Source organism: Pseudoalteromonas sp. HM-SA03, from assembly GCF_002289345.1.
Lineage (GTDB): Bacteria > Pseudomonadota > Gammaproteobacteria > Enterobacterales > Alteromonadaceae > Pseudoalteromonas.
Map to the genome: position 1 here is coordinate 1 of NZ_NSDG01000046.1, position 115,343 is coordinate 115,343.

Sequence of the window (115,343 nt, forward strand, 5' to 3'; positions counted from 1 at the left end):
ACGATATGCAAGCTCCAGCAGTAGCAGAAGAAAAACTTAATTCACTGTCCGGAATTAGTTGACCACTACAATAAGTCTCAACTGTTCCCCAATCAAATACATCGTAAGCATATTTTAAGACAGGGAGCGAAGCGTCAGTCGTGACTTCTTGGCCTCTCGTTTCGGGTAACACCCACCCATGTTAATTCTTTTGGTCATTCTTTACCTTGCCAAAAACCACATGTACCAGCATAGTATCGTTCGACTTTAGTTGAATTACCCACACACCAAAACCAGATAAATACCAAGAGCCAACATCAGCCTTAAGCCTAGCCCAAGCTTGCTCTAATCCGATTGGCCCACCATACATTTTCGAAGCGGATCCGTCTGTATAAAACTTTTTATACATTTCAAAAGCATCTTTATTAGGTGCAAACAATCTTAATCGATTCGTTTCAATCGCCGGGATCATATCGGATATTTCTTTATTTTATGGCTTAATACTGGTGTATAGGCTAGGCGAATAATACTGTATATAAAAAATAGTTACCTAGTATCAAGCGACAAAAGATCCAGCAATTATCTAAATCGATATAGATAAGCTTAAGTGCCTGTCCTTTCAAAACTTATAATATAACTAGATAACCATTAATATCGCATCTGCGATGCCTAAGGTGCCTACATAGAGTAAATAGCAAGCTGTTAGTGTTAGATCTTAGCCGTTGTCCTAACACTACCAGCTATATAGATATGCGTTATTCGAGCTTTAGTTAATTAAAGTGGATGTCCTTCAAAGTGCGTTTTACAAATGGTGCTTTAGCTTTTCCGTACTCATCTTGAGAGGCTATACCTTGTGCTATTACTAACTGCTTCTGAGTTTCATATTCCGCACGCGCGTCAGGGTTACTAAGCATATATGCTTTAAATTTTTCTTGCTTTATATGTTCTTCACTCCCTTTTTCGATAGCATGAGCATGCACTTGAAACAACTCACCTTGATACACCACCGCGATGTCTTTTCTAGGTCGAGTATCAGGAAATGGATTATCGCTGTGCTGATCTTTAAAGCCTAAATTTTTAAGATGTTCAACAGCTTGCGTTAATTGCCCGGGTTTGTATAACACAGAGATATCGATAATCCCTTTGCCGGCAACCTTAAAAGAGCTTGAACCAAAGTGTAGAAATTCAAGTTCAGGGTGTGCTAATGCCACCATCACTTCTTCTGCCACTTCAACAAATATTTCACGCCATGGATTAAAGCTAGCTGGGACTAATTGGTAAGGGACGAATTCAATTTTTGACATGCCTGTCCTTTTAAGTTTCTTTTAAGTTTCTTTTAAGTTTTTATATAAATAGTTAGAACCAATAAACTGGGTAATGCCGCTTGGGGTTGCGCGACATATTGTTCACAGACAGCGCGACCAATAACATCAGCACAGCCCCCACCAACACGGGATAAAATGCGTACATATATCCCAAGTTATGAACAGACTCACCACCAATAATAGCAATTAGCGCAGTCGCTCCACCGGGTGGATGCAAAGTTCGAGTAAAGTGCATCACGACAATTGAAAGCGATACTGCAAGCGGTGCTGCAAACAGACTCTCTTCTCCGAGCAAAATAAAAATGCTGACGCCTAGTAAAGCAGAAAAGAAATGTCCGCCCAGTAAATTTCTCGGTTGAGAGAACTCTGCCATAGGAGCGCCATAGAGTAAAACGGCAGTTGCACCAAAAGAGCCAATGAGCAATGCACTGCCAACACCATATGGTAAAGCGAGGTTAGAAATAACCGTGATCAACAAGATCCCTACCATTGCACCAACCCATGACCAAAGGATTTTCTTAAGCGGCTTTCTTGGAGGGCACATACCTTTGGAGGCCATTCTTTTAAAGTAAACTTTCATACTACCTAACAATCTTCGATATTTATCAATGTCATTTTGCTAACGCTTGTATCGTGTGTACCGCCCGCTTAGCATCATTTACGGGTACGAAAATATGATCATGATAAAAGCCAGCAATTACATTCGCGCTAATATCAACACCTTTCAGTGCATTAGAAAATGCAGCCGTTAATCCCACGGCTTCTAAGCTTGAATACACTTGCAAAGTAATTTTATTCATCACACAGCTGTAATCCAACCCGTGCTCGTCTGCCATTTGCTTGGTGACCACCAGCGTTAAACCCTCGCTCTCCATAAAAGTAGCAATTGGCTCGAAAGTTAGGCACTCAGCAAGGCTTTTTTGTACTGTACAAAATACATGAGGTGTTTCATCAAGCGTCGGCGAAATGTCTTTTAATAATTGAGATAAATCGCTAATACCCGTCATAATTACCTCCCGATGTTGATGATAAATCTCGACTAGGCTCAAATGCATCGTAACGAGGAAGCGACGCATCTACGTCGTCCCAATTGGCTTTTGAAGAGACAAAATTATGTGATATTGGCCGCTCTTTGATATCCGAGTCCAAAATGCCAAGCCTTAATCTCACCCGCTTTGGATCGCTTTCATTCGAACTAAAGATTGGACTTGCACAATGTTTACAAAAGTGGCGCTTTCTTCCAGGTTTAAACTCGAAGATGTTTAGTGCCTCTTCGCCACTGAGAATCACAAAATCACTCCACAGCACAAAGCCATTAGTGGCATAAGCTGTGCCTGTAGACTTGCGACATAAAGAACAATGACAATGAATGATATCGCTGATTGGTCCACGGATCTCAACTTGAACCGCTTTACACAAACAACTCGCCTTGTAAGCCATACCTACCCCTTTGTGTTTCTGGTGATCCAAGTATCCAATTGATTGGCGAAATTTTGCTTATCAGCTTGAGACAAAGGTGGTGGCCCTTGAGTTTGTACGCCGCTGGCACGCATCGTGTCCATAAAGTCACGAATATTTAAGCGAGATTTTATGTTTTCTTTCGTCAGCAATTCACCGCGCGTATTGAGTGCGGTGCACTTTTTCTCAATGACTTCATCTGCGAGTGGAATATCGCCGGTAATAACCAAATCACCTTCATTAACGCGCTTCACGATTTCGTTATCCGCAATATCAAATCCCTTTGGGACTTGAAGCTTTTGAATAAAAGGAGACGGAGGCGTTTTTAGGTATTGATTTGCAACCAATGTAACCGTGGTAGAAGTACGCACTGCAGCGCGAAACAGCATTTCTTTTATCACCACGGGACAGGCATCGGCATCTACCCATATTTGTTTTGCCATAACAACTCTTTTAAATTTAAATTGGCTAGAGAATACTAAATTTAGGGATTAGGTTCACGCCTAAAATGAAACTCGTGTTCATCGTCATCAAACTGCACAAATCCCAACTTTTCGTATAAACGCTTCGCGGGATTCGCTTTAAGCACCGTCAATACCCAAGGCAATGTTGAGTGGGTTTCTATCAAGCTTTTAATGACTTGTGCACCGAGCCCGTTTCCTTGTTGCTGGGGCTCTATTTGCAGCTGAAAGAGGTAATAGTCATGTTCACGTTGCTTAAACTTGGCCAAGCCAACACACTTTTCGTTCACGTATATCAAATGTGAGCTTGGGTATTCGTATAATACTCTGGCTTTATGTTCAGCGTCAGTCAAACACAGTCTGGCATTTTCTAAGTGCGGCACCATGGTCGCTTTACGCAGCGCCACTAGGTAGTCAAAGTCACTTTCTTTTGCCTGTATGAAGCAAATCTCATTCGTCCTCAATTTCGAATATTCCTTTTGCGTAAAGTACACCAAACCCAGATACGATGACATTCGTATCAGTCACTTCACAAAATAGCTCACCGCCACGTTTTGAAGCTTGATGCGCATGAAGTTTCTGTTTGTTTAGTGCTTTTGCCCAGTATGGCGCTAACCCGGCATGAATTGAACCGGTAACCGGATCTTCATCGCCCCCGTTGGCGGGCCAAAAGTAGCGCGACACAAAATCAACGTCATCGCCTTTTGCTGTCACCACTACATCAAAAGGCGCAAGGGTTTTCAGTTTATCGCTGTCGTACTCACAACTACGAACTTGCTGCTCAGTCTCAACAATCACAAAGTATGCTTGACGATTTTTAAGTACCTGCGTTGGTGTTACGTTAAGCCCTTCTAATAGAACGTCGGGAGCTTCAGCTAACTCAGGGGCTAAGCTCGGAAATTCCATCACAATGCGACCATCACCCTCTTGCTTAACAGTGAGTGTTCCAACTTCTTGGGTTTGAAATTTTATCTCACCTGATTTTCCCTTGTGATTGAAGAGCACATACGCAGCGGCGAGCGTTGCATGACCACAAAAGTCAATTTCAGTTATTGGAGAAAACCACCGGATCTCATAATGATTGTTACCAGCATGCTTCAAAAAGGCAGTTTCGGAAAGGTTATTTTCGATGGCTATCTGCTGCATTAGGGCATCGCTAAACCAATTTTCAACCTCAACGATTGCAGCGTTGTTACCACCAAAACGTTTACGCGTAAATGCGTCAACCACAAAATACTCAACTTGCATCTTTTACTCCTTTCAGAAACACCTAAAAACACAGTATAATTTACTGTAATTAGAAGCGAATACAACTTAAATAAACGTGTATGGAGGTTGATCTGTGTGGCCATGATGCGCGTAGTTAAAATGAGTAGAACCAAGTCGAGGCTTATATGTTTACAGATGCTACTTTATCAATCTTATGCTTATATTCATTAGCAATGTTTGTCACTAGCCTGCTAATGATAGCGACAGCCCCTAAAACTGATGATGAGAAACGCAAACAAACCATCACCGAGTACACAATGTTTGCACTTGCATCTGTTGCGGTATTTTTTGTGTCGTTTTACACGCTGTAACTGCCAGCTGGGTCATCTCGATTGATGGCCCAATACCATGTCCTTTAAGGCCTATTTTCCACTTTCAACCATTGTTTTTATCTTTAACGCCTTTTCAAAGTGGTCTAGTTCGTGAGTTTGTATCCACCAAGTCGCCGCTTCCATAAGTAGTGCAGGGTCCGTGTTTTTATTGGCAAAAAAAGCGTAAAATGATACGCCAACGTTATCGCCTTTTTGTGCGATTTTTTTATCACATACTTCTATTATCTTGCTTCTTAGTGCCGCGCGCATTTTTCGTTAAATCCATACATAATGTTCTGCGGTTAGTGTACCACCAACATCATCAGTATTCACCACTCCACGCGGCTCTACACCTTTACGGTTGATTATCATTTCATCGGTGCACAAGATTAATCTTCTTCACAAGTTTCCCCCTCCCTTACGTCTAGTTCGGTGAAACTATTTCTAAACGTAAAGGCATAAGTCGAATCTCCAAAACGACGCAGGTAATCGAGCCTTTCTTTGGCCTCATCAAGTGTCGGGATGTGGCCCTCTTCAACCCACCATAACACGTAGGTTTCCTGTTCAGCGCGATGAAACCATTCTTTTTTACGCGCCAAGAATTCCTTATGCGCGGTTTTAAACATAAAATCTTTGAGCGCTTGCTCCGACTGCCATACAGACATATTCACGATAATATTTGGATCATCAAACGCCTTAATCTCTGTTGCATTACCGGTTTCATCTTTTAAGCGCCAAATAAAGCCAGGGCTTTGCTCTGCGAGTAAATTAATGCGGTCTAGACTTTCTACAAAGTATTGAATTTCTGGCGCATCCATTTGGTATTTAGCGGTGGCTATATTGAGTTGTGCTAATTGCATCGACGGCTTTTCCTTGTGGTGAGTTGCTACATTCTCCCAAACTTCACAATCATACTACTGTTTGCTCGTCGCCAAGTTAAGACAAAATTTAACCAAATAGAGATTTTTTCACCTTCTACATTTCTGGAAATGGATGCATATTAATGTATTGCACTATACGAGGTGCACTTGCTGTATTCGCACTGCCACCATGGGGTAAAAATTGATGCCAAATCACCATATCTCCTGCATTGGCTGCAATTGCTATGGAACCCAATTGATGTAAGTATTCTGTATTTGGAATACAGGGATCCCATGGGGCAGTTGCAAGCCATGACTCTAGCTTTGTATGAAATCCTGGCACAACCGTTGTCGCCCCCTGCTTTTCTTCAGTGTCTGATAGATACAAAATCCCTTGCGTGCCAAACTTGAGTTGCTTAGAGAAATCTAAATCCCAATGTAGATCAGGACCTTGAAAGCTAGATTGCGCAGTTTCAGGCGGGTTGAACCCACACTGATCGGCTGAAACTATCAGTTGTTCGCTTTGCCATAACTGACTAAAGGCCTTATGAATTCTCATTGAATTCCGATTGTCTTCCAGTGCTTTATGTTGTACCAAATGCACCATACTGCGACTCATTTTTTCTTGGTTAACCTTATACCAAGTCTTTGGATCTGCTAACTCAATCTCCAAATAGTCTTGGATGGCGTTTCTCGCATTGGCGCAGCCTTCAGCACTCACTGCATTCTTAACGATGACATAGCCGTTGTCCTGCCAGCATTTCAGGTCGTCCTCAGTGAGTACATCCGGCATATTTTGAACAGCAACTATTTTTTCTTGATAACTGCCGGGGCAAGGCATATGACAGGTGACATGTTTTAGCAGTGCTATTTTTTCACTACTTGGCTGAGCGATTGTTACAATTGCATCAATAAAGCTATCGTAATCATGAGCATATTGAAACTGTAATTGATGTGCTTGAGATTGACTTAGCCCAAGTATGTCAAAAGTCGCTTTATATAATTCGAACTCGACAGACTCTCCCTGCTGCTGTTTATTTGTAAAAGTATTGTTGGCCTGAAGCCAGATTTTTTTAAGTGTGGATAAATGATAAAGCGCTAGAGCAAGGTTTACATCGCACATTATTTTACAACCATCCTTTAAATTAGAGTTATGCGTTGCCTCCTTAAAATTTTATTACAAAGACGTTTTTTTTCAATTTTTACCGCTTACACCTCATTACACTATACGTATCACTAAACATGAGGATCCAGAAATGAAAAGAGCAGACTACTTCAATCAGGCACCTGAACTTATTCAGCACTTATTGGGACAAGAGGAATTATTAAAACAGCAAGCCCACGCAACTTTTGGAATCACAATATGGGAGCTTGTTAAACTTAGAGCATCACAAATCAATCAATGCGCTTTTTGTATTGCAATGCACACTAAACAGGCACTAGAGTATGGTGAAACCACTAATCGAATTATTGGATTAAGTGCATGGCAAGACATGCCGTTATACACCAATAAAGAAAAACTGGCATTAGCGCTTTGTGAAAAGCTGACAAACGCACAAGTGATTGATGATGCTTTTTATCAAACACTCAATGTAGAATTTGATGATAAAGAATTGACCACGTTAACTATCGCTATTAATGCCATCAACAGCTGGAATCGGATCGTGAAAATGTTTAAGCCAAATGTAGAGTTCAATGAGCACAGAACTAACGCTTGAATTAATAAACCCAACAGGTGAAATCGCTAACTATGTGCAAGCTATCTGGTTTGCACAATCACATAAGCGCGGAGAAACTTGGCTTCCAAGCGACGGGGCAACTGGATTTATTTTCCCTCTTCGTGGACTCGTTAGCTTCAATGACAATCCGCTCACAGCCCCCTTTTATCTGCAACCAATTGCCATTCAGTCTAGCAAAGTCAACTATTCTGAACAGGCATGTTTTTTCGGGATCCGCTTTAAACCCGCGGGACTGGCATTTCTGAAAACGCTGCAACACCCTATAGCAAATCCCAATAATATATTGCCCTTGTTGAACACGCTGCAAACTAGTGCCAATCTGACAGCATTACTTCGACTTCTAGAGCCGATATTGAATATGCCAATTCCTCGACAGAATTCTATCCTACATACCCAAATACTCCTTGAGCATATTGTTTCAATGACCCCTTTAGAGCAAGCATATGCTCAAACTCCGATCGGAAAACGGCAATTAGAGAGACAAGTTAAAACACATTGTGGGATCACCCCTAAACATTTAGCTCGCATTTATAGAGTTCGATTGGCTAAACAAAAACTGAGAGAAACACCTGACATTAACATCGCTCAACTCGCGCTCGATTGCGGCTACGCTGATCAATCTCATCTTATTCGCGAGTTTAAAACTATCTTTCAGATCACACCGGCAAAATACACAAAGCGACTAAAAGCTGCAGACACAACGTTACCTGCAGCTCGGTAAATTTTTCAACGACCAGCAATACAAAAGCAAGGTGAATTTATTACTATTTATTCGCGCAACGTGCTACCAAGGTTTCGCTTAAAAATTGATTTACCTCGGTTTGCACTTTTTTGTTAAAGCTATAGTGACCCGAGTTAAGTGCGATATGTTTAAATGGATGAGAAAAACTAGCTTCGCGTAAATCAGCTTCAATATATCCGGCCATTTTGTACGATGGCCAAATTTCATCGTGTTTGGCAGAGACCAGTAGCACTGGCCCATTGGTGTTTTCAACCGGGATGCGAGCGGCTGCAATTGCTTCAGGCGTTGCCTCTGCCAATGCAGCCTCAAAGGCAGGTGTAAACTCTCCCGTTACGTTCCCCTTTTGCATTTTCCATGACAACAGGGGTGCATCAATGTAGTCCAGAGCATTGCCGCTAAGCATCCAACTCGAGCGAGAAGACAAGGTCTTAACAGCATTCCAGCTTACGTGACTAGGCATGACGGACACTACATGGTTTATCTCATCAAAGTGCGCACCGAGTAATAACGCAAGCTCCGCTCCTTTAGAAAAACCATACACCGCCACGCAATTTGGGTTTATCTTTGGGTCTGCACTCAATGCTTTTATCCGTTTGGCTATATCGTCCAAAGATAATTCAGCTGCACTGCTCGATGTATTTTCAGTGCCATAATAACCAAGTGCAGCTACTGAGACACCAATATCATTAAATCCATCTAAAAATGGTTTCCACTGAGGATTAGCGAGTGTATTCCCCCCTTCGCTGCCACCTAACACCACAACCAATGGATGAGTCTGACCATCATCGATAAACTGACGTTTAACATCTGGTATAGTCGTGTTTGAGCAGGCCGCAAGAAGCCCTACCAAAGAAAATGGCATTATAGTTTTCATCATTTTATTACCTTTTTTGAGTTAGCTGAGCCCTATGTTGCTCAGTTGTTGTTTGAGTAGTTTTGCACCGCCCCGGCTGGTCACAACTTGTAAATTGCTATCTCGCAACTTGACAAGGTAACCCCCTGTAACCCAGCGTTCAAACGCCGTTATCGCGCTTTGGTTTACAATGGCATTACGGTGAACTCTTAAGAAATGTGTTGGCAATTGCTGTTGGATCTCCTCAAGGGAGCCATCAATGGGATATTGCTGTCCATTACTAAACGCAATGGCTTGACCGTATTCTAGCTTGATAAGTTCGATACTGCTGACATCAATTAGTGAGGTTTTCCCCGCCACCTTACTCGTTAAAGTAGCGGCGAATCCTGTCGCGATAACACGATTGACTCTTGATAGCGCCAACGCTAAGCGTTCAGTACTATACGGTTTGAGCAAATAATCAACCGCGCCGAGCGTAAAGGCCTCAACCGCAAACTCACTGTAGGCCGTGGTAAAAATTATCGCACCTGCAAACCCCGTTCCTTGAAGTTTCTCGACCAAAGTAACACCATTGCATTCTGGCAAGTTAATATCGACAAAGACAATATCTATCGCAAGTTCTCGATATGTATCAAGAAATACTAATGGCGTGTTACAAGTCAGTACCAAGTTGTGCTTGGTGATCTGGCTAAGTTGTTCAGTTAATTTATCAATGGCTGGTTGCTCATCTTCCACAATGGCAATGTTCAACATTCCTTTGCTCCTCGTGTGAGTGAAAAGCTGACAACCGCACCACCTGTGTGCATGTCGTTACCAAGCCTAAGTTCAGCATTTTCTTCTAACTTTAACCGTGAGCGCGTGATCGAAAGACCGAGTCCCGCATCTGACGAACTCAATATGTCCTGCTCCTTAAAGCCCACCCCGTTGTCACTGATTTTAAACACTAACTGGTTAGCTAACTTTTTGATTGATACATCAATGTGAAGCGGCCTACTGTTGCCATGTTTCACTGCATTTTCCAAAAGCGGCTGTAAAATCATTGGCGGTATTACTTCGCTCAATAATGCATCGTCGATATCAAAGTCGATGATAAGCGCATCCCCAAACCGGCTTTGCTCTATCTCGCACCATTGATTTAGTGCAATTAGCTCATCGGCAACGGACACTTTGCTCGGTATTTTTCCGCTTGTCACAGAGTGCGTTAATGAATATCTTAATACCGCAGCGAGATTATGAACCAAAGACCGTGCTGCTTCTGGTTGATTTGGTACAAAGGCTGCAATTGTGTTGAGGCTGTTGAACATAAAGTGCGGGTTTAACTGACTGTGTAATAACTTAATTTCAGCAAGTTGACGAAGCTGTTTTTCTTGTTTCAACAACTTTTGGGAAAGGTAGAACTTAATCACCACAAAAATACCGCTAGACCAAGGCAGTGCGATGGTTAGCGCCTCAAACAGTGAAAATGCATGGGTATTTAACATTCCACTTCTGAGTACACCCCAACATAAACAGCCCATTACCATCAGTCCGTAAAAGCCGATATATTGCAGCGGCCAATTGCCTATCTTGAAACGGATGATGAGTACGTAACTTATCACCATAGGTAACCAGTAGAGGAACACAACCGCCAAAATAGAAGAAAGCGCGATATTTGCCGACAAAAACATGCCCCGCTGCACCCAATCGGTAAGACTGATAGCAAAACTTATTGCGGCAACGATGGCTAAAATTGCGAATTGTTCATTTCGCTGCAATGTGAGATTGACCATAATCAATACAAATAGTGACGGAATACGTTCATGGTACGCATTTAGCGTCGAAAAGCACTTTGAATGTTGCTGAATGGTCGCTTTTCAATGCTAAATGGTTATCTGTATTAGTCCACACTTTTACATCCAAGTTAAAGTGCTAAAAAATAGATTAACTTGCTTTAAATCTTAAACACTTGAGGCTGCTTTGCTCATCAATGTCTTTAAATTCAGGTGGGTTTTGTAAACGTTCAACAAATGTGAGCGTTGGTGCCTCTCTGGTCATTTCATCAATCAGAAATTGGCTTGAAACATCGGGAGAATTCACACACGCCAACACTTGGGCATTTGGCGTAAGTAACTCAGGAAGCTTTCTTAAAATACGTTGATAGTCTTTGGTCAATGCAAAGCTGCCTTTTTGAAAGCTTGGCGGATCAATTACGATAAGGTCGTACGGCCCATATTTACGCACTTTTCCCCAAGATTTGAATAAATCATGGCCTAAAAAAGACACCTTACTGAGGTCGTGTTCATTGAGTTGATGGTTGACTCGGCCTTGCTTGAGTGCCGCTTTTGCCATATCTAGATTCACAACATGGGCAGCACCGCCCGCAATCGCCGCGACGGAAAACCCACAAGTATAAGAAAACAGATTAAGTACCCGAGCCCTCGCTGACTGAGCTTTAACAAACTCACGACCCAAACGCATATCTAAAAACAGTCCCATGTTCTGCTTTACGCCAAGCTTTAAGCCATATTTAAGTCCATTTTCTTCAACGATGGGCATAGCAGTTAATTCACCATACAAAACCTCAAGATCTGAGTCAGGCAAATAACGATGTTGCAGCAAAATAGCAGAGAGCTTTCCGTTAAATGCTTCTGTCTCCTCAAGTGATAATAATGCCTGCTTTAACGACGCAATAAGGTCAACGTCGTGCTCCTTGAATAAAGAGACTAAGAGCTGACCTTGTAACCAATCTACTGTGATTTGTTCAAGCCCTTCATAACAACGACCACGTCCATGAAATAGACGCCTAAGCTCGTTTGGTACTGCTTGGGTTTGCAAATGATTAAGGAGGGTCGATACAGGGTTTATTGCTGTCATGTCGGTGTCTGGTTATGCGTAAAGTTCGGCATTTTACTTGTTACTTCATAGCAAAAGCAAATGCCTAAGGCCTGCTTATCTTTCACGTTTATTTTTTGCAGCAAAGAAAACCGGTCCTATGGACGCCACAACATCGTTGTTGCCCCGCTAAAACCAATTAACCAATTGAGATAAGAAAAATCTTCGTGATGGGAGGCAACAAAGCCCATTCTCATATAAAGCTTTTTTGCCTGGGGATTAGAATCAATTACATCAAGTCGTAATGCGTGAAACCCGCTTTGTTTGGTATAGCGCTGCAGTGCCACTAGAAGCGCAGTGCCAACACCTTGCCCTCTGACCGATTTTGCAACAGCGATGCCGTCCATCACCACTTCATTCGGCGCAGGCTTTCGCTCAAATAGGGTAAACACCGCTGCGGCTTTAACCCCGCCTAGCAAGCCTAATTCGTCAATAAGTCCAGTAAAGCCCATATTCGATGTAAACCCGCTTTTGCCATATTGAAAGCCCGCAATCCCCACTAACTTGCCGTCTACAAAGGCAGCAAAAGAGTATTCTGAGATGAAGCTCTTCGCGATAATAGTGACCAGCTTATTGCGATCCGGCACTGCAGCTTTGAATTTGCTACCAAACGCGTCAACATAAAGCTCAGCAGCCGCTTGTGCATACTCAATGTCCCATCCTTGTGTTATTTCTATTTCCATACTTTACCTCAAGCTAACGTATCGACTTCAATATTAGGTCAAAATTAGCTTAGGTATGAAGTTCGAATTTGTAAAAAATTCGAGTCGATTATGCATGTAACGTAATCGTTAGTTTGCGCCATACACGTTCAACGGGTCCCACCTTAAAGAATCGCCCGTAAATCACATTTAATAGCAGCTGCCCTGCCATAATAACAAGCCATAAGAGCAAAAGCTCACTGCGACTTAGCGTATTATGTAATCCAAAGCCATAAAATATCACCACCAATAACAGTGACTGTCCAATGTAATTGCTCAGTGCAAATCGACCCACTTGATTTATCGCCTCCAGGGGTTTGAATCGATGCAACCAACTGTTATATAGCAAAGATAACAAAACCAAGTAAACAATCGCTTGCAGCTCCCGGTTAAGTACGATGACCATTTGTTTAGCGTAAGACAACACTGGGATATGTGAACTTTGCAGCCAATGAAAATAACGAGCTTGAGTGGCATAACACGACACCGCAATCAAGCAAAGCAGTGCCACAACCGCAAATGGGCTAAGTTTAGTCTTTGAAAACAATCCCCATTGAAACAGCTGCGAGCCTATCAGCATCATCATTAACGTGGACCAAAAAATACTTGAATAAAACAGCTTACCTGTGTGGACCTGCGGGCTGTCAAAGTTTTCCTGCCAATACTCAGATAAGCTTGGCGTTTCTTCCAAAGTACGATGGGTGGGTGTCCGTGGTTCGGTTTTATTCCGCCACCGATTAATCGCTTTTTGCTGGTCTCGTGTGCGAGACGCTTCGTCCACATTGAGTGCTGCTTGGTAAGCATCGTATTGGGCGATGGTGCGCTCTGCTCTGCCAAAACCTGCAACTAACATAAACGCCAAACAAATTACAATGCTGACTTTGATGGCCCGGGTGCCAAGTAATATGATGGTGGTGGCAATCATTCCTATCACGGCATAGTGATAGAGAATGTCGCCACTCCAAATGCAATAAGCATGAACAAGGCCGAGTATAAATAAAGCCACTAGCCTAGCCGCACTTAATTTAATAGCAAATTCAAATGGCTGTTTTTGAAGAATAATGGTGAGACCTGCGCCAAATAACATCGCCAGCAGTCCGTAAAACTTGCCCTGAGCAAATACATAAACCCAGTACCTTACCTCACTGTCTATATCCGTCATAAAGCCATGTTGGTAACTGCCCCATGGATTGGGATAGGCAAAGCTTTCGATGTTGATAAGTAAAATACATAGGATTGCTATCCCGCGAATAAAGTCGAGGCTGTTAATGCGATTTCTTTCAGGACTAGTCATCGGCATTACCTATGCGGCCCGACTGTCCATCATGGTGAGCAAGCTTTGTGTTTTCGCTATCGAGCAGTGTGGTAATTTGTGCAACCTGCGCGCTAAATTCATCAAATTGCGTGTCACTTAGCTTGGTGTTTTTTGGTTGTTTTAGGGTGAGTGGATTGATGGCTTTTCCGTCTTTATGCACTTCATAATGTAAGTGACGCGCCTGCGACAGGCCGGTATTACCAAGATAGCCAATCACGTCTCCTTGCTTTACTCGCATCCCAGCCTTGAGGCCGTTCGCAAAGTCATTTAAGTGAGCATAAAGTGTTTGATACCCTTTACCGTGATCTAACACTACGCGATTACCAAAGCTGCCGCCCCACCCAGCTTTGAGTACTTTTCCAGAACCCGCAGCCATAATAGGCGTACCAACAGGCGCACCAAAATCGATCCCTTTGTGCATTCGGGTGTAGCCCAATACCGGGTGATGACGTTTACCGAAGTTTGACGATAACCGAGCACCGTTAAGCGGAGTTTTCATTAAAAAGCTTTGCGCGAGGGTACCATCTGGGTGGTAGAAAGCGGTCGTTCCGCCATTATCAGTAAACCGGTATAAGCGATATTTTTCTTTTCCTGAAAGTAGCGCAACATGTTGTAATGCTGAAGGTTTGGAGATTTGCTTGAGTATATCTTCGGCTGCCACAAGCTGCTGCTCTTGAAATACGAAATCGATTTGATCGCCAGCGTAAACTTCTCTTTGAAAATCGACAAGGTGAGATAAGGCCACGATACTTTGATTGATAATGTCATTGGGTACCCCGATTTTGCTGGCGTCCACAAAAAAACTAGAATCTATGCTTGTCGATAAACGCTTTGTTTGCGTGACGGTTTCAAGCTCACTTAGCGATGCATGCCAGTGTTCATCTACTCTTTTAATCTCAATAACCTGTGCAAATGCATATTCAAAGCGGATCTGCTGTACTTGTCCGTCTACAAGCTCTGCTTCTATTAACTGTCCAGCCTTGAGTTTAGTCAGTGATGTCCACGTACTCACGGCTTGTTCCACCAGCCAACTATCGCGGTCACTGAACGCAAACTCACTTAAAAGATTCGCTAAACTCTCACCCGATTTAAGTTCAAGTAAGCGAACATCTTGAACTGGCTTTAGCTCCTCTGTGATTTGGATTTGGGCCGCGACTGAGTCTTCAGCAGATCCATTATGTACAACAGCTTGGCTTTGTTCTGCTTGCGCCGACACAAGGGTGTTCTCTTTCGCTTTATTAACCGAATGTATCTGCTCGGGTTGTTTCGAGCAGCCAAAAGTTGCCATCATTGCAATGGCGATAGAAAGCTTTTTAATCATGTTAATTTTCCAATAAGGTCAACGGATCAATGCGCGTGTTGTTATGCAGAGCTTCTAGATGTAGATGTGGACCAGTGACTCGACCGGTTTCACCTATGGTACCGATCACTTCTCCTTGCGATACTTGCTCACCCACTTCAACATCAATGCTATCAAGGTGTGCGTAGAGACTTTGATAACCATTGTCATGATGGATCAACACCACTTTACCGTAATTCTCAGGCAAGGTTTTATCATCAGCAATCGTGACCGTACCGCTGGCAACCGCCATCGCAGGTTCACCAACGCCGCCAGCTAAATCCAGTCCTTGATGTGCTTTATTGTGACGAAAGTTCGATACATGCCCAAACCTTGACGTTATTTCAGGGGTGGCGACTGGGTATGTCCATGTTTTACTGACCATTGCGGTTCCCATTGTCCACTGAATATTGCCATAGGCTAAACCTGTACTAAGCAACACAAAAAACCCTATCAACACAAGGTTACTTGGCTTCTTTTTAGATTTAAGAATAACGCTAAAACGCTTTTTATAGTCATCTAAAGTCAATGAATTAGACGCAAAACTTGCAGTCATATTCATCGTTTTCGGCGGAGCAGCAGCCCGTTTTAAAGAGTTCATTAATGCTTTGCTATAAGCCAAAGGCTCAAGGCTATGTTTCGCTATCGTCACCTCATCACAGCGATATTCCATCGCTCGAATAAAGCCCAGTTCCATTTTTGCAATAAACGGATTAAACCAAGCAAGCGTCGCGAATATTCGCCAAATTACGACAGCAATGTGATCGCCTTTATCTATGTGGGTTAACTCATGCAGAATAAGTGCTTGCTGTTCTGCCTTTGGTAGCGTGTCAAATTCCACCGGCAAATACACTTTAGGTTGCCACAGTCCGAACACAAAAGGAGAGCAAGTAATTGGCAATTGATAGCAACTCCGTGCGCCGAATTTTATTTTTGAGGCGGTACTACAGAGGCGCGTTACTCGCCAATACTGTCGCCCAAGTACCAAAAAATGAGCAATAAGTCCAACGCAATAGACTATAAATACAGCCATGAGCGTCAGGTTTAGCCAGTCAGACCCAACTTGAGTGCGCTTCGTCATTGCCAGCAGCGGCTCTGCAAATTGTTGTAAATTGGCATTAAACAATACGGCTGGAATCGCGTTGTGTTGCCCCATGTGTTCAAGTGGGATCCAAGGCACAAAAGTCACTGCCAACACGCCCCACCAAAGTCCTTTATTCTGTACATACCGAGCAGAAAATTTCACTCCAAGCGCGTACGTTAAGCCACTAAGCGCCATCCACAGCAAGACCGAAAGTAATATTAGTTCCATACCCTACTCTTTATCACCTTGCGTCTTAGCTAACTCATCTAACATGGCTTCTAATTCATCTAATTCATCCGCTGCAATTAACTTACTATCTGAAAACATAGCGACTGGAAGTGGCTCATCCAACTCCATGATTTGCCTAGCAAACTCTTGGGCATAAAGTGCAAGAGTCGGTACCTTCGCAAGGACAGCTGAGTATATTTTTTTATTGCCTTGCATTTGCTCGGCGAGATAACCCTTTTCACACATTCTCTCAAGGGTTTTTCGAGTTGATGAGTAGCTCCAGCTGAGCTTTGAGCCTATTTCTGTGTGAATTTCTTTGCCCGTTCTTGGCTGTTCGCGCCAAAGGATCTTTAAAACGATTAGTTCGGTTGAGTTTGGTTTCATTGTTTTTCTCACAACTGCGACATATGTCACACATTAACAAACAAAAAAGTGCGACACAAGTCGCACATTGTGCTTTTTTAATTTTCACAACGAAAAATGGCGATACTAGCAGCACTTATACTTCAAGTTGATATGTAAAAAATGAGTTATCTGTAGTGCTAGAGCTAATTAATATTCGCCATAAATTATGACTGCTAATTGTGTTTCCCGTCATTGCGCTTGCCTTACTGCTTGGATATGCTTTTAACCGTTACGCTCACCTTGAGTCAGAAGCAGAACCTCTATACGCCGATCGTGTTGTGCCCTAATAGCATACTTAACGAGTGACAAAGCCTCCGTTAACAAACAAAGTTTGCCCAGTCGTCCAGCGTGATTGCTCCGACGCAAGATAAAGCACCGCAGGGGTAATATCGTCTACTTGCCCTAGTCGGTTCATTACACTTGCAGACTGCAAATAATTAACGGTTTGCTCGTTTTCTTCGCCATGGAAAAAGTCAGTGTCAATTGGACCTGGTGCGATGGTATTGACGGTCACTCCTCGATGTCCGATTTCCTTTGCCAGCGCACGAGTGAAATGCTCAAGTGGTGCTTTTGAGCCAGCATAGAGCGCATAATTTCCAGTAAATGCTGCCAGCAGCGAAGTGCCCATATTAATGATCCGACCGTTATCACGAATATGTTTAGCGGCTTCTTGCATCACAAAAAATGCTCCTTTACAGTTGATCCCAAATAGCCTGTCAAAATCTTCCTCGCTATACTCAACAAACGGTTTTTTACTGATAGTACCGGCGTTATTGATAACGATATCTACGCCGCCAAACTCACTAATAATATGCTCAAATATATTCATTACCTGCGCTTTATTGCTGACATCTCCGTGTACTAGCGTCGTCCTAACACCCAGCGCTTCAACTTCCTTCTGAGTTTCAAGTGCTTGTGGTTTAGAATGGGCACTATGATAGTGAATGACAAGATCAGCGCCTTGCTTTGCCAGCGCAATAGCAAAATCCTTCCCCATATTTTTGGCTGACCCAGTGATAAACGCGACCTTACCTGTTAACTGCTTAGACATACCTATTTCTCCTACTTGAAATATTCAATCGACTTTTAGTGTAGCTAGGTGAAAGGGATACAGGTATAGTGATTTTAGTCATTTACTAATTGCATTTTTTACATCCGCTATGAAATCGATTACTGAAGAAGATTTGTTTGTTCTTACCGTTGAATCTGGCAGCCTCAAATCTGCGGCTGAAGTGATAGGTACCGATCCCTCCTCGGTAAGCCGAAAGCTCGCAAACTTAGAAAGTCGATTAGGAGTAAAGCTTTTACAGCGCTCCACCAAGCAAACGGCCGCAACTGAGGTTGGGCTTGAGTATTATAAAGGCGTAAAACAATTGCTAGATGAAAAAAGGGAATTAGAAGAGTCAATTTCAGGCACCTCGGCACTGCCTTCTGGTACATTAAGGATTGCTGCTCCACACGACTTTGCAGAGCGCTTCATTGCTCCTGTGGTACAAACCATGGTAACCACCTATCCAGCTCTCAATATCGAGTTACTGCTCGGCAGTCATTTCGAAGATCTCAAGGCTAAACAAATCGATATTGCAATTAGGATTGGCAAACTGGATGATTCCTCCTTGATTTGCCGACAACTAGGCCATGTACCACGGGTTTTGGTGGCCTCTAAATCGTATATTGAGCGCATGGGACAACCGCAACGCTTTAGCGATTTAAGCAAACTGGATTTTATCTTTTACAATAAACCTAAGCTTGGTGATCAACTCATTCTCGGTAAAGGCCTGCATCGTGAAGCCGTTGCGGTAAGTGGTAAACTCATCGCCAACAGTATTGCAGTGCTAAAAAATTGGGTAAACGCTGGCCTTGGTGTGCATTACGGGCCGCTATGGGCATTTAAAGATGAATTAGCTATGGGCAGTTGTGTACAGCTACTACCTGAACTACACGACGAAAGTTATCCTATTCACGCACTGTACTTGTCGAAGCAATATACTCCCGCAAAGGTACGGGAGTTTGTTGAGCTACTGACTTCAACCTATCAGCAATACCGCTTCGATTGAATCAAACTAGCCAATTTCAAACGAAGTTACACCGAACACTCGCGTTAACGGCAAATCGGGGCGTTCAGCGGTGTACATTCTTGCGGTTTCAAAAGAAAGCGACATCTTGTACTTTTGTGCAAGCGTAACAGCAGCGGCATTTACTTCTGGCACATCCAAGTAAATGGCCTCAGTTGCTGATACCTTGGACCTAAGCGCTAAGAAGAGCGTCTCTGCAAGTTCTACGCTATCAGCGTAAAGAGGACCTATTTTATAGCCTACGTGACAAGGGCGGATCACACCTATGGCTACAAGTGTGTCATCCTGTTTAGTGCCTAAAGCGTGGCAATTTGGCTGGTTAATCCAAGCGTCAACAAAGGCTACTCTTTTTGCTGGGAAAAACGTACTGTCGTAAGCAATGACCTCTTCTATCGGTAATCTTTCAAGTGCCACTAAGTTTGTGCAATCAGGCGTTTCGCCTCCACCCACTCCTTCGTAGCGAATATTGCGATAGGCGAGCTTAAAACCCGATTTTTTGTAATTCTCTTGCTGCGCGACCACTCCATCCAGTGCGACGTTACAACCAGCTAAATATCGAAGTCCTGCTTGCCAAATCTGCATCCCATAACCCTGACCTCGATATTCTGGTTTAACAATATAAAAGCCTAAAAAACCAAATGAATCATCGTACTTAACCACCGAAATCGAAGCGATAGGTTCATCGCCTAGATAGCCAATTAAAAAGCCATTTGGATCGGCTTGATAGTAGCACTTAGCGTCGCTAAGCCCAGGGTTCCACCCTTCTTGCAGAGCCCACTTTGCTGCAATTTCTAATTCAGTTAAATCCATTACTTTTATTTTAAATGTTCTATTTTCCATGGCGTATCTACTTTTCTCACCTGATGTAGTTTGTATTATAGCGGACAATCCAGCACTGCAATGGCCCTATCATAAGCATGATAAGCTACAAATTTGGAGAAAATATAAAGGACAGGCACGCTAACGCCCGAACTGTTATTACACTGATTGATTTTCCACACACATCGCTATATGGTGTGCACTAAATACAATCCTAACGTATTAATTACCAAAAAAATAAACCATAAAAAGGAGTTGTTTTATGGCCCTCTACATTAAAGATTCGGCAGTTTCATGCCCAGCGATAAAAGTGTTACAAGCGACTGATTTTTACAAGCCATTCCCGAGTAGCCAAGATGTCGCGTTTAACGACAATCAGCTATTACCAATAGGACTACTTGCCTATTCAAAGTTAGACGCAAACAGTGATGACAATGTACTTATCGCATTACCGATTTCTATGGAAATTTTTGATGGCGACCTTCCTTATATCTCCTACTCACTGACAGACAATGGGTGGCAAGTTGACGCTCACAATGTTGACAACCTAAGTGAAGAGAAGGAGGATTTTGAAGACTATAGCGAATACTATCAGCAAGCAGCCAGCTTCTACGCCAAACATCTACGACTTAACTACTCTCTTGACGAAAATGATGAAAGCGTTCCGCTCTTTGAATTCGGTGGCCAACCCATACTCGGTTGCAATTGGGACGCCTATTTGTGGGATGAAGAAGGTGATGATGAAACGCGCTATTTTGACGCTATGGATGAGCAAAGTGGCGAGAACTACAGCCACTACTCCACTCGTGAAATTGGCTTTTTTGATGAAGAGCATGACGTAGATTTTGCCTACCTTGGCACCTTCTGCTTCTCCACATATTTTGAGGGCGGTGGCGAAGGGATTGTTTTTTATAGTGCTAAACACAAGAGAGTATTGGTTATCGCTGAGTTTTCTTAAGTTCAATTAAGAAGCTTAGCTGTATCAATTAAACTCTCTCAAGGCACGATAACGGAAGTCACCGTGCCTTTTCATTGTGTGTTGGGTCAGGTCAACAACGACCCTAAGCAAACTTTAAGTGAACCGATACACCCGTTTCGCCACTTTCAATCACCACCTCCACAGAAAACTTCTCACAAAGACGCTTTACTAGCGATAACCCAATGCCAGTACCTAAACTATTGGGACCCCGCATGCCAGACTCAAAGGCTTGCTCGTTTACCGTAAAGATCTCTGGTAACCCTTGGCCATTATCCGCAATCGTTAGTGTATTATCTCTGTAACGAATATGAATTTGCTCACCTTGGCTATGATGTACAGCGTTCTGTAACAGGTTTTGCACTACCAATCTTAGCTCCTGCGCGGCCATAGAAACAAATACATTGGCGGGTAAGTCGATAGTTAGGACTTTGTGCTCAAACAGCGCTTGATTATTGATAATGCACGCTTCAATCACGGATTGTAGATTAGTCTGCTCCAGTGTATCGGCTTTTTCCCGGGCAAGGGCAAGTAGCGTCTCTAGTGTTAGCTGCATCTGCTGATCAGACTCCGCTATCCTTGCCACCAACTCCTGCTGTTTACTATTTAACTCGGTGTGGTTGAGTAAACTAACCGCCCCTTGGGAAATGGTGACAGGTGTTCTCAATTCATGGGAAATATCTCTGGTAAATTGGCGTTCACGCTCAACGAATGCTCGAATGCGAGTAAGGGCCGATTCTAGCGTTTGTGCAAATTTACCAATTTCATTTTGCGAAAACTGAGATGCAAAATTGGTCGGTAGGTTTTCAACGGGACTCGCCTCTACAATTACCATTAGCTCATCCAAAGGTTTAAGTAATTTTTTTGCCAGCTTTACCGTACCGAGTGCTAACAATAACGCAATGATTAATCCAATCGCCAATAAGGTCAGTGAAAAACCAAGCATCAAGCCTCGCAGTTCGCGCACCACAAGATGGCCGCTTACTTCAGCAAGCAATAAGCCTTGTTCACGGTCATCCTTGTTTAGAAAGGCGATATGATAATGTTTACCCGCCTCAGCACTAAACTCTTTACGGTTTGGTTCCTCAGCGAGTAGCGTTCTTACCACCGCAGGTAAAGTGTCGGTTGTTGGATGAAATGTGACGAAGTCAAAATGCGGTTCTGGTGTCTCGTTATTGACGATTTGAAGCGCTATCTGCTTTCTTTCATCTTCTAAAATTTGATAAAAAAAGCTGTCTTCTATAATGTAGCTGAAAAGCAAAGTGATCAGTGAAAATAATATACTGAGCAACACGACGATAGAGACAAAATAAGTGATGATGCGGTTTCTTAGTTGTTTTGTTTTCATTTTTCTCAGTTGCAATTTCAGCTATAAATCCAGCACTAAGCCAACGCTGTGAATGGTTTTAATAATGGCAGTTGGAAATGGCTTATCTACCGCTTTACGTAATTGGTAGATATGTGACCGTAAAGAATCCGAGTCAGTGCCCTCCTCGCCCCAAATACGCTCAACAAGCTCACTCTTTGATACCGCTCGAGGATAACTTTCCATCAAAATTTTAAGAATATTGAACAATATTGGTGGTAACACGAGTGCAGTCTCACCCCGCGTTACTGTTTGGTTTTGGTAATTGAGCGTAACCTGTTTATCTGCGTTCCCCACGCCAAGTGTTCTTGTAGCAGGTGTGGGATTTAGTCGACAAGTTAATGCGCTGATTCGAGCTGCTAGCTCCTCTAGCGAAAAAGGTTTGGTGAGGTAATCATCCGCACCCTGCGCAAATCCTGCTAATTTATCGTCCAAGGTATCTCGAGCTGTTAACATGATGATGGGAATATGCCTGTCGGCTTGAAGCCTTAATCGCTGACAGACCTCAAGCCCTTCAATATCTGGCAGCATAATATCTAAAATAATACAGTCAAAATATTGCGTTAATGCAAGCTCACAACCCTGCTCTCCCGTATAAGCAAAGTCCAGATTATGTCCCTGCATATCGAAGTAATCGGCTATATTACTTGCAATCGCGGGGTTGTCTTCAATCACTAAAATATTGAGTTGTGAGCTTGCTTTCATTAATACCAGCCTTGTAGTTTTTTGTAGTAGCCTTCTGGCAAGAGATGCCCACCTTCAATGACTACGTGATGTTTTTGCTCACTCGCAATGGCTTCAAATAGTGCTTTATTTTCACGCTCGCTGGCGTATTCATCGTCATCAGCCGAGACCAACCACACCTTGGGAGAATCAACTGCCGTCGCAAAATTTTTAATCGCCACTCGTGCCACAGCGTTAGTCAGGTAAGGTGGCACAATTGATAATACATTATCTACTCGTTTATCCAGCGCCGCTAGAATTAAACTGATCTGACCTCCCATGCTATATCCCGCAACACTGATTTGGTCTAGATCAAATTGCGGCTGAGTTGCAATCCAATCAAGCAATACTCGGTGGTCTTTTACCGAATCAATAATTAACTTTTCGTACGGCTCGCGCTTGCCCCACCAATCTAAATCATGCATAACTTCAATAATATTATGCTCAAGATTTTTACGCTTACCATGATTTCTTGAATCAATGGCAATCACAGCATACCCGTTTGCTAGTGCCATTTTGGTAAGTTCATCCGTTTGCTCAAACGTATCACGCCCCTTAAAGCTCTCTTGTATCCAGCGTACATCACTTCGGCCCATACCGTGGACACCCACCATAACGGGCATTGGTTTAGTCGCGTCGTAATTACTTGGGTAGAGAATATGACCATTGACTTTATCGCCATCAAACGTCGTGTACTCAAGCACAAAGTGATTGGTTTTTAATGGCGATAGATTTACCTCCACCACTTTTTGCTCATAGCTATATATTTGCGTTAATTCCTCCGGCGTAACGCTGTATGGCTTTAATCCAAATACTGCGTACCAAACAGCGGCAACGCCCGCGATAATTCCAGTCACTACTAACATTGCTTTTCTCCAGTTTTGCTTAACCATAAACTTTCTCTTTTAGTGCAATCAGATTCTCTGCCGTACCATGCTTTTTAAGCGCTGCTTCTAATGTGGATTTTGCACCAGGCATATCATTTAGTTTGAGCTGTGCATTTATTAGTGCTTCGTACAGCATGGGGTGATCGATATCTGCAAGGGTTAATTGCATCAACTCAACGGCCACGGCAAGTTGATGAGCAGTTTGCGCATGCTGCGCTTGATATAAACCAGAGATCCCGAGCAACATAAGATCAAACGATGACTTATCCGCTAAATAACGCGCCTTCGCTTTGCTGCTATCTGAAAAGAATTGCTCTACCAGTAAAATACTTTCATCGTCTTTGAATCGCGGTAACTCGCTTACCGTCAGACCTAGTGCCGCAACCATCGCTTTAGCAGTATCTACCGTAGAAAAAGGGTTTTGCCCTGTGATCAATTGACCGTCAATACTTACCTGATTCAACATCAACCCGTCTTGCACAAACGATGCACCACGTTCAATGAGTTTATCTTCAAGTAGGAATGGAAACTGTTTGGTCCATTTTTTACCAAACGCTACTTCTTCTTCGTTAGTAAAACCATTTACTCGCTTACCAGCGATTAAGTACTCGCCATTTTCAAGCTTTACACCTACCAATGCCGCAGGACCATGGCACACCGCACCAATTACGCCGTTGTTAACGTAGATCTCGCGAATAATTGCCTGTAACGGCTTGGAATCATGCAAGTCAAACATTGGGCCTTTACCCCCAACCACAAACACAGCATCGTATTGCGCGGGCTCTAACTCACTCAGTCTTTTAGTGTTTTTAAGCTGCGCCATCGCAGTCGTATCATTACTGTATGCTTGATTATAGGATTTGTTCTTATCGAACTTATCTGCCAACGGTTCACCGCCCTTCGGCGAGGCTAACGTGACTTTTACGCCATTTTGTTTGAACACGGCATACGCTTTACTGAGCTCGTCAAATTCAAATCCAGGTTTGCTTAAGGTGCCATCAGCACCCATTTCGCCATAACTACTGAGCACCATGAGCACATGAGGTGTGTTTTTATCTTGTGCAACCGCATTGATTGAAGTTGCTGATAAGGCAGCAATGAGAGATAAGGTTAATAGTGATTTGTTCATCATTCTGTCCTCGGGCCTGTTGACCCTTGTGTTGTTTTGTTACAGACACTTTATGCGGACAGGTGTGAAATGGATGTGAAGTCAATTCACATGATTTAAAAAGCGAAAAACAGTTAATTATGATGTTAAAGGCTTTGGAAATTTTGCTCTTACGTCGTCGATTAAGCGCTTGCGTGAGCTACGTTCACGCTCATGAGGCGCAAATAAGGCACTGACCTCATCCAATAAATCAACCACTTGGTGAAGGTTGGTTAGTTCATCTGAACTCAAGTGTTCATCTCTTGCCAAATACTCATTGATGATAACGATGGCGGCTTCTTTATTTGCAATATCTTCAGGTAAACCCGTTTTAGTACAAAGTCCGTAAATACCGTCAAGGAAGTGTTGCCACTCACTTTCTAAGTGCGCGTCGATGTTTTTATTCAGTTTTGCATCTCGCGGATTAAGGCCTTGCGCTTTTAATCTATGCAGTTGGTTTTTATAACGTTTACTAAAGAGTGTAAAGGCTTGTGCTTCATCCGTTACTTGTGATACAGCACCAAGCCACACTAAAGCGCCTTGCGGATAAAATTCTAGGCAGCTTTCATCACTGTGCTCGCCAAAGAAAGAGTCACATTCAAGCTTTAATGCTAACTTATAGGCGGCCTTTGGCATTAAACGCTTTTCAATTAACGTAGTCAATTCAAGATGAGATAACTGCGACTCGCGCAGCAAAGTCTCTTTGGTAATAAAATGCGTCTGCAGATAGTTAAGTAGTTCCATATGATTATTCCTTTACATTTGTTAGCTTTATTTTTGCCGTGAGCGCAGTCGCGATGATAATCAAGCCAAGCAAGTTGATGTTTACGGCTATGGTTTCTAGGTTCAACTGAACCGTTAATAGTAGTCCTGATGAAAATTGGATTAGCGTATCATCAACGACGACGCCAATGGACATAAGCGCGCCGAGCACCGCTGCCCAATTTAAGGCCCTGAGTTGCTTTTGATATAACTTAAACGCGACCATCAAGCATAAAAAGCTTGCTGTAAAGTCGAGGATTAACGTCAATTGCGGATGGTTAAATACACCCAGCACTGATAATACCAATCCTGCCAATCCAGCCGCAGCTACTAAGAAAGTCGTGATTTTTGAACTAATTATGTGATGAGGGAACATTGCTTTTATTATTGTTAGTTAGGTTAGCAGCAGTATAACCGCTAACCCTTTGCGTAAAAAATATTATTGTACCTTTTTCACCATTTCTTCAATATATTTGATGGCAATAAATGGATCTGTTTCATCAAACAGGTGAGATGCATATTTCATGGTAATGGGCGTAACATTATCGCCAATTTCTTGCAGCTTTATTTGGGAGTCTTTTGAAGTTTGAGTATAAACATCAACATCAGCATAACTCATACCAGTAGAGCGGATAGTCACATAAGGGATCCCACGTGACAGTATAGTAACTGGCATTTTCTGGTTGATTTTGTACATCTCTGTATGGGCAGAAGCTTCTTCAAAATCTTCTAATGAATGAGTATCTCGCTCCCAGTTGATGATCCACTCCATTATCTTCCATGCTTCTTTAGACATCTTACTTTTCATATCGTGATACCAAGACTCATGAGCGATATCAATAAGTACCATCCCTTTCACTTTTTCAGGGTTTCGGTTGGCATAGGCTCTTGCAACAAAGCCACCAAAAGAGTGAGGTACAAGTACTAAATTATCCATTTTGGTGGCTTGAGTGAATGCCTCAAGCTCTTGTGTAAGCTCCAACATAGTCCGTACTCGAGGCTTTGCAAAAGTGCTTTTTCCGGTGCCTGCTCTGTCATAAAAACATAAGCGATAGCCTTTTGGCTTTATGTTATGAATGGTGTTTTTATAGGTTTCATGAGCATCAAGGCCCATACCAGCTAGTAAAAGTGCGGTAGTCTCGCCCTCTCCTTTGCAAGCATAGGCAAGTTTGTTGCCGTTTATTTCCACATATTGATAATCGTGTTCATGAACTGATTGGTTGGCGCTGGCCACTGAACTATAAGCGACGAGTCCGAGTACTGCTGATGTTATTGTTTTCATTGTCCTTTCTCATTTTTAAGTTTTCCCAATAACATACTAATTAGTTTACTCGATAAACGCAATAAAGTTTCAGAAACTTCTGAAACTTTATTAATTCAACGTATAAATGAAATAAGCAACATAGCCCATGAACAAGATACCACCTTCTCGACAACTAAGCTTAAGGTCTAAAATAAGCAAAGGCACACAGAGCAAAGCGATATAAATAATATTGATGGTCATCGATGTAAACCGTGCGTTTTGATGGAATGTTAGCTCAAAAAGCCACGAGAGTAGAATTTACTACTCCTTGTTTACACTCACTTAATTCACGTTATAGCGCAACAAAACTAAGGGAAAGATTTGTCACTCTTGACGAGCAAAATAACTCATTAGACTGAGACTTTCTATTTGTGTCTAATGCGCAAAAATTAATTAACCTGAACTCAGGATAAAAAGTTAGTTAATCAACTAAAATATCCATGCTCAAAAGCGTAATATCGCTCTGGCCAGATGTTATGCCGAGTTCAGGTTAATTCTACCTATCACTCAGTGAGTAGCCGCCATTGATGGCGCACTGCAGGCTGAACTCTAACTTACGTTAAGGAACTTGAATGACCAAATTTACCTCTTCTGAGCAAGCACGTGAATGCTACAACGTGCGCCACTGGAGCCAAGGCTTCTTTGGTATTAATGATCAGGGAGAGGTTACTGCGATGCCGAACCAACAGCAGCCACAGCACGCCGTAACTCTGACAAACATTGCACAACAAATTAAATCTGAGGGTTATACCCTACCTGCGCTAGTGCGTTTTCCACAAATTCTAGAACAGCGTGTACATAATATTGTTGGTGCGTTTAATCAGGCGATTACTGATTACAGCTACCCAGAAGATTATTTATTGGTTTACCCAATTAAAGTAAACCAGCAAAAAGAAGTCATTGAGGGGCTTATCGCAAGCCAAGCAACCAGCGATAAAAAACAGCTTGGCTTAGAAGCTGGCAGTAAAGCTGAGTTACTTACCGTATTGGCGCTCAGTGAAAAAACCAGCGCAGTGATCGTATGTAACGGCTACAAAGACAGAGAATACGTCCGTCTTGCGCTTATCGGTGAAAAATTAGGCCATCAGGTTTATATCGTTTTAGAAAAGCGTTCTGAGCTCGACATCGTGATGGCAGAAGCCAAAGCACTAAACGTTAAACCACGTTTAGGATTGCGCGTACGTTTGGCATCACAAGGTAAAGGTAAATGGCAAGCAAGCGGCGGTGAAAAGTCCAAATTTGGTCTGTCTGCATCGCAAGTCCTTACAGTTGTTAACCAATTACAGCAAGCTGACATGCTAGACGCGCTGCAACTGGTGCACTTTCACTTAGGCTCGCAAATGGCCAATATTCGTGATGTGCGCGTTGGCGTGGGTGAAGCCGCTAGATTCTACTGCGAATTACGCCGTTTAGGTGCAAATCTGTTGAATTTAGACGTAGGTGGCGGACTTGCAGTGGATTACGATGGAACGCGTAGCCAGTCGTCTAACTCGATGAACTACAGCTTAGCTGAATATGCAAACAACATCGTTTACACCGTAGGCGATACCTGTAAGCAATACAATCAGCCAATGCCAAAGATCATCTCTGAGTCGGGTCGTGCGCTAACGGCGCATCACGCGGTATTAATCACTGATGTGATTGGCACCGAAAGCTACCAAGTAGAAGAGATAACTGCACCGGTAAGTGACGCCCCGAGACTACTACACAATATGTGGACGTCTTGGCAGGCACTCAACGAGCAGAGCGACGACCGCGCGTTGATTGAAATTTTTCATGATACGCAAGGCGACTTGGCAGAAGTACACAGCCAATTTGCGATGGGCCTATTAAGCCTTGAGCAAAGAGCATGGGCGGAGCAAGTAAATCTGCGCGTATGTTATGAGCTGAACAAGCGTATGGACAACAAAAACCGTTTCCATCGCCCAATTATTGACGAACTCAGTGCTAAGCTTGCGGATAAATTCTTTGTGAATTTCTCGCTATTTCAATCTTTGCCAGACGCTTGGGGTATTGAACAGGTATTCCCTGTACTGCCACTCAGCGGGCTAACAGAGGCACCAAAGCGCCGCGCGGTATTGCTGGATATTACCTGTGATTCTGACGGTACGGTGGAGCATTATGTGGATGGCCAAGGTATTGAAGCCACGCTACCAGTACCAGAGTTTTACAAAGATAGACCCTATTTATTGGGATTTTTCTTGGTGGGTGCATACCAAGAGATTTTAGGTGACATGCACAACCTATTTGGCGACACCCACACCGTTGTAGCCACATTAGATGACCAGGGCGAATTGTCGCTTGGTAATGTCGATGCGGGTGACACTGTTGCCGATATGATGCGTTATGTACACCTTGATGTTGAACAATTTAAGCGTAACTTTGCCAACTTAGTTGAAAGCAAACTACCGCTTGAAGAACGAGCTACCTGCCTAACAGAGCTTGAAACCGGCCTTGACGGCTATACTTATTTGGAAGATTTTTAACCCATGAGCCACTTATTCGATCACACCGATCATTCTCTGTACTCCAACGGCATGACGTTTTTACGTCAGCCAATGGTACGCAATATCACAGATATTGATGCAGACGTTGTGGTACTTGGCTTGCCATTTGACTTGGCAACCTCTGGACGCCCAGGCGCACGCTTGGGTCCAGATGCGATCCGTCGCGCATCCGTGCACTTAGCTTGGGAAAGTAAAAAATACCCTTGGTCATTTGCATTGTGGGACAAAATTAAACTTCAGGACGCTGGCGATTTCACTTACCCGGTTGGCGATCCTGAGTATTTTACTGCGCAACTCGAGCTAGCTGCTCTGCAAATTTTGCAGCAAGGCAAAACGCTATTAAGCCTAGGCGGCGATCACTTTGTGACCCTGCCATTGCTGCGTGCTCACCAGCAAATTCACGGTAAAATGGCGCTTGTACATTTTGATGCGCACACAGACACGTACAGCCAAGGCTCACGCTATGATCACGGTACTATGTTCTATCATGCTCCGATTGAAGGCCTAATAAGCCCAGAGCATTCAATGCAAATTGGCATTAGAACCGAGTACACAGAGCAAGGCCACGAGTTTGGCGTGATTGACGCTATGGCAGCAAACGACTTAAGTGCCGAAGAAATAGCAGCACAAATCAAAGCACGCGTTGGCGACTTGCCGGTGTACTTAACCTTTGATATCGACTGTCTAGACCCAGCATTCGCACCAGGCACCGGCACCCCAGTATGCGGCGGCCTAACCAGCGACAAAGTGCTGAAGATTTTACGCGCACTGCAAGGGCTAAACATGATAGGCATGGACGTAGTAGAAGTCTCCCCTTCCTACGACCAAAGCGAGCTCACTGCAATCGCCGCCGCCACCATTGCACACGAACTACTGCATCTGTGGGCTGTAAAGCATAAATAACCGAATGCGGGGTTGTACTAAGCCACCTTAACAAGGTGGCTTTTTTTGGGGTTTGGACAAGTGACTTTAGCGCCAAATTAACATTCGAAAAGCTCATCGCCGAATTCAATCTATTGTGCCGTGAGCGCTAAACTCAACTCTAACCGGAAGTATCAAACGTTGCGAATCTATAGAAAACGCTTTATTAACTGATTTTTACGGTGATCCTAAGCTCAGCAAACGGTCGCTTACCATCGCTTTCACCAGTTATTAAATCTTTACTACAGGCACTCAACAGCTTATTGATAAATTTAAGCCTTTCCGCTTTTACGTGCGACAGTTCTGCTCTAGACATGATTTTGTAAAACTGGTCAAATAAGTGCTCATCCATGTGTATAGGCCGAGGCATACAATTGGGGCTATATACCGCATCCAGAATCGCCCAAACCCTTAGAATAAAACAAGTCACGTGGACAAAGTCATCTTTCAGCGTTTCATCCGACGCCGAGTTATGTGCAATTTGTTTATTTCTAAAGTTGAGTAGTCTTGCTAATCTTGCGTCTCTTTTTTTTCCATTGACTTCAAACTGACGGTCAATAAATTCAATTTCCTCTAAAGAGACTTGTCCACTAGCTTGAATTTTTGATTTGCTCATAAACCAAATATTATACAACGAAAAGTCTGCAGACTTATGGTTGAACAATTTAGGCAAGGCAAAAATTTTGCTATTTAGTTGTTCTAAATGAGAAATTTTTAACGACGCTAATATGGTATTTCACNCTGGAGACTTAGTGCAATTGATATTATATATCGGCTTAGGGTTTGAGGATTAAGTGTCATGTCGGGGCGACGTTTTCTTGGTTCGCTCGATCGCGTCGTTTCAAAAGAATGAACGAGAAGCACGTGGATGCGCTTTGATACCAATCAAAAAAGACAATCTCAAGTTAACGTGTTCAGGTCGGTCTTGTAATTTATTTTGGTTTTTAAAGATTAAGCATGCCATCTCGCCAACAAAGCACTTGTACCAAGTATGACCCAGTGATAATTTGCACATCACAAGGAATGAAAAGGTAATCACTGTGCGTTTTAAAAACCTTCAACACAGACTTGAGACCTGAATTCACATCGCTACTTTTTTATTTGATAAACAGTCATGGAATATAAACAGCCTAAAACACTATTCGAGCGTAGGCTTGATACGCCGGATCAAAACCTTTATCTCGTCTCCATTCAGGATGATGGAACTGTGTTATCTGCGTATGGTAGATATGCACACAATTCAGGTGCCAAAACCGTATCTTGGAATGAATTTCTTCAAGGGGATATGAATTCCCTCGTGGAAAAAACAATGGGAATTGCTGTACTAAACGAAGTGCTTGAAAAATTGCGAGCGCTGCAATCATGATAAGAAAATACACTGAGGATGACATAGATACCATACTTGAAATTTGGCTGAGCGCATCCATTCAAGCACACGGGTTTATCTCAGCCGAGTTTTGGCAAGCTAATTTAGAAAATATGCGTAATATTTATCTCCCTGCTTCAGAGGTTTACGTCTACGAACTGAACTCCGACGTTGTCGGGTTTTACGCTTTACACCAAAACAGCTTAGCCGCCCTGTTTGTTAAACCAAAGCGACAGGGAAACGGCATAGGCAAACAATTGCTTACTCATGCAAAAAATCAAAGACCGATATTGACGCTTTGTGTATACAAAGAAAATCGAGCAAGCTATCAGTTTTACCTATCTCAAGACTTCAATGTTATCACTGAACAGGAAGATGAACATACAGGGTATCTAGAGTACGTGATGAGTACAAAGGTTTAGTGGGTCGAATAGCGTTTCGATTATTCGAACCTACTACACCATGATGATTATGCGCTGCTTGCAAACAGTCCAATGGCTTACAGAAAACCTGAACACGCAGGCATCACTTCTCGGCGGGTAAACCGCCTACAAGACTGTTTATATCCTCACTCAAATTGCGTTAACCACTCTTTTAACACACCATTTAACAAAGTTTGCTGCTCTTTACTCATCCCTTCAACCAATTGGGCTTGAATGGCGATATGCGGCTCAATCAGCTTTTCAATCAGGGCGAGGCCTTCGGCTGTCAATTCAACTGTTACACTGCGGCGGTCTTCTACACAATGCTCACGCTTAATAAGACCTTTTGCCGCTAGCTTATCTAAACGATTGGTCATCGCGCCAGAGGTGAGTAGCATGGTTTTAAATAGCTCTGATGGGGTTAAGCGAAATGGCTTGCCGCTGCGGCGCAAGGTAGCTAACACATCAAATTCGCCCAAATTTAAGCCGTATTGCTTATGTAGCTTTTCAACTTCGGCTTCCATATGTTTAGCTATGCGCACTAAGCGACCCATTATCGCCATGGGCGTTGTTTCTAACTGTGGTTTTTCGCGAGCCCACTGCTCTTGTACTCTATCAATCGCATCCATCAATATTTGCCCCGACAACAAACTTTGTAAAGAAATATCTTAACATAAAGATACTTTACAAAAAGTGTTTTTAGTAATATCTTACCGCAAAGTATCTCAACATAAAGATAGTTAATGTGAATATACTCCTCGCGATGATCCCTGCATTTTTATGGGGCACCACGTACGCGGTAACACAATACACCCTTGCGGACTGGCCGCCTCTTTTACTTGGCGCTATTAGAGCGCTTCCGGCTGGGCTTATTTTGCTAGCAGTTAAGCCAAGTTTGCCAAAAAAAACTGACTGGAAAATACTATGCGCCCTTGGGGCGATTAATATCGCGGCCTTTTTTAGCATGATCTTCGTGATGTCGTTAACGCTACCATCTGCCATATCGAGCGTGGGCATGGTGTCTGTGCCGGTGTTCGCCATGCTTTATCATTGGTTGGTCAATAAGCAACGCCCGGGATTGGTGCAAGCGCTATGCGGCGCGGCGCTTATTGTGTTGGCCTGGTTGCTATTTGATCCGAGTTCACTGAGTTTAAACCCTCTTGGTTTAGCGGCAATACTTGCGGCAATAACCTGTATCGTGATCGGCAGCTCAATCACTAAGTCTCTTGGTGGTCGCATGCATTGGTGGACAGTGTTAACTTGGCAACTTATTATTGGCGGCGTTATTCTCACACTCGCATCAAGCGTTCACGGTGTTATTGCACCAGCTAAGTATATTGCAGCTTTTAACAATTTCTCGATGACTAATCTCAGCGGCATATTATGGGTCGTGCTCCTGAACACCGCACTGGGTTATAGTTTGTACGTGTGGTTACTACAACGTATGTCTGTGGTGGACTTTACCTTTGGTGGTATTGCAAATCCAATTGCGGGTATTTTGACGGGGCTGGTGCTACTGGGCGAAACGTTCACGCCGCTTCAATATAGCTTAATGGCTGGCATGATTGTAATGCCGCTATTACCGCAAATTATCGTCACTACCCTACGAAACAGAGCTGTGCCAGCTAAGTGTGAGGTAAACTAATCAGTTGAGCGCATAGCAACTATGCGCTCGTTGCTTTAAATAGGCGAAATTAAAGTGCGAGTCGATAGATATATAGCGACTCGTCACCTGCTACGCCCAAATCATTGACACAGGACTCAACAAACTGGCCGCCTATTTTTTCAATGATCCGCTGGCTCGCAATATTTGACTGTAAACATTGAAACTCCACAGTTTTAATATCACTTACCTCTCGAAGCTTAACAATAACCTGTTCAAGCACTAGACCGATTAAGCCGTGACCTCTTGCCTTTTCGCCAAGCCAATAGCCGATTTCAGCGGTTTGCGTTTGCGCGTCCATATATTTAATCCCAAACACACCACAAAACTCGCAATTAAACTCAATAGCAGACCAAAGTCCGCCGACTTGGTTGTTTATACGTGTGTCGATGTATCGCTCTGCGTCAGCCTCGGTATGTAGTGTCGCAACCCACGGCAGCACGTTTTGTAAACTTGCACGACTACTTTGTACACAGTCAAATAATGGTTTTGCATGCGTCAAAGCAAGGTTTTGTAGTTTGAGATTGGCAGAAATATCTAGTTGCACGAGATGTTCAGCTCCATTTACTTACCTCTATTCAAATACAGGTCTAAAGAAGCTGCGTTCATAGCTAATTATGCAACCGGTATCTTCTGCAAATTTAATTGCAGCCTGACACTGTGCATCTTGAAACGATTCGTTGCGATACGTTTCATAGGCCGCCAAACTTGGAAAGGTGAATAATGCCAAGGCAATATTACTTGCGCCTTCCGATGGTAAAAAGTAGCCATTGTGCTGCCCACCAAAGCGATTGACGAGTGGGATCCACATTTTGGCATATTCCTCAAAGTCAGCAATTTTTGCCGGATCAACAACATATTTTAAGTAGCAAGTAACCATACAACCTTTCCTTTTTATTAAAAACACCAGTTTCATATTGCTCTACACAGCGATAGATAGCGTGCAAGATTACTTTAAGCGTTAATAACATGAAGTTAAAGTGATATGGGACTATCTGTCTCGATTAAATGCTCAAACTCCTGTTTTGAACTCAGCATAAGCTACTGACAGTAACTGACACACTAAGAGCGTATCTTAGCTGCAACTTTTAAAAAATGATGGAATTCCATGATGATCACCGTTGATTCTTTGGTGTTATATGTAAGCGATATCAAGCTTAGCGAGGCGTTTTATAGACAGCTATTCCAATGTGAGGCAGCGCAACTTTCTCCAACTTTTGTTTCTATGAAGTGTGCAAACAACATCTCCATTGCACTTAAACAAAACACAGCCCTTACACCACCAAGTTGCATTACCGGGGGCGGTTCTGAAATCTCTATTATGCAACCAAGCCAAGAGGCGTTTTTGGCTTTATACGATACATGGAAATTACTAGATATTGAGTTTGCTCAGGTCCCGCAAGCCGAGGGATATGGCGCTAGCTTTGTCGTATTAGACCCTGATAGACATCGTATTCGTGTGTTTACTAGTGATAAGGTATAGCGCTATTTCTAGCTCTATACCTTTTTTCCATCGAATATGGAGTTCAAATTTATAGCTTGTAGTGAAGACTCAAACTAATATTTCTTGGCTCACCATATGCTAGCTGCGAGTAGAAGCCGATCTGACTGTAATATTCTTTATCAAAGGCATTATCAATATTTAGTTGTACTGATAGCGCCTCATTGTGTTGGTATCTAGCCATTAAATTGATAAGTGAATAGGCAGGCTGTTCAACTCGTACATTACCTAATGGTGATTTTATGTCAGTGTAGTTTTCACCTTCCCAAGAAATACCTGCACCCAATGTAAATTGGTTATATTCAAAGGTATTGAATAGCCTAAATATTTTTCTAGGAAATCGGGTATTAACCGTATTTGATGTGCCGCTACTATCTTCAGCGGTTGCTTCGAATGCGGTATAATTGGCATTAATCTTCCAGCCATCCATGATCTGACCAACCACTTCGAGCTCGTAGCCGTCACTTTCAACGCCATCCGCTTCCTTATATGCAGCTAACTTATCAGGACGTGGAACAAAATCAGGGTCAACAACCGCTAAATTCTCTTGTTGTGTTTGAAAGTAAGTTATATTGGTATGTAACGCATCATTGAAATAAGTGCTTTTTAAACCAATTTCATAATTGATCCCAGTGAGAGGATCTAAGTAATTGTCATCAGCGTCAACCGCATTCTGCGGCTTGAAGATTTCCGTATAACTTGTATAAATCGTATGACTGTCAGTTAAACTATATAGAAACCCCGCATAGGGAATAAATACGTCATCGTCGCCATAGTCTTGTTCTTTGCCATAGGATACACCCTGCCTATTCCAACTCGCTAACCGTGCACCAACAATTGCCTTAAATTTATCGCTCAAATGTATTCGTGTCGCAGCAAAGTAACCTGTTTGCTCAGTGGTGTAATCCTGGCTGATGTATTTTTGACCCCAATCTGGCTGGTCAAATTCCCCGTTCCACTCAAAAAAGTTTGTGACCGGTTTGGCGGTTTTACTCCCCCCGCCTTCATAGCCATAATACACAAAGTCCTGATCGCTCTTTGCAGCTCCAACTACAAACTCATGTTCGCGGTCAAACAAAGAGTACATGCCTTGTAATCTGACACCAAAGTCAACCTGCTCTCTTTCATTTTCTAGCCGCGATGCAGAAGCCTTCATCCCAGCCCCCGTCACAGGGTGAGGAAGTCCAGACACCCAAAGTAAATACATGTCTGCAGTGCTGACATTTTTATTCGCATGGGCAACCAACTCCCATCCATTACTAAAGCTGTGATGTAGGTTTGCAAAAAATGTTTTGTGTGTACTGGCCCAACTACTCCATTTTGCGGCCACTGAAGCTGAACGATCAAAGTCTGTACGGCTGAGATCAGAGTTGAATATTGGCAGCCCGCCCCATTGAGAGCCTTTGGGTTCATTATCTTGAATGCTATACCCTAATCGCAGTAAGGTTGCATTCGACAAATCTGCATCAACGGTGGCATAAAAAACCTGTTTACTCTTTTTTTCATAGTCGACAAAAGAGTCGCCTTCTTGCAGCACCATAACCGTTCGACCTCGAACAGATCCGCTTTCGTTTAGCCCTGTCCCCAGATCAACACTCCCATAATAATTGTTCCAGCGCCCTAAGCGCGCAATTACCTTGCCACTAAGTTCACTCGAATTTGCATGTTTACGAACCAAGTTAATCGATGCCGACGGATCTCCTGCACCGGTCAACAACCCAGTAGCCCCTCGCACGATTTCAATACGTTCATAGAGCGCCGTATCGGTAAGCGACTCACCAGCACTCTGCGCGCCATTCCACTGTACTGGCACGCCATCAATTTGGTAGTTGTCAACATTGAAGCCTCGAGACGAAAACGCATTCCTTGAGCTATCGTAAGCTTTGGCCGAAATGCCAGACGCATTATTAATCACATCGGTTAGTGACGTTAACGCCTGATCTTCAATACTTTGCCGAGTAATAATGTTCACGGTTTGCGGGGTTTCTTGCAATGTCAGACCCAAACCTGTTGCCGTGTCTATTGGTTCATTGACCACATAACTGCCCGTCACCGCAATACGTTCAATTTCATTATCACGCGCGAGAGCTGCGCCTACTTCATGGATTGAGAAACGATTTTCGCCAACTTTAGTTGCAACAAACCCGCTTCCTTTCAAAAGAATTTCAAGTGCTTTTTCCGTCGTATAGTTTCCCTTCACTTGTATCGTTCTTTGCTCTGCTAGCGCGACACCATCTGCAGTAATGTGCTGCTGCGTTGCAGCTGACAGTTCGGTTATCGCTGTAGAAAGCGTTTGGGGTTCTATATTTAGTTGGTACGTAGTATCGCTAGCATAAACGTTCGCAGTTGCCAATATGAGTCCTGCGCTAGAAACAAATAAGCTCCGTCTACATATATTTATCGCATGCTGAAACTTATTTATTCTAAAAGTATGGCTTTTCATGGTCATCCTCTATTTTCATGTACCCATTTATATATTTCATCGTTAAGACGTCTACGAATTAGCAAACCCGTAAAAATCTTATAAAAATCCGCTTTAGCGTAACGGCGAGCATTAAGATAAGTAGTAACTGAAAGGTGTTCGTCATACTTTATGTGCGAGCAGCGAAAGTGCCACCTAAACTTAACGAGACAGTACCTCTTTACAAAAGTTTATTGCTACGGTGAGACGCTTTTCTACATTTGACAGGCTAATTGCTAACTGTGTGGCAATATCTCGTTGTTTAACACCCTTGATGGTGTACATAAAAAATATCTGCCGGGTTAACAATGGCAGCTCGTCCAGTGCCAAGTTTATGCAACGAAGCTCACACGAGCTGATATGGCACTTTGAAATATCGGCTATTTGACTATCAATACATGTCGTCATGTACGCTTTTTCATACTGGGTTCTAGCCTGTTCAGTACGGAAATAGTTAATGACTTCATTGTGGGCGGAGCGATACAGATAGGCAGTTGGATTTTCTACATTTCGCTTTGTTTTCATCTTTAACAGCTTTTCAGCAATGATTTGTAGAATGTCTGACGCTGTATCTGAGCAACCAAGCTTGCTAGTCAGAAAACGTTTTAGTGCACATTCATTGGAGGAGAGTGACTGTAATATTTCTTGTGAATACATCATTTATAAGTCAACACGCAAGTCCTTGCAAAAAAATTGCGAATGATAATAATTACCACTTATAAAAATTGCAATACTTCTGAGATATAAAGCCTAAGTGGGTGAAGGTAATCCATCACCCTTTATTTAGAAATCCTTTGTCTCAGGCTCACACCAACTGATATTCATTACCAGAATGCGGATCTGAACTGCGGATAATTTATACTTGAGTGTTGAATAACAAGGGCAAGGTCAAACTGCTTTTCGAGTTCAAGGAGAAACAGGCAGGGTGATAGTAAAACAGCTTCCAATCCCAACCTCACTTTCTACTACAAGCTCGCCACCATGCTCTTTAATAATGTCATAACTTATTGAAAGGCCTAAGCCCGTCCCGTTGCCAATGGGCTTAGTCGTAAAAAATGGGTCAAATATTTTATCTCTTATTTCTTCGGGGATCCCCACCCCATCATCTTGTATTCGGATCAGTACACGTTGTTGTTCTAAGCTTGTAGAAACTCGGATCTCTCCCTCGCTTTCCAACGCCTGAGCCGCATTGATCAGTAGATTCGTTAATACTTGAATTAGTTTACCTTGATTACCGAGCACTTGAGGGACTTCATTCAGTTGTGTGATCACATTAGCATGATATTTGAGCTTACTCTCCACCAGATTTAACGTTGTCTTAATACAGGCGTTAATATCACAAGGTTGCAATTGAATCGTATCTGCTCTTGAAAACTGTTTGAGGTCGTTCACAATCGCAGACACTCTTTGTAGCCCAGTCATCGACTCGTCAATAAGCTCAGTACAATCGCTATTAATAAAAGCAAAGTCTTTGTCTTGAATAAACTGATTAAACGCTACGAGTGTACTGGGTTCAAGTCCAAGCTGAATCGCACGCTTTGCAAGTTCGGCATAATCGCCATGATAGTGACGCATCACATCGAGATTACTCATGACAAAACCGAGCGGATTATTTATTTCATGGGCAACCCCGGCGGCTAATTGACCCACCGAGGCCATTTTTTCTGAGTGAACAAGCTGTTGCTGTGCGGCTTCAAGCTCTCTATTGGTAGCCTCAAGCTGCTGATTTTTCTGATTCAGTTTTTCAGTTCTTTGCGCCACTAATTCTTCTAGATGTTTATTTAGCTCAATCAAGTCATGCTTATATCGCTCTCGACGCTCATGCTCTTCGGCTAAGGTTTGTGATAGCTCATCAAACGCCAAAGATAGCTCTTGTAACTCATCTTTACTCTGTATTGGTTTCCATTTGAAATCAAACACACCGTTTTTGACATTCCGAGCAATAAATTTAGCTTGATTCTTCAGTATATACAGATTGGTTGTGAGATATATACCGAGAAAATAAGAGAAAATAGCAACTAACGCCATTTCAAACAGCGCGATGGAAACCGTCCAGCGTTTTACCTCTGACATAGCTCGATTTATGGTGCCAATATCTATGCCTATTTGAATGGTGCCAAACAGGGTCCCACCCTCAACAATATCAGCATGAATATCAAAAATACCGTCGGTAACTGTTTCAACTAACGTATCACCTTCAAATGTACGTTCTTTTAAGCGCTCGTTACCTGCAAAAGAAAGAGTTTGGTTTTCACCATCGATGACTTTAACGTAAAGGATATCTGGGTTACTTAATAACTCATTGGTAAAAGCATCCAGTGTGGCCAAATCGTATGACAGCACCGCATCTTTGGTCGCACTCGCAAACAGGCTTGCGGTTGTCGTTGCGCGTTTATTCATGGCGTCATTTGCAGACTCCATCATAAAATCAATCACTACAAATATGAGCGCACTCAACAACACCGCTTCAATAATAGCGGTGCCAATCATGGTTTTGAGTCTTAACGATAGCCTTTTCATTCAGTTGTGGGGCTTCTTAATAGTCCGCGTACTAATTGCCAACTAAGGTTTCTAATTCTAATGCTTTTACGTCTTGCCAGTCCTCGTTCGACGCCGCCATAATGCCTTTGAAGTTCACGGCTTCGAGTAGCCTAATGCCCTCTTCACTCAGTTCAAGAGAAGTCAATGCCTCAACTAATCTTCGCCTTGCATCTTCTGGCATTGTTTTTTTAACGGCAAATGCATGGGGCGTATAACCTTTTGTCATCCAGAGAATGTCAAGTTGCGATTTAATTTTGGGGTCAGCATTGTTGAAAGTACGCATAACACCACCGCCCGCTTTGACAAATCCTCTCGACACGTTGAGATAAACAGAATCATGGGAAGAGACATACCTTGGCGTAAATTCAATACCTTGTTTCACAAGTTCACCACGGGGCAAAATGCTTGCAGCGAATGCAGCAGGAGCCGGAAAAGCAAGCGTCTCTCCTCGCAACTGCGATAAGTCAGTAATACCCGTTCCCTTTTTAACCACTATGACCCCTTTGATCATTTTATCTCTTTGCTTGGCGATAGCTTGATAACCTACCCGCTCATTAAACACAACAAAGTGATAGGGGTTCATGTATGCCACATCATACTCTTGCTGCAGCACGCGGGCTTCAAAGGTTGGTATATCTTTAGCGGTTTTAAACGTGTAGTTATCTCCGGTTTTATCACTGAGATAATCGAGAATAGGCAGCCAATTTTTGGCTAACTTATTTGCAGACTGCTGCGGCACAAAGGCGAAGGTATAATCACCACTCAAACATAAAGCGGGAGACAAAATGAAACTCATCAACAGGATTTTTATCATCGCGTCACCACCTAGCAATAAACACTTTTCGAATAAGGACTTAAGTTCCACAAAAGTATAGATCAATATTAAAAAACGGCTTATTTGCTCATTGATAAAAGTGCCTGTCCTTTATCTTGTGTCGTCCTTATCTTATGTCCTTATCTTTGTTGGCCTTGATATTTTGTAACGCGCTTGCCAGCCAAATAGTAAACTGGTGAACAATCGCCGAACTCTTGCGATAAGTCGTTTGCCTGAGCCAATAACCATAGCCTGAAAATTCCTCCATTGTCGTGCGTTTACTTAACCACCCCTGTATTACTGTTGACTCAGCTAATACATCGCTCAATAGTGCCAGCCCTTGCCCGGCCACAGCCGCCTGCAAGACAAAGTGTTCTTGCTCAAAATAACGCAAGTCATAATGGCTTTCGTCAATGTGCGCTCGCCAAGGAATATTTTCAAGCCCCGTTTCGTCTTGCCAATGGGTAAGAAATAGTACAGGTTTACCTTGGTCTGGCACCCGATAATTTGGGCTAGCATAAAGCCCAATTTTCTCGGTAATCAGGTGAATTTCATTGGAGTTCGGATCCGCTTTGCCATAACGCAGGGCGATATCGATATGCTTCTCTTTATTTAAATCAATGAGTTGATCGCTCGCGCATATTGTGACGGTTTGGTTTGGGAAAGCATGATTAATGGCAGCCATATTCGGAGCAAGCCAAAGTGCAGCAAATGAATTACAACATGAAATAAGCAAATCATTCTTTTGCTCGGTAAACTCAATAAACGCATTATCAAGCATATTGAGTGAATCAATACACACCTTTGCCAGTGTCTGTCCTTGTAATGTTAATTGCACTGCTCGCGTTTTTCGCTCAAAAAGCTGAACCCTTAACTGTGATTCCAGTGATTTTATCTGATGTGACACTGCCGTAGGCGTAACATTAAGTACCCGCGCCGCATCTTTAAAGCTCAAGTAATGTGCAGCAACTGCAAAGGTTTTTATGTTATTCAAAGACGGTAAATGTGTGAACATAGCAAACCTATAAGTTAGTTTATCTCATCTATGTAAGGATTCTTCTCAGTTGTCACATTGCTCTTATAGGCACAAAATAAAACACAGGACACAACTGGAGAAAAGCCATGAAAAACATTCTATATATAAGTAGTAGCGTAAGAAAGTATAGTGAGACGAGTTCGCAACATCAGTCAATTAGCCGGATGTTAGGTGAGCAATTTTTGACAGCGTTTAGCTACTGTACACATGAAGTGGAAATCACCCATCGCGACCTCTCCGTGAAAAAACCTGCATTCATTGATGAAGCATTTATAGCGGCTGCATTTGCAAAAGGCGTGTTGAGCGAAGAGCAACGCTTAGTACTCGCTGAGTCTGACGAAATTATCAAAGAAGTGACCAATGCCGATATTATCGTAATCGCAAGTCCTATGTATAACTACGGCATGCCTGCCGTGCTAAAGGCTTGGTTTGATCTGGCGATCCGAGTAAATAAAACCTTCAGCTTTGATTTAGCACGAGGTGATAAACCACTTGAGCCAATTTTATCGGGTAAAACTCTCGTATTACTGGCATCTTGGGGAGAATTTGCATTTAAAAAAGGTGAGTCACAATATCATTTGAATCATCTAAGTAGCCATATCGAGCAGTTGGCTCCATATTTAGGTGCTGAGGCGTTTTATGAAATCGCATCTGAGTATCAAGAGTTTGGAGATGACAGGCATAAGCACTCAAAACAACGTGCTATTGATGATGTACACAAACTAGCGCAAATACTTAGCGCTAAGTAAGAGCACAAGTGAGCGTATTACGCTCACGCAGCTTAGTGCTTATAGCAATAGGTAATCTTACTTTCTTAGTTTGGGCTTTCCTTTTAAACTGATTTGGATTATTACAGTAGTAACCACATTGATTAGCATGCATATACTTAATGAAATCATAGCGCGTTTTCTACCCACTTGCTGACGCCAATGGCTTCCATAATGAACTCTACTGATAATGCTGCGAGTATCATGCCCATAAGTCGAGTAAGTAGTGACGCTCCTGCAACTCCGATAAATTGAAGTATTCGCGTGGAATAAAGTAACATTAAAAGTGTGATAAATAATACAACCAACATAGTAGTAGCTGTAACTAGCTGTTCTTGAATGGTATAAACGTGATTATCAGTAATTAAAATTACTGCCAAAATTGCACCAGGAGATGCAGTAGAAGGTATTGCTAAAGGAAAAACGGAAATATCATGCATCGGCTCTTTCGTATTCTCGCTGGATTCTTTAGAAAAAACCATTTGTAATCCAAATAAGAACAATATAACTCCACCAGCAACCTGAAAAGAAAGTAGGCTAATACCCAAAGCTCCTAATAGAATTTGTCCAATAATTATGGACCCTATCAAAATGATGGAAGCATAGGCTATAGTTTTGATCGCCGTCTTCTTACGTTCTTCAGTAGAGAGATTAGCTGTAAGCGCAACGAATATCGCCATAGTGCCAATAGGGTCGATGGTAACCCATATGGTTAGAAAGTCGTGCAAAATTTTTTCAGTCATAAACCGCTTCCAATTTAAATTATCTAGGGGTGTAGAAGCTTGCCTTTCACTTATTATCAATATCTTACTAAAATTAACAGTATCACAAGTTGTTATAGATAGATCTATAAAATAGCTTTTCTTAACTAACCTGAGCTTCGGATAATTAATGCCTTTCTAGCAGCCAGTTTTAGCGCTACCTGCGTTGAATTCACTTCCAATAGCCAGCTATTGGTGTGTAAATTCGCCTTGCCTACAGGATGTAGGTAGCAGGACGCGAGAGCGGAGCTATCCCCAAAACTCTCTGGCTAGATAAGGAAATAATTTAATATGATTTTAAAAATAATGAGTTAGCTTATTTCTTATCCAAACCTCAGGTTAACTAAATTTTTCGTGCTCATTACTAAAGCTGATATCAAGCAAGTTAATCATGTCTGATGAACTTAAGATTTAGGTGGGTTTGAAAGTGATTGAGCTTGTATCAGGCCGAAATCAACGCAATCCAAATATATAATCAACAAATTAGAGATAACATGAAGAAAAAATAATGGCAAGTCATGATTCGGGAAGAAGCCAACTCCAACCCCGCGGTTGGAGTTGGCTGTATAGGAAGTTAAGCGTTTAAAACCGCCAATAATCGAGCTTTTGAAGTCACTAAATCGGATTTGTCAGCTTCAGCTAGATAACTGATAAGGTAAGTCTCAAGACTGTTTTCTTCACCTTGCAGTTTTGCATCTAACATTGAGACTTGCTCAGACATTCTTTCGCTTTGCAATGCTTCCGGTGATGATTGATTCGTTAAAATCTCAAGCCTTAGCAGCAACTGAGCGGCGGTTAGCGAGGTTTTATTATTACCTTGCCAAGAGCTTGGAATATCGCTATCAGTGTCTACCGCTTCCACCAATTCATTGAACTTTTCACGACGCTGTGAAGAAAATAGATCATCTAATTTCGACTTCACTTGTGACAATAAACGATTCTTTTCTTTCTTCAGGCCTGGCACTACAATAAACGTATTGAGTTCGTCACGAATAGCAACCAGTTCATTTTGAGTTACCGCTTCGATGACTTTGTTGTCGAACTCTGCTAGCAACTGACGCTGCTCGACTTCCTGCGACTTCTCCTGTGCTTTTTGCTCGGCATATTGTGCACTGCGTTTTTCAAACACGGCGTCATTATGGGCACGAAATGCTTTCCACAATGTATGCTCTTGCTTAGCACCAGCAAAACCAATTTGCTGCCACTGTTTTTGTAATGATTTCAGTAAGTCACAAGCTGCTGCCAAATCTTCAGCCTGTAATTGCTGCTGTGCAGTTTCAACCAGATTTGCCTTTTCAACGGCATTGGCCTGATGGAAGGCTTTAAGTTTCTCGTAAACCGCTTGATGGTGCTCTCGGTAAATCGAATTCAGCTTTTGATAGACCTTAGCATCCACATTACCAGCATTTTTCCATGCTTTGGCTAGGCGATTAAATTGTGCTTCGACTTCTCGCCAGTCAATCCCCTCGTTATCCAAAGTACTAAGCAGCGCTTTCACTTCTTCAATCACCGCTCCACGCGCTATTTTTGCATGCTCACGCTGTACTTCTTGCTCCGCAAAGTAGGCGCGACAAGGTACAAACAATAATTCGATTTTTTCGTCAAATTGAGTTGCTTGTGCCTTTTCCTGTTCCGTTTCAACATGACCAAGCTCGTTCCAACGTGTTCTAAGTAGTTTTACCTCCTCAGCACGCTTAACTGGGTCAACCGACTCCTCAGCCAGTTTGATATCAAGCTCCGCAAGCAATTCTTCACGTTTAGGTGTAGCAGCATACTTTTGCCAATCTTTAAGGTCTTTTAATGCTTGAGACAAGCTTTCATGCTGGTTTTCGAGTGGTTTTTTGTAGCTTGGCGTAAGCAACTCAAACTGCTCAACAAAGCCGTTAAAGACACCGAATGCCACGTTAAATCGACCCTGATCAATTAATCGTTGCACATCGCGTGCTTTCTTCTTCGCGATTTTGAGTGCTTTTTCTTGCTCATTTTTCAGCGGCTCGATAGCTGTCATAAACGCTTGGCTTGCGTCTGATAACTCAGCTTTTGCTGATTTATGTAATACCTTAGACAATGAATCTAGTGCTTTACGCGCTGCAACATAGCGGTCTTTCTGTGCTTGCACTTGGGTATCAAGCGCTTCTAATGAGGTTGGGGCTTCAACTGCCTTCAACTCTGCTAAGGCATTATTGAAGGTTTCACTTGCAGCAATAAGCGTTGGCAGATCAGCAAGATCACGCTCAATATTTTGTAGTTTTCGGGTGAACTCGCCAAGTGTCTCAACTGTGACATATTGAGGTGCAGACACCTTATTTTTTAATACTTCACTACGCTTAACCAGAGCATCGTGCGGGGCTAAGTCTAGTGTTTTACATGCAACTTCGACCGATTTTTCAATGGCCTCAAGTTCAGCAGTTAATTCAGCAACCTCTAGGGCTTCATTTTGCTTTTGCATTAACTCAGCTTGCTGCGCTTGATGTTTAACTTGTAACTCATTAAGGTGGCGGTTTAATTTATCTGCTACTTGTTGATACTTTGCATCTAGTGCAGTTACCGTTTCAGCATCTAACCACTTAAGCTCAATACTTTGCCACTGTGCAAATAACTGTTGTGCTTGCGCGTTCACAGTTTCATAGTTTTGCTTATCTCTTAGCGCGTTTAACTTAGCAAGCACAACTCGCGTTTGCTCAGCAACTTGAGTAGGCATTTCTTTTGCTAATCGCTGCTGCTCCAGTGATCCACTAAGAGAAGTAAGCGCTTCACCTTTGGCTGCTTTTAGGACACTCTTTTCAAGTGAATGCTGTGCAATCAGTTCCAACATAGCGATCTGAAGTGCTTCATCACCTTCTTTGAACGATTTTTCGATTAACGTGACATTCGCAAGGCGCTTAAGCAGTTTAACTTTGTTCGTTAAATCGGTTTCAATTAACACGACTTTCTCAAGCGTTTTAGCTGGTGCATAGCGTTCAATGTATTCTTCACGAATGTTGCTCTGCAGTGCGGTGTCTTGATTAATAACTGCACTCGAAATTTTCTGCTCTGCTAGCTCTTTTAGCTCACTATCTTGCTTATAAACTTTCCACCAAAGACCAAGGTCATTTACCTTAGTAAGTACCTTTTTTCTGATCTGCGCAGACTCGTCCTCAAGTGCTAGCGTGTGTAGTAAAGTTGCGTCTTTGCTCAAGTCTAACTTGTCCACTGCTTGTGAGCGAACGTCAACCTTAGGGTGTTTCCATTTCGGTGTAAAAAGGTGTTTAAAGATCATTTTCACTGAACCTAGCTATTTCATTGTCGGCTTTGAATTCTTGTTGTAATTCGCGTTTGGATTTTTGCACCATTTCACCTTTTTCGTTGATGGTGAATTGCTCATTGGACTTAGCTACTTTTGCTTGATATAGCATGACCAACTGCACGGTTTGCTCTTTTTGCGCATCATTTAGCGGCGTACCATCAGGCCACTTTCCAGTTGACGCACCATATTGCAAACGCTCGAATACTTCAGGGGTAATATTTTGAACTAAGCTATCTACATTCATTACTACTTTTTCTTTTTCAAAATAACGAGAATAACTCGATTAATTAAGTACCAAACCGCACCAATGCCTATAGCGCTTTTGCTTGCGATCATTTCAAACGAGTTAGGTTCAGGCTGCTGCCAATAAATATATAAGAATCCACCTAGCACTAGGATCAGTGCAATAAACGAATAATTCATTACAGATTGCTGACGTTTTACACGATTTCTAGAGGCCGCTTTTTCTCTGTCTTCTTGAGAAAAGTCTGCTAAATTGGTTTCACAATGCGGGCAGGACTTATGTTTGGAGGAAATAGATTTACCGCAGCTTGGACACTGTGCTATTGCCATCGTGTTACTTCTCCATAATACAAAAAAGGGCACCTGTGAGGCGCCCTATTCTACTACCTTTGCGAACTCTTGTCCTTAAATGACAAGATAATTTTAATTAAAATTCGCTCACTGTTTGTGTTCTTTGTTGAAATCTTCCCAGTATTCTTTAACCGAAGATTTCATTTCTTTTCTGAGTAGTAAAATACCAAATAAGTTAGGTAACGTCATCACCACAATGGCCACTGCAGCCAATTTCCACACCAGTGTCGTATCAGCAAACGACGCCCAGAAGAAACCTGCAACATAGAATACCCGATACGGCATGACCGAACGACTACCCAGAAGATAAATCATCGCGCGGTCGCCATAGTATGACCATGCAATTGCCGTAGAAAACGCAAATAACAACAAACCAATCGAAACGATGTATTTACCATTTTCGCCCAAATAACCTCGGGTAAACGCTTTGGTCGTCAGCTCTGCCGAGTGCACTAAAGAGTAACCAATCACGCTGATGCTATTGTCTATTGGCAAGCCGTCTTTCACTTCGACGGTACCTGTGTATTTATGACGTTCCGTAATACCAAAACGTACTTGTTCACCAATAGAACGCGAGTGGATCACGGTAAAGTTTTCTGTTACCGCCTTACCCTGTACGACTTCAATTTCACCACTGAAAGGTTTAACATTGTGCTCTTTTCTACCATTCAAGTAAGCGTACAATGCATCTCGATCTTGTTGATTCGATTCGTCATATTTACCGTCTAAGATAACCATCGAGGAGCGCTCAAAATGGGTTTCGAACTTTTCGGTCCACACACCCGATGACAAAATAACCAATCCCGTCAAGGTACAGATAATAATTGTGTCAATAAACGGTTCAAGAATAGAAACCATACCTTCAGACACTGGCTCATCGGCTTTTGCCGAGGCGTGCGCGATTGGCGCTGAACCTTGACCCGCTTCGTTGGAAAACAGACCTCGGTTAACCCCACGGTTAAATGCATAGGCAAAAGAAGCCCCTAAGAAACCACCCGCTGCCGCAGATCCCGTGAAGGCATCTGTGAATACAGAAAGGAAAGAAGGAACGATATTCTCAACGTTGTAGAAAATAACGGCAAAAGAGCCAAGAATATAAATCGCAGCCATTAATGGCACAACGCGAGAAGTGATGGCAGCAATGCGCTTGATACCTCCAAGAATAACCAAAGCAAGTAGAATAGAAAGCACCGCACCAGTCGCCATCGGCGCAAAGCCAAAAGTCGCTTCCATGCCTTGAGCAATGTTGTTGATCTGCGGCAAACTACCTGTACCAAATGAGCTAATCACAGTGGCAATTGCAAATAATACCGCTAGCCATTTCATGTTTAGGCGGCGATCCATATAGTACATTGGACCACCAGCCATGGTGCCATCGTCTGTTTGTACACGGTATTTATGCGATAGTGTGACTTCCACAAATTTGGTTGTCATACCAAAAAAAGCCGTCATCCACATCCAAAATAATGCGGCTGGCCCACCGATTGAAATTGCCAGCGCCACCCCACCAATATTACCAGTACCAACCGTGCCAGAAAGTGCCGTTGCGAGTGCTTGGAAGTGCGTGGTATCACCTTCTAGGCCTTTTTTATCATATTTACCAGTAACGACTTTACACGCATGTTTGAAATATCGGATCTGTGGAAATTTCAAGTAGATTGTAAAAAACAAACCTACCCCTAACAGTACATACGGGAACCAAGGTGAACCACCTAACATTCCATCCAAGCTATCTAATAAGCTGCCTAACGCATCCACGAATATTCCCCTTTATTGTTGTTATTACACCCTGTTGAGGTGTTCTACCTTATTATTTTTAAATACTACTAGTTTTGAAAATTATTGTTTGTTGTTCTTTTAAACTAAACGCACAAAAATAAGCGGGTAATCAAAATAATGGTCACCCGCCTTATCTGGTTATCTTAAGTCGTCAACCACATTTAAGATTGCAGCTAACGTGTCTTGACCAAACTGATATGAACGTCGGTCTGACCAGCCGAAGTAAGGATCCGGTAGATTTGCATTATCCTTAAACGGCATTTCAACGGTATAAGCCAACGCTTTGAACGCTTCACCAACAGCACATGATGCTACAGTAAGGTTTGCTTCACCCGGTGCATCTTTATCGTAACCAAATTCATCTTGGAACTCAGGTGTGATAGTTAACAGTGCCGCCTTGAAAGACTCTTCCAAACGCTGTAGGCGCTCATCATAACTCGGAATACCTTCACTGCCCGCAACGAAGTTATACGGTAGTGCTTCGTCACCATGAATATCTAGGTACATATCCAACCCAGTTTCATGCATTTTATTTAATACATAATAAACTTCAGGTGAGTTCTCAAGTGTCGGCGTTTGCCATTCACGGTTAAGGTTAACGCCTTTTGCATTAGTGCGAAGATGACCACGAACGCTGCCGTCCGGATTCATATTTGGCACGACATAAAATACCGCTTTCGATAATAGTGCAGCAGCATGTGGGTCTTCGTCATCCAATAGTTTGTGAAGTAGACCTTCAACAAACCACTCTGCCATCGTTTCACCTGGGTGCTGGCGCGCCGTGATCCAAACCTTTTTCTTCTCATCTGACGGCTCACCAATAGTGAGTAAGCTCATATCACGGCCGTCAAGCGTTTGACCTAGCGTCTCTACAACGCACGCATCGTGGGCTTGAGCCCAGTAGACTAAGTCTAAATGGCGCTCATAACTATAAGGCGCAAAATAAGCAAAGTAGGTATGAGCACATTCAGGCTCAAAATCGATAGTTAATGTGCCATTCTCATAACGGGTTGGCACACGGAACCAAGTTTGACGATCGTAAGATGCAACCGCATGATAGTCATCCCAACCTTCAGGGTATGCTGAGTTTAGTAGTTGGTTGATATGAATTTTGTGCTCTAAAAAAGGCGTAGACTCAAGTCTAAAGTGAAACCATTGAAAAAAGTCAGACTCATTGTCTTTATTGATTTCTAGTTGAATATCCGCAGGTGATTCTGCTTTTACCACCTTGATATTACCACTATCGAAATTACTCGTAATGCGCATAGGTTTCCCTAAATAAGTTAAAAACTACTGTGTAAATACACTGTTACCATACCTAGCTTAGCGTCCATTCAGGACAATATTACAACTGAAAGAAGTTGTAATGCTGCGCTGCTGTTCGCGCTAAGTAATTACATAACTTTTTGTTAGCTAATTGTAGCTGGCCTATCTTTGCAAGCCTACCACAACCAATTTGTTTCAAAAACTAAAAAAGCCAGCTGGTGCTGGCTTTTTATCGTAAATTTCGTGTTAGCGAGGTAGGCTCGGGAATTTTACTTCCGCCATGTCTTGCATTACACGTACAACCTGGCAGCTGTAACCGAACTCGTTATCGTACCATACGTAAAGTACTACGCGGTCGCCATCAACGATGGTTGCTTTTGAGTCAACCACACCTGCATAACGGCTACCCACAAGGTCAGTAGACACGATTTCTGTTGATGCAGTGTAGTCAATCTGGTCACGTAGTTCAGAGTAAAGTGAAGACTCACGAAGGAATTCATTTAGCTCTTCAGCAGTTGTTTCTTTACCTAGGTTTAGGTTAAGAATTGCCATTGATACGTTTGGTGTTGGTACACGAATTGCATTACCAGTTAGTTTACCAGCAAGCTCTGGAAGTGCTTTAGCAACCGCTTTCGCAGCACCGGTTGAAGTAATAACCATGTTCAATGCTGCACTACGACCACGACGCTCAGCTTTGTGGTAGTTGTCGATCAAGTTTTGGTCATTGGTGTAAGAGTGAACCGTTTCAACGTGACCATTCTTAATACCAAACTTGTCGTTAAGTGCTTTTAATACCGGTGTGATTGCGTTAGTTGTACAGCTTGCTGCAGACACAATCTTGTCTTCAGACTGAATGTCTGAGTTGTTAACACCATAAACGATATTTTTGATGTCACCTTTAGCTGGCGCCGTAAGTAACACTTTAGACGCACCGATTGACTTAAGGTGCTTACCTAAGCCATCCTCGTCTTTCCACACACCTGTGTTATCTACGATAAGCGCGTTTTCAATACCGTATTTTGTGTAATCCACTTCTTCAGGTGAGTTTGCGTAGATAATCTGAATGTAGTTACCATTTGCTTTAATCGCACCTTTTTCATGGTCTACTGTGATTGAACCATTGAAAGGACCATGAATTGAGTCACGGCGCAATAAGCTTGCACGTTTCTCGAGATCACCATCGCGGCCACCGCGAACAACAATTGCACGAAGGCGTAAATCAGCGTGAGAGCCGCCACGTTCGATAAGTAGGCGTGCTAATAAACGGCCAATGCGACCAAAACCATAAAGAACGACGTCACGAGGCTCTGGACGTGCACCTTGGTTTAGTAATTCTGCAAGTTCTGCATTTAAAAACTCTTCGATTGAGCGGCCTTCACCTGCATTTTTATAAATGTAGGCATAAGCTAGCTTACCAAGGTCAACACGACCTGGTGCTAATTCCATTTTGCTGATCACTTCTAAGAATGGAAAGCTTTCACGAAGACGTAGTTTACGCTCTTCAAAGCGTGCTACTGTTTTGTGTGCTTTGATAACATCAATGGTGCTTGCGCTCACAAGAGGACGACCGTATACAGAGATTTCAACGCCTTTGTTACGGTATAGACGACCGATTAGGGGTTGCATGCTTTCTGCATAATCTTGACGCTCTTGCCAGCTGTTTTGATATTCTTGCTCGTGAGATAAGGTCATTTTTTCTGCCTAATAAACAATTTTCTTTGAACGGATAGCCCGAATGGGCACGGCTATTCTAATTTAAACTGCCGTGATTCTCCACTGTTACCGAACAATTCATTGCGTTAAACTAGTAAACTATTAGCTCTACCCTGTTTATTCGGGCATAACCCCCTATAATTATAAAAAATCATTGAGGTCAAACTATGGCATTTAAAAAGTCGCTAGTTTTTGCAGCGTTACTACTTGCTGGTTGCGACGACACCCTAACCTTGAACCAAGTGTGTAGCGAAACGCCTGGTTTTTGTGAAGACTTAAATAAAGACAGTCACTGTAAAGACGAACGTGCGTCGCTAATCTACGCGCGCTACCACGAATACAAGTCACCGACGGACGAAAACAAATATGACTTGTTGCAAAATTTAGAAAGCTACAACCAATGCGTTTCTCGCGCCGCCAAAATTGAGCACATCAAGTTAAAAGAAAAAACCACTTCACGAGTGGAAGGTCATCTCACCGCACTAAAAGAAATGACGCGTATTTACAATGAAACAAAAGGCAGTAACCACCCAGGTCTGCTTTATTATCATTGGTCTCGTAACAGTGATCGCACAGCAATGAACAAGCTACTGAATATGCAAGACGACCCTAGAGTCCAAAACGATCCCGAAATTCAGCTTTTCCTCGCAGAGTTTTACGCCAAAGTAGATGACGATAAAACCGTTGATATTCTCTACCGCGTATTAGAGCTGAATAAAAGAGGTCATACCCCTAACCCAGAAGTCTATTCATCTTTAGTCAGTATCTTTTACAAACACGAAAAGTATAAGCACGCATATACTTTTGCCCGTGTGGCCCAGCTTTCTGGAGTTGAAGATATCGATATTATTCCAGTAACAAACCAACTGGCTTCTATGGGTAAAGATTTAGCCAACTTAGATTCATTGGCGCAAAGAACTTACGAAAGCATTCAAGCTGGGGAGTTTGTTTCCCCACGTGATTTTTGAGCCTAGTTATAAAAATCAAAACGGGAAGCAAATGCTTCCCGTTTTGAAAATAATACCAATTTACTTAGTTACGTGGCCTATTTTGCAAGTGCTACGTTAATAAACACTGCGGTCATCAAGACTGGGCAAACAAATCTAACGTACTGAGCAAACCAGTAATGTGCACCACGGGATTCTAAGTGGAGCTGATTACCGCGCTTCCAAACCCAGCCAACAGTAATAAAGTAGAACAACCCCATCAAAGGTAGCTGATATTGCGTGAATAGACTGATCACTAACTCAAACAGCCAATCAAAGTTTAGAATAATCGTGCTCGATGCCAATAAGATAACTAACGTGACCAACCAAGTCGCTTGTTTCCGTTTAAAGCCATGGTTTTCAACCAAGAACGATACCGGAATTTCTGTTGAAGAAATGGTAGAAGTTACCGATGCAATCGACATAAGTACAAAGAAAGTCAGGCTAACTAACAACCCTATTTCACCCATATTGGCAAATAGCTCGGGTAAAATGGCAAAAATCAAACGACCTTCACCGATTAATTTGCCATCTTGAAATACTTGAACACCATTTTGCTGCGCAACGAATATTGCAGGGATAATAAGTAAACCGGCCAAAAATGCGACACTGGTATCTAGCATTGCAACACTAAACGTCAGCTTAGGTAAATTTTCGTGCGGTTTTAAGTACGAGCCATAAATCATCATGCAGCCCACACCCAACGACAACGAAAAGAACGCCTGCCCCATGGCCGCGATGATCAAATCAGGATCGCTAATTTTTGAAAAGTCTGGAACTAAATACGTCCTAAACCCTTCTGCTGCGCCGTCTAATGTCGCCATATAACCAATAAGGCCAAGCAGTAATACCAATAACAACGGCATGAGTCTGCGCGACCAAGCTTCTATGCCTGATTTTACGCCTTTGAGAATAATGCTCGCAGTCAAAATTAACATCAGTGGTGTAAAGATAAAGTTTCTAAGCATCGAGTCACCGCTAAGAAACTGGTGTGCGGCATCTAGTTCAGCCATTTGCGCAAGAGGATCAAGTGCATGAGACAGCATCCATCCAGCCACAATAGAGTAAAAGCTGAGCATCACGATAGCACCAGCAAGGCCGATATACCCCGCTGCGGCTCCTATTTTCGGATTACCTTCACGCCAGGCTGTCTTAAGTGCTTTAACTGGGTTTGCTTGCGCCTGATGGCCTAAATACAATTCAGTGTAAAGTGCAGGTAATGCGAGTAAGAAAATCACCGCAAAATAAACCAGTAAAAATGCACCACCACCATGGTTTGCGGCTTGTGTGGGAAATCCCCAAATGTTACCAAGTCCAACAGCCGCACCAGCTGCTGCTAACACAAAGCCAAGTCGGCTTTGAAATCCATCGCGCGTATGAGCCATGTCTGTAATCAATCATTATTTTTGTAGACGGCCGATTATACGTACTTCCGCTAAAAATGCGAGAGGTTCTCGGCGCGCCTCAGAAACTCGAGTTGGGCGTCTCTAGAAAGTCCATTTCTTCTTCTGTTGAATCGCGATTGAGTATTTCGTTTCGATGGGGATACCGGCCAAACCTATCGATAATTTTTTTATGCGCGACTTCAAAATCATAATTAGGCAGGTCGCGAAAATAATGGTCTGCGGCACGATGGATGATGCGACTCTCGCTATGCATCATAGGTAGGTATAAAAACATCAATTCAGTATCGTTGAGCTGGCGGTGATAGCCTTTTTCGATGGCGTGTTGGGTGAGGCTTAGCGCCAAAGGGTCACTGGCAAACGCCTCTGGAGTGTCTCTGAATATATTGCGAGAAAACTGATCTAAGATAATGATTTCGCACAGCGCGCCAAGTGGTGTTGCTCTCCAGCTCGAAAGTTCACCTTGGTGCGCCATTTGGTGCAAAATACCGAAGCGATTTTTTATTATGCGATCAAAGTCCGCAGACTTCTTCCACCAATCTGATTCAGTGCATTCAACAAACCAGAATTCGTAGACGTCTTTATAATTCATGATGGCACTCCTAGGGAAAAACAAACTTGAAGGTCAGCAGACCCTAACCGTTATAAACAAAGTGCCACCCATCGCTCAATAATGCAACTTTTTTATTAGTTACTGAAAAACAATAAATTCACTTACGCAACCTCTAGTAATTTAGCATGAATTGACTGCACAACCTGATCTGACTCCTGCTGCTCAACTAAAAAGCACAGATTGTGCTTGCTCGCACCATGGCATATTAGTCGAATATTAAACTCTGACAACACATCCATGAGATTGAGCTGACACTTCTTCAACTGGATCTCAGAACCTATCATGGCCACCAAAGTAAGATTATTTTCAACGGTCACATGACAAAACTCGCCAAGTTCATCCAAACAAGCTTGCTCCAACTCTGGTCGAGAAGCATTCGGCGCATTATCTAGCGTAAGCGCGACACTAATTTCCGAAGTCGTTACCAAGTCAACCGATATATTGTAATTGCTTAAAATGGTGAAGATACGAGCCAAAAAGCCGCTAGCAAGAAGCATTTCAGGGCTCTTTAGCGTCAATAGTATTTGGTTTTTACGTTGTGTCACTGCACGAATGCCTGCTTGCGCCGTTTTCTCTTTTTCAATCCAAGTGCCACCCGCTTGCGGATCACGACTTGAACCAACAAATACTGAAATACCTTTACGACTCGCTGGCAATATCGTTGCGGGATGCAACACCTTGGCACCAAATGTCGCCATTTCTGCTGCTTCATCAAAACTCAAACGAGGAATAGGTCTCGCCTTTACACACAAACGTGGATCAGTACTAAAAATACCGACGACATCGGTCCAAATATGCACACTTGACGCGTCAATTGCCTCAGCTAACAATGCAGCACTATAGTCAGAACCGCCACGACCCAGCGTGGTCGTCTGGCCGTATTGATCGCTACCAATAAATCCTTGCGTCACCTGCACTGTATCGCCAAGTAGCGCGACCAAACTGGTTTGGGCGGCTTCACGCGTAGCTGCAACATTTGGATTCGCTTTACCAAATTGATTATCTGTTTTAAGCACTTTACGCACATCAAAGCGCGACGCCTGAACCTGATTATTCCGTAGTATTTGGGTAAACAAATAAGAAGAAAAACGCTCGCCAAAGCTCAACATTTCATCGCATTGCTGTCTGCTAAGTGCAGGTAAACTCGCAAGGCTTTCAAATTCACTGAAAGTTTGTTTGTAACCCTCAGCAAGATCAGCATCCAAAGACACTTGATCGATAATCGCTTGTTGTATGTTTTCAACCGCTGCAACAACTGCTTTGCGCCCGGCTTCATCTTCCTTTTGTTGGGTTAGCGTTACAAGGTGATTGGTGACGCCAGCACATGCACTAACAACGACCACTCGAACATTTGGGTTGTCACGAACAATGTGAGCACAACGAGACATAGCTTCAAAGTCAGCGACACTGGTACCACCAAATTTGGCTACAACATACTGCGAATTCATTTTCTCTCCTCTCGACTGTTGGCACAGTCAAATTTTATAAGGAGAACTCGGCATGGGATTTCTAGAAAGACGAACGCTTGAAATGACCTTTGCCAGAAGCTCTCCACCAATACGGTGACAGTTCCGAGGATTCAGCCTCGTAAACCGAAGAATCGTCGCGACGAGCAACTTTTCTCCTCGGCGAATACTTCCCTCACTAGTGGTCATTGGTCTCGTCACCTCACACTAACTACCTAAGCATCGCGCCTCTTCTGTTTATTTTGCCTTTGTTAATCTGAATAAAAGCAAAATAAAAGCCCGCAATAAATGCGGGCGATGTGAGAAAATTATCTTTTAGCCGTCTAGGTGTCAAGTTATTTATGAAAAACTTATCCCAAAGCGGTAAAAATTAAATCCATTGGTCTTAAATAAGCTGACCCGCGAAATACGCGCCACTATATCCAATGGTATATGCGATAAGCAGGTAGATACTCATTTTAAGATAGCTTGAGAAGGTTAAGGCTTTTACCTTGCTCATTGCAATGATCCCCGCTGCAGAACCAATGATGAGCATAGAGCCACCAACGCCAGTCGCATAAGTAAAGGTTAACCATTGCGCTGGAGTCATCGTAATGTCTGCTTTTAATAGTGCCGCCGTCAAAGGTACGTTATCTACCGCCGCACTCATTAAACCGACCAAGTAATTTGCGTATTCCGGCGCAAGATGCAGATATAAATCGGTAAACTTAGACAGTACACCGACCTCTTTCAACGCACCAACTAATAACAGCACACCCACAAAGAACAACAAGGTGTCGTATTCAATTTCACGGATATAGTCGATGATTTTCTTATTAACGTCTTTCTTGCGCATCAAGAATTGCGCCATTAAGAACATCAAAGACAAGCCAAATAAGAAAGTTAGCATCGGCGGTACATGGTATTGCACGCTTAAGAATAACGTAGCAAAAATGGTTGATAAGAAGATGAGCGCAATAGTGATATCGGTCTTTTCAATTCTGCGTAATTCTGCCTTTTCAAAGGTAATTTTTTCATTCATACCAATAGAAAGCATGGCTGCTAACACAAATACGCTCAACATAGACGGCATGATCAGCAATAAAAGGTCTGGGATCGTGACTTTATCGGCTAGAAATATCATCAAGGTGGTAACGTCACCTGTGATCAATGATACCCCGCCCGAGTTGACACTGAAGATAATTAACGTCGCATATTTTATTAACTTTTTCGGGTCAAGTTTCAAAGACATGACAACAGCTAATGAAATAAGCGTCGCAGTAATATTATCCGAGATGGATGAAAATATGAATGCAAATGCACCAACCAAAAACATTAGCTTGCGTTCGCTAATATGGGTTGGCATGATCCGATGAACAATATTTTGGATAAACCCTTTTGAGTTCAAGTAGGCAACAAACGTCATGGCAGCCATTAAAAACAACCATAAAGTCGCGATTTCCAAAATGTTATGGTCTAGCTCAATTTGTACAATTTCTGGGCTTTGACCATGAATTGGAGAGATAAAGGCAATAATCCAACATAAAGTACCAAAAAAAAGCGTTGTTTTGGCCTTGTTTACGTGAATAATATCTTCTATAACGATGAGTATAAAAGCGATGGCGATCAGGGTTAGAATAATGGGCGTGACCATAATGCGTAAACAACCTGTAATTAAATGTAACAAGGGGTGGGTTCGTTTTCGCGGCGGATTCTAGCACCATCACAGTCCCCATGCTACGTACGATAAACATTTTGTGACAAATTGATGAAGTAGTGATGTAACTTAGCTACTACACACTGGAAAGTTATGATCCCAGCAAAAAAATTATTAAATACGATAAATGAACACTGGAGCGTACTCGAGCTACTTTTTAAACGATTTAAGCTCGCAGATTTCAGTCTAAAAGATGTACAAAACATCCTAAAACAGAAAAACCCTAGCTGGTCGAGTGAACGAATTTATAAAGAAACCAATCGATTACTCCAACAAGAAATTATTATCCCTTTAGCTAAATCTTCACAGTTAGAAATCAACCGTGCAATCGCTGACTTCGCCAGCTTTCTTTTACAAGAAGAAAGCCTCGGTTTAGCGGAAGAGATCACGGTGCTGGTAAAAGACTTAGAAAGATTAGGTAATCGCATCGCACAAGCTGGTGAAGAGGCTGACTACTCTGAGCTACGCCGTTTTAGCCGCATTATGGACGAGCGCGTTCGTAAAATTGTTAAGCTGTTCGAGCATAACGAAAGCGCTATCATGAACTTGGTTGAACAAGCAAAGTCTGACACCTCAACACTGTCTCTTGGCATGAGATATAAAGCGGTATTGGAAGCGTTTGACGAATATATCGAACCTATGCTGGAAATGGTCGATATTCATGGCCCTTTCCAACGCTGCTTTGATCAAATAGAGCTTCAGGTCAGTGAACAAATTGACGAAATTGAACAATTAGGTCGTGGCGCTGCAGACAAACGTATGCTGGAGCAGCTCAGAACACGCATTTTAGATATGCACCTCATTGGTAGAGAAAGCTTAAGCCGCAGTGCCGATCTCCTCATGCCGTTACGTGAAGAGTTACGCCGCAATACACTCATTACACGCCAAGCCTCTAAAGTCCTTGGACAAATTAGGAAACGCGGCGTTGACCGGTTACTCTCACCAGTTCAACCAGAATTTGTGTCAGACATTCAACGTTTTAACCTCGGGCAAAAGCGTCACATGGTCGCTTATATGGCAAGTCTCGTTGAGTTTGAGCATGAAGAATATCAGCTGCCCGATCACGACGATGTGCCAGCTTATCAAAGCCCTAACATTCCAGATTACAACTCGGTAAAAACGAGATTTCAACAAACCGGTAAAAAGCGCCAGGCACTATTGGGCTTTTTAAGCGATAGCTACCCAGATCTCGAAGCAGACGAAATGCTGTTTCTTTATCAAAAGCTGATCAACGAATCTGACTTGGCACTTAGCCAAGAGCAACAAAAGAGTAAGATCACTATCGCATCGCATACCTTCTCTTTATATCCATTTAGTGCCAAAGCAAAACAAGATTAGCATTATGACGACAATTAACTTAGACATGCTCAATGAACTCCAAGCCATTAATAAAAAACTGGTGAGCGGGTATCATATCAGTGAGCAAGACACTACCCTTTGGCAAGAGTTAGATCAGCAAATTGATAGCTATCAAGCGCTATTTTCAGCTTTAGGCCATGACTTACAGCACGATGCCCGTGGCTTTTACTATTTGGCAAGCGATGAAAGCACGCCAAATATGGGGAAAATTTCCCGCGCAATTGCCCTAACCATTTATATTTTGATTGAGCACTATGCCAACCAAGGTAAAGATCCGCTTCGCGTACTATTTGATGAAAGCTGCGATTTAGAGCTAATGCAAACCATAGTGCAGCTCAATAAGCATCTTTTTGACCAGCTGGAGATTTTTTCGGGCTCAGATCTCAGAAAAGACGTGTTTTTACGTATGGTGAGACTGGGTCTAGCCCGTGAGGTTGAGCAAGGCTTTATGCTACTTGCACCGATTTATCGCTACATTGACGCGCTAATGGAAGTAAACGAAGAACAGTATGATATTGAGGACGAGCTATGAGCGAGCAGTTGTACGGCTTAAGTAAACTAGCATTATTAAATACCGCCGGATACGCTAAGTGTGTCATTCCTCTGGATAAAAGCGCGTCTATCTGCGCTCCGAATAACACTGGTAAAAGCTCGGTGATCAATGCGCTGCAGTTTCCACTTATCAACGATTTAAGACTGACTGAATGGGATGGTCACGATTTAGAAGAAACGCGTAAATTCTACTTTTCTTCTGATCAATCCTATATTTTGCTGGAAGCCAACCTCCCCCATGGCGATGTGGTCATTGGCGTTGCGGGGCTGGGGAAAATCGCCGGTTACGCGCACCAGTTTTTTTGCTATCAAGGCAAACTGAACCTTGATGATTACACCCAAGGTAAAAGTATCATCAAGTACACTAAGCTATTTAATCACTTACAGGAAAAACAACTTAAGCCTGTAGAACTAAAAGCACAAGAGCTTAATGCCCTACTCACAGGTGGCGCCACACCATTTGATGGCGATATCAACCTGAAGATGATCCCACTGAATAATGTCCAAGATGCGCCGGTATACAAAGAAATATTCCGTCGTATTCTGAATCTGCATAAGCTCGGCGCACAGGACGTAAAGCGCTTTATGCTCAAGGTGTTCGAACGCCATATGTCGAACTCGAAAGTCGACTTTTATGAAGTCTGGCGTCGCGCTTTTGATAAAGTCAACCGTGCGCGCCGTGAGCTAAATGCGCTGGAGTCGATGCAAGAGCCAATTTCAGCCCTTGAGAAAATGCTTGAAAACGAAGCGGTATTAAAAGGCAAACTGGCGGCTTACGCACCAAAACTCGATTTGGCTTTGGTCGAATATGATAACTATCACAACGAGCAAATTGCAGAGTTGGCAACACAGCTAGAAGACATCGAAGCCGAAAAGCGCGAATTTGAGTCTAAGCAGCAGCTGTACGTCCAACAGTCTCGTGATATCGAGCGTAAACAAACCCAAATAGAGCAATGGTTTACCGATTTCCACGCGTTAAAACGTGAATTTGAACTAACTAATCATGCAACGCTTAAAACCAATTTAACGCTGTTGAAAAAGGAATATGAGCAACTTTCCTTCTCAATTAATAGTGCACAGGGGCAAAGTCTCCATACCCTTGATTTTCGCATCAACGAAACACAAAAGCAGATTAAGAGTTTAAAACTGCAACTCAAGAACCTTGAGTTCAACCTGTTTACTCGTATGCGTGAAGATCTTTCTTTAAAAGAAGTGGAAGAAATCTCACGGATCTTGAACCCAGATTTATTATCATTTTCAACCACTTCTCAAGGTGAAATTGATATCACCGACGAGGATGCCTTTGGCGCATTTTTAGAGTCGCTATCTAAGTCAGTTCAAGGCGGTGAGCTTAAGGTGCCTGGCGCTACCGTTAAGTTGAAAAAACTAAGTCCAGTACAAATGCAAAGCGGTGAGAACAAAGCCCAATTGCAAGCACAGCTGGAGTCACTACAACAGTCGCTTAACGACTTAAAGCAGCAGCGTGAAGTCGCTGCAAATGTCGCTGAAAAGCAAAAAGAACGTGATGCGCTTTATGATGAACTCATGGCAACAGAAGCGGCCATGAAACGCTTTGAGCAATATCAAACCATGTTGCAATCGGTCGATGCTCAACAAGCACTAAAAGAGCAACTAGAGATGGAACGAGAGCAAGTTGATGAATATTTACATGATATTCAACGTAATGCTGGTTCAATTTCAGACCGCCGCTCTATCATTAAAAGCAAGCAAGACTTGTTGGTGCGCCAAGCCGACCGCCTAAAGCAAGTGAAGTCAGAACGTATCGACCACACACTAGACCTATATTCGGGTAAGCTGGCACCATACGAAATCGAAATTAACCTAGATTTTGATAACCTCTCTGAAGTGGTCCACCAGTTTAATAAAGATTGTAATGAGCTTAGAAACTTAGACGTTAATGTGCGTAATACCTACTTGCATATCTACAATGCTGGGATCACTAAGTTTGAAAACGAGTCAGACGTTACTATTAAGTATCAAAAGCTGATCAGCGCGTATCATAACTTAGATAACGAACGAGATGCCGTCGATAAACAAGCACGAGTGGCGCTCACTGAAGTGGCCGCAACCATTAAAGGATTGCGTCAAGACTTAGACCGCTTACGCCGAGAGATGAACAGCTTTAACAAAGGCATAAGCCAGCATCGTATCTCTAACTTGCAGGCATTCAAAATCAATGTCATCCCTCGTAAAATGCTAGTTGATAGCATAGATACCATTATCGGCACTTCAGATTTATATGAAAAAGGCGAAAGCTTAGACTTACTTAGTGAGCAGCCTAGCTCAGAAAAGTCTGTCAATGAGGCGAAAGATCACATCATCAAACTGGCAAGTGATAAAGCGGGATTGACGTTAACCGATCTCTTCGACATTCGCTTTGAAGTGGTCAACCGCGCAGGTGATACTGAGCACTTTGATAAAATTGACTCGGCTGGCTCAAACGGCACGCGGATCACCATCAAGCTTTTATGTGGCATGCTATTTATTCGCTATCTATTATCTGATCAAGAACAAGCAATGTATCGTATCCCAATTTACATCGATGAAGCTGCGGATATCGACCCACAAAACCAAAAGGCTATTATCGAAACCGCACTAAGCTTTGGGTTTGTACCAATTTTTGCATCGGTGAAACCACAGATCAGCTGTGACTACTTGGTGCCGATCCGCAGTGTTGCACAAGGTAGCCAAAACTGGGTGGATGAAAAAGACTGGATAGAAGTGGAACATTAATCTCAAGTTAATGTCTTAGATACAATTATTAAAGGGTGCTTGTCTCTACCATTTAACGCCTTAACACGTTAAGGTAGAGCAGACATCCGACTAAGGAGTAAAGACACATGTTTAAGAATATTGTTATCGCCACTTTGGTGCTGATGTTAGCGGCCTGCGCCAAAACCCCTGATTGGGATTATGATAAGTCTGTACAATTCGCTAACTACAAAACCTATGCTTGGTCACCTGAAGCGGACCTAAAAAATAATGGTCGTGAATACCAAGTCAATGACTTAATGGAAAAGCGGATCCGCAGTGCAATTCAAAACGAAATGAGCAAACAAGGTTTCACCCTCACCGATCCGCAATCGGCTGACTTACTGGTTAACTATCACGCTTCAGTTGATACAAAAATTGAATCTGACTCGCTTCACACCACGTACGGTGCGCGTTGGAACTACTGGGGTATTGGTTGGCAAACACAGACCACAACACGTGAATATGAAGTAGGTACGCTAGTACTCGATATGATAGACAAAGCGTCTAACCAGCTAGTTTGGCGCGGTGCAAAAGAAGGTCGCTTACGTAGCAACCAATCACCAGATCAAAGAACAGCGTCAATTAACAAAACCATTTCGGAATTGCTGGCTAACTTCCCACCACAGCCACAGCACTAAGCGAAAACCGGATCAAGTCTTGGCTTGATCCGAATTCCTCATCACTATTTTGAAGGTGAACAGTCTTAAGGTGAATAAGTCTAAACTTTATCTGTCAGGTTTGATTGTTAGGGTTTAATCAAATATGAGTGCTAAACTCGGCCGTCCAACAGCGATTTCATACCTTAAATCCAATTGTGATAACGGACGCTCGCCCAACTCGTATTTGGACAGAAACGTTTTAGGTCGTCGGCTGTATTCGGTGAATTGCGCATAAAAACTCTATGGGCTAGCGCCGCATTAAGGTGTGAACAGCGTAATACAAAAGCCTCAGCACAACACCTTAATCACTAAAATCAACACATAGCGAAATGCCATGCGTTGCGAATCACTCTTATACAGTTTGTTAAATTGCTACTTTTTCCGTAGCTTTGCATTTGCTGATAACACGATTGAGTCACCTAAAATACGCCTTACGCCAAAATAGCCACCTGACGACGAAAGTTGGTGTACCTGAAGTGAATCTGAGTCAAGCCTATCAAACCAGTATGGAGCTAAAGAGCATTGAGCTGAACCCGTAGCTAGATCTTCAGATATACCAATTTTGGGCGCAAAATATCTTAATACGTACCCATTTTCTCCACTTGCTGCAGTCACGATTAAAGCATGATAATTACCAAGCTGTTTAAAGCGCATATCATCAGGCTTAAAATCTCTTACAGATTCTATTGAGGGCAAGACTATAACTAAGTCTCGAGTTGAAAATACCTCAATAGCATCAACTGCCAAATCCGCTATTTCTGGCGGGACGACACATGTTTCACCTTTCCAGCTAGGCATCTCAAGAGTATACGCACCATTCTTTTTGGCGATTGAGACGTCTCCGTGTTTGCTGCTGAAAAGTACACTATCGAGTTTGTACTTAGAGATGATTGCAGCACCAGCCCCTAAGCTACCATGCCCACACAGGTTAATTTCCCCATCCAGCGCAAACCAACGAATGTGAAACTGTCCATTAATTTTGATAACAAAAGAGGTAACTGGAAGTCCTGCTTCACAAGTTATTTTCTGTAAATCTTCATCAGAAAGCCAACTATCAAGCTCTAATACACCACAAGGGTTACCAGAAGCCGACTCACCACCAAACACATCATATGTTTCTAATTTGATAATTTCCCCCTCGATTGCAATTTAACGCCTAAGCACACCGGCACGAGCTTGCGAGTGTCCGGCAGCCGAAGGCTGCGTAGTGCTGCGTATGGTTATATTTCGCTTCACCAGTGCGCCTTGATTTTATGAAGTTTAATAAGGTATGGGATCTGTATGATTGGCTCTAGACGAATTACTAACCCAGAACCGACAAACATGGTAGCTATAGTTATAAAAAGGCCTATGTAACCAAACACCAAGCAAGCATTTAACCCCCACTCCTTACCAAAAAGTAGGCCATAGGCACAAATACCATTTATTAAAATGATGGTGGATATCGACAATGGCATCAGAGCAAATGCCGGTCCCTCGTACTCTAGGCCAAACATCATGTAAGAAGCTGAAAATCCAAAAAATAGAGAAGTAAGGTAGAAAAACGGGACTAGAGCCCCCATAACAATGAATATCCAGCCAAAAACCTTAATCCACGTCGGGACAAGCGCTTTACGGTACTCTTTCTTGCTAGCACCAGTTTCTCTATTTTCGAGTACCACTTCCATTATGTATCTCCCGAAATATAACATTTTATTCGTGCGCGTGCGCGTTTACCTCGTTGGACCAATGAAAACACGCACAGTTAACTATCTGTATGCAACGAACTTATCAGCATTCTGCTAAATATACCATCTGGAAAAATGCGCATGCGCGTTTCCCAAACCTATTATCTCAAATCGAAAATAAATAACCTATTGATAAAAATAATATTTTTAATTTATTCATGCGTAAACGCGCAAAATTTTTTTCATTATTTTCCTTGATATCCGAGAACTTCAGATAACACTGTATATGTACACAGCCACATAAGGTAAGCAGTTATCATGAGTCTAAAAAGCCCATTTCTGAAAGGTCTTCAGGAAGAAATACGTATGCGTGATTACAGCATTAGTACAGAAAAAACCTACCTATATTGGATTAAGGCATTCATTAACTTTCACCACAAGCGTCACCCTGAGACAATGGGAACGGAAGAGGTTACACAATTTTTAGTCTTCCTTGCCAACCAACGAAATGTGGCTATCAACACACAAAAAATTGCACTTAACGCGCTAGCCTACTTGAGAGGAAAATAAGGAGAAAATAAGTGACATATATGGACGTTCGCTCTGAAGGGAAAAAGGAAACGTAAACAACTTAAAAGCATTAAAATATCTATATTTTTTCAATGCATTAGAAAACAGTTGTAAAAAGGAGATATCTGAAGGCTAAATACTTAAGAAAAGTAAAAATTCAGCAAACCAAGGAGCTCGCACAAGTGGTTTTGGAGCGTTGCGCTGTGCTTAAATCAACACACGACGCAACAATTAAACAAGTTTGTAGTTGGTTTTAAGATTTGTTTTCGCATTTTATCGTCTCTTCCCCAAGACGATAGGCATTATTTGCCAGCACATAAGTTCCCGAAATAATAGCAGTAGTAGGAACGAGTATCGGCGTTAATATAATTCCACTCACGGAATAATACGTATTGGTTTCGTCTGCAACATCGACTATCTTTAGGGTTTTTCTATCAGATGAAATCTCGCACTTGTTGGTGTGAGCAGTATCTTGCACAGGCATTACTACACAAGCGCTGAGTGAGATTATCGGTAACATAATCAGTCTGTTTAACTTCATCACCTTTCCTTGAATTCAGTTTGCAATACTTTCATGACGTCGCTCTTAGACATTACCTCCCTCTAAAGGTTCCCTGTGCTTTACGCTTAAACTGCGCCAAACTGGTATTGTTCTCTACAGTTTTCAGTCTTGATCCAACAGCTATTGTGGCTCAATAAATCCGAGGTACCTCATATAAAATGAAGCACCCCATACTGATCGAGGTTTTAAGATTTACCGAGGTTTTGTTCGTAGATCTTAAGTGCGTGTTCTAAATCTTCTATCAAGTCTTCTACGTCTTCAAGACCGATGTGAAGGCGGATCACGGGGCCCAATGCCCAACCTGTGGTTGATCGCAAGTGCTCCATGGTTTTATTGGCTGTAACTAAACTTTCATAGCCGCCCCATGAAAAACCCATTTTAAAATGGGATAAAGCATCTAAGAAGCGGTTAATCGCCTTTTGGCTACCTTCTTTCATTACGATTGAAAACAAACCATTACTGCCATCAAAGTCTCGCTTGAAGAATTCATGACCGGGGCAAGTCTCAAAAGCGGGATGTCTAACGTGATCCACGAGTGGATGCGCTTCGAGCCATTTCGCCACTATCATTGCCGACTGTTCGTGTTGTCTTAACCTCGCAGGCATAGTACGTAACCCACGTAGTGCTAAATAAGCATCATCTGCAGAGGTACATTGACCCAGTAAATACGAGTGTTCTCTAAGTTCAGGCCAATAACGCTCGTTTGCAACAGCAACCCCCATCATGACATCCGAATGCCCAACAATATACTTGGTTGCCGCTTGAATGCTGATATCAACACCATGATCGAGCGGACGAAATTGCCAGCCATTGCCCCACGTATTATCAAGCATAGTGATAACGCCACGGCGCTTTGCAACTTCAACCATCGCTGGCACATCTTGAACTTCCATGGTGATAGAACCTGGAGACTCTAAGAACAACACTTTGGTATTGTCTTGAATTAACGCGTCAATCTCGGCGCCGGCCATAGGGTCATAATAAGTGGTTTCGATACCGTAGCCTTTTAACAGCTTATCGCACAAATCTCTGGTTGGTTCATACGCAGTATCCACCATCAGCAAGTGATCGCCTGCTTTTAAAAATGACAGTAGTGACTGTGCGATAGCAGCAGCACCAGACGGATATAAGGCGCAACCCGCACCATTTTCAAGCTCAGTAATGGCATCTTGCAAGGCGAAATGGGTATTGGTGCCACGGCGGCCGTAAAACAGGGTGCGATGTCCACGGCCTTTTATCGCTTCTTGCATTTCGGCAACGCTCTCAAAAACTACAGTAGAGGCGCGCTGAACAACTGGGTTTACTACCCCTCTGGTATATTCTGCTTTTCTTCCAGCAGCAACGATTTTAGTATGCTTTTTCATAATTACTCTTCTGATTGTGCACGCCAGTATTCAACTAAATATCTGGAGATAGAGTCTTCTCTGGTGAGTTTATAGCCGGGCTTTGTATCACCCCACTCTGAAAATGTATTAAGCTCTGCCCGTGAAAACCATTTAGCTTGCTCAAGCTCATCTTGCTCGACAAAAATCTCTGTGGTTTTCGCCTTCGCGATAAATCCAAGCATAAGTGAAGACGGGAATGGCCAAGGCTGTGAGGCAATATAAGTGGCGTCGTATGCTTCAACACCCGCCTCTTCCATCACTTCCCTTATCACGGCTTGCTCTAACGATTCGCCGGGGTCAACAAACCCAGCCAGTGTCGAAAATACACCTTCTGGCCAAATTGCCTGACGGCCCAACAAGCAGCGCTCAACGCCATCAGGAAAAACATGAGTGACGAGCATGATAACGGCAGGATCTGTACGTGGAAACGTCATATGCCGGCATTCTGGGTTAACACAACGTCTTGCATGACCTGCTTCAACCATTTTATTGGGTTGCCCACAACGTCCACAAAAACAATGGGTTTTATGCCAGTAACACAAGCCTCGTGCAAGTACACCAATTGAGCCCTGTTGCTTTGGTAAGTTACGACCCACTTGGCGCATGTCGATGAATTCTGACTCGGAGTCAATAAAAGAAAGCTTGTCTCGTTGTTTAGAGACGTCAAGCGCAAAATAGCTGTGCGCTTCGTCACGACCTAAGAATATCGCGTCTTGAAGTGCTAAATCAGCGACTTCTGTGCGAGAAAGATAATGTAATTCATTATCTCGGGCACGCACTAAATTAGCGTCGTCTTGAATTAATAACCAGCGACTATTGTCACCCATTTGAGATAATAACCAGTTTTGATCTTTTCTTTCGTTAGATGCTCTGTCCAACGTCATTTGAGTGTAATACAGCAAGCCCCTATTCCTTCGTGTTCTGGAACATTTTATCCACCTCGGCGAGACCTTAAAACTACCATAGCACAAAGGTACAGGCAAAAAAAAAGCCCATAAATGGGCTTTTGAAAACTACAGTGTGATTTCACACTACAGAGAGGCAAGATAGTCCAACAGCTTTTGATTTTCGTTTTCAATATGCTTATAGAATTCAATATCTTTTAGCTTAGATGCCGCAGCTTCATCGATGACGATTACAGCATCACGATGCATTTGTAGTGCCGAAGCCGGACACGCCGCAGTTAACGGGCCTTCCACCATAGCAACAACGGCATCGGCTTTATTTTCACCAGTCGCTAATAACACGACTTTTTTAGCATCTAAAATCGTGCCAATACCCATTGTGATTGACAAGTGAGGTTGGTACTCATCAGCTTTAAAAAAACGGGCGTTATCGTCAATCGTCGCTTTCGTTAGGGTTTTAACCCGAGTGCGTGACGTTAAGCCAGAAGATGGTTCGTTAAAGCCAATATGGCCATTTCTGCCAATACCTAATAGCTGTACATCAATACCACCAGCAGATTTAATACGCGCTTCATATTCACCGCACGCCGTAATTGGGTTTTTTGCGTCACCCGGTGGTACGTGCGTGTTACTTTTATCAATGTTGATATGGTCAAACAGCTGCTGCTGCATAAAGTAACGATAACTTTGTGGGTGCGAGCCATCTAAACCTAAATATTCATCTAGGTTAAAGCTGGTAACTTCAGCAAAACTGATTTCGTTCGCTTGGTTACGCTTAATTAATTCTTGATACAAAGCGACCGGTGTTGAACCCGTCGCTAATCCCAACACAGAGTTAGCTTTACGCTTTAATTGCGTTGTAAAAATGTCTGCACCATATGCTGCCACTTCGGCAGCGTCTTTTAAAATGACTACTTGCATACGATTAACCAAATGTTGAGATGATTAGAATAAAATGGGATCTGAGCCTTGCCTCGCGTGCAATCAAAGCAAGGTCAGATCGAACCTAATTGGGATACACAACATTAGGTTATTACCATTATGACAACGCTGTCATTATTATCAGAAATAATTCGCTTGTAAAGCAAAAGTGAAAAAAAATATGGATGTTTTTTACTCTATGCAATCTAAAGGTGTTAAAAAGCCCACAACGGTGGGCTTTTTGAAAGGAGGCTTATGAATATTATACACTTACAAAAATACGGCGTTTATACATCCAGTGCAGCACTAAAAGCTGTACCGCCAGTAGCGCAAAAACAGCAATTAATGGTTGCCACGCAGCTGGCACGGAGGCAATCACGCCACCGAATACGCTTTTACTAATAAAGGTCCAATTCACTAAGCTTGACGCCAAATAAATAATAATGGAGTTGGCTCCTATAATAACAAATGGATACGCCCAACGTTGGAAGCTCAGTACATCTACTATCGCGTAAAATACCGCTAGTAGAATTGCACTCCAGCCGACGGTTACTAGCACAAATGAGCTTGTCCACAATTCTTTATTAACTGGAAATTGCATGTCCCAAAGCCAACCTAGTGCTAAGGCGAGTACACCAGATCCTGCCAAAATACCAACAATTTTCCACTCTCCCTGCGTTTGTGCATTGGCAATCGCACGACCAGCAAATACACCTGCGATAGCATTTACAATGGCAGGTAAGCTTGACAGCACACCTTCAGGGTCAACCGGACGATTTTGATAACTGATCCCTGGTAGTAAATACGTATCAATGAACGCATTCCAACTACCAACACCATTTGCACTTAAGTCCCCCGCTTGCCCACCAGGAACCGGGATAAAGCAAAGCAGTAACCAATAAAATATCAATATGCCTACACCCACATAAGCCAAGGTTCGCAAGCTCGTATGCCAAACCAGTAAAGCACAAAAGAACCAAGCAAACGCAATGCGACCTAATACACTGGCGTAGCGAACACCGTCTGGATCCATTGGGATCCCAGTTCCCCAACCATGATTGTATAACACGCCAAAAGCACACAGTAACAAAAGGCGCTTCAGTGCTTTGAGATAAAACGGTTTCCGTTCATTAAAGGGCAGATGATCGATACGTTTAGGCGACAAGCCCATCGCCACACCCGATAAAAAGATAAACAGTGGGAAGATAAGATCATAAAAAGTGAAGCCATGCCAAGGACTGTGCAGTGTATGCGCTTCAAAAGCCTTCCACCCTTGCCATCCGGTCAGTACAAACAGTGCCGCAAAAATAGACTGGCCACCTAAGATCCAGAACATATCCATGCCGCGTAAGGCATCTAAAGACGCAAGTCGTTTTGGCTTATTATTCGTTGTCATTGCTATTTATCCGCGTGAAAACATTAACTATGGATCGCTCAATCAAGCAAATCCATTTGCCTCAAGGTTTGATTTGAGCATTACGCACATTACTGTAACTTTCTGAGTTGTCGATCCACCCATGCTTAACCAAATACCGGCTAAGCTTAAAAAACAAAGCCCCGCGGTACTGCTGCGGGGTTTTATCAGGGAAACTTAAGCGGCCATTTCCGTCCACTATTATTCGATTGCAAATCAGTTATAACAACTGACCACCAATATAGGTTTGCTTCACAATCAAATCGCTGTCGAGCACCACGAAATCAGCATCAGCACCCGATCTTAAGTGCCCCTTTTGAGACAGGCCAAGATATTGCGCAGGGTAAAGAGAGGCCATGCGCAAACTTTCCGCTAGACTCACGTTAAGCGTATTGACAGTGTTTCGCACCGCACTTGCCATATCCAATACACTGCCAGCAAGCTCACCAGTCGTTGAATTTAACCGATCACCGGTACGAATAACTTTTCTGCCATCAAAAAAGTCAAACTCCGTATCATCTGTCCCAACTGGAGGCATGGCATCCGTCACTAGCATCATTTTGCCACGCTGCTTAGTACGAATCGCAAGCTGCGCCGACAATGGATGAACGTGATGACCATCAACAATCAAACCACACCAGCTATTGTCATTCCAAAGCGCAGCGCCGACAACGCCCGGCTCACGCGACGTAAACGCAGACATTGCATTAAATAGATGAGTAAAACCATCAACGCCAACGTTTAGTGCAGCGTTAGCGGTGTCATAGTCCGCGTTTGAATGACCGATACACACTTTCACACCCAATGAAATCAAGCGTTCGATATCGCTAAGTGGCACGGTTTCAGGTGCTAAAGTCACCATTTTGATGCCTAAATCTTGACGCGCGTAAACCGCAAATTCTTGCTCTGAAATTGGTCTGATGAACTTTTCGCTATGCGTACCCTTTTTAGGATGAGATAAGTGTGGACCTTCAAAATGGATCCCAAGCACTCCGGGCTGATTAGTAGCAATCGCTTCTGCTGTTGCATCTGCCGCTTGTTGCATCACTTCAATCTTGTCGGTGATAAGGGTTGGCATTAATCCCGTGGAACCAAACTGACCATGTGCTTTAATCATAGTCGCCAAACATGTCGTGGATTGCTCAGCATTAAAAAATGCACCACCACCACCATTAACCTGTACATCAATAAAACCAGGTGCAACTAGCCCTGGTAGCTTAGATACATTGGTCGCTTGCGACTCATTGATATAACCTATTTGGCCGTTGTTTACTTCGAAGTAAACGTCTGTTCTAAAACTTTCACCATCAAAAAATTCTGGAGCAAAATAACATTGAGTCGTCATTAGTTCGCCTTTTTTAATTCTTGACCTGCACTTTGAATTGCAAAGTAAATTGCCCCCATTTCAGGAGGTTGTTTAGGTAATTGGACTTGCTTTGCAACCTCTGGGTCAAGCCAAGGTTGTAGCGGCTCTGATAATCCGCCGATCATAGAGAGTCTAGGNTCAAGTAAACGCTTCGCTAAACGACTAATATATTCCGCACCAGACTTTACGATAGAAAGGGCAATTTCATCATTTTGCTTGGCTTGCTCTAATACATAACGAGCAAGCTTTGCATAACCGCTAGACGGCTGCCCCGCCATTTGTTCAGCAATACCCATGGCCCCCTTCGCACTGAAGTGCTCTAGTAATACTTGGCTCAATGATGTTTTTTCACCAAGGCCATCAAGATCGAGTAACGCAGCTTTTACCGCCTCTAACCCCATCCATGCGCCACTGCCCATGTCGCCTTGTGCAAAGCCATGACCACCATAGTTCACTGTTTTACCATCAACTAAGGCAAAACCACAGGAGCCGGTGCCCGTGATAATCACCGCACCATCACTACCTTCATGGGCGCCAATACATGCGGTGTGCAAGTCTGTAGTAAGGAACATCTGTTTAAAGGGGTGCTCCCATTGCATAATTTTGTCATAGAGCGCGGGTAAATTAACACCAGCAAGACCTAGGCCTGCATTTAGCTCATGTACTTGCTCAACACGAAGACCCGCGTCTTGTAACGCCATTTGTGTCGACACCATGATAGATTCAAGCGTACGTTCTAAACCATGTAAGGGGTTCGCAGGACCGCCTAGACCCGTACCCAAAACGCCATGTTGAAGAGAATAAATTGTAGCGCGGCATTTTGTTCCACCACCATCGACACCGATGTATAGTTGGTCTTGGTTAACCTGTTTAGCCATCATGTAAAGACCCCTACTTTGCTCTAGATTAGACCGCGTTATTATTTTCGTTAGACACGGTTTTTTATTCATGTTGAATTGATGTTACACAACAAATGACAGCGTTGTCATTAAATTTTTCAAGAAATTTCTTCATTTTGAAAAAAACTAATATTGCACAGTTTATGAGGATTGTCAGTGAAAAATTGCAATAATCATCAAATTACAAGGACTAACAGGGATTAGAAATTGTTAGACACATAATAAAAAAGCGACTCAATATTACATCAAGTCGCTTTATCGATTTAACCTTGTCGTTCAGGTTATTCGCTATCGTAAGTCTAGGGCCTGTTGTTCTTTCAAGTTTGTTTTTGCAGCAGTTTGATTGGTATTGATACAAGGCAGAGCCAGCGTAGCATAGTTGCTCTATGTAAGTCAGGCGATAAAGACTTTATGCTCCTGCAAAGTCACCTTCCCCCACATCCTTGTGGGGCAACACAGAGAAAATGCCAATCAAGCGCTGCCCTTTGGGTTCACCTGAGTGCGCTTTGTTCATTGTTGCTCAACTTTTGCCTAGATTACTAGGCGGCAAGTCGAGCGTCGCGACCAAAACACACTCAGAAGAACAAAAATCAAATAGCAAAGGCCAACAGGCCCTAGATTACTTAACCCCAAGTTCTCTCAAACGCTCTTGCAAATAACTATCTGCAGTGTAACGCTCTGACAACACAACATCCGGTTTTGGATGTAAGAATAGCGGCAATGAAATGCGAGATTTCGTCGACGCTTTACCTGTAGGGTTAATCACACGGTGAATTGTCGATGGGAAGTAATCACCCGACGCCTCTTGTAGCATGTCACCAATGTTAATAATCAACGAACCAAAGTCGCATGGTACGTCTAACCAGCTGCCATCTTGTCTTTGCACTTGCAGGCCAGGCTCATTTGCTGCTGGCAACACTGTAAGTAGATTGATATCACCATGAGCTGCGGCGCGAATTGCGCCTGGTTCTTCATCACCTGTCATTGGTGGGTAATGAAGAATACGCAGCAATGTTTGCTCTGATTCTTTAATCATATCTTTAAGGTCAATAGAGAATCTCGCTCTCACATCTGCAGGCGCTTCAGCTTGCACCCAGCTTAGCAATTCTTGAGCGAACTCACTCGCTAAACGGTAATATTCACGAATTTCTGCTTCTAATTGAGTCGGTACGCGACCTTTTGGATAAACGTGAAAATACTCTTTGATGTCTTTTACTGTAAAACCTTTCGCAACCTCGGATACTTCTGGTGGGAAGTAACCGTCTTGGGTTTCTTTATTAAAAAGGAACTCGTGTTTTTCTTCTGAATTAAAAAATTCTTGCCAATGCTTGTAGATTGACTCAACCAACTCTTGTGGGATTGGGTGATTTTTTAGTACACCGAAGCCTGTGTTTCTTAAAGATTCTACAAACTCTTTCGCAGCATTTGGCGATTGATAGTCTACGGTAGGTAACTGTTGCATAATGGTTCCACCAAAATTATTAGTAATTCATGGTTATTTACTCATTTACACATTGGGGTAAATAACGCACTTCCCGTGTCATCTCAACACTGCGTACCTAGTAGAAGGTAAGGCGTATGTTATCGGGTCTGTTAACCTAGGGGGTTGTTTTAAACTATAAACTTGTGTCTAAAAAGTCTCGCTCAAAACAGCAACAGCAAAGGCTAAAAAGCCCTTATACGATCGTGTTGTCGATAATTCTTCAAAAAGTGTAGCTAATTACATGGTTAGCAGAGTACTTTTTAAAGATTACGTTTTAACAGCGAGCGAGCTTATTGAATTAGGGCAAATGATATAAGGACTTATGTCCGCTTTTATATGTTGGACCTGCTACTTTTGACGCAGATCAAGCATTCTCGGGAGGATCTATCGGTATTTGGATATCCCACTCCAATCCTTTCGATGTATTTCTCACGCTAAACTCTCCATTAAGTGCCCCTGAAACCAAGTTGGCAGTTAAGTTCGCGCTTAACCCAACATGGCCTGCATTACCTCTTTTTGTCGTCACAAATGGCTTTAATAACTCTTGTGTACTAATTCCTCTAAGCCCTACTCCATTATCAGTATAATTCACATGTAAATTGTTATCCGAGTGTGTAAAGGTGATGGTGGCAAGGTGATCATGGTCAATCCAGGCATGTGCAATGGAATTTTCAACTAAGTTGCTCAAGACCTCAACCAGAGCTTGTCCATCCACGTAAACTTCAGTTGTTGTGTTACCAACAAAGTGGATTTGTACGTTTTGCTTTGAAAAATCTTTTTTTAGTCTTGTTTCTATTTCTTGTAATTTAACTTCAGCACAGCTGCTATCTCGCTCAGACTGGGAGACCGATTTTAATAAGCTGACAAACTTAGCCACTTTTTCTAGATTGCGGCTACACAGTGCACTACTGTCTTTGATCTGATCAAACCCCGTCACCAACCCATCCTGCGTAAGCGTACCTGCGGTAAGTGCACTTTGTAGCTCTTGCATGACGTCTTCTAAAAAGGTGTTTGAGGTAATACTAGTACCGAGCGGAGTATTAATTTCGTGTGCGATCCCCATCACCATTTGGTTTATGGCTTTAGATAGCTGCTGTTTTACCGCTAACTTTTGCGCTTCAATTAACTTAAATTGGGTATTTACTCTGGCTATAATTTCAGCGGGTTTATAGGGTTTTGTGATGTAGTCAACACCACCGACCTCGAATGCATGTACTAAGCTCTCGCTATCTTCATAAGCGCTAACAAAAATAACGGGAATGGCCGTCGTCGAATTGTCGGACTTAAGCACTTTACATAGTTCAATCCCCGACATATTTGGCATTTTTATATCGGTAATAATTAATTCAGGCTGATACTTTTTAACGATACCTAAGGCTATGTCCCCACCTCGTGCTGCCAATACTTTATATCCTTCCTTTCTTAGTATGAGCTGCAATACTTGGAGGTTTTCAGGCATATCATCAACAATTAAAATGTCTGACATGTAACGTTACTCAAATCCTTAAGATAGACACTTTTTACAGCATAGCTTGAGAAATTGTATATCGCGACTATGTTTATATATAAATTCACGCGTAAATAATAACTTATGTCCTCAAAAGCATTACTAAGTTGGATCGCACTTTTCGCCTTGATGGCAGCCCTAGGAAGCGCAACGCTTGTCTACTACTCAACAACCACCCACAGCACTCTCGCGACTGACGTTAATATCGCTTATCACAATCACCTCTCACTTGAGATGTATAGCAAAGATAAAAACGTCCAATGGCTAGGTGAAATCAAATCTGCACCAAGTCATTCATTACCACTTCCGCTACAACAAATTTATGAAACCCAAGCAAGATTAAAATCTCGATTTTTAGCAAACTCAGCTGAACAGGCCAATTTGCCTCAAAGTTATCAAAACGCCATTTCACAATTGCCTCTCATTGCAAACGCTGAACTTGAAACAAGCACCAACCAGCAACTCCAAATACTGTTGATTACCGGCCTTGCCTTTGCGGTATTAACACTATTTTTTAGCTTTTATGTTTGGTTTATGCGCACTAAACACTTCTCTCCGCTCTATCGCATCATCAATACGCTACGTGCACAAGCGTTAAACGGTGCCCCTCTTTCTGTGGTGCCCACAAACAGTGACGCCGATGTAAAACGGCTCACACAAGCGATCCATGCAGCCACCACAGCTCAAAGCCAAAAGTTGGCGTCAGCTGCCATTATCGAAAACTATAATCGCGAACTAAAATCCATCACCGGTTCTGAGCCTATCGTACGCCACGCTCTAGAGTTTATCGCCAATGAGTTCAATGCACCGAGTGTTTGCCTCTATGCCAATTTAGAAAACGACACGTTGTCGTTAGTGAAAAGCCATGGAGTTACACCAAGCCACTCAATTATTGCGTCCACAATAGCGCTTTGCGCAACAAATAATGAACCACAAGTACAACAAGAACCGTTGTGGCTCAAAGAACAAGAAGTTGAAGTGAAGTTACAAAGCCGTTATTGCTTTCCACTAGCCATCAGCAATCATGTGGTCTATGTGCTGCTAGTCGGTAGTGCTCAGGCGTTAATCGACAGCCAATTTGAAGCGCTTGAGTACTTGTGTAAGGACTTAAGCCTCGCACTTGCTATTAATGAAAATATCGAAAAACAGCAAAAGACAGAGTCGGCCTTAAGCGAGCAACTTGAACTTACTCACCACATTATCAATGCAATCCCAAACCCTACATATTATCGTTCTACTGACGGTATATTTATGGGCGTAAACAAGTCATTTTTAGCACTGTTAGATCAATTCGAAGTAGATGTGATTGGCGCTAAGCTAGACGAGGTTTTTGATTTAGGAATAGCCAGTCTATTTGAATCTAAAGCCCACGAAATTATCACCACAACCCAAGAGCAAACTTACGAAGTACTATTGCTCGATGGCCAAGAGCAGGCGCGAGAACTGATTGTATACGAAGCGCCATTTTTTAATGAAAATGGCGCTGTAGCTGGGATTGTTGGCATGTACCTTGATGTTTCGGAGAGGAACCAACTACAACGAGAACTCATAGAAGCAAAAGACTTGGCCCAAAACTCGGCAAAAGCGAAAAGCGAATTCCTCGCCAACATGAGCCATGAAATTAGAACCCCAATGAACGCGATTATTGGTATGTCTCATCTCGCACTCGCGACCGAATTAAATGCAAAGCAGCACGACTACGTATCTAAAATAGATACATCTGCAAAGCAATTACTGAGATTGATCAACGATATACTCGATTTTTCAAAAATCGAAGCTGGCAAAATCGAGTTAGAATATCAGGCTTTTTCAACAGAAAAGCTACTCGACAGTGTTGCCACCATCGTCAGTGTAAAAGCCCAAGAAAAACAACTAGAGTTAGTCTTTGATCTAGACTCACAAGTGCCCTACTGCGTGATTGGCGATCAATTTAGAATAAGCCAAGTACTCATCAATTTAGCGGGTAACGCGGTTAAATTCACAGAAACTGGCGAGGTTGTTATTCGTGTTGCCCTCGTCAATGTCGAAAAAGGGTTAGCGAAAATTAAGTTTAGCGTCAAAGACTCCGGTATTGGCATGAATAAACGTCAGCAAAAAAACCTATTTCAATCTTTCTCGCAAGCAGACAATTCGATCACCCGAAAATATGGCGGTACTGGGCTTGGCCTCACGATTTCGCAGCAACTGGTTAAGCTTATGGGGGGAGAAATATATGTTGAGAGTGAGGAGAACGTCGGTTCGGAGTTTTATTTCACATTAGAAATGGAAGTCAGTGACGAGCTGAGTCAGGCGAAAATGGCCTCTACCCACTTATCAGAGTTATCAGCAACAATTATTGACGATAACCAACACGCATTGGACGTGTTAAGCGGTATGCTAACAAACTTTGGTATGCAGGTTTGCTCTTATTTAGACCCTCATAAGGCGTTAAATCAATTCGTCCTGACACAAGATTTACCCGATCTTATTTTCGTCGATTGGCATATGCCGAAATTAGATGGTATCGAGCTGATCACTAAGCTGCAATCGCAAGTTGATGTATCGCAAAGTAAGTTTATTTTAGTCACAGCTTATGGTCGGGAGTTAAACCTGAACGGCAGCCAAGCCAGTTTCGTTGATGGTGTACTTTTAAAGCCGATTAATCCGTCAAACCTTGTGGACGTTATTCAAAATGCCGTGTTTGATTCACCGGAAGTAAGAACCACTATCACCAAAAAAGAACAAACGATTAGTAAACAAGCACTAAATGGCATATCAATTTTGGTCGCGGAGGATCAGCCAGTCAATCAGGAGATAGCAGCGGAGATCTTATCTAGCTTCGGAGCGCAAGTAGCGGTCGCAGACAATGGACAAGAAGCCATTGATCAAGTTCATAGCAAACACATAGATATTGTTTTAATGGATATGCAAATGCCAGTGATGGACGGCATTACCGCGACGCAAAACCTTCGCATAGAGTTCAATAAAAATACACTTCCTATTCTCGCGATGACCGCCAATGCAATGGAAGAAGACATACAGACTTGCATCGATGCTGGTATGAATGACCACGTCACCAAACCCATCGACGTTGAACAACTCGTTAAAAGTATTTTGAAATATGCAAGCGCGGAGCCCAGTAGCCTTTTAGCAACGCCAGTGGCAAATCAACCAGAAGTTACTGAAGAAGTTGAGGAAATTGATGAGATCATTGAGTTTGAAGGTATTGATATTGCCGAGGGTATTGCTCGAGCAGCTGGCAACCAAAAGGTTTACTTCGATATCTTAGAAAAGTTCCTGTCCCAGCAGATTGAAGAGCTGATCAATTTAAAACAGGCTTTAGCCATTGAAAATTTTGAACTGGCGCATAGCATGTTACATGCATTAAAAGGTGCTAGTGCTAACCTTTCGATTGTTAGGCTGACCGAGGAATTTAAACACATTGAGGCTTCTCTCAATGTCCGCCCACCTAATGCAAGCGAAATTGACGAGCTGATTAAATACGTTAAATATGCACTGGAACAATGCCAAAAGCGTCGTAAAAAAGAAGCGTCTCATCAGGTAAAAAGTGTAACGAAAAACAACGAAGAAAAAGGTGGCAATAGTCAATTAGAGGAACTCATCCAGCTCGCATGTGCATTAAGAGATTATGATACTCAAGCCACAGAACTAGTAGACTCAATTTCAGTAAGTAGCTATTTGACTGAACCAGAACTACAGAAATTAAAAACCGCCATCGCCCGCTTTGAGTTCAATGAAGCCTTTATGATACTAACATCCATAAAGCATGTAGAAGAAGCACCTGAGCTTAATGCAGGAAAAGGCGCACTGCATTAGTGCCATTGCTATATATTTTATCCGAGGGCGAAATGAAGATTTTTACCTAGCAGAAAGGCCACAGATGTGGCCTTTCTGCTAAGTGCTCTAAATACGGTTTTACAGTCCTAATTGATCCATAAAGTCGTCATCTACAACATCTTCGTCTAGCGGCTTCGCTGGCTTTTTCTTCTCAGCCTGACTTGCAATAATGTCATCTGGATCTACCGACTCTGCAATATCAAAGTCATGTAGCTTAATGAATTCAGTTTTATCCATTGCCAATTCAAGATAGAAAATATTCTGGCCTTGCGTGGTAAAGGTAACGCGTCTCGCCTGCGGGCGATCCATCGTTGTGTCTACCGAGATCTGCACCTGTTTGTTGATAGCCATCATCTTAGGCTGGTTTTGCGTGATAGAGGTATGTAGCTGCTCACGTACTTTGTTGGTGAAATCACCAACAATCTGATTCATCAACTCACCCAATACATTGGCAACGTCATCAGATAAATGACTATGCGCAATTTCTTCTTCAGGCATGCCCATGTTACGCATGTAGTCGGTATACACTTCCATCGCGGCTTGCGCGGTAAAATTAGTTACGACTAAACCGGTAAAGCCGCCATCAAACAATACGAAACAGCCGATGTCAGGCCTCATACAGGTACGAGTTATCTTTTGTACCATCGCGGAATAGTTAATTTGATTGCCGCTTGCCGACGACAGAACTTCTGTTACTGAGTGGCATAGCGTTGAGAGGATGTCTTCTGTGCTAATCACTTTGCTTTTCGCCATTTTTGGTCTCATAGTTACTTCTTATTATTAATAGTAGCCAAGCTACTGAATTTATCACTGACTATCCAGCATAAAATGCTAAAATAGCGAGATTATTTTCAAAGAGAGATTAAATGTGACGGGCAAAGACAGTATTTATGCCACTGAGCAAGCAGTAAAAGATTTCACTTTCGACGCCAATGTCGTCGAAGTGTTTCCAGATATGATCCAGCGCTCAGTGCCGGGCTACGCGACAATAGTAAGCACAATGGGCAAACTTGCGGGTACTTACGCGCAAAGTAACTCAAACTTATATGACTTGGGCTGCTCTTTAGGCGCGGTCACGCTAAGCATGCGTAGAAATATAGATAAAGAAAACTGTCATATCATTGCCGTGGACAATTCACAGCCTATGGTTGAGCGCTGCCAACTGCATCTAAAAGGCTTTAAATCCGACGTCCCAGTCTCGGTCACTTTAGGTGATATCAATGAAATAGAGATTAGCAATGCATCTGTCGTTGCGATGAACTTCACCCTACAGTTTATTCCACCAGAAAACCGCAAAGCGGTTCTAGAAAAAATATATCAGGGTTTGAAACCTGGTGGTGTACTGCTATTAAGTGAAAAAATTCGCGGTGAAAACGGTACTAAAGACAACTTACTTATCGACCTTCACCACGACTTTAAACGCCACAATGGCTACTCAGAATTAGAGATCAGCCAAAAACGCACTGCGATTGAAAACGTGATGCGCACGGACTCGTTAAGTACCCATATGACAAGATTAGAGGATATTGGCTTTAATCAAACTCAAGTGTGGTATCAGTGCTTTAACTTCTGCTCAATGGTAGCAATAAAATAGAGGCAATTATGAATCATTGGTTTACCGACTTTTATGCAATCATTGCGAAAACCCCTTTGAGCCATTGGCTAGAAACGTTGCCTGGGCAGCTTAGCCATTGGCAAAAAGAAGCCCAACATGGCGACTGGCCGAAATGGGAAAAAGTCATTAAAAATCTACCAGAGATCTCAACCACGCATGTTGATATAAAAACCAAAGTTGAGATAGGTACTGGCGAAGACGTCAATGAAGGTCATCAAAAGCAGTTAACGCATTTACTAAAGCGCATGATGCCATGGCGTAAGGGACCATTTCATTTACATGGCGTCCATATTGATACTGAGTGGCGCAGCGACTGGAAATGGGACCGACTGCTCCCCCATATCAGCGACCTTCACGGCCGTAATGTATTGGATATCGGTTGTGGCTCTGGTTATCACTTGTGGCGTATGCGCGGTGAAGGCGCAGAGCTTGTTGTTGGCATTGATCCCTCCGATCTATTTTTGTGCCAATTCCAAACTATTAAACACTTTAACCCCGATCCAAACGTGCATTTACTACCACTAGGTGTAGAGCAACTGCCTGAGCTAAAAGCATTTGATACTGTGTTTTCAATGGGCGTGCTATATCACCGTCGTTCACCTATCGACTTTTTAGCACAGCTAAAGTCTCAGCTAAGAAAAGGTGGCGAATTAGTGCTAGAAACACTCGTGATTGAGGGCGATGTAAATACAGTATTGGTGCCGACCGATCGCTACGCTAAGATGCGCAATGTATGGTTTATTCCAAGCTGCGACGCATTAACATTATGGCTTGAGCGCGTAGGCTTTAAAGATATCAAAGTGGTAAATAAAGACGTCACGTCGTTAGACGAGCAGCGCCAAACCCCTTGGATGGAAACAGAGTCACTTGCTGATTTCTTAGATCCAAATGACACCAGCAAAACCATTGAAGGCTACCCCGCTCCGCTCCGTGCTATATTTATCGCAAAAGCGTAATATTTTGTTAAATAAATCACGCTTAATGAAGGCTTGGACTGTTAAAACCCAAGCCTAGTACCACTGCTAATGTTGACAAGCAGCACTACAGTGAATAATTGTATGATCAACTGTACCGCAGCACCCGCCATGGCTATATGTGTCACAATCCACTTCATTTGATAACCCACCAGCAATAGCGGGGGTTTGAGCATGTGGAATTGCCTGTTTATCTTTAGATAACGTTTTAATTTTCTTTTTGTTGAGTTTTAAGTGCATTGTCAGCTCCGTTGGTTAGACATTTGTACACCTCTAAAATGACACAAAAAAAACAACAATAATCACAATTTAGTTACACTCAACTCACACTCTTCTATAAGTCCGGCAATATGATTTATTTACCATATAAAGTAAATGTGTAGTAACCCCGCGCTCATACTTAAGTCAAAAGTTCGCTATAAATCCCGCTAAAAAAGGAGCTAAATTAGCTCCTTTTTTTAGTATGTACAGCTAATGGGCATTAACCCAATAGTTCACCTAACTGCTTGCTTACCGCATCAACAGCTTGTGTACCATCTAGTTTATGATATTGCGTGTTACCAGCATCCGCTTCCGCACTGTAGTAGTCTACTAGAGGTTTAGTTTGCTCATGGTAAATCGCTAGACGTTTACGTACTGTCTCTTCAGTGTCGTCATCACGAATAATTAGGTCTTCACCCGTTACGTCATCTTTGCCTTCTACTTTAGGCGGGTTGTAAACGATGTGGTAAACACGACCAGAACCTGGGTGTACACGACGACCGCTCATACGCTCAACGATGATCTCATCTGCTACGTCAAATTCGATAACATGGTCAACTTTGATGCCATTTTCTTTCATTGCATCTGCTTGTGGAATTGTACGTGGGAAGCCATCAAGCAAGAAGCCATTTGCACAATCTTCTTTTGCGATACGCTCTTTTACCAAGCCGATAATGATTTCATCAGATACTAGTTGACCTGCATCCATGACTTTTTTCGCTTCAAGACCCAACGGAGTCCCTTCTTTGATAGCAGCACGTAACATGTCGCCTGTCGAGATCTGAGGGATCCCATATTTGTCCATTAGAAATTGAGCTTGAGTACCTTTACCTGCACCCGGCGCGCCTAGCAAGATGATGCGCATAATTGAATCCTCGTTTAGAGTTGTTGGTGTTTGTGTGGTGAATTTTTCCATATACGCTGCCGATCCTCAAGGAACTTATACTAATTGATAAGGAAGAATGGCAATTTTTCCGTCAAAAACAAAAAAGCTCCGCGATCTGCAGAGCTTTTGGTCAGAAATTAATCCTGATTATAAAAATGCACCTAGTGCTTTAACTTGGTCTAGCATGCGGCAAGAGAAGCCCCATTCGTTATCATACCAAGCCATTACTTTTACCAGCTTTCCATCTACTTTGGTTTGTGTTGAGTCAAACACTGAAGAAGCCGGGTTGTGGTTGAAGTCGATAGAAACCAAAGGTAATTCATTGTACTCAAGGATTGCACTCATCGCGCCCTCAGCAGCCGCTTTGATTGCTGCATTCACTTCTTCTTTTGAAGTGTCACGCTTGGCAACAAACGTTAAATCAACCAGTGATACGTTGATGGTTGGCACACGAACCGCCATACCGTCTAGTTTGCCAGCAAGTTCAGGAAGCACTAAGCCAACCGCTTTTGCCGCGCCCGTTTTCGTCGGGATCATTGACTGAGTAGCACTACGCGCGCGATATAAATCAGGGTGGTAAACGTCTGATAGATTCTGATCGTTGGTGTAGGCATGAATAGTTGTCATGCTACCTTGCTCAATACCAATAGTGTCATTCAAAACTTTTGCAATAGGCGCAAGACAGTTTGTGGTACAAGATGCGTTAGAGATAATAGTTGATTCAGCATTTAGTACTTCGCTATTAACGCCATGAACAACCGTTGCATCCATATCTGTGCCCGGCGCAGATACAATCACTTTTTTCGCACCGGCTTCAATGTGTTTAGCCGCAGCTTCGCGAGAGGTGAACAACCCAGTACATTCAAGTACGATATCAACGTTTAGCGCTTTCCAAGGAAGATTTGCAGGGTCACGCTCTTGCGTTAGCGTGATTTCGTCACCACCGATAACGAGTGTGTTGTCGTTAAGAACAACCTGCTCTTGAAAGCGGCCATGTACAGAGTCAAATTGAGTCAAATGCGCGTTTACGTTTGCAGGTGCGAGATCGTTGATGGCAACGACTTTGATGTCTTTATTCTGACCTGACTCGTACAGTGCACGAAGTACGTTACGACCGATACGTCCATAGCCATTAATTGCGATATTAATCATGATAACTGTCCCCTAATCTATTTTACTTCACTTGCTTGTTTCGCAAGCGCTTCAATGGCTTGCCAGTCTTTGTTTGCGATAAGTGCTTTATCAAGCATCCAAGTACCGCCCACACATACCACATTGTCGAGTGCAAGATACTTAGGTGCAGTTGCCAACGAAATACCACCCGTTGGACAGAATTTTACTTGTGGAATTGGTCCGCCAATGGATTTAAGCATTGGAGCACCACCTGCAGCTTCTGCAGGGAAAAACTTTAAGAATTCAAAACCGTGACTTGCAAGCTTCATCACTTCGCTTGGCGTTGCAGCACCCGGAAGAAATGGAATACTTGACGACTTAGCCAGTTCCAATAATTCATCATTGACACCAGGACTTACCATGAAGTCAGCGCCAGCTTCTACTGAGGCATTAAAGGTTGCCTTATCCACTACCGTACCAGTACCAACATAGGCGTCTGGTAAAGCCGCTTTAATGTCTTTTACCGCTTGCGCTGCCACCGGTGTACGAAGTGTCACTTCAAGTGCTTTTAAGCCACCATTAAACAATGCCGTAGCAAGCGGCACCGCGTCTTCTAGGTTATCAATAACGATAACCGGAACCACTGGTGCTGCTGACAATACCTCTTTAATACTCATGCTCATTCCCACTGTTATTATTCTTCGATGCCAAATGAGCATGCACCTTGATCTGCACTGCTCACTACGTGTCTAAATCCTGAGAATAGCTCTCGACCCGTACCAAATGTTTGAGATTGCGGTGAGAGCTGTAATTCGCGCTGTGCCATTTCTTCATCAGAAACATGTAGCACTAATTCGCCTTTTGGTGCATTTAAGGTGATCAAATCACCTTCGTGTACTTTTGCAATTGCACCACCTTCAACCGCTTCCGGCGCAAGGTGGATCGCCGCAGGTACTTTACCCGAAGCACCAGACATACGACCATCTGTCACAATCGCCACTTTAAAACCTTGGTCTTGTAATGTAGCCATGACAGGTGTCAGTTTATGTAACTCGGGCATACCTTTCGCTTTTGGGCCTTGCTCTTTGATCACGGCAATAAAGTCTTGGTTAAGCTTGCCAGCAGTAAAGGCTTCTTGTAATTCGCTTTGAGAGCTGAATACTTTCGCCGGTGCAGTCACCGTTTGGTGCTGCTCTTGTACCGCAGACACTTTAATCACCGCTTTACCTAAATTACCATTAAGTAGTTGCAAGCCGCCTTGCTTGTTAAATGGGTTTGCTACCGGGCGAAGTACTTCTTCATCCAGTGAATTCTCAGGTACTGGTACCCACTTCACTTTTGCAGGACCTTGGTTATCGCTGATGATCACATTGCTGTTGATATCCAGTAGTGGTTCCATCGTGTAAGCATCAAGCCCTTCACCCACAATCGTTTTTACGTCATTGTGTAAGAAGCCGCCATCTCTTAATTCGCGCATTAAGAAGCCCATGCCACCAGCTGCTTGGAAGTGGTTTACATCGGCATGACCATTTGGATAGATACGCGTTAATAACGGCACTACTTCAGACAAATCCGCCATGTCTTTCCACGTGATTTGAACGCCAGCCGCTTTCGCCATTGCGACTAAGTGAATGGCATGGTTGGTAGAACCACCGGTAGACAACAAACCGACCAAGCCATTGATCACGGTTTTTTCACTCACGATATCCGCAAGTGCGTTGCCGCTTTTTCCGTCAAGTAGCTGAGTTAGCATGGTCTCAACCGCACTCGCCGTTAAGCCGTCTCTTAATTCTGTGTATGGATTGATAAACGAGCTACCAGGTAAATGAAGACCCATGATCTCCATTAGCATCTGGTTCGAGTTTGCCGTACCGTAGAAAGTACAAGTACCTGCACTGTGATATGAAGCACTCTCAGCTTCAAGTAACTCTTCGCGGCTGACTAAGCCCTGTGCAAACTTTTGACGAATGCGCGCCTTTTCTTTGTTCGGGATCCCAGATTGCATTGGGCCTGCTGGTAAAAAGAAAATGGGCAAATGACCAAAAGACAAAGCACCGATTAATAGTCCTGGGACGATTTTGTCACATACACCAAGACAGAAAACCCCATCGAAGACATCGTGTGATAATGCCACCGCTGTTGACATGGCAATTACGTCACGAGAGAACAAAGACAGTTCCATGCCATCGCGACCTTGGGTAACCCCGTCACACATAGCAGGTACACCACCCGCTACTTGTGCAGTCGCGTCAAACTTGTTTGCCACTGCTTTAATTAAATCTGGATATTCTTTATAAGGTTCGTGCGCAGACAACATGTCATTGTACGAATTGATAATTGCTAGATTCGGTTGCTCGTCTTCTTTTAGACGAGTCTTATCACTGCTTGAGCAAGCAGCCATTACGTGTGCTAGGTTTCCACAGCCCAGTCCTGCTCGTACGCGCGTTTGTTTTTTTGCTTGTTGGATTCGAGCTAAATAGGCTTGACGTGTTGCTTTGCTTCGCTCAATGACGCGTTCGGTGACTTCCTGAATTCGTGGATGCAACATATTACTGACTCTCTAGTGTTAGAGGAAAAAGGCTCTGCACGATTACCAGCATTCGTGGTAATCCTTGTACAGAGCTGCTTTGATTTACCCGTTCAAAGGTACGCTATCAGGTTGTCTCTCACCCCAACCTGACACCGGTGTCACTATATTTACGCATAAAGCTGACACCGGTGTCAACCCTTCTTATAAATTTAGTCTAACTTTTTAAAATGACCAAATTATAACCACTTAAAACTTTGCCGATATCTGCAGTCCTAAAATCATTACCTAATTGATTTTATTAGTAATTATTATGACAAAAAGAATAATATTAATGATTGAGCGAAATCATTATTTGATAGCGAAGTTATCAATGAGCCTTAACTTGGCAACATGAGCTTTAATCTATGGGTCAGCGAGCCTGAATATCGCGACATAAATCTGCGCATTTATCTAGTCCTAGCTTTACGTAGAATAATTTACAAAGGACTTACAACGTTTTCCCTAGTAGCAGCGAAAATAAAAAGCCCAACGACTAAGCGTTGGGCTTTGGGGCAAGTATAAAAATTGAAAAAGTTATGAGTTCGAGCGCGCTTTCGTCGACTCTCGAGTGATGAGTTTAGCTTCTAAAACTTGCTGAAACGGTGCTTCTTGCGGCTGAGATATATGCTTAATCAGCTCTTCTACCGCTATCCGAGTCATTTCTTCCACAGGCTGTGCTATTGTCGTCAAACCCGGCCAAATATGCCTTGCGATAGGTGCGTTATCAAACCCAGCAATAGATAACTGCTCGGGCACTTTGATCTCTCGCTGTGTAGCAAGTTTTAACACAGCTGCAGCCATGTAGTCATTTGATGCAAATACAGCCGTTGGTCTTGGCTCTAAGTCCAATATGGCTTTTGCACTGTCTGCACCTGAGTGATAACTAAAATTACCTTCTGCAACTAACCGCTCTCGATATTCAATACCATGCTTTGTTAGTGCTTTTTGGTAACCAGAGAAACGATTTTCTGTGGCACTGTGATCAGGGTGACCTTTAATAAAGGCAATTTCGGTATGACCTAAATTGATCAGATGCTCAGTTAACTCAAAAGCGCCCTGCTCGTCGTTACTGCGAATTGAAATCGAATCATCGCCTTCAATGGCTGAAGCAACGCGTGCATAGGGAATATTACGCTGCTTTAAAAAAGCAATAAGCTCGTTAGAGTCTGAAAACGGCGGAGTAAGCACAATACCGTCAAGTCTAGATGTGGTAAGCAGCTGATCAACATTGTCGATAAGGTCTTGGCCGCGCAGTTCACAAGGATGTATCAATAAATTGTAACTATGTTTCTGACACGCTTCTAGCGCACCACTTTGCACTCGCGTGATATAGCTTTTTGATGGGTTGTCGTATAAACAACCGATGATAAAGCTACGATTTTGTGCCAAACCGCGAGCAATAGGATTAGGCTTATAATTCAGCTCTTCAAAGACCTTCAGGACTTTTTCCCGCGTTGCTGGACTAACATTTGGCTCGTTATTTAATACCCGAGATACTGTCTTTTTAGACACTCCGGCATATTCGGCAACGCTATTAATAGTTACTTTTTTCATCGATTTTCCCTTAAGCCCGGCGTCGCTCATGGATACATGCTGCTGCGCCAATCAGTGGGATATTATCTTGTACCACCAAAGTAACTGGAATTTGGCTCGTGTACTGTGACATCATGCCTTTTTCGGCAAAGCGTTCAACAAAGCTACTTGCTTGTAATCGCGCTTTCATCCGCGGCAAGATCCCACCACCTATATAAACACCACCTAAGGCACCAAAAGTCAGTGCTAAATCCCCAGCCACACTACCCATCCAGTCACAGAAGTGACTCAATGTTGCGTCGCACACTTTACATTCTTTCGCAAGCGCACTGATCTGCGCCGCATTAAGATCTTTAGCTTGCTCACCACGCACTTCTGCCATGGCTTTGTAGAGTCTCGCAATACCTGGGCCCGAAAGCACCGTCTCGACTGAGACATGTTGAATACTCGCGCGCAGTACCGTTAACAGCTCTTTATCTAAGGCGGTCACCGGTGCAAGAGAGATATGTCCCGCTTCACAGCTCATCACCGCGCTGCCATTAATATCTCTAGCAAGACAAGCTGCACCAAATCCAGTGCCAGGACCCATTACGCCGATATTTGCACCTAGCTCAGGCTGACCTTGTTTAATCACTAGGTTTTTCTCTAGTGCTAGGTAGGGCGCCGCATAAGCAAAGGCCGCAAAGTCGTTGATCACGGCAAGCTCGGTAAAATCGAACTGGGCTTTGATGTCTTCAGAATTAAAATGCCAACCTAAATTAGTTAAATGAACTTGCTGAGATTTGATAGGACCAGCAACCGCGAGACAGGCTCGGCTTGGCTGCGCAACAGGTAGCTCAGTTAAATATTTTTGGATAGCGGATTCAAAAGACTGGAATTCAGCACTAGGAAAAGTGGCTTGATGCGTAATTACAAAATGATTAGTTCGCGAATCAAAATCTGACACGATTGCAAATCTGGCGTTTGTTCCCCCGATGTCGGCAACGACAATCGGCTCAAACGGCACGGATGAATGGCTTGTTGTCTGGCTCATATTATTATCTCTTTATCACTGCGATTATGCTTGGGCTAACATCTGGGCTGCCAGCACACGTCCTGCAATTTATTGTCTCAACTCGCCAAAATTTGCACGCCTTGGCTTTTGCTCTTACCTGTTATTCTGTTAATTTGGTAAAAAAATGCTGCCCTTGGCATAGAGCAGCCAAATACGTTTTGACAACAAAATGATAAAACATCGACATTATGACACCGGTGTCAGACTGTATCAATAAAAATTTGCAAATTCAGTGAAATTGGTTGAAAAAAAAATTGAATGACTGACAATGTCACTGTCTTAAGCGTTGAGAAGAACATGAAAGGTAAAGCAACTTCATTTGATATCGCCCATTATGCTGGCGTTTCACAATCTACGGTGTCGCGTGCCCTAAGAAATAGCCCTTTGGTTAACGAAGAAACTCGTCGTCGCGTTCATGAGATTGCTAAAAAGCTTAACTATAAGGTCGATAAAAACGCGAGTAATCTGCGCACGCAGCAAAGCAGTACATTGGCTTTGCTGTTATTTGAAGATCCCACAGAAGACGAGTCGCAAATTAATCCTTTCTTTTTGAGTATGCTTGGCAGTATTACCCGAGCGTGCGCAAAAGAAGGCTATGACCTTTTAGTATCGTTCCAATCGACGAGCAGTGATTGGCATGCCGATTATGAGGATAGTCACCGTGCTGACGGGTTAATTTTACTAGGCTATGGTGATTACATCGATTACCAGTCAAAGTTACAAACTCTACTCGACAACCACACAAAGTTTGTTTGTTGGGGGGCAACGGTTGATAACCGTCCAGACTTAACGGTGAGCTGCGACAATTACGGTGGTGGTGTATTGGCTGCAAAGCATTTAATCGACATGGTCAGAACAGATTGTGCGTTTATTGGCGATGCCTCGGATCACAGCCCAGAATTTTTTGCGCGCTTTAAAGGCTTTAGAGACACCCTTAAAGCAAAAGGTATTGAGGTGAGTGACCGTAAGATGGCAAATGCGATTTCCACAGAGGATTCAGGATATCATGCAACTCGCTCCTTAATCGCCAACAATGTTAAATTTAACGCGCTTTTCGCAGCTAGCGATCTCATTGCTATTGGCGCGATTAAGGCGCTTCAAGAAGCGGGTGTTCGTGTCCCTCATGATGTCCATGTCGTTGGCTTTGATAACATTGCCGCGGCGGGTTATGTTTCTCCCTCTTTAACTACTGTGCAGCAAAACACCACATTGGCAGGACAAATGCTGGTCGATAACTTACTTACGCTTATCCGAGGTGAAGCGGTAGCCTCTACTCTCTTGCCACCGAAATTGATTGTTAGGCAGTCTTCACGGTAGCAATAGCGATAAAAATGCCGAACTCATCTTCGGCATTTTTTATGGGTTTACTTACTGATTGTTATTTCAGTTTACTTTCTACGATTGGGTAGTGATCCCACACTTGTTTTTCATTAAGAGAGCGTACTAACTTTACGTATTCAGCATGTGTCCAAGCCAAAGGCGTCGCTGAGTTGGTTCCTTCGCCAAGTTGATAACCAAAGGTATTTTTACCCACACCATCCCATACTTGCTCAGGTAACATCATGCCTTCGTTAGCAAAGTGCTCCATCCCCTTCACATAAGTATTTTGTATTTTGCTCTGTTCATCCGCACTTAACTCACCATCGAGCAGCGCCAGCGCAATATCATAGTGACCACGCTCTCCGGTAAAGAAAGGCCACACTCGACCGCGTTGGCCATCGGTATTCTGACCATTTTCGGCATAATTAATACCGCGCTTCTCATCTTCACCATAACCGTCATTACCGTAACGGCGGTACCCCGGATAACTATTAACATCGCCATCAAATTTAAAGCTATATTTTACTCTTAAGTTTTCAGCTATCGACTCATCATCATATTCAGGCATGGTAGCCACGATGCTCGGGGCGTCAGCCCCTCTAACCCCATAACGCACAAGCTCCAAGAAGCCACCGTCGATGATTTGCTTCTTATCCATTCCGCTGCGGCCATTATTGGCATTTAAGGTCGTACTGGAATTAGGGTTTTCGTCTTGTCCAATACGGAAGAAATATTGACCGTCACTGTGTTTGCTTTGCAAATTACCTTTGGTTGTGAACATGAATGACTCAACATCACGATTGTACTGCTGCGCCGTCGCAAGGAATTTCTCTTGTCCCACTTTATCACCGGCCAATTTAGCAATGTCGCTCGCCGTCACAAGACCTGCAATGATTGCCGCGGTAGTCGATGGTGAATAGCCATTTTGCTCTTCCCAACGCTCTTGTTGCGTCGCAGGCGGTGTGATTTGCGTGTCATTCCACAATATTTTAGCCAGTCCCCCTTCAACTAAGAAGTTAGCTGCGGGCTTTAACATCTTATTGTACCAATAGACCAGTCTATCATCGCTTAGCACACCCGCTTGCCATAGTTTCCATGCCAGCATAATCGGCATTGCCGTTTGGTCAAGCTGTACACCAACCCACTCAAGCTCGCCATCTACATGCGTTTTTTGTAAGAACCAGCCGGTATCACCATGGTTACCCGGTGTTTTATCCGTAACTTGCACTTTTTCTAGATACTCAAAAGCAGTGAGTGCTGTTTGTGTATCTCCCATCGCCAAAAATGCCATCGCTACTTGATAAAAATCACGCACCCATACAGCTTTATAACCGGTATGGCCTTGCTCTGCTGGTACTGTGTCACCCCATGGATTTGACAACGATGCTATCAACGCACCGGCATGGGTTTTATCTTCTTGCGCCTTAAGCACAAGCGCACTGCTGTAAAGTAACTTGCCGTTGTCTGCGGTATTTGCCGTCATGGACTTTAGCGGCGCTAAACTTTCGAGATAATCTTGCCAGCCCGTCGCAGTGCCCTGACCATTATAATCAGCCAGTACTTTATCGTAACCTTTGGCTAATGTGGCTGCCCCCTCAGCAAAGCTTTGCTGCTGAGAATGACCAAAACTCAAGGTGAGGTCAAAGGTGCTGCTGCCCTTTACTTGTCCTAAGTTTGCCAACCAGTTAACGTTGCCACTCTCTTTGCCTGTAGATGCATAAGCCTGGGCTATATGTCCTGTAGTCTCAAGTGCCGCTAAATTATCGCTGGTGCCAGTAAAACCGACAGATGCTTCAACAAAGCCGGTTTTGCTCTGCAATGAGAGATAATTCTTACCTTCCCATGCTAACAAACCTTGCTCTGTCACTTTTGCAAAATCGTTTAAGCCATTGTTATTCACGTATGGATTAACGTTCACAAAAGCCTGTACATTTTTGAATTCAGTATCTACTTTTGCTCTAACAAACAAGGTTTGTCCATCAGGGTCGGTAAAAATATGCTTTTCAAGAGTAAAACGGCCTTGCTTATCCTTGCTTAAAATTTTGTAAGCCAGCGATAACGGTCGCCCACTGGCATCTTTATAAAGGTAGTCAATCGTGACATCTAGAGCGTCAGTATCAGATTCTTTCACTGCAAAGCCGTCACCCACGATGATAAATTGCATGTCTTTGATCTGCGCTTGGTGAATAAGTCCAAACATGGTCTCTGTGATCATCCCTTTTGCAACAGAAAACCATACCTTTGAAACTGCTTTAGTAGCCGTAGAATCGCTGTACTTGCCATCTTCGTACGCTTCGTACGACGTACCAATCCCCGTTTTTCCAGAGTATGACCAATAAGGTTTAACGCCAGGTGCACCTGGTGCCGTCAGGGTTTCATTGCCAGATTGCTGTGATCCGCAACCCATGAGGCCAGCACTTACCAAGGCAAGTGCGATTGTTGATAGTTTAATCATCTCGTTCTCCTTATTGAGCCTTTATCGTGACTCTTGAAACAGCTAATGCAGCGAGTAAAAATGACACGCCTCCGATGACGAGTGCGAATATCGGTTGGTTATCAAAACCATGACGCAGAATTAGACCTAGAATACTGGCGGCGAGTAATTGTGGGATCACGATAAAAAAGTTAAAGATCCCCATAAATACACCCATTTTGTTGCTTGGCAAAGCGTTACTTAACATCGCGTAAGGTAATGACAAAATAGATGCCCAAGCAAAGCCAATGCCCACCATTGGCAACCAAAGTAATGTGGGGTCACCGATAAATTTGAAGCTAATTAAAGACACTGCGCCAAAAAGCAAGTTAGCTGCATGTGCCCCTTTGAGACCGATGCGCTTAACCATGAATGGGATCACCATCGCAGCAATAGCAGCAAAACCATTGTAGGCTGCAAATAACACCCCGACCCAATCAGCACCGTCGTTATAAAGCTTGCTCGTTACATCTGACGTACCATAGTGATGGCTCGTCACCGCTGAGGTGGTGTAGATCCACATGGCAAATAGCGAAAACCAGCTAAAAAACTGCACCACAGCAAGCTGCTGCATGGTCTTTGGCATCGTAAATAAGTCAAAAATAACGTGATAAAAACCATTACTTACGCACTGTTTTTGCTGCATCACATGCGCAATGACAAATACAATTGCAAAAGCGATGAGCAGACCACTAAGCAAATAAAGCTCTTTTTCAAGGCCAAGAAGTGCAACGGCAAGCAACACAATAACGCCAATGAAACCACTCACCGTACTGCCTTTTAAAAAGTGCACAGGTAGGTCTGACAGTGTTGCGCTCTGCGTATTCGTTTGCGCTTGTTCAAAGGCTGCGAGTTGCTCAGGGCTATATTCTTTCGTTTTTAGAATCGTCCACAATACGGAGATGAACAAGATAGCTCCCCCCCAGTAAAATGCGTATTTTACCGAGTCAGGGATTTGTCCTGCAGGTGCGGTGTTACTCACCTCAAACCAATTGGTCATCATCCAAGGCAGCGCAGACGCGACCACGGCACCGACACCAATGAAAAAGCTCTGCATCGCATACCCTGTTGCACGTTGCTTTTCATTCAGATTATCACCTACTAATGCTCTAAACGGCTCCATCGTGACGTTGATCGACGCATCCATGATCCACAGCATACCTGCCGCAATCCAAAGCGTTGGAGAATTGGGCATAATGAAAAGCGATAGCGTGGTGAGAATAGCCCCCCACAAGAAAAATGGTCTTCTACGCCCAAGCTTTCCCCATGTTCTATCACTCCAGTAGCCGATAATTGGCTGCACGATTAAACCCGTTAAGGGCGCTGCAACCCACAATATAGGGATGTCATCCACCTTGGCACCGAGGGTTTGAAAAATACGACTCACATTGCCGTTTTGCAGTGCAAAACCAAATTGGATCCCAAGAAAGCCAAAGCACATATTCCATATCTGCCAAAAACTGAGTTGTGGTTTTTGTTGTTCTTGTTGCATAGCTTACTTCTCTACTTGATAAACCGCGCTGGCAAGCGGCGCAAGTGCAATCGTTGCGTTGACGTGCTCGCCATCAGTCGTTGGTTGTAATTGTAAAGTCGGGTGTGACTCTAAAATATCGTTATAAGCACCATGCCAGTCTTTAGGCAGATTGACGGTGACTATTTGTTCTTGTTCCGCATTAAAGTTGCTCACGACCAACAACTTTTGTTGACCTAATTTACGGCCAAATGCCATAACTGCTTCAGCATTGCTTGGCATCTCAGCGCTCAGAGCGACTTGCTGGTATTCACCAGCCGCAATCGCCGGCTGTTTTGCAAGATTGAGTAATTTGACGTAGTAATTACGAAGTGCCTTTTGCTCATTTGAAAGAAGCGCGCCATCAAATTTCCCGTCATTCATCCATTTTTGATGTTCGGGTACACCAATATAGTCAAAGATACTGGTTCTGCTTGGGCTGCCGAACCCCGCCTGCTCAGAGCCATCCTCCCCTAATGTTTGTCCAAAATAGATCATCGATGGCGCTGTGCTTATCAGGTGACTAACCACCATAGCGGGTTTACCTTTTAGCGGATCGCCTACAAATTCAGGGCTTGCGATACGCTGCTCATCATGGTTTTCTAAAAAGTGCAACATATGTGGGGCAATATCGGCTACCGATAGATGGCTATCCAATACGGCTTGGGCACTACCTTTGCCTTGCATTAACACCTTTAACGTGTCGTAGAAACCCACTTTGTCGTAGAGGTAATCCATCTTCCCTTGCTTGATATACGGGCGATATAAAGTGGGGTTATAGACTTCTGCAAGCAAGAAAGCTTCAGGATTTTTTGTTTTAATCGAAGAGTTTAGGAAGCTCCAAAACTCTACTGGCACCATTTCCGCCATATCGTAACGGAAACCGTCTACGCCCCTTTCTAACCAAAAGTGCGTAATGGCTTTTAANTACCAACTATCTGGCAATTGCTTGTGTTGCCAAAATTCAAAATGTGCACGGTAATCCTGCTGAGCATAATCGTCAGGCAGGCGTTCGAAATCGTAGCTACCGTCAGGCTTCACCCCGTAATTCACTTTGACGGTTTCATACCAATCATTAATATCAGGCTTTGCCGCACGAGCACCGTTACCGGTCCACTTTGCTGGATTTTCTGCAAATTTGCCATCCGCCAATGGATGAGATCCACCACCTAACACCTGATAGCCTTCACTCGTTGGTACGGTAAATTCCTCACCAACCACGTAATAAAAGTTATTGTCCCTAGCATATGCAACTTGCGTGTCGTCATTCGCGCCAAAATCGACAGTTCCTTTAGGCGCACCGAGTGACTCATAGTTACGAGCGACATGGTTTGGCACAATATCGATGATCACTTTCAAGCCGGCGTCATGTGTACGTTCAATTAAGGCTTCAAATTCAGCCAGTCGCGCAGAAGGATCGTTCGCAAGATCAGGGTTAACGTTATAGTAATCTTTTATTGCATAAGGTGAACCCGCTCTGCCTTTTACAACATCAGGATCATCTTGGCTGATCCCATACTTACTATAATCCGTCACTACTGCGTGATGGAGCACGCCGGTATACCAAACATGGGTCACACCCATCGCCTTAATTTGTTGTAATGCGGTAGGAGTAAAATCAGAAAACTTGCCTACGCCGTTTTCCTCTATTGTTCCCCAAGGTTTGTTCTCTGTTTTAGTATTGCCAAAGAGCCTCGTGAAGACTTGATAAACAACGGGTTTGCTCACTGGTGCCACTTCCGATTGCAATGTCATTTGTTCGGTTTTTTTATCAACTGGCTTGGGACCACAGCCGCTTAAACTTACTGCACTACCCAAAAGCGCTAACACAGTCAATAATAGAGATTTATTTTTCATAGTGTTGTCATAATGCTGTTTTAAAAGAGTCTACTTGCGTAAACAAACGTACTGAACCCATTACATATGTATTCAGACAAACCCTTGATTAGATTTTATTTATAACGATTAATACCAAGTTACTTGTGAACATTTGCCGCAAAGCTTTCTAGCTCCATTCGGTGATCTTTAAAATTCAATCCACATCGTCTGATGAAGTCATTCACTTTTTCGATGTTATGTTGATTTGCTAGGGCATTGCCTGACTTAAGCTGAGCTTGTTCTGGGTAGATACCATAACCTGCCAATAAACAATGCCAGCTGACTGAAGGGTAATATTGCTCAACGTTTTGGCGAACCAATTCATCCGATAAGTTATTACCAGAAACCCAAGTCTGTAAAATTTGATAGAGTGACCGCGATAAGTTGTTATTGTTGGCATTATCGAGCCAGTAGTTGGTGTCAGTACGACTATTCACACGATAATGAGCAACGATATAGTCTCGAATAGCCTGATACCGTTCGCTCAAAGCGCGGTTGTGTTTATCTCTGTTACCATCGGTAAAATCCGCATCTTGGTAGCATTCAATGAAACTTTGAACGGTTTCTTGGACTATATGCAAAGCGGTTGCTTCTAATGGCTCTATGAAGCCCTGAGATAAACCAATCGCTATGCAGTTTTTACTCCAGTGTGCTTTAACTTGCCCGACTTTCATTTTTATATGTCGAGCTTCTACTTCTGAGTCCAACAAACCCAAAGCAGCCCTTAGCTCGGTTTCGGCTTGATCCGCATCGCAGTAACGCTGACTATAAACATAACCATTGCCGATACGGTTCGTTAGTGGAATGTGCCAAGACCACCCAAATTGACGCGCAACAGATTGTGTTTCGGAGCGAATAGTGTCAAGTTGCATAGTAGGTATAACGACCGCGGCGTCGTTAAATAAATTGGACTCGAATGACTCAAAACCCACACCTAAAGTGTGTTGTAGCAGTAAACTTTTGAAGCCCGAGCAGTCAATAAAAATATCACCAGCGATTTCTGTACCATCCGACGTTATCAGTGCCGCAATATCACCATCAACGTGTGTTCGAACGTCGATAATTGTGGCATCAATGTGTTTTACATTAAATTCAACCGCTTTGCGAGCCAACAACTGGCCAAGCAAAGCTGAGTCAAAGTGATAACCATAATTAATTTCGAATGGGAAGCTTTCTGCAGCAATTGGGGATTTATTTAAATCAGCCAAGTGGGTCGCTAAAAAAAAGTGGTCTGGGTGGCCCTCTACGTCAATCGCCTTACGCCGAACAAAGCTGTTATGAAAAAAAGCCGGTGCACTGTAGTCATCAGGTTGTGCAGGAAATGGGTGGAAATAGCTAGAAAACCCGGGTTTTGTCGACCAATCTATGAATCGAATGCCATTTTTATAGGTCGCATTACAAGCCGGCATCCACTCGGCTTCCGAGATACCTAAATAGTCCATAAATCCTTTGAACTGCGGAGTAGACCCTTCACCAACACCAATAGTCCCGATGCTAGAAGATTCAACCACAGTGATTTCTATCGCTTTATCTGCCCAGCTTTTTGCCATCATATTCGCGGCCATCCAACCTGCAGTTCCACCACCTAAAATCACTATTTTCTGATTTTTCATCGCCTTCGCACCTTAAACCTATTAAAAACCACGTATTGAAAGTGAAACAAACATATCAATTTAGATAATTGATGATAACCACTCATTACACAGTGAGCGACTATAAAAAAGCCACCAAAGCAGGTGTTACCTTGGTGGCCATGAATGCTTGCTAATAATTAGAAGCTATAGTTGAACCCTAAATAATACTGGCGACCAAACTCTTTGTACTCACCAGTGGCAAGTGCAGTGCCATAATTAGTGGTATTTGGCTCATCAGTTAGGTTATTAACCTGTAAGACGGCTTCCAAACCATTCTCAAAGTTGTACGATGCCTGCCAATCAACCACAGTATATTCATCAGCCCAAGCTAAAGATGAGCCGCCCGGTGAAGCCCCTTCATATACATACTCATCACGGTAACGGATATTCAGGTGCGTTGTGAACGAGTCTATATTCCAAAATACCGTCGCACTCCATACATTTTTTGATAGACCAGGGAGTGGCAGTTGCTGATCAGGGAAGTTACCACCGCCATCTACCGTTGTTTCGCTCTCAGTATATGAATAGTTAGCATTAAAACCTAAGCCCGAAAAGACGCCCGGTAAATTATCAAACATCGTGGTATACGCAAGCTCAATACCTCTTATGTATCCACCTTGATCATTGTTCTGAGTCGTTTGGTATTGACCTGCAACAAATCCATCTGGTACCTCTAGGCCAATATCAGCCCAGTCAACCTCACCTTCTTGATAAGTAATACTTTCAATCAAAGATTCAATATCTTTCCAGAATATCGCGGCAACAAAAGCACCACCATCTTCAAAGTAACGCTCATAAGATAAATCAATTTGAGTCGCTCTAAACGGGTCTAAATTTGGGTTACCTTTTGACCACACATTATAACGAGGACTTGTACCATCATTTGCGGTGTCAGCCCAAGACCCTGCACCACCTCTAAGCTGGTAGACAGGTGGACGGCCAATAACTTCTGCAGCTGCAAACCTAATTTGGTCCGTGTCACTCACTCTGAAATTGAGGTTTAGTGAAGGTAATGTGTCCGTATACTCAGGGCCGTAATTAACATGGCGATAATCGGTTCTTTCAACGCCATTGTCATCGATAATTGAATCACCAACTTCATCACCTTGGATCTGTTGAATGCCTATTGATTTCGTATCAGTTCTTACTACTCGAACGCCAAAATTACCTGTCACTGGTATGTCGGCAATTTCGGTATCTATATTTGCCATAATATAACCGGCTAATACTTCTTCTCGAACAGCTCCACTTTCAATGAGCGTCCAGTTATGACCCCAAGTTTGTTGTGCATCATAGTTACCCGGACCAAATACTTCATCAGCGATACCTTCAAGGTCTAACTCTAAGTATTGAAAGCCCCGAGTATCTCTGAGTGAGACAAACCCAGTCACATCGTGAGGAATACATGGGTGGTTTTGGTCATTGAATTCACAGCCCTTGTTCGTGACGATGGTGCCATCCGGTAACTGGTAACCATTTTGGCCTTCGCGTGCGCCCCACCTAAATGTCGAGCGTTGATCAGTAAACTCTCGGTCTGACCAACGCGCACCGACTTCAATCGAAGAAATAAAGCTGTTCTCAATAAAATATTTAAAATCAACTTTAACGCTATCTAACTCGTCTGTGTACTTGTGAGGAAATTGTTCCCAATCACCCAGTCGCATATTAGATAGGTCGGTATACCCATTGCCAAGTGTTAACAGTGGTGAGTCTTTCTCTCTTTGTTCGAAAGAAAAGGTTTGATTTCTTAATTCTTGCCAAGTGTTAACTAACGTTCCATCTTCCAGTGTAGAAGTACCGTATTCATATGCATGCATTGAAGCAATCATATCTCTACGCGTTTTTTCCCCTTCACTATGAGCCCAGTCGAACTTTAATTCCCACGAATCTGTCGTGTATTGCAAGTTTAAGCCAAAGCTGTCTGTGGTTGAGTCTGTTGATTGATCTTCAGAGCGCATTTCAACCCATGGGCCATTTGGATCCGTAATAGTCACATCCCCAGCAACTAGAAAACCATCTTTAACAACTGCATTATCAACCGAATACAACGAGTTAATATCTTTTGAGAACCCTTCAATATTTAAGCCGCTCTTTTTATCTTCCGATTCAAACTTAGAATGGAAATAATCAAATTGGACTTTGAGCGCGTCTGTTGGCTGATATACCAAAGTGCTTAACAGGCCAAGTCTTTCATCGCTACCTTTGGCTGAGCGATATTGAAAGCCATTGACAGAACGCTCTTCTGTACCATCACCATCAAAATCTTGAGAGCGTGTAGGAGCATGCGCTGAGATATCAATTGCGTTATTTGGTTGGTTTAGATACGCCCCACCAATAGCAAAACCAAGTGTCTCATTTAGGAATTTACCTCGGTATGAAAAACTAATACGTTCGCCTGTTGAATCCGCGCCCACATCTGATGCAGCATCATTGTAGGAATATCTTACCGAAGAATTAAAATTATGTTCTTTTTCAGCATCGAGAGGGTTAGCCGTTTTAAGTTCAACCGTAGCCGCAACACCACCTTCAATCAGCGATGCTTTTGGTGATTTATACACTGCGGCTTGATTAATTAATTCTGACGGATATTGGTCGAATGAAATCCAGCGACTACCTGCGGTATATCCACTGGTACTCGCCTGCTCACGTCCATTTAATGTGGTTTGAATAAAGTCGCCGTTCATCCCGCGAATATTAAGTTGCGAAGATTGCCCACTTGCTCTTACCGCGGTGATCCCTGGTAGACGGCTTAACGAATCAGCAATTGACACGTCAGGTAAGGAAGCTAAGTCTCCAGCATCAACTACTTCTGCAATGGTGTCGCTAAATCTTTTTTTATCGATTGAGGCGATGATACTGCGCGAGATACCTCGAACTTCGATCACTTCAACGTTTTTTTCTTCATTATTAGCAGTGTTATCTTCAACAGGAGCAGCATGGCTCACACCTGCAGCAATCAGCGCAAGCGTTAGCATACTCGGTTTGAACTTAGACATAATGTTTTATCCCAATTAACCATATTATATTGTGCGATTTGTTCATCTGGCGTGCAAACTGATGAAAAAATAAACGAGCACAGTTGTTGTCAGTCAAATACTAGCGGCTGATTAAATTTGTAAACAACTTTATGCATACGTATTCAAAGCTAGTGCATTTCAACGAAATTTACAGGCTTTTTACAGGGATAAAACTCAACCCAATGATAAATATACATTTTTATTAGGTAAGGCCATAAGAGCGACAGCATTTATTTACCTGCTTTAATTTCACTAAATCTTAACTTTCACAGGCTATTATTGTCGACTGAGCATCAAAATATCCTCAATATGTAATCAACTGCTATATTTAAGTTAAATTGGTCTTACCAAAGATTCACTCTTACAAAGCTTTATTTGTCTGGTTATTCCCTTTTAAAGGTCAATATTGGTAAATTTATTTTATAAAATAAAATTATGTGAATGAGCTATCATAAATTCACCTCACAAAACCTGCATACGTATGCAGGTTTTTTACACCCCACCGAGCATGACGTATTCTTTGGCAAAATTAGTGGTGAAAGTGCCCAGCATAGTATTTACTTGATACTCAGCACTGCCACAGAATAAACACGCACATAGCCTGGAGAAAGTGCATGGCAAATAATGAATGGTGGAAAGGCGCGGTTATCTATCAAATATATCCGCGTAGCTTTCAAGACAGTAATGCAGACGGTATTGGCGACTTACAGGGTATTATTCAGCGACTAGACTACATTAAATCGCTTGGTGTTGATGCAGTATGGATTTCACCATTTTTTAAATCGCCAATGAAAGACTTTGGCTATGATATTAGCGACTATCGCGATATCGATCCTATGTTTGGTACACTCGACGATTTTGATACGCTTATTAGTGAAGCACATAAACGTGATATTAAGATCATTATTGATCAGGTACTTAGTCATACCTCAAATCAACACCCGTGGTTTGTCGAAAGTCGTGAAGACAACACAAATGATAAAGCAGATTGGTATGTATGGGCCGATGCCAATCCAGACGGCAGTCCACCAAACAATTGGCTATCCATTTTTGGTGGTGTTGCCTGGCAGTGGGAGCCTAGACGTTGCCAATATTACCTGCACAACTTTCTAACTGAGCAGCCGGATCTCAACTTTCATCACCCTGAAGTACGTAAAGCCGTACTAGATAACGTCGAATTTTGGCTTAAAAAAGGCGTTGATGGCTTTAGACTAGATGCCATCAACTTCTGTTTTCACGATAAGCAGCTTAGGGATAATCCAGCTAAACCCATTGAACTTCGTCAAGGTCGTGGCTTTAGCGAAGACAACCCTTACGCTTTCCAATACCATTATTATAATAATACGCAACCAGAAAACTTAGCGTTTATGGAAGAGATCCGTGCCTTATTAAATAGATATCCAGGCACAGTTAGCTTAGGTGAGATAAGCTCAGAAGACTCTTTGCAAACAATGGCAGAGTACACGGCCGATGGTAATAAGCTACACATGGGTTATAGCTTTGAGCTGCTAACTAACGACTATAGTGCAAAGTACATCAGAGAAACGGTTTCTCGCCTAGAGTCAGTCATGACCGAAGGTTGGCCATGTTGGGCGTTTGCAAATCACGATGTAGAACGGGTAGCAAGTCGCTGGAGTGTAGATGGCAAGGTAAACGATGCACAGGTCAAAATGCTCACCGCCCTTCTCGGTTCATTGCGCGGTAGCGTCTGTATGTATCAAGGCGAAGAATTAGGACTTGGCGAAGCCGCCGTTGCCTTCGAAGAGCTGCAGGACCCATATGGCATTACCTTTTGGCCAAACTTTAAAGGCCGTGATGGCTGCAGGACTCCGCTTCCGTGGACGAAGGCAAAAACTAATGCTGGCTTCTCAGAGTCTAAGCCTTGGTTACCAGTTTCTGAAGCGCATGCTCTACGAGCAGTAGACGAACAAGCAGTAGATAGCAATTCAACGCTCAGCTACTATCAAGCATTTTTACAGTGGCGAAATGCGCAACCTGCACTAAAAACAGGTGACATTGAGTTTATTGATACCCCAGAGCCCGTGTTAGCTTTTTACCGTAAAACACAGACCCAGACACTGCTGTGCGCATTCAACTTAGCAGCTACTCAACAAAGCGTGACTCTTCCTGAAGTTGCATTAAGGCAGTGCGACCTGGAGCACCTAAGTGGCATGGCAAACACAAATGTACTAACACTTGATGCATTTGGTTGCTACTTCGCTGAAGTTTTATAATAGTTGGGTCTTTTCATTAAATAAGAGCGGTTAAGCCGCTCTTTTGTTATCTAACACTTTACCTATCTCACGCTGTAGTTGCGGCAGTTCCAGTGCTTTGAAATAAAGCCAACCTTGATGCACATTCACCCCTCGACTTTTGAGATAACGAGCTTGAGCTTGGGTTTCTACCCCTTCAGCAATCAGTTTTTTATCCAGCTTTTCCGCCATATCAATCACGGCCGATAACACCGGGGATTGCAAAGTATCTAGGCCAATTGATGCTACAAAGCTCTGATCTATTTTCAACAGGTCGATCGGAAAACTTTGTAAGTACTGTAGACCACTATACCCCGTACCAAAATCATCAATCGCGATTTCTATTCCGGCACGTTTGAGCTCAGTTAGTACCGTTTTCGTTTGAGCCTGCGTCAGCACATCACGTTCAGTTAATTCAATAGTTAATGAAGATATTTGGTTTTTTGCAGCAAGTAAGGCATCGATATAGCGTTTAGAGCCCAGAAGTAAACCATTAACGTTAAAAGACACCTTAAAGTCTGGCTGAGCGACTAAGATATCCGTCAAATCACGCACAGCATTTTCGACTTGCGCTATCGAAATATCTAAAATAGTACCATCACGCTCAGCTTCTGGCACAAAGTAAGCGGGGCCGAGCATTCCTTCAAGTGGGTGACGCCAACGAATGAGTACTTCCACGCCCACTATCGATGATATCTGTGCATTAACGAGAGGTTGATACACATTAAATAATTCATCATTTGCCAATGCTCTTAATATTTGTGTTTTGCTGCTTAGCTGGCGCTTGTCATAACTGATTAATAACAACGTGAGGCCAACCCAAGAGGCACAATACAACACACTCCAAAGTACTAGCCACAACCAACCTAGGCTCACTAGTTGCTCATCATTCTTTGCAATGATCAAGCTCATCTGCGGCAAACTCGGAATAGCTGCAACGTATGCAAACTTTACCTTTGCATCATCAAAGAGTCCTTCTACTGCGCGACTATTAGTGGCTGGAAATAGTTTCTGGCGGATTGGCAACGCGTATTTACCATTTAAAAAAACCGGCACACCTGTGCTATTGTCGACCAAGGCAGCAAAATCGGTATTATGATGAGCTGAGATATCAAGCATACTCTTTAGCCAATGATCCGGCATCAACACATTTACCTCATAACCATCGTCTCTCGTGCGCGCCAAAACAAAGGCTGGAAGTTCTAAATAGTCGGTAATGATTGGGCCATAGTATCTAAGCCCGGGCTTTTTTATTGGGGCACTGGTATTCACAGGTGGAGTGAGTTGCCCAAAAGAATTGCAGACCAATTTGCCTTTACTATCTACGATCCCTATTTCGCTCATGCCAGGGTTTTCAAAAACCAATCTACGCATGTAGTGTAGACCCTCAGGATCGCAATTCGGAGAAAGATGGATGGCATGTTTTAAGGTATCATCTACAACGACAAACTCTTTGTTGATGTCAGATACAATCCGACTCGCTACAGTGACAAGGTTAGATTTAGCGGTCTCTTTTTGATGCACATAGGTGAAGGCAGCCACGATTGAAAATACAAAGGTGCAAGACAACCAAGCAATAAAGATATTCTTAAACAACTTGCTTAAGGAGTGTGCTCCTCGCATAAGCTCCTCACTCCACGGAACGCAAACAGGCGCAGAGTGTAGCTCGAATATGTGACAAAACTATTTCAATATAAAAAAAGCCTTGGTATTACCACCAAGGCTTTCTTATATTACAAGTTTTTGCTTGTGCCGACCTCAACACGGGTTTTTAACTTTTGGCCAGGCCTAAAAGTTACCACGCGTCGCGCAGAAATAGGAATATCTTCCCCAGTTTTTGGGTTCCTACCTGGGCGTTCCTTCTTGTCGCGAAGGTCAAAGTTACCAAACCCAGAGAGCTTTACTTGCTCGCCGTTTTCTAGCGCTGAGCGGATTTCTTCAAAAAACGCTTCAACTAAGTCTTTGGCATCTTTCTTATTGATCCCCAATTTTTCAAATAGGTGTTCAGCTATGTCGGCTTTAGTAAGCGCCATATCTAGTCCCTCAACGATGCATTGAATTGTTTGGCCAGTTCGGCCACCACGTTTTCTACAACCGCGTTGATGTCTTTCTCTTCGAGCGTTCTATCAACCGCTTGTAATGTTAGAGCAATGGCTAAACTCTTATGATCAGGTTCAACCCCTTGCCCTTTGTACACATCGAATAAGTTTAGGTCAACTAATTGATTTCCGCCAACTTTCTCAATGCACTCTAAAATATCGCCTATTTTTACGTCATCTGCAACTAAAATAGCAATATCTCTTCTATTTGATGGGAATTTAGAGATACTAACCGCTTCTGGAAGCAAGCGATTTTCTAAAGCAGCCATGTCGATTTCAAATACATATGGCGTATCTTTAAGCTCTAACGGCTTTAATAGCTGAGGGTGTACTGCACCGATGAAACCAACCTTTTTACCGTCTGCATAAATTGCAGCAGATTGACCAGGGTGCAAACCATCGCTCACTTCCGCTTTAAAGCTAAAGCGTGCCTTATCGTTACAAAGCGCAAGTAATGCTTCTACATCGCCTTTCACATCAAAGAAATCCACTTTACGTGAAGGCACAGACCAGTGTTCATTGTGCGTATTACCATACGCGATACCACCGATCACAGCAGTTTGACGTACGCCGTTTTCCGCGCTGTCGTCTTTGATGAACTTAAGGCCCGTTTCGAATAAGCGAATACGTGACTGTTGACGGTTTTGGTTATAAGAAACCGCATTGATAAGCCCTGTCATCAAGCTTACACGCATTGCTGACATTTCAATCGAAATTGGGTGCGGAAGAATTAATGCATCGGCTTTTGGATGTAGCTGCTGCTGTGCTTTTGGATCAACGAAGCTATATGTGATGGCTTCTTGATAACCACGGCTTACTAACTCATCTCTAAAGCGTGCTACTGGCAAACGTGCTTCTTGATGATCTGTCATCTTTAACGCAGCGGTTGGTGCCACATTTGGAATATTGTTGTAGCCAAATACGCGCGCAACTTCTTCAATTAAGTCTTCTTCGATACTAATGTCGAAGCGATAGCTTGGTACTTGAGCTTGCCACTGGCCGCCTGCAAATGTTACCGCTAAGCCCAAACGCGTTAAGATGTCTGATACTTTAGCATCTTCGATATGATAACCAATCACGCGGTCTAAACGCTCACGGCGTAAAGTCACTTGACGCTCTTTTGGTAAATCAGTTTCTGACACAGCTTCAACAATCGGTCCTGCTTCACCGCCAACGATTTCAAGTAGCAAGCCTGTTGCTCTTTCCATCGCATCACGCTGCAGTACCGGGTCTACACCACGCTCATAACGGTGCGATGCATCGGTATGCAAACCATAGCTACGAGCCTGGCCTGCAATCGCAAGCGGTGCAAAGAACGCGCTTTCTAGCAAGATGTCTTTTGTCTCGTCACTAACACCCGACTGTTCACCACCGAAAATACCTGCCATCGCAAGTGCTTTATTATCATCAGCAATCAGTAGTGTTGATGGATTAAGCTTCGCCGTGTTGCCGTCTAACAATACTAGCTCTTCATTCTCACAGGCATTACGTACTTTAATTCCACCTTCGATTTGGCTTAAATCGAACGCGTGCATAGGGTGACCTAGCTCAAGCAATACGTAGTTCGTAACATCAACAACTGGATCAATTGAGCGTACACCGCAGCGGCGTAGTTTCTCTACCATCCAAAACGGGGTCTCTGCTTTAACATTAACGCCCTTGATCACACGACCTAAGTAGCGTGGACATGCTTCGCTGTTTACCAATTCAATAGAGATTTTATCATCAATCGTTGGCGTAACTGGCGTGATAGCAACTTCTGTTACGTCGATGCTGTTTAGTACCCCAACTTCACGAGCAAGACCTTTGATCCCTAAACAATCGCTACGGTTAGCCGTTAAATCGACATCAATCGTTACATCGTTCAAGCCGAAGTATTCACGAATATCTTGACCGATTGGCGCATCCATAGGGAGCTCTAAAATACCATCTGAACTTTCCGCCATACCAAGCTCTTCAAACGCACACAGCATGCCGTGAGACGGCTGACCGCGAAGTTTAGCTTTCTTAATTTTGAAATCGCCTGGAAGCGTTGCGCCCACTTTAGCAACTGCTACTTTTAAACCGGCACGGCAGTTAGCGGCACCACAAACAATATCTAGTAGTTCGTCTTCGCCTACGTTTACTTTTGTCACTCTAAGCTTGTCAGCATCTGGGTGTTGACCACATTCAACCACTTCACCGATAACCACACCTTGGAAGTCACCAGCAACTGGGTCTACACCATCTACTTCTAAACCAGCCATTGATAATTGCTCAGATAGCGCATCAGTATCAATTGCTGGATTGACCCACTCGCGTAACCACTTTTCACTGAATTTCATACTTTTGTCGCTCTTATCTGAATTGGTTTAGGAATTTTAAGTCGTTTTCGAAGAAAGCTCTTAAGTCAGTTACGCCATAACGTAACATCGTCAAACGCTCAACCCCCATACCAAAGGCGAAACCAGTGTATTTTTCAGGGTCAATGCCTACCGAGCGCAGTACGTTCGGGTGCACCATGCCGCAGCCTAGTACTTCAAGCCATTTTCCATTTTTACCTTTTACGTCCACCTCAGCTGAAGGTTCTGTAAACGGGAAGTATGAAGGACGGAAGCGAATTTCCATATCTTCTTCAAAGAAGTTGCGTAGGAAATCGTGCAAAATTCCTTTAAGTTCTGTAAAGCTCACGTTAGTGTCGACCATCAAGCCCTCAACTTGGTGGAACATTGGCGTATGTGTTTGATCGTAATCGTTACGGTATACACGACCTGGCGAGATAATTCGCAAAGGCGGCTGCTCAGCTTCCATAGTACGGATCTGAACGCCACTGGTTTGTGTACGTAGTACCAATTTAGGGTTGAAATAGAAAGTATCATGATCGGCACGCGCTGGGTGGTGCTCTGGAATATTTAGCGCGTCAAAGTTATGAAAGTCATCTTCAACCTCAGGACCAGATTTAACAGCAAATCCTAGCTCACCAAAAAACTGCTCAATACGCTCAATGGTGCGAGTAACTGGGTGAAGGCCACCAGCTGGCATTGTACGACCCGGCAACGTCACATCAATCGTCTCAGCTGCTAGCTTCTGCTCAAGTGCTGCATTGGCTAACGCTTCACGTTTTACCGTAATCGCATCTTGTACTTGGGTCTTAGCTTGGTTAATCACTTGACCTGCATCTTTACGCTCTTCTGGTGCTAGTTTGCCTAGCGTTTTAAGAAGACCTGTGATCTCACCTTTTTTACCAAGGTAGTTAACTCTAACTTCCTCAAGGTGCGCAATTTCGCTTGCCTGCTCAACGGCTTCAAGCGCTTGCGCTAAAATATTTTCTAAATTCATTGTCTACCTGATCTTTGCTGAGGTAATTTGCTGTTATTTAATCTCTTATGATAACTGAATTGCAAGGCGATATTCTAGCCCTGTTACAGCTTTAAAGTGGCTTTTATAAAAGGAATTGTTAACTTTCTTTGCGCAGCCATGGATGCGTGATCGAGTTTATCCAATACATCAAGTAACGCGCGCATATCACGACTCAATCTCGTGAGCAAAAATCGCGCACATTCATCGGAGAGCTCAAGGCCACGCATGTGTGCTCTTTTTACTAAGGCTTCGGCTTTATCATCATCACTCATCGAGCGGATCTGAAAGGTCGTTCCCCAGGTTAGACGCGATTCTAAGTCTGGCAGTGACAAATTCAGCATGTTGGGCAACAGATCGGCAGTAACCACAAGGCATTTGCCTTTTTCATTAAAGCGATTGAAAAAGTTAAATAAGGCTTTTTCCCACGCTTCATCTCCTGCAACCAAATGCACATCGTCTATACAAACTACATCCAATGCATCAAGTCCATCTAACACTAACGGGCCAAAATCCAACACTTCTCGCATCGACAATAAAATAGTCGAGAGTCCAAGTTCTTGCGCTTCAATACACGTGGCATAAAGCAAGTGCGACTTGCCAGAGTCTGCCAATCCACACAGATAAGTGTACTGAAATCCGGTTAAACGACGGGCAAGACCATTTTTTAAGTGGCTTACTTCCAATGAAGCTTCACCGCCAAAATAAGAAGCAAAAGTTTCGTCATCAGGCAGCGTCACAGGTAACGCCATTTGACGTGGCGATTCCATCCTAGTTACCCACCCAATTGTATTTAAGGTTGTTGTCGTCTGCGATTTGATAATAGGCTCTCGGGTCTTCGTACGCCTTAAAGCTTTGCTCCAATGCAATCGTTTTACGCAAGTCTGATACGCTTGAGGTATGTTCAATCGCAAACTTCACAGCTGTTTTCGCACGGTAGATCACATCAACATCCACCACGGTACTCATAGATAGCAAACGACGCTTCGCCATTTCTACATCCGTAAATGACTGTAATTGCTCAACCACAATTTCAGTTCGATGCGCCTCTAAAGTGAGGTTAGGATCGATAACATATTTCTGAGCTAAGGTGCTAGATAGCTGATTCACCATATCAATAATAACTTGCTGCTTGTCACCGACATATTGCTCAGGCTCAAAATATTCAGCGTCAGTATAGCGCCAGTCTAGCTGCCAAGAATTTGTATGGAGGGGCTGAAACAAACGTGCGGTGATAACGCGCTCCGCCTCATAACGCAATGACGCATCTTCTACTTCGTTAGAAAAGTTTCCCCACACCTCTGCGATACTCACATTACTGCGATCTTCAAGATCCATCAGAGGAACAACGACCGGCACGCCCCACTCGTCCGCAGTGTCATAAATCAAGCGTTCGAGCTGAGGGTAACTTTCTTGCGTAACAAACTCTCGGCGGAAGTTATCTTCGATCACCATCCAAATCGCGACCATAGGACGGCGGTTGCCCCAAAGCGGTAAGCCAGCTTCTCTGACTAGATCTTCGACCTTACCAGGCTCAAACTCCACCTTTATTTTGGTTACGCCTTGTCGATCATAATATTCATATCTCAGCATGTAATCTGAGATGCGCTTAAGGCTCGCTTGGATAGAAGGGTGAGAAAAATCATCGGCTTTACCTGTGAGCTTTTGCAACACTTTTAATAATGCCTGTTGGCTCGCTTGCGCTCGCGTTGCGCGAGATTTGTCACTAACACTCAGCGAGGCTTCATATAAATTTTGAACTTCTACTGCTTTTGCCGTCATGGCAAAACAAAACAGTGCAATAAGGATCAGCCTGATGATCATAATGTCCATGTTTTTCTGACTATAAAGCCTGATCCTAAATCAATCATCTGCTTAAAGCAAAGGACAACGAACAATATCATGAAATTTTATAAAAACATGATAAATAACAAAATATTAATCTTATATTCAGTGTTATTTGAAGCTGAAGGAGACCTGCTTCTTACCCTTTCCTTTCGACTCATAAAGTGCTTGATCCGCTACTTTTAATAACGATTCCGCACTGAATTCCACGCCCTCAGAAACCGCCATGCCGATGCTGCATCCGACATTTACCAACTCACCATTGGTAAGCAAGATATCTTCATTTATCACGCTCAAAAGGCGATTTGCTAAGCTTTCAAGCAAGTCTCTGGCAATTTTTTCATTAATCACAAAGACAAACTCATCTCCACCAATACGACAAACAAAGTCATACTCTCGTAACGCTTCTTGTAGACGTCTTGCTACATGTACCAAAACCTCGTCACCACTATGATGGCCGTGATTATCATTAATCGGCTTGAAGTTATCTAAATCGAGATACCCTAAATACACATTTACTGGCTGTCTCATCGAGCGAGCAGACATTTTATTCAGCTCGTTAAATAGATACTTTCGATTCGCCAGTTGCGTAAGGCTATCGTGGTAGGCATCAAACTCTAGCTTTTCTTGAAGTGATTTGCGCTTGTCGACCTCTGTTCTTAACTCTTCTAAACTCACGCTAAGTTCATGGGTACGCTTTTCTACCATTGCTTCCAATTCAAGTTCATGGGTTCTAAGTGCAGTATTCGCTTCAATGAGTGCTTGCTGATTTGCAAATGCGTCCATCGCAGATGCAATAACATGACTAACGGTATATAACAAATCCACTATGGCTTCCGAATATTCATCGCTGCGACGATAGGATTGGATCACAAACGCGCCTAAATGCTTGTCGCGATTGATTAGCGGAAAGCATAACCATTGCTTGGGGAAACTGCCTAACATTTCAATAATTCCCTTCTCGGTCAGTGCCATCAAAGCGTGCTCAGAATAGTTCTTTACGCTGTCAGAGCGCAGCGCATAACTGGTGAGCGTTTTGTCTATTTCAGGGCTAGTTAGACTATTTAATTCCTCGAGTGAAACACTGTCTTTGACATCGTGGAAATAGGGAAATTCAAACTCGCCATCTTGTCTTTGCAAAACCACATAGAAATTGTCCGCGTAAGTAATTTTTTGCACAATACAGTGCACATTCAACAAAAAGTGTTCCAAAGATTCGCTGGAGTTTAAGCACGAAACGATATCTGTCATGTTATCTATTACTTCAGGAAGTTCCGCCATCATTGATCGCCCTTTTGAATCATTAATTCTCAATCTCACAAAAGCTTAACTAGCAGTGCTAAAAATTACCAGAAATCAATTACTTTTTTATCCGGTCATCTAGGTGTCAGAGGTCTGTTGACCTTTCAATCTGATGTGTAACACTTTAAAATTCGCTGACTAGGGTTTAAACGGAATACATAATGAAATACTTACATACCATGGTACGTGTACGTAATCTTGATGAATCAATGAAGTTTTATTGCGACCTCTTAGGTCTCGTTGAAGTGAAACGTTATGACAGTGAACAAGGCCGCTTTAGTTTAATTTATCTCGCCGCCCCTGATCAATTTGAGCAAGCGCAGCAAAGCTTTTCTCCTACTATCGAACTTACCTATAACTGGGACCCGGAAGAATACTGCGGTGGTCGTAATTTTGGCCACTTGGCCTTTGCCGTAGAAAACATTTACGCACTTTGCCAAAAGCTGCAAGATGCAGGTGTGGTGATCAACCGACCACCGCGCTGTGGTCACATGGCATTTGTTAAATCTCCTGATGGCATTTCTATCGAGTTACTCCAACAAGGTGATGCTTTGCCTCCAGCCGAGCCTTGGCTGTCAATGGAAAACACGGGTAGTTGGTAATAATTGCTGATAATCACTAAAACACTGGAGCGATGTATTTAACTTGAATCAGAATATCCACCGCTCCTTCTCCCCTTACTTTAATAAGCAAGATGGTAGCTTTTAAGCAATTTTATCAGTTGCTTTTTGAACAGCTTGGAATCTAATACCTGTTGTAGCGCCTCAAAGTCCGATGCAGAATCTTTAGGCGCTAATATTGCTCTAAAATAGGTTTCATGAGGATTTTGAGAAAAGTGAAACACTCGCTTCCAACCATTTTTAGCAACAAGATATTCTGTCGTGGAACGACTGACGATGGCAATACTCACTCGTTTTTTGAAGAGCATTTCCAGTAGTGCTTCTTCGGAATTTACGTTCACTCGCTGGATATTGGCTTGCTCCACCCCGTGGTCCAAGTGGCGGTAGTAGTACCCTGCAATGGCACCAACCTGATTACCGTACAATGAGCTTGGGTGATAATATTCAAACGGATGTTCTACATGCGAGACAAATTCGTCCGTGTCATATATTAACGGGCTGCTCCACAAATACTTTTGTTTTTTGCGGTCATCAAACCAAGCTGGGTTTGCCCCTAAAATAAAACCTTTGAGCGTTTGCTGTTCGAGCTGCTTATCTAAGCGTTTACGTGGTACAAAACGTACTTCTACCTGCTGCTCTTTTTGCACGGCATTAATCAGTTTGGCTAAATCAAAATAAAGACCTTTTTGCGCTTCTAGATCAATAATATAGGGCGGCTTACGATGATATACGTAAAGAATTTGGGTTTCAGCAGCTGTCACTGAAAAGGCTACCATTAACCAAGTGAAAGTGGCAATAAAGTACTTTTTTAACACTGAGTGCCTCGTGTCTAACCTAAACTTTTCATACCAATCTAACTGCTAATACAGCCTAACGCCTTCTCAGCACACCAGTTAATTCCTTTTACATTTTTTTAAATGAGCAAAGGGACCAAAGGCCCCTTATTTTACAAAAATATAACAAAAACAAATTATGAACAAGTAATAACTGTGATCTGTATCACCCGTTTTATTACTTTCATTATGTCTGCCTTAGTATTAGGCAATTACTGACAACCATCTTTGTTATAAGACACTTTCAGCGCTGCCCCCGTTGGTGCGCCTGACACTTTCAAGTATCCCCAATATTCAGATTGCGCACTTATCTCGATGCACTCTTGGTTACCTTGATTGAACGAGCTTGCATCCACATTAGTGCCATTTGGCCATCCTGCATTGCTGTATTCAAGACCAAGATCACCACTACCATGGGCAGTTTTTATCACCACCGATTGTTGACCACTGACGTTCTCAAGGCTAAACCACATCGGATCTTGGCTTCCAAGGCAAATTGTTTCATCCGCTGCTAATCTACCATTAGAGACACTACCCTGCGACTGACATACGTCCTCTATTGTTGAATTTGTTACGATTTCTCCTAACAACTGCACATTTTCAAAGCGATTATAACCATGTAGCATAATGTAATAGGTGCCAGCGATAGGTGTAGTGATTTCACATACCTCTTCGTTGCCGGATTGGTATGGTCTGCAATCATACTCGCTGAACGTTGGCGCCGAGCCCAACTTAACGTAAAGATCGGCATCACCTGTACCTCCAGCCATGTTGATGACTAATTTATCAGTGCCAGCA

Annotated in this window: 106 protein-coding genes, 1 pseudogene and 1 riboswitch (1 of these 108 running past the window's edge); of the genes and pseudogenes, 25 read left to right on the forward strand and 82 right to left on the reverse strand. The window is 43.0% G+C overall.

The window, feature by feature from the left end:
- Nucleotides 1-181: 181 nt before the first annotated feature.
- The 8 genes from CKO50_RS08665 to CKO50_RS08700 all read right to left on the reverse strand — a co-directional run bounded on the left by CKO50_RS08665 (nt 182) and on the right by CKO50_RS08700 (nt 4,471).
- A complete protein-coding gene (locus CKO50_RS08665) occupies nt 182-451 on the reverse strand; it encodes a hypothetical protein (RefSeq protein WP_095727830.1) in 270 nt (89 codons plus the stop codon).
- A 298-nt stretch (nt 452-749) separates the two neighbouring features.
- The gene (locus tag CKO50_RS08670; RefSeq protein ID WP_095727831.1) at nt 750-1,283 is read right to left on the reverse strand and encodes a GrpB family protein; all 534 of its coding nucleotides are present in this window, start codon (nt 1,281-1,283) and stop codon (nt 750-752) included.
- Nucleotides 1,284-1,335: 52 nt separating this feature from the next.
- A complete protein-coding gene (locus CKO50_RS08675; protein WP_095727832.1) occupies nt 1,336-1,884 on the reverse strand; it encodes an HPP family protein in 549 nt (182 codons plus the stop codon).
- A gap of 31 nt (nt 1,885-1,915) precedes the next feature.
- The gene (locus CKO50_RS08680; RefSeq protein ID WP_095727833.1) at nt 1,916-2,311 is read right to left on the reverse strand and encodes an ACT domain-containing protein; all 396 of its coding nucleotides are present in this window, start codon (nt 2,309-2,311) and stop codon (nt 1,916-1,918) included.
- Entirely contained in the window at nt 2,298-2,744 is a 447-nt protein-coding gene (locus tag CKO50_RS08685) for a GFA family protein (protein ID WP_095727834.1), read from the reverse strand. Before CKO50_RS08685 ends, CKO50_RS08680 begins: the two co-directional genes overlap by 14 nt.
- A gap of 2 nt (nt 2,745-2,746) precedes the next feature.
- Entirely contained in the window at nt 2,747-3,205 is a 459-nt protein-coding gene (locus CKO50_RS08690) for a YaiI/YqxD family protein (protein ID WP_010371749.1), read from the reverse strand.
- Nucleotides 3,206-3,246: 41 nt separating this feature from the next.
- A complete protein-coding gene (locus CKO50_RS08695; protein ID WP_095727835.1) occupies nt 3,247-3,687 on the reverse strand; it encodes a GNAT family N-acetyltransferase in 441 nt (146 codons plus the stop codon).
- Entirely contained in the window at nt 3,674-4,471 is a 798-nt protein-coding gene (locus CKO50_RS08700; RefSeq protein WP_095727836.1) for a PhzF family phenazine biosynthesis protein, read from the reverse strand. The genes CKO50_RS08695 and CKO50_RS08700 overlap by 14 nt, the downstream gene beginning before the upstream one ends.
- A 146-nt stretch (nt 4,472-4,617) precedes the next feature.
- On the opposite strand from CKO50_RS08700, the gene CKO50_RS08705 reads away from it, so the two are divergent.
- Entirely contained in the window at nt 4,618-4,803 is a 186-nt protein-coding gene (locus CKO50_RS08705; RefSeq protein WP_010604566.1) for a hypothetical protein, read from the forward strand.
- A 51-nt stretch (nt 4,804-4,854) separates the two neighbouring features.
- On the opposite strand, the gene CKO50_RS08710 is transcribed toward CKO50_RS08705, so the two are convergent.
- The 3 genes from CKO50_RS08710 to CKO50_RS08720 all read right to left on the reverse strand — a co-directional run bounded on the left by CKO50_RS08710 (nt 4,855) and on the right by CKO50_RS08720 (nt 6,786).
- The gene (locus CKO50_RS08710; protein WP_095727837.1) at nt 4,855-5,073 is read right to left on the reverse strand and encodes a DUF6500 family protein; all 219 of its coding nucleotides are present in this window, start codon (nt 5,071-5,073) and stop codon (nt 4,855-4,857) included.
- Between the two features lie 119 nt (nt 5,074-5,192).
- A complete protein-coding gene (locus CKO50_RS08715) occupies nt 5,193-5,663 on the reverse strand; it encodes a DUF3291 domain-containing protein (RefSeq protein WP_095727838.1) in 471 nt (156 codons plus the stop codon).
- A gap of 115 nt (nt 5,664-5,778) precedes the next feature.
- On the reverse strand, nt 5,779-6,786 hold the full coding sequence (locus tag CKO50_RS08720; RefSeq protein ID WP_095727839.1) for a phytanoyl-CoA dioxygenase family protein: 1,008 nt from the start codon (nt 6,784-6,786) through the stop codon (nt 5,779-5,781).
- Nucleotides 6,787-6,919: 133 nt separating this feature from the next.
- On the opposite strand from CKO50_RS08720, the gene CKO50_RS08725 reads away from it, so the two are divergent.
- Nucleotides 6,920-7,381, forward strand: a complete 462-nt coding sequence (locus CKO50_RS08725; RefSeq protein ID WP_010371767.1) for a carboxymuconolactone decarboxylase family protein — start codon at nt 6,920-6,922, stop codon at nt 7,379-7,381.
- Nucleotides 7,359-8,123 (forward strand): helix-turn-helix domain-containing protein, encoded by a 765-nt coding sequence (locus CKO50_RS08730; protein WP_039495644.1) that lies wholly within the window; start codon nt 7,359-7,361, stop codon nt 8,121-8,123. The genes CKO50_RS08725 and CKO50_RS08730 overlap by 23 nt, the downstream gene beginning before the upstream one ends.
- A gap of 43 nt (nt 8,124-8,166) precedes the next feature.
- Here CKO50_RS08730 and CKO50_RS08735 read toward each other — a convergent pair whose 3' ends face one another.
- The 10 genes from CKO50_RS08735 to CKO50_RS08780 all read right to left on the reverse strand — a co-directional run bounded on the left by CKO50_RS08735 (nt 8,167) and on the right by CKO50_RS08780 (nt 17,991).
- Nucleotides 8,167-9,021 (reverse strand): acyl-CoA thioester hydrolase/BAAT C-terminal domain-containing protein, encoded by an 855-nt coding sequence (locus CKO50_RS08735; RefSeq protein WP_095727840.1) that lies wholly within the window; start codon nt 9,019-9,021, stop codon nt 8,167-8,169.
- Between the two features lie 18 nt (nt 9,022-9,039).
- On the reverse strand, nt 9,040-9,750 hold the full coding sequence (locus tag CKO50_RS08740) for a LytTR family DNA-binding domain-containing protein (RefSeq protein ID WP_010604559.1): 711 nt from the start codon (nt 9,748-9,750) through the stop codon (nt 9,040-9,042).
- Entirely contained in the window at nt 9,744-10,766 is a 1,023-nt protein-coding gene (locus CKO50_RS08745) for a sensor histidine kinase (protein ID WP_095727841.1), read from the reverse strand. Before CKO50_RS08745 ends, CKO50_RS08740 begins: the two co-directional genes overlap by 7 nt.
- Before the next feature lie 151 nt (nt 10,767-10,917).
- Nucleotides 10,918-11,850 carry a class I SAM-dependent methyltransferase gene (locus CKO50_RS08750; protein ID WP_095727842.1) on the reverse strand — a complete coding sequence of 311 codons (933 nt, stop codon included), beginning with the start codon at nt 11,848-11,850 and terminating at the stop codon, nt 10,918-10,920.
- 116 nt (nt 11,851-11,966) lie between these two features.
- Nucleotides 11,967-12,551: a GNAT family N-acetyltransferase gene (locus CKO50_RS08755; RefSeq protein WP_095727843.1), complete on the reverse strand. Its 585-nt coding sequence runs from the start codon at nt 12,549-12,551 to the stop codon at nt 11,967-11,969.
- Between the two features lie 88 nt (nt 12,552-12,639).
- A complete protein-coding gene (locus tag CKO50_RS08760; protein WP_095727844.1) occupies nt 12,640-13,863 on the reverse strand; it encodes a DUF418 domain-containing protein in 1,224 nt (407 codons plus the stop codon).
- On the reverse strand, nt 13,856-15,205 hold the full coding sequence (locus CKO50_RS08765) for a peptidoglycan DD-metalloendopeptidase family protein (RefSeq protein WP_095727845.1): 1,350 nt from the start codon (nt 15,203-15,205) through the stop codon (nt 13,856-13,858). Before CKO50_RS08765 ends, CKO50_RS08760 begins: the two co-directional genes overlap by 8 nt.
- Nucleotide 15,206: 1 nt before the next feature.
- Complete coding sequence (locus tag CKO50_RS08770; protein WP_095727846.1) at nt 15,207-16,535, reverse strand: M23/M56 family metallopeptidase; 1,329 nt, start codon at nt 16,533-16,535, stop codon at nt 15,207-15,209.
- A 3-nt stretch (nt 16,536-16,538) separates the two neighbouring features.
- Entirely contained in the window at nt 16,539-16,919 is a 381-nt protein-coding gene (locus CKO50_RS08775) for a BlaI/MecI/CopY family transcriptional regulator (protein WP_095727847.1), read from the reverse strand.
- 316 nt (nt 16,920-17,235) lie between these two features.
- A complete protein-coding gene (locus tag CKO50_RS08780) occupies nt 17,236-17,991 on the reverse strand; it encodes an SDR family oxidoreductase (RefSeq protein ID WP_045989452.1) in 756 nt (251 codons plus the stop codon).
- Nucleotides 17,992-18,100: 109 nt separating this feature from the next.
- Between CKO50_RS08780 and CKO50_RS08785 the strand changes: the two genes are divergently transcribed.
- Nucleotides 18,101-18,997, forward strand: a complete 897-nt coding sequence (locus CKO50_RS08785; RefSeq protein ID WP_095727848.1) for a LysR family transcriptional regulator — start codon at nt 18,101-18,103, stop codon at nt 18,995-18,997.
- Between the two features lie 6 nt (nt 18,998-19,003).
- On the opposite strand, the gene CKO50_RS08790 is transcribed toward CKO50_RS08785, so the two are convergent.
- Nucleotides 19,004-19,855 carry a GNAT family N-acetyltransferase gene (locus CKO50_RS08790; RefSeq protein ID WP_095727849.1) on the reverse strand — a complete coding sequence of 284 codons (852 nt, stop codon included), beginning with the start codon at nt 19,853-19,855 and terminating at the stop codon, nt 19,004-19,006.
- Between the two features lie 241 nt (nt 19,856-20,096).
- On the opposite strand from CKO50_RS08790, the gene CKO50_RS08795 reads away from it, so the two are divergent.
- Nucleotides 20,097-20,792 (forward strand): hypothetical protein, encoded by a 696-nt coding sequence (locus CKO50_RS08795; protein ID WP_095727850.1) that lies wholly within the window; start codon nt 20,097-20,099, stop codon nt 20,790-20,792.
- A gap of 103 nt (nt 20,793-20,895) precedes the next feature.
- Here CKO50_RS08795 and CKO50_RS08800 read toward each other — a convergent pair whose 3' ends face one another.
- The 7 genes from CKO50_RS08800 to CKO50_RS08830 form a co-directional block, all read right to left on the reverse strand.
- Nucleotides 20,896-22,158, reverse strand: coding sequence for a HAMP domain-containing sensor histidine kinase (locus tag CKO50_RS08800; protein WP_095727851.1), 1,263 nt, complete (start codon nt 22,156-22,158; stop codon nt 20,896-20,898).
- A 21-nt stretch (nt 22,159-22,179) separates the two neighbouring features.
- A complete protein-coding gene (locus CKO50_RS08805; RefSeq protein WP_095727852.1) occupies nt 22,180-22,881 on the reverse strand; it encodes a response regulator transcription factor in 702 nt (233 codons plus the stop codon).
- Nucleotides 22,881-23,792, reverse strand: coding sequence for a dienelactone hydrolase family protein (locus tag CKO50_RS08810; RefSeq protein WP_095727853.1), 912 nt, complete (start codon nt 23,790-23,792; stop codon nt 22,881-22,883). Before CKO50_RS08810 ends, CKO50_RS08805 begins: the two co-directional genes overlap by 1 nt.
- On the reverse strand, nt 23,785-24,918 hold the full coding sequence (locus tag CKO50_RS08815) for a type 1 glutamine amidotransferase domain-containing protein (protein WP_255229505.1): 1,134 nt from the start codon (nt 24,916-24,918) through the stop codon (nt 23,785-23,787). Before CKO50_RS08815 ends, CKO50_RS08810 begins: the two co-directional genes overlap by 8 nt.
- Before the next feature lie 114 nt (nt 24,919-25,032).
- Nucleotides 25,033-25,677, reverse strand: a complete 645-nt coding sequence (locus tag CKO50_RS08820) for a DUF6058 family natural product biosynthesis protein (protein WP_095727855.1) — start codon at nt 25,675-25,677, stop codon at nt 25,033-25,035.
- Nucleotides 25,678-25,681: 4 nt separating this feature from the next.
- Nucleotides 25,682-26,071 carry a hypothetical protein gene (locus CKO50_RS08825; RefSeq protein ID WP_095727856.1) on the reverse strand — a complete coding sequence of 130 codons (390 nt, stop codon included), beginning with the start codon at nt 26,069-26,071 and terminating at the stop codon, nt 25,682-25,684.
- Between the two features lie 63 nt (nt 26,072-26,134).
- Complete coding sequence (locus CKO50_RS08830; RefSeq protein ID WP_045989462.1) at nt 26,135-26,977, reverse strand: alpha/beta fold hydrolase; 843 nt, start codon at nt 26,975-26,977, stop codon at nt 26,135-26,137.
- 593 nt (nt 26,978-27,570) lie between these two features.
- On the opposite strand from CKO50_RS08830, the gene speA reads away from it, so the two are divergent.
- Nucleotides 27,571-29,484, forward strand: a complete 1,914-nt coding sequence (speA, locus tag CKO50_RS08840; protein ID WP_095727857.1) for a biosynthetic arginine decarboxylase — start codon at nt 27,571-27,573, stop codon at nt 29,482-29,484.
- A 3-nt stretch (nt 29,485-29,487) separates the two neighbouring features.
- A complete protein-coding gene (gene speB / locus CKO50_RS08845; RefSeq protein ID WP_010604538.1) occupies nt 29,488-30,408 on the forward strand; it encodes an agmatinase in 921 nt (306 codons plus the stop codon).
- A gap of 184 nt (nt 30,409-30,592) precedes the next feature.
- Here speB and CKO50_RS08850 read toward each other — a convergent pair whose 3' ends face one another.
- Nucleotides 30,593-31,042: a hypothetical protein gene (locus CKO50_RS08850; protein ID WP_141240132.1), complete on the reverse strand. Its 450-nt coding sequence runs from the start codon at nt 31,040-31,042 to the stop codon at nt 30,593-30,595.
- A 498-nt stretch (nt 31,043-31,540) separates the two neighbouring features.
- Between CKO50_RS08850 and CKO50_RS08855 the strand changes: the two genes are divergently transcribed.
- Together CKO50_RS08855 and CKO50_RS08860 are read left to right on the forward strand one after the other, a co-directional pair.
- A complete protein-coding gene (locus CKO50_RS08855; RefSeq protein ID WP_095727859.1) occupies nt 31,541-31,792 on the forward strand; it encodes a hypothetical protein in 252 nt (83 codons plus the stop codon).
- A complete protein-coding gene (locus CKO50_RS08860) occupies nt 31,789-32,214 on the forward strand; it encodes a GNAT family N-acetyltransferase (protein WP_095727860.1) in 426 nt (141 codons plus the stop codon). The genes CKO50_RS08855 and CKO50_RS08860 overlap by 4 nt, the downstream gene beginning before the upstream one ends.
- A 146-nt stretch (nt 32,215-32,360) precedes the next feature.
- Here the strand turns inward: CKO50_RS08860 and CKO50_RS08865 are convergent, their stop codons facing one another.
- A complete protein-coding gene (locus CKO50_RS08865) occupies nt 32,361-32,843 on the reverse strand; it encodes a MarR family winged helix-turn-helix transcriptional regulator (RefSeq protein WP_095727861.1) in 483 nt (160 codons plus the stop codon).
- A gap of 116 nt (nt 32,844-32,959) precedes the next feature.
- Here CKO50_RS08865 and CKO50_RS08870 point away from each other — a divergent pair, with 116 nt between their 5' ends.
- A complete protein-coding gene (locus CKO50_RS08870) occupies nt 32,960-33,859 on the forward strand; it encodes a DMT family transporter (RefSeq protein WP_176474635.1) in 900 nt (299 codons plus the stop codon).
- 49 nt (nt 33,860-33,908) lie between these two features.
- Here CKO50_RS08870 and CKO50_RS08875 read toward each other — a convergent pair whose 3' ends face one another.
- Nucleotides 33,909-34,424 carry a GNAT family N-acetyltransferase gene (locus tag CKO50_RS08875; protein WP_095727863.1) on the reverse strand — a complete coding sequence of 172 codons (516 nt, stop codon included), beginning with the start codon at nt 34,422-34,424 and terminating at the stop codon, nt 33,909-33,911.
- Nucleotides 34,425-34,451: 27 nt separating this feature from the next.
- The gene (locus CKO50_RS08880) at nt 34,452-34,757 is read right to left on the reverse strand and encodes an NIPSNAP family protein (protein WP_010604531.1); all 306 of its coding nucleotides are present in this window, start codon (nt 34,755-34,757) and stop codon (nt 34,452-34,454) included.
- A gap of 228 nt (nt 34,758-34,985) precedes the next feature.
- Between CKO50_RS08880 and CKO50_RS08885 the strand changes: the two genes are divergently transcribed.
- Nucleotides 34,986-35,360 carry a VOC family protein gene (locus CKO50_RS08885; protein WP_255229506.1) on the forward strand — a complete coding sequence of 125 codons (375 nt, stop codon included), beginning with the start codon at nt 34,986-34,988 and terminating at the stop codon, nt 35,358-35,360.
- A gap of 49 nt (nt 35,361-35,409) precedes the next feature.
- On the opposite strand, the gene CKO50_RS08890 is transcribed toward CKO50_RS08885, so the two are convergent.
- The 5 genes from CKO50_RS08890 to CKO50_RS08910 all read right to left on the reverse strand — a co-directional run bounded on the left by CKO50_RS08890 (nt 35,410) and on the right by CKO50_RS08910 (nt 42,209).
- Nucleotides 35,410-37,821, reverse strand: a complete 2,412-nt coding sequence (locus tag CKO50_RS08890) for a TonB-dependent receptor (protein WP_095727865.1) — start codon at nt 37,819-37,821, stop codon at nt 35,410-35,412.
- A 180-nt stretch (nt 37,822-38,001) separates the two neighbouring features.
- Complete coding sequence (locus CKO50_RS08895; protein ID WP_095727866.1) at nt 38,002-38,499, reverse strand: RNA polymerase sigma factor; 498 nt, start codon at nt 38,497-38,499, stop codon at nt 38,002-38,004.
- 246 nt (nt 38,500-38,745) lie between these two features.
- Nucleotides 38,746-40,359 carry a sensor histidine kinase gene (locus tag CKO50_RS08900; protein ID WP_255229507.1) on the reverse strand — a complete coding sequence of 538 codons (1,614 nt, stop codon included), beginning with the start codon at nt 40,357-40,359 and terminating at the stop codon, nt 38,746-38,748.
- Nucleotides 40,360-40,390: 31 nt separating this feature from the next.
- Nucleotides 40,391-41,194 (reverse strand): PhnD/SsuA/transferrin family substrate-binding protein, encoded by an 804-nt coding sequence (locus tag CKO50_RS08905; protein WP_095727867.1) that lies wholly within the window; start codon nt 41,192-41,194, stop codon nt 40,391-40,393.
- A gap of 127 nt (nt 41,195-41,321) precedes the next feature.
- Complete coding sequence (locus CKO50_RS08910) at nt 41,322-42,209, reverse strand: LysR family transcriptional regulator (RefSeq protein ID WP_095727868.1); 888 nt, start codon at nt 42,207-42,209, stop codon at nt 41,322-41,324.
- Between the two features lie 107 nt (nt 42,210-42,316).
- On the opposite strand from CKO50_RS08910, the gene CKO50_RS08915 reads away from it, so the two are divergent.
- Nucleotides 42,317-42,979, forward strand: a complete 663-nt coding sequence (locus CKO50_RS08915) for an FMN-dependent NADH-azoreductase (RefSeq protein ID WP_010604524.1) — start codon at nt 42,317-42,319, stop codon at nt 42,977-42,979.
- A 146-nt stretch (nt 42,980-43,125) separates the two neighbouring features.
- On the opposite strand, the gene CKO50_RS08920 is transcribed toward CKO50_RS08915, so the two are convergent.
- The 7 genes from CKO50_RS08920 to CKO50_RS08950 form a co-directional block, all read right to left on the reverse strand.
- A complete protein-coding gene (locus CKO50_RS08920; protein WP_010604523.1) occupies nt 43,126-43,740 on the reverse strand; it encodes a MarC family protein in 615 nt (204 codons plus the stop codon).
- A 592-nt stretch (nt 43,741-44,332) separates the two neighbouring features.
- Nucleotides 44,333-47,017, reverse strand: coding sequence for a DUF349 domain-containing protein (locus CKO50_RS08925; RefSeq protein WP_095727869.1), 2,685 nt, complete (start codon nt 47,015-47,017; stop codon nt 44,333-44,335).
- Complete coding sequence (locus tag CKO50_RS08930; RefSeq protein ID WP_095727870.1) at nt 47,007-47,288, reverse strand: YeaC family protein; 282 nt, start codon at nt 47,286-47,288, stop codon at nt 47,007-47,009. Before CKO50_RS08930 ends, CKO50_RS08925 begins: the two co-directional genes overlap by 11 nt.
- 2 nt (nt 47,289-47,290) lie before the next feature.
- A complete protein-coding gene (locus CKO50_RS08935) occupies nt 47,291-47,617 on the reverse strand; it encodes a hypothetical protein (RefSeq protein ID WP_095727871.1) in 327 nt (108 codons plus the stop codon).
- Between the two features lie 108 nt (nt 47,618-47,725).
- Nucleotides 47,726-49,396, reverse strand: coding sequence for a sodium:alanine symporter family protein (locus tag CKO50_RS08940; protein ID WP_095727872.1), 1,671 nt, complete (start codon nt 49,394-49,396; stop codon nt 47,726-47,728).
- A gap of 159 nt (nt 49,397-49,555) precedes the next feature.
- Entirely contained in the window at nt 49,556-50,683 is a 1,128-nt protein-coding gene (locus tag CKO50_RS08945; RefSeq protein ID WP_095727873.1) for a M14-type cytosolic carboxypeptidase, read from the reverse strand.
- A gap of 246 nt (nt 50,684-50,929) precedes the next feature.
- On the reverse strand, nt 50,930-52,375 hold the full coding sequence (locus CKO50_RS08950) for a glyceraldehyde-3-phosphate dehydrogenase (protein WP_010604517.1): 1,446 nt from the start codon (nt 52,373-52,375) through the stop codon (nt 50,930-50,932).
- A 188-nt stretch (nt 52,376-52,563) separates the two neighbouring features.
- On the opposite strand from CKO50_RS08950, the gene CKO50_RS08955 reads away from it, so the two are divergent.
- On the forward strand, nt 52,564-53,364 hold the full coding sequence (locus CKO50_RS08955) for a DUF2989 domain-containing protein (RefSeq protein ID WP_095727874.1): 801 nt from the start codon (nt 52,564-52,566) through the stop codon (nt 53,362-53,364).
- 77 nt (nt 53,365-53,441) lie between these two features.
- Here the strand turns inward: CKO50_RS08955 and CKO50_RS08960 are convergent, their stop codons facing one another.
- The 4 genes from CKO50_RS08960 to nhaD form a co-directional block, all read right to left on the reverse strand.
- Nucleotides 53,442-54,767 carry a sodium-dependent transporter gene (locus tag CKO50_RS08960; RefSeq protein WP_095727875.1) on the reverse strand — a complete coding sequence of 442 codons (1,326 nt, stop codon included), beginning with the start codon at nt 54,765-54,767 and terminating at the stop codon, nt 53,442-53,444.
- Nucleotides 54,768-54,846: 79 nt separating this feature from the next.
- Nucleotides 54,847-55,377 (reverse strand): DUF924 family protein, encoded by a 531-nt coding sequence (locus CKO50_RS08965; RefSeq protein WP_010604514.1) that lies wholly within the window; start codon nt 55,375-55,377, stop codon nt 54,847-54,849.
- A gap of 122 nt (nt 55,378-55,499) precedes the next feature.
- Nucleotides 55,500-56,846: a lysine-sensitive aspartokinase 3 gene (gene lysC / locus CKO50_RS08970; protein ID WP_095727876.1), complete on the reverse strand. Its 1,347-nt coding sequence runs from the start codon at nt 56,844-56,846 to the stop codon at nt 55,500-55,502.
- Between the two features lie 88 nt (nt 56,847-56,934).
- A riboswitch (Lysine riboswitch) is annotated at nt 56,935-57,105 on the reverse strand.
- Nucleotides 57,106-57,249: 144 nt separating this feature from the next.
- Nucleotides 57,250-58,497 carry a sodium:proton antiporter NhaD gene (nhaD, locus tag CKO50_RS08975; RefSeq protein ID WP_095727877.1) on the reverse strand — a complete coding sequence of 416 codons (1,248 nt, stop codon included), beginning with the start codon at nt 58,495-58,497 and terminating at the stop codon, nt 57,250-57,252.
- 156 nt (nt 58,498-58,653) lie between these two features.
- Here nhaD and CKO50_RS08980 point away from each other — a divergent pair, with 156 nt between their 5' ends.
- From CKO50_RS08980 to CKO50_RS08995, 4 genes are all read left to right on the forward strand, one after another.
- Entirely contained in the window at nt 58,654-59,898 is a 1,245-nt protein-coding gene (locus CKO50_RS08980) for a hypothetical protein (RefSeq protein ID WP_010604512.1), read from the forward strand.
- Between the two features lie 4 nt (nt 59,899-59,902).
- Complete coding sequence (locus tag CKO50_RS08985) at nt 59,903-60,451, forward strand: hypothetical protein (RefSeq protein WP_010371906.1); 549 nt, start codon at nt 59,903-59,905, stop codon at nt 60,449-60,451.
- On the forward strand, nt 60,448-63,225 hold the full coding sequence (locus tag CKO50_RS08990; RefSeq protein WP_095727878.1) for an ATPase: 2,778 nt from the start codon (nt 60,448-60,450) through the stop codon (nt 63,223-63,225). The genes CKO50_RS08985 and CKO50_RS08990 overlap by 4 nt, the downstream gene beginning before the upstream one ends.
- A gap of 107 nt (nt 63,226-63,332) precedes the next feature.
- Entirely contained in the window at nt 63,333-63,884 is a 552-nt protein-coding gene (locus CKO50_RS08995; protein WP_010371911.1) for a DUF4136 domain-containing protein, read from the forward strand.
- A gap of 393 nt (nt 63,885-64,277) precedes the next feature.
- On the opposite strand, the gene CKO50_RS09000 is transcribed toward CKO50_RS08995, so the two are convergent.
- Both CKO50_RS09000 and CKO50_RS09005 read right to left on the reverse strand, forming a co-directional pair.
- On the reverse strand, nt 64,278-65,012 hold the full coding sequence (locus tag CKO50_RS09000) for a PhzF family phenazine biosynthesis protein (protein ID WP_095727879.1): 735 nt from the start codon (nt 65,010-65,012) through the stop codon (nt 64,278-64,280).
- A gap of 125 nt (nt 65,013-65,137) precedes the next feature.
- Nucleotides 65,138-65,572 carry a hypothetical protein gene (locus CKO50_RS09005; RefSeq protein WP_095727880.1) on the reverse strand — a complete coding sequence of 145 codons (435 nt, stop codon included), beginning with the start codon at nt 65,570-65,572 and terminating at the stop codon, nt 65,138-65,140.
- A gap of 318 nt (nt 65,573-65,890) precedes the next feature.
- On the opposite strand from CKO50_RS09005, the pseudogene CKO50_RS09010 reads away from it, so the two are divergent.
- Nucleotides 65,891-66,130 (forward strand): annotated as a pseudogene (locus CKO50_RS09010) (site-specific integrase); the annotation flags it as partial.
- Between the two features lie 265 nt (nt 66,131-66,395).
- Here CKO50_RS09010 and CKO50_RS09015 read toward each other — a convergent pair.
- The 7 genes from CKO50_RS09015 to nagK form a co-directional block, all read right to left on the reverse strand.
- Complete coding sequence (locus CKO50_RS09015; RefSeq protein ID WP_095727881.1) at nt 66,396-66,683, reverse strand: hypothetical protein; 288 nt, start codon at nt 66,681-66,683, stop codon at nt 66,396-66,398.
- A 206-nt stretch (nt 66,684-66,889) separates the two neighbouring features.
- Nucleotides 66,890-68,068 carry a cystathionine beta-lyase gene (locus tag CKO50_RS09020; RefSeq protein ID WP_095727882.1) on the reverse strand — a complete coding sequence of 393 codons (1,179 nt, stop codon included), beginning with the start codon at nt 68,066-68,068 and terminating at the stop codon, nt 66,890-66,892.
- A gap of 2 nt (nt 68,069-68,070) precedes the next feature.
- Nucleotides 68,071-68,973 carry an NAD(+) diphosphatase gene (gene nudC, locus CKO50_RS09025; protein ID WP_095727883.1) on the reverse strand — a complete coding sequence of 301 codons (903 nt, stop codon included), beginning with the start codon at nt 68,971-68,973 and terminating at the stop codon, nt 68,071-68,073.
- A gap of 147 nt (nt 68,974-69,120) precedes the next feature.
- Nucleotides 69,121-69,915 (reverse strand): glucosamine-6-phosphate deaminase, encoded by a 795-nt coding sequence (nagB, locus tag CKO50_RS09030; RefSeq protein ID WP_045988699.1) that lies wholly within the window; start codon nt 69,913-69,915, stop codon nt 69,121-69,123.
- Between the two features lie 262 nt (nt 69,916-70,177).
- Nucleotides 70,178-71,311: a transmembrane glucosamine N-acetyltransferase NagX gene (nagX, locus tag CKO50_RS09035; RefSeq protein WP_095727884.1), complete on the reverse strand. Its 1,134-nt coding sequence runs from the start codon at nt 71,309-71,311 to the stop codon at nt 70,178-70,180.
- Nucleotides 71,312-71,549: 238 nt separating this feature from the next.
- Nucleotides 71,550-72,674: an N-acetylglucosamine-6-phosphate deacetylase gene (gene nagA / locus CKO50_RS09040; RefSeq protein WP_095727885.1), complete on the reverse strand. Its 1,125-nt coding sequence runs from the start codon at nt 72,672-72,674 to the stop codon at nt 71,550-71,552.
- Entirely contained in the window at nt 72,674-73,576 is a 903-nt protein-coding gene (gene nagK, locus CKO50_RS09045) for an N-acetylglucosamine kinase (RefSeq protein ID WP_095727886.1), read from the reverse strand. The genes nagA and nagK overlap by 1 nt, the downstream gene beginning before the upstream one ends.
- A 482-nt stretch (nt 73,577-74,058) precedes the next feature.
- On the opposite strand from nagK, the gene CKO50_RS25095 reads away from it, so the two are divergent.
- Nucleotides 74,059-74,253, forward strand: a complete 195-nt coding sequence (locus tag CKO50_RS25095; RefSeq protein WP_095727887.1) for a hypothetical protein — start codon at nt 74,059-74,061, stop codon at nt 74,251-74,253.
- On the opposite strand, the gene CKO50_RS09055 is transcribed toward CKO50_RS25095, so the two are convergent.
- Together CKO50_RS09055 and CKO50_RS09060 are read right to left on the reverse strand one after the other, a co-directional pair.
- Nucleotides 74,214-75,056, reverse strand: coding sequence for an isopenicillin N synthase family oxygenase (locus CKO50_RS09055; RefSeq protein ID WP_095727888.1), 843 nt, complete (start codon nt 75,054-75,056; stop codon nt 74,214-74,216). The two genes, CKO50_RS25095 and CKO50_RS09055, sit on opposite strands and share 40 nt — an antisense overlap.
- Nucleotides 75,057-75,441: 385 nt before the next feature.
- Nucleotides 75,442-76,563, reverse strand: coding sequence for a response regulator (locus CKO50_RS09060; RefSeq protein WP_095727889.1), 1,122 nt, complete (start codon nt 76,561-76,563; stop codon nt 75,442-75,444).
- A 105-nt stretch (nt 76,564-76,668) separates the two neighbouring features.
- Here CKO50_RS09060 and CKO50_RS09065 point away from each other — a divergent pair, with 105 nt between their 5' ends.
- Entirely contained in the window at nt 76,669-80,400 is a 3,732-nt protein-coding gene (locus tag CKO50_RS09065; protein ID WP_095727890.1) for a response regulator, read from the forward strand.
- A 99-nt stretch (nt 80,401-80,499) separates the two neighbouring features.
- Here CKO50_RS09065 and CKO50_RS09070 read toward each other — a convergent pair whose 3' ends face one another.
- A complete protein-coding gene (locus CKO50_RS09070; RefSeq protein ID WP_095727918.1) occupies nt 80,500-81,174 on the reverse strand; it encodes a DUF3334 family protein in 675 nt (224 codons plus the stop codon).
- 115 nt (nt 81,175-81,289) lie between these two features.
- Here CKO50_RS09070 and cmoA point away from each other — a divergent pair, with 115 nt between their 5' ends.
- Both cmoA and cmoB read left to right on the forward strand, forming a co-directional pair.
- A complete protein-coding gene (cmoA, locus tag CKO50_RS09075; protein WP_010378032.1) occupies nt 81,290-82,015 on the forward strand; it encodes a carboxy-S-adenosyl-L-methionine synthase CmoA in 726 nt (241 codons plus the stop codon).
- Nucleotides 82,016-82,023: 8 nt separating this feature from the next.
- The gene (cmoB, locus tag CKO50_RS09080; RefSeq protein ID WP_095727891.1) at nt 82,024-82,992 is read left to right on the forward strand and encodes a tRNA 5-methoxyuridine(34)/uridine 5-oxyacetic acid(34) synthase CmoB; all 969 of its coding nucleotides are present in this window, start codon (nt 82,024-82,026) and stop codon (nt 82,990-82,992) included.
- Between the two features lie 66 nt (nt 82,993-83,058).
- Here cmoB and CKO50_RS09085 read toward each other — a convergent pair whose 3' ends face one another.
- The 7 genes from CKO50_RS09085 to glk all read right to left on the reverse strand — a co-directional run bounded on the left by CKO50_RS09085 (nt 83,059) and on the right by glk (nt 90,405).
- Nucleotides 83,059-83,250: a hypothetical protein gene (locus CKO50_RS09085; protein ID WP_095727892.1), complete on the reverse strand. Its 192-nt coding sequence runs from the start codon at nt 83,248-83,250 to the stop codon at nt 83,059-83,061.
- A gap of 241 nt (nt 83,251-83,491) precedes the next feature.
- On the reverse strand, nt 83,492-84,136 hold the full coding sequence (gene adk, locus CKO50_RS09090) for an adenylate kinase (RefSeq protein ID WP_010378026.1): 645 nt from the start codon (nt 84,134-84,136) through the stop codon (nt 83,492-83,494).
- A 168-nt stretch (nt 84,137-84,304) separates the two neighbouring features.
- Nucleotides 84,305-85,309, reverse strand: coding sequence for a type I glyceraldehyde-3-phosphate dehydrogenase (gene gap, locus CKO50_RS09095; RefSeq protein ID WP_010604051.1), 1,005 nt, complete (start codon nt 85,307-85,309; stop codon nt 84,305-84,307).
- A gap of 17 nt (nt 85,310-85,326) precedes the next feature.
- Nucleotides 85,327-85,947, reverse strand: a complete 621-nt coding sequence (locus tag CKO50_RS09100) for a bifunctional 4-hydroxy-2-oxoglutarate aldolase/2-dehydro-3-deoxy-phosphogluconate aldolase (protein ID WP_095727893.1) — start codon at nt 85,945-85,947, stop codon at nt 85,327-85,329.
- A 17-nt stretch (nt 85,948-85,964) separates the two neighbouring features.
- Nucleotides 85,965-87,818, reverse strand: a complete 1,854-nt coding sequence (gene edd / locus CKO50_RS09105) for a phosphogluconate dehydratase (protein ID WP_095727894.1) — start codon at nt 87,816-87,818, stop codon at nt 85,965-85,967.
- 555 nt (nt 87,819-88,373) lie between these two features.
- Nucleotides 88,374-89,393 carry a LacI family DNA-binding transcriptional regulator gene (locus CKO50_RS09110; RefSeq protein WP_095727895.1) on the reverse strand — a complete coding sequence of 340 codons (1,020 nt, stop codon included), beginning with the start codon at nt 89,391-89,393 and terminating at the stop codon, nt 88,374-88,376.
- Nucleotides 89,394-89,403: 10 nt separating this feature from the next.
- Nucleotides 89,404-90,405, reverse strand: a complete 1,002-nt coding sequence (gene glk / locus CKO50_RS09115) for a glucokinase (protein WP_095727896.1) — start codon at nt 90,403-90,405, stop codon at nt 89,404-89,406.
- Nucleotides 90,406-90,723: 318 nt separating this feature from the next.
- Here glk and CKO50_RS09120 point away from each other — a divergent pair, with 318 nt between their 5' ends.
- Nucleotides 90,724-91,743, forward strand: coding sequence for a LacI family DNA-binding transcriptional regulator (locus tag CKO50_RS09120; RefSeq protein WP_039495539.1), 1,020 nt, complete (start codon nt 90,724-90,726; stop codon nt 91,741-91,743).
- Between the two features lie 61 nt (nt 91,744-91,804).
- Here the strand turns inward: CKO50_RS09120 and CKO50_RS09125 are convergent, their stop codons facing one another.
- From CKO50_RS09125 to CKO50_RS09145, 5 genes are all read right to left on the reverse strand, one after another.
- Nucleotides 91,805-94,201, reverse strand: a complete 2,397-nt coding sequence (locus CKO50_RS09125; protein WP_095727897.1) for a glycoside hydrolase family 15 protein — start codon at nt 94,199-94,201, stop codon at nt 91,805-91,807.
- A 10-nt stretch (nt 94,202-94,211) separates the two neighbouring features.
- Nucleotides 94,212-95,711: an MFS transporter gene (locus CKO50_RS09130; protein WP_095727898.1), complete on the reverse strand. Its 1,500-nt coding sequence runs from the start codon at nt 95,709-95,711 to the stop codon at nt 94,212-94,214.
- A gap of 3 nt (nt 95,712-95,714) precedes the next feature.
- The gene (locus tag CKO50_RS09135; RefSeq protein WP_095727899.1) at nt 95,715-97,586 is read right to left on the reverse strand and encodes an alpha-amylase family glycosyl hydrolase; all 1,872 of its coding nucleotides are present in this window, start codon (nt 97,584-97,586) and stop codon (nt 95,715-95,717) included.
- A gap of 119 nt (nt 97,587-97,705) precedes the next feature.
- Nucleotides 97,706-99,220: a tryptophan halogenase family protein gene (locus tag CKO50_RS09140; RefSeq protein ID WP_095727900.1), complete on the reverse strand. Its 1,515-nt coding sequence runs from the start codon at nt 99,218-99,220 to the stop codon at nt 97,706-97,708.
- Nucleotides 99,221-99,378: 158 nt separating this feature from the next.
- Complete coding sequence (locus CKO50_RS09145) at nt 99,379-102,237, reverse strand: TonB-dependent receptor (protein ID WP_095727901.1); 2,859 nt, start codon at nt 102,235-102,237, stop codon at nt 99,379-99,381.
- Nucleotides 102,238-102,872: 635 nt separating this feature from the next.
- Between CKO50_RS09145 and CKO50_RS09150 the strand changes: the two genes are divergently transcribed.
- Nucleotides 102,873-104,492 (forward strand): alpha-glucosidase family protein, encoded by a 1,620-nt coding sequence (locus tag CKO50_RS09150; RefSeq protein ID WP_095727902.1) that lies wholly within the window; start codon nt 102,873-102,875, stop codon nt 104,490-104,492.
- Nucleotides 104,493-104,522: 30 nt separating this feature from the next.
- Here CKO50_RS09150 and CKO50_RS09155 read toward each other — a convergent pair whose 3' ends face one another.
- The 7 genes from CKO50_RS09155 to CKO50_RS09185 form a co-directional block, all read right to left on the reverse strand.
- Nucleotides 104,523-106,133 carry an EAL domain-containing protein gene (locus tag CKO50_RS09155; protein ID WP_095727903.1) on the reverse strand — a complete coding sequence of 537 codons (1,611 nt, stop codon included), beginning with the start codon at nt 106,131-106,133 and terminating at the stop codon, nt 104,523-104,525.
- A 110-nt stretch (nt 106,134-106,243) separates the two neighbouring features.
- Nucleotides 106,244-106,543, reverse strand: a complete 300-nt coding sequence (gene ihfA / locus CKO50_RS09160; protein ID WP_010377997.1) for an integration host factor subunit alpha — start codon at nt 106,541-106,543, stop codon at nt 106,244-106,246.
- Nucleotides 106,544-106,545: 2 nt separating this feature from the next.
- Entirely contained in the window at nt 106,546-108,933 is a 2,388-nt protein-coding gene (pheT, locus tag CKO50_RS09165; RefSeq protein ID WP_095727904.1) for a phenylalanine--tRNA ligase subunit beta, read from the reverse strand.
- Between the two features lie 13 nt (nt 108,934-108,946).
- Nucleotides 108,947-109,927, reverse strand: coding sequence for a phenylalanine--tRNA ligase subunit alpha (pheS, locus tag CKO50_RS09170; RefSeq protein ID WP_010604038.1), 981 nt, complete (start codon nt 109,925-109,927; stop codon nt 108,947-108,949).
- An 83-nt stretch (nt 109,928-110,010) separates the two neighbouring features.
- The gene (gene hda / locus CKO50_RS09175) at nt 110,011-110,715 is read right to left on the reverse strand and encodes a DnaA inactivator Hda (protein WP_117332898.1); all 705 of its coding nucleotides are present in this window, start codon (nt 110,713-110,715) and stop codon (nt 110,011-110,013) included.
- Between the two features lies 1 nt (nt 110,716).
- A complete protein-coding gene (locus tag CKO50_RS09180; RefSeq protein ID WP_095727905.1) occupies nt 110,717-111,778 on the reverse strand; it encodes a DUF2066 domain-containing protein in 1,062 nt (353 codons plus the stop codon).
- Between the two features lie 123 nt (nt 111,779-111,901).
- Complete coding sequence (locus CKO50_RS09185; protein WP_095727906.1) at nt 111,902-113,074, reverse strand: sensor domain-containing diguanylate cyclase; 1,173 nt, start codon at nt 113,072-113,074, stop codon at nt 111,902-111,904.
- Nucleotides 113,075-113,253: 179 nt separating this feature from the next.
- Here CKO50_RS09185 and CKO50_RS09190 point away from each other — a divergent pair, with 179 nt between their 5' ends.
- The gene (locus tag CKO50_RS09190) at nt 113,254-113,694 is read left to right on the forward strand and encodes a VOC family protein (RefSeq protein WP_095727907.1); all 441 of its coding nucleotides are present in this window, start codon (nt 113,254-113,256) and stop codon (nt 113,692-113,694) included.
- Nucleotides 113,695-113,774: 80 nt separating this feature from the next.
- Here the strand turns inward: CKO50_RS09190 and CKO50_RS09195 are convergent, their stop codons facing one another.
- Both CKO50_RS09195 and CKO50_RS09200 read right to left on the reverse strand, forming a co-directional pair.
- On the reverse strand, nt 113,775-114,527 hold the full coding sequence (locus CKO50_RS09195; RefSeq protein ID WP_095727908.1) for a transporter substrate-binding domain-containing protein: 753 nt from the start codon (nt 114,525-114,527) through the stop codon (nt 113,775-113,777).
- A 230-nt stretch (nt 114,528-114,757) separates the two neighbouring features.
- Nucleotides 114,758-115,343 carry the 3' portion of a collagenase gene (locus CKO50_RS09200; RefSeq protein WP_095727909.1) on the reverse strand. The gene runs 2,213 nt beyond the window's last position, so the window shows 586 of its 2,799 coding nt (coding positions 2,214-2,799); its start codon lies off the right edge, out of view; its stop codon occupies nt 114,758-114,760.

Coding starts and splice junctions, on each gene's coding strand:
- CKO50_RS08665 (WP_095727830.1), bottom strand. CDS start 451: ATGATCCCGGCGATTGAAACGAATCGATTAAGATTGTTTGCACCTAAT.
- CKO50_RS08670 (WP_095727831.1), bottom strand. CDS start 1,283: ATGTCAAAAATTGAATTCGTCCCTTACCAATTAGTCCCAGCTAGCTTT.
- CKO50_RS08675 (WP_095727832.1), bottom strand. CDS start 1,884: ATGAAAGTTTACTTTAAAAGAATGGCCTCCAAAGGTATGTGCCCTCCA.
- CKO50_RS08680 (WP_095727833.1), bottom strand. CDS start 2,311: ATGACGGGTATTAGCGATTTATCTCAATTATTAAAAGACATTTCGCCG.
- CKO50_RS08685 (WP_095727834.1), bottom strand. CDS start 2,744: ATGGCTTACAAGGCGAGTTGTTTGTGTAAAGCGGTTCAAGTTGAGATC.
- CKO50_RS08690 (WP_010371749.1), bottom strand. CDS start 3,205: ATGGCAAAACAAATATGGGTAGATGCCGATGCCTGTCCCGTGGTGATA.
- CKO50_RS08700 (WP_095727836.1), bottom strand. CDS start 4,471: ATGCAAGTTGAGTATTTTGTGGTTGACGCATTTACGCGTAAACGTTTT.
- CKO50_RS08705 (WP_010604566.1), top strand. CDS start 4,618: ATGTTTACAGATGCTACTTTATCAATCTTATGCTTATATTCATTAGCA.
- CKO50_RS08710 (WP_095727837.1), bottom strand. CDS start 5,073: ATGCGCGCGGCACTAAGAAGCAAGATAATAGAAGTATGTGATAAAAAA.
- CKO50_RS08715 (WP_095727838.1), bottom strand. CDS start 5,663: ATGCAATTAGCACAACTCAATATAGCCACCGCTAAATACCAAATGGAT.
- CKO50_RS08720 (WP_095727839.1), bottom strand. CDS start 6,786: ATGTGCGATGTAAACCTTGCTCTAGCGCTTTATCATTTATCCACACTT.
- CKO50_RS08725 (WP_010371767.1), top strand. CDS start 6,920: ATGAAAAGAGCAGACTACTTCAATCAGGCACCTGAACTTATTCAGCAC.
- CKO50_RS08730 (WP_039495644.1), top strand. CDS start 7,359: ATGAGCACAGAACTAACGCTTGAATTAATAAACCCAACAGGTGAAATC.
- CKO50_RS08735 (WP_095727840.1), bottom strand. CDS start 9,021: ATGATGAAAACTATAATGCCATTTTCTTTGGTAGGGCTTCTTGCGGCC.
- CKO50_RS08740 (WP_010604559.1), bottom strand. CDS start 9,750: ATGTTGAACATTGCCATTGTGGAAGATGAGCAACCAGCCATTGATAAA.
- CKO50_RS08745 (WP_095727841.1), bottom strand. CDS start 10,766: ATGGTCAATCTCACATTGCAGCGAAATGAACAATTCGCAATTTTAGCC.
- CKO50_RS08750 (WP_095727842.1), bottom strand. CDS start 11,850: ATGACAGCAATAAACCCTGTATCGACCCTCCTTAATCATTTGCAAACC.
- CKO50_RS08755 (WP_095727843.1), bottom strand. CDS start 12,551: ATGGAAATAGAAATAACACAAGGATGGGACATTGAGTATGCACAAGCG.
- CKO50_RS08760 (WP_095727844.1), bottom strand. CDS start 13,863: ATGACTAGTCCTGAAAGAAATCGCATTAACAGCCTCGACTTTATTCGC.
- CKO50_RS08765 (WP_095727845.1), bottom strand. CDS start 15,205: ATGATTAAAAAGCTTTCTATCGCCATTGCAATGATGGCAACTTTTGGC.
- CKO50_RS08770 (WP_095727846.1), bottom strand. CDS start 16,535: ATGGAACTAATATTACTTTCGGTCTTGCTGTGGATGGCGCTTAGTGGC.
- CKO50_RS08775 (WP_095727847.1), bottom strand. CDS start 16,919: ATGAAACCAAACTCAACCGAACTAATCGTTTTAAAGATCCTTTGGCGC.
- CKO50_RS08780 (WP_045989452.1), bottom strand. CDS start 17,991: ATGTCTAAGCAGTTAACAGGTAAGGTCGCGTTTATCACTGGGTCAGCC.
- CKO50_RS08785 (WP_095727848.1), top strand. CDS start 18,101: ATGAAATCGATTACTGAAGAAGATTTGTTTGTTCTTACCGTTGAATCT.
- CKO50_RS08790 (WP_095727849.1), bottom strand. CDS start 19,855: ATGGAAAATAGAACATTTAAAATAAAAGTAATGGATTTAACTGAATTA.
- CKO50_RS08795 (WP_095727850.1), top strand. CDS start 20,097: ATGGCCCTCTACATTAAAGATTCGGCAGTTTCATGCCCAGCGATAAAA.
- CKO50_RS08800 (WP_095727851.1), bottom strand. CDS start 22,158: ATGAAAACAAAACAACTAAGAAACCGCATCATCACTTATTTTGTCTCT.
- CKO50_RS08805 (WP_095727852.1), bottom strand. CDS start 22,881: ATGAAAGCAAGCTCACAACTCAATATTTTAGTGATTGAAGACAACCCC.
- CKO50_RS08810 (WP_095727853.1), bottom strand. CDS start 23,792: ATGGTTAAGCAAAACTGGAGAAAAGCAATGTTAGTAGTGACTGGAATT.
- CKO50_RS08815 (WP_255229505.1), bottom strand. CDS start 24,918: ATGATGAACAAATCACTATTAACCTTATCTCTCATTGCTGCCTTATCA.
- CKO50_RS08820 (WP_095727855.1), bottom strand. CDS start 25,677: ATGGAACTACTTAACTATCTGCAGACGCATTTTATTACCAAAGAGACT.
- CKO50_RS08825 (WP_095727856.1), bottom strand. CDS start 26,071: ATGTTCCCTCATCACATAATTAGTTCAAAAATCACGACTTTCTTAGTA.
- CKO50_RS08830 (WP_045989462.1), bottom strand. CDS start 26,977: ATGAAAACAATAACATCAGCAGTACTCGGACTCGTCGCTTATAGTTCA.
- speA (WP_095727857.1), top strand. CDS start 27,571: ATGACCAAATTTACCTCTTCTGAGCAAGCACGTGAATGCTACAACGTG.
- speB (WP_010604538.1), top strand. CDS start 29,488: ATGAGCCACTTATTCGATCACACCGATCATTCTCTGTACTCCAACGGC.
- CKO50_RS08850 (WP_141240132.1), bottom strand. CDS start 31,042: ATGAGCAAATCAAAAATTCAAGCTAGTGGACAAGTCTCTTTAGAGGAA.
- CKO50_RS08855 (WP_095727859.1), top strand. CDS start 31,541: ATGGAATATAAACAGCCTAAAACACTATTCGAGCGTAGGCTTGATACG.
- CKO50_RS08860 (WP_095727860.1), top strand. CDS start 31,789: ATGATAAGAAAATACACTGAGGATGACATAGATACCATACTTGAAATT.
- CKO50_RS08865 (WP_095727861.1), bottom strand. CDS start 32,843: ATGGATGCGATTGATAGAGTACAAGAGCAGTGGGCTCGCGAAAAACCA.
- CKO50_RS08880 (WP_010604531.1), bottom strand. CDS start 34,757: ATGGTTACTTGCTACTTAAAATATGTTGTTGATCCGGCAAAAATTGCT.
- CKO50_RS08885 (WP_255229506.1), top strand. CDS start 34,986: ATGATGATCACCGTTGATTCTTTGGTGTTATATGTAAGCGATATCAAG.
- CKO50_RS08890 (WP_095727865.1), bottom strand. CDS start 37,821: ATGAAAAGCCATACTTTTAGAATAAATAAGTTTCAGCATGCGATAAAT.
- CKO50_RS08895 (WP_095727866.1), bottom strand. CDS start 38,499: ATGATGTATTCACAAGAAATATTACAGTCACTCTCCTCCAATGAATGT.
- CKO50_RS08900 (WP_255229507.1), bottom strand. CDS start 40,359: ATGAAAAGGCTATCGTTAAGACTCAAAACCATGATTGGCACCGCTATT.
- CKO50_RS08905 (WP_095727867.1), bottom strand. CDS start 41,194: ATGATAAAAATCCTGTTGATGAGTTTCATTTTGTCTCCCGCTTTATGT.
- CKO50_RS08910 (WP_095727868.1), bottom strand. CDS start 42,209: ATGTTCACACATTTACCGTCTTTGAATAACATAAAAACCTTTGCAGTT.
- CKO50_RS08915 (WP_010604524.1), top strand. CDS start 42,317: ATGAAAAACATTCTATATATAAGTAGTAGCGTAAGAAAGTATAGTGAG.
- CKO50_RS08920 (WP_010604523.1), bottom strand. CDS start 43,740: ATGACTGAAAAAATTTTGCACGACTTTCTAACCATATGGGTTACCATC.
- CKO50_RS08925 (WP_095727869.1), bottom strand. CDS start 47,017: ATGATCTTTAAACACCTTTTTACACCGAAATGGAAACACCCTAAGGTT.
- CKO50_RS08930 (WP_095727870.1), bottom strand. CDS start 47,288: ATGAATGTAGATAGCTTAGTTCAAAATATTACCCCTGAAGTATTCGAG.
- CKO50_RS08935 (WP_095727871.1), bottom strand. CDS start 47,617: ATGGCAATAGCACAGTGTCCAAGCTGCGGTAAATCTATTTCCTCCAAA.
- CKO50_RS08945 (WP_095727873.1), bottom strand. CDS start 50,683: ATGCGCATTACGAGTAATTTCGATAGTGGTAATATCAAGGTGGTAAAA.
- CKO50_RS08950 (WP_010604517.1), bottom strand. CDS start 52,375: ATGACCTTATCTCACGAGCAAGAATATCAAAACAGCTGGCAAGAGCGT.
- CKO50_RS08955 (WP_095727874.1), top strand. CDS start 52,564: ATGGCATTTAAAAAGTCGCTAGTTTTTGCAGCGTTACTACTTGCTGGT.
- CKO50_RS08960 (WP_095727875.1), bottom strand. CDS start 54,767: ATGGCTCATACGCGCGATGGATTTCAAAGCCGACTTGGCTTTGTGTTA.
- CKO50_RS08965 (WP_010604514.1), bottom strand. CDS start 55,377: ATGAATTATAAAGACGTCTACGAATTCTGGTTTGTTGAATGCACTGAA.
- lysC (WP_095727876.1), bottom strand. CDS start 56,846: ATGAATTCGCAGTATGTTGTAGCCAAATTTGGTGGTACCAGTGTCGCT.
- nhaD (WP_095727877.1), bottom strand. CDS start 58,497: ATGGTCACGCCCATTATTCTAACCCTGATCGCCATCGCTTTTATACTC.
- CKO50_RS08980 (WP_010604512.1), top strand. CDS start 58,654: ATGATCCCAGCAAAAAAATTATTAAATACGATAAATGAACACTGGAGC.
- CKO50_RS08985 (WP_010371906.1), top strand. CDS start 59,903: ATGACGACAATTAACTTAGACATGCTCAATGAACTCCAAGCCATTAAT.
- CKO50_RS08990 (WP_095727878.1), top strand. CDS start 60,448: ATGAGCGAGCAGTTGTACGGCTTAAGTAAACTAGCATTATTAAATACC.
- CKO50_RS08995 (WP_010371911.1), top strand. CDS start 63,333: ATGTTTAAGAATATTGTTATCGCCACTTTGGTGCTGATGTTAGCGGCC.
- CKO50_RS09005 (WP_095727880.1), bottom strand. CDS start 65,572: ATGGAAGTGGTACTCGAAAATAGAGAAACTGGTGCTAGCAAGAAAGAG.
- CKO50_RS09015 (WP_095727881.1), bottom strand. CDS start 66,683: ATGAAGTTAAACAGACTGATTATGTTACCGATAATCTCACTCAGCGCT.
- CKO50_RS09020 (WP_095727882.1), bottom strand. CDS start 68,068: ATGAAAAAGCATACTAAAATCGTTGCTGCTGGAAGAAAAGCAGAATAT.
- nudC (WP_095727883.1), bottom strand. CDS start 68,973: ATGACGTTGGACAGAGCATCTAACGAAAGAAAAGATCAAAACTGGTTA.
- nagB (WP_045988699.1), bottom strand. CDS start 69,915: ATGCAAGTAGTCATTTTAAAAGACGCTGCCGAAGTGGCAGCATATGGT.
- nagX (WP_095727884.1), bottom strand. CDS start 71,311: ATGACAACGAATAATAAGCCAAAACGACTTGCGTCTTTAGATGCCTTA.
- nagA (WP_095727885.1), bottom strand. CDS start 72,674: ATGACGACTCAATGTTATTTTGCTCCAGAATTTTTTGATGGTGAAAGT.
- CKO50_RS25095 (WP_095727887.1), top strand. CDS start 74,059: ATGCCAATCAAGCGCTGCCCTTTGGGTTCACCTGAGTGCGCTTTGTTC.
- CKO50_RS09055 (WP_095727888.1), bottom strand. CDS start 75,056: ATGCAACAGTTACCTACCGTAGACTATCAATCGCCAAATGCTGCGAAA.
- CKO50_RS09060 (WP_095727889.1), bottom strand. CDS start 76,563: ATGTCAGACATTTTAATTGTTGATGATATGCCTGAAAACCTCCAAGTA.
- CKO50_RS09065 (WP_095727890.1), top strand. CDS start 76,669: ATGTCCTCAAAAGCATTACTAAGTTGGATCGCACTTTTCGCCTTGATG.
- CKO50_RS09070 (WP_095727918.1), bottom strand. CDS start 81,174: ATGGCGAAAAGCAAAGTGATTAGCACAGAAGACATCCTCTCAACGCTA.
- cmoB (WP_095727891.1), top strand. CDS start 82,024: ATGAATCATTGGTTTACCGACTTTTATGCAATCATTGCGAAAACCCCT.
- CKO50_RS09085 (WP_095727892.1), bottom strand. CDS start 83,250: ATGCACTTAAAACTCAACAAAAAGAAAATTAAAACGTTATCTAAAGAT.
- adk (WP_010378026.1), bottom strand. CDS start 84,136: ATGCGCATCATCTTGCTAGGCGCGCCGGGTGCAGGTAAAGGTACTCAA.
- gap (WP_010604051.1), bottom strand. CDS start 85,309: ATGATTAATATCGCAATTAATGGCTATGGACGTATCGGTCGTAACGTA.
- CKO50_RS09100 (WP_095727893.1), bottom strand. CDS start 85,947: ATGAGTATTAAAGAGGTATTGTCAGCAGCACCAGTGGTTCCGGTTATC.
- edd (WP_095727894.1), bottom strand. CDS start 87,818: ATGTTGCATCCACGAATTCAGGAAGTCACCGAACGCGTCATTGAGCGA.
- CKO50_RS09110 (WP_095727895.1), bottom strand. CDS start 89,393: ATGAAAAAAGTAACTATTAATAGCGTTGCCGAATATGCCGGAGTGTCT.
- glk (WP_095727896.1), bottom strand. CDS start 90,405: ATGAGCCAGACAACAAGCCATTCATCCGTGCCGTTTGAGCCGATTGTC.
- CKO50_RS09120 (WP_039495539.1), top strand. CDS start 90,724: ATGAAAGGTAAAGCAACTTCATTTGATATCGCCCATTATGCTGGCGTT.
- CKO50_RS09125 (WP_095727897.1), bottom strand. CDS start 94,201: ATGATTAAACTATCAACAATCGCACTTGCCTTGGTAAGTGCTGGCCTC.
- CKO50_RS09130 (WP_095727898.1), bottom strand. CDS start 95,711: ATGCAACAAGAACAACAAAAACCACAACTCAGTTTTTGGCAGATATGG.
- CKO50_RS09140 (WP_095727900.1), bottom strand. CDS start 99,220: ATGAAAAATCAGAAAATAGTGATTTTAGGTGGTGGAACTGCAGGTTGG.
- CKO50_RS09145 (WP_095727901.1), bottom strand. CDS start 102,237: ATGTCTAAGTTCAAACCGAGTATGCTAACGCTTGCGCTGATTGCTGCA.
- CKO50_RS09150 (WP_095727902.1), top strand. CDS start 102,873: ATGGCAAATAATGAATGGTGGAAAGGCGCGGTTATCTATCAAATATAT.
- CKO50_RS09155 (WP_095727903.1), bottom strand. CDS start 106,133: ATGCGAGGAGCACACTCCTTAAGCAAGTTGTTTAAGAATATCTTTATT.
- ihfA (WP_010377997.1), bottom strand. CDS start 106,543: ATGGCGCTTACTAAAGCCGACATAGCTGAACACCTATTTGAAAAATTG.
- pheT (WP_095727904.1), bottom strand. CDS start 108,933: ATGAAATTCAGTGAAAAGTGGTTACGCGAGTGGGTCAATCCAGCAATT.
- pheS (WP_010604038.1), bottom strand. CDS start 109,927: ATGAATTTAGAAAATATTTTAGCGCAAGCGCTTGAAGCCGTTGAGCAG.
- hda (WP_117332898.1), bottom strand. CDS start 110,715: ATGGAATCGCCACGTCAAATGGCGTTACCTGTGACGCTGCCTGATGAC.
- CKO50_RS09180 (WP_095727905.1), bottom strand. CDS start 111,778: ATGGACATTATGATCATCAGGCTGATCCTTATTGCACTGTTTTGTTTT.
- CKO50_RS09185 (WP_095727906.1), bottom strand. CDS start 113,074: ATGATGGCGGAACTTCCTGAAGTAATAGATAACATGACAGATATCGTT.
- CKO50_RS09190 (WP_095727907.1), top strand. CDS start 113,254: ATGAAATACTTACATACCATGGTACGTGTACGTAATCTTGATGAATCA.